Source organism: Cupriavidus sp. GW821-FHT07C08, from assembly GCF_059419025.1.
In genome coordinates, this window is sequence record NZ_JBWKQZ010000006.1 from 147,014 (window position 1) to 258,250 (window position 111,237).

The 111,237-nt window shown below is 67.3% G+C and carries 109 protein-coding genes and 1 pseudogene (2 of these 110 only partly in view); 44 read left to right on the top strand and 66 right to left on the bottom strand.

Annotated elements, in window-relative coordinates; translation table 11 throughout:
- From AC07UK_RS10360 to AC07UK_RS10390, 7 genes are all read right to left on the bottom strand, one after another.
- Positions 1-649, bottom strand: partial view of a 2Fe-2S iron-sulfur cluster-binding protein gene (locus AC07UK_RS10360; protein WP_494685654.1) — the 5' portion only. The gene continues 419 nt to the left of window position 1, outside the view; only the first 649 of its 1,068 coding nucleotides appear in the window; it begins with the start codon at positions 647-649; the stop codon falls past the left edge of the window.
- Between the two features lie 28 nt (positions 650-677).
- A complete protein-coding gene (locus tag AC07UK_RS10365; protein WP_010813994.1) occupies positions 678-1,442 on the bottom strand; it encodes an SDR family oxidoreductase in 765 nt (254 codons plus the stop codon).
- Positions 1,426-3,132 (bottom strand): FAD-binding protein, encoded by a 1,707-nt coding sequence (locus AC07UK_RS10370; protein ID WP_436223977.1) that lies wholly within the window; start codon positions 3,130-3,132, stop codon positions 1,426-1,428. The genes AC07UK_RS10365 and AC07UK_RS10370 overlap by 17 nt, the downstream gene beginning before the upstream one ends.
- A 19-nt stretch (positions 3,133-3,151) precedes the next feature.
- Positions 3,152-3,676 carry a flavin reductase family protein gene (locus tag AC07UK_RS10375; RefSeq protein ID WP_436223978.1) on the bottom strand — a complete coding sequence of 175 codons (525 nt, stop codon included), beginning with the start codon at positions 3,674-3,676 and terminating at the stop codon, positions 3,152-3,154.
- A complete protein-coding gene (locus AC07UK_RS10380; protein ID WP_436223979.1) occupies positions 3,673-5,427 on the bottom strand; it encodes an FAD-dependent oxidoreductase in 1,755 nt (584 codons plus the stop codon). Before AC07UK_RS10380 ends, AC07UK_RS10375 begins: the two co-directional genes overlap by 4 nt.
- 26 nt (positions 5,428-5,453) lie before the next feature.
- On the bottom strand, positions 5,454-6,647 hold the full coding sequence (locus AC07UK_RS10385) for an acyl-CoA dehydrogenase family protein (protein WP_436223980.1): 1,194 nt from the start codon (positions 6,645-6,647) through the stop codon (positions 5,454-5,456).
- A 189-nt stretch (positions 6,648-6,836) separates the two neighbouring features.
- Complete coding sequence (locus AC07UK_RS10390; RefSeq protein ID WP_035826676.1) at positions 6,837-7,988, bottom strand: LLM class flavin-dependent oxidoreductase; 1,152 nt, start codon at positions 7,986-7,988, stop codon at positions 6,837-6,839.
- Between the two features lie 211 nt (positions 7,989-8,199).
- Here AC07UK_RS10390 and AC07UK_RS10395 point away from each other — a divergent pair, with 211 nt between their 5' ends.
- Positions 8,200-8,544 carry a VOC family protein gene (locus AC07UK_RS10395; protein WP_436223981.1) on the top strand — a complete coding sequence of 115 codons (345 nt, stop codon included), beginning with the start codon at positions 8,200-8,202 and terminating at the stop codon, positions 8,542-8,544.
- 15 nt (positions 8,545-8,559) lie between these two features.
- On the opposite strand, the gene AC07UK_RS10400 is transcribed toward AC07UK_RS10395, so the two are convergent.
- A complete protein-coding gene (locus AC07UK_RS10400; protein WP_436223982.1) occupies positions 8,560-9,744 on the bottom strand; it encodes a helix-turn-helix transcriptional regulator in 1,185 nt (394 codons plus the stop codon).
- A gap of 398 nt (positions 9,745-10,142) precedes the next feature.
- Here AC07UK_RS10400 and AC07UK_RS10405 point away from each other — a divergent pair, with 398 nt between their 5' ends.
- From AC07UK_RS10405 to AC07UK_RS10415, 3 genes are read left to right on the top strand one after another with little or no spacing between them, the layout of a single operon-like run.
- Entirely contained in the window at positions 10,143-10,952 is an 810-nt protein-coding gene (locus AC07UK_RS10405; protein WP_436223983.1) for an SDR family NAD(P)-dependent oxidoreductase, read from the top strand.
- A gap of 33 nt (positions 10,953-10,985) precedes the next feature.
- A complete protein-coding gene (lipP1, locus tag AC07UK_RS10410) occupies positions 10,986-11,942 on the top strand; it encodes a LipP1 family hormone-sensitive lipase (RefSeq protein WP_436223984.1) in 957 nt (318 codons plus the stop codon).
- A complete protein-coding gene (locus tag AC07UK_RS10415; protein WP_436223985.1) occupies positions 11,939-13,039 on the top strand; it encodes a 3,4-dihydroxy-2-butanone-4-phosphate synthase in 1,101 nt (366 codons plus the stop codon). Before lipP1 ends, AC07UK_RS10415 begins: the two co-directional genes overlap by 4 nt.
- A gap of 4 nt (positions 13,040-13,043) precedes the next feature.
- Here the strand turns inward: AC07UK_RS10415 and AC07UK_RS10420 are convergent, their stop codons facing one another.
- The 4 genes from AC07UK_RS10420 to AC07UK_RS10435 are packed head-to-tail and all read right to left on the bottom strand — an operon-like array spanning position 13,044 to position 17,166.
- Entirely contained in the window at positions 13,044-14,009 is a 966-nt protein-coding gene (locus AC07UK_RS10420; protein ID WP_436223986.1) for an acetyltransferase, read from the bottom strand.
- Positions 14,010-14,032: 23 nt separating this feature from the next.
- Complete coding sequence (locus AC07UK_RS10425) at positions 14,033-14,824, bottom strand: SDR family oxidoreductase (protein WP_436223987.1); 792 nt, start codon at positions 14,822-14,824, stop codon at positions 14,033-14,035.
- 33 nt (positions 14,825-14,857) lie between these two features.
- Entirely contained in the window at positions 14,858-16,051 is a 1,194-nt protein-coding gene (locus tag AC07UK_RS10430; protein ID WP_494685655.1) for a sulfotransferase family protein, read from the bottom strand.
- Positions 16,048-17,166: a DUF1214 domain-containing protein gene (locus tag AC07UK_RS10435; RefSeq protein WP_436223989.1), complete on the bottom strand. Its 1,119-nt coding sequence runs from the start codon at positions 17,164-17,166 to the stop codon at positions 16,048-16,050. Before AC07UK_RS10435 ends, AC07UK_RS10430 begins: the two co-directional genes overlap by 4 nt.
- A gap of 212 nt (positions 17,167-17,378) precedes the next feature.
- Between AC07UK_RS10435 and cysD the strand changes: the two genes are divergently transcribed.
- The 4 genes from cysD to AC07UK_RS10455 all read left to right on the top strand — a co-directional run bounded on the left by cysD (position 17,379) and on the right by AC07UK_RS10455 (position 22,124).
- Positions 17,379-18,275, top strand: a complete 897-nt coding sequence (gene cysD, locus AC07UK_RS10440) for a sulfate adenylyltransferase subunit CysD (protein WP_035826692.1) — start codon at positions 17,379-17,381, stop codon at positions 18,273-18,275.
- On the top strand, positions 18,275-20,209 hold the full coding sequence (gene cysN, locus AC07UK_RS10445; protein WP_494685656.1) for a sulfate adenylyltransferase subunit CysN: 1,935 nt from the start codon (positions 18,275-18,277) through the stop codon (positions 20,207-20,209). The genes cysD and cysN overlap by 1 nt, the downstream gene beginning before the upstream one ends.
- A 256-nt stretch (positions 20,210-20,465) precedes the next feature.
- A complete protein-coding gene (locus tag AC07UK_RS10450) occupies positions 20,466-21,605 on the top strand; it encodes a helix-turn-helix transcriptional regulator (protein ID WP_436223991.1) in 1,140 nt (379 codons plus the stop codon).
- Positions 21,606-21,683: 78 nt separating this feature from the next.
- Positions 21,684-22,124: a nuclear transport factor 2 family protein gene (locus AC07UK_RS10455; protein ID WP_436223992.1), complete on the top strand. Its 441-nt coding sequence runs from the start codon at positions 21,684-21,686 to the stop codon at positions 22,122-22,124.
- A gap of 65 nt (positions 22,125-22,189) precedes the next feature.
- On the opposite strand, the gene AC07UK_RS10460 is transcribed toward AC07UK_RS10455, so the two are convergent.
- Both AC07UK_RS10460 and AC07UK_RS10465 read right to left on the bottom strand, forming a co-directional pair.
- Positions 22,190-22,771, bottom strand: coding sequence for a cysteine hydrolase family protein (locus AC07UK_RS10460; RefSeq protein WP_494685657.1), 582 nt, complete (start codon positions 22,769-22,771; stop codon positions 22,190-22,192).
- 77 nt (positions 22,772-22,848) lie between these two features.
- Positions 22,849-23,769, bottom strand: coding sequence for a pyridoxal-phosphate dependent enzyme (locus AC07UK_RS10465; RefSeq protein ID WP_436223994.1), 921 nt, complete (start codon positions 23,767-23,769; stop codon positions 22,849-22,851).
- Between the two features lie 143 nt (positions 23,770-23,912).
- Between AC07UK_RS10465 and AC07UK_RS10470 the strand changes: the two are divergent.
- Positions 23,913-24,029, top strand: a pseudogene (locus tag AC07UK_RS10470) (helix-turn-helix domain-containing protein); the annotation flags it as partial.
- Between the two features lie 37 nt (positions 24,030-24,066).
- On the opposite strand, the gene AC07UK_RS10475 reads toward AC07UK_RS10470, so the two are convergent.
- Both AC07UK_RS10475 and AC07UK_RS10480 read right to left on the bottom strand, forming a co-directional pair.
- Positions 24,067-24,366 carry an excalibur calcium-binding domain-containing protein gene (locus AC07UK_RS10475; RefSeq protein ID WP_436223995.1) on the bottom strand — a complete coding sequence of 100 codons (300 nt, stop codon included), beginning with the start codon at positions 24,364-24,366 and terminating at the stop codon, positions 24,067-24,069.
- Positions 24,367-24,445: 79 nt separating this feature from the next.
- Positions 24,446-24,904, bottom strand: a complete 459-nt coding sequence (locus AC07UK_RS10480; protein WP_436223996.1) for a MarR family winged helix-turn-helix transcriptional regulator — start codon at positions 24,902-24,904, stop codon at positions 24,446-24,448.
- A gap of 68 nt (positions 24,905-24,972) precedes the next feature.
- Between AC07UK_RS10480 and AC07UK_RS10485 the strand changes: the two genes are divergently transcribed.
- Together AC07UK_RS10485 and glnA are read left to right on the top strand one after the other, a co-directional pair.
- Positions 24,973-25,452, top strand: a complete 480-nt coding sequence (locus tag AC07UK_RS10485) for a PaaI family thioesterase (protein ID WP_436223997.1) — start codon at positions 24,973-24,975, stop codon at positions 25,450-25,452.
- Between the two features lie 134 nt (positions 25,453-25,586).
- Positions 25,587-27,062 (top strand): type I glutamate--ammonia ligase, encoded by a 1,476-nt coding sequence (glnA, locus tag AC07UK_RS10490; RefSeq protein ID WP_436223998.1) that lies wholly within the window; start codon positions 25,587-25,589, stop codon positions 27,060-27,062.
- A gap of 19 nt (positions 27,063-27,081) precedes the next feature.
- Here glnA and AC07UK_RS10495 read toward each other — a convergent pair whose 3' ends face one another.
- Positions 27,082-27,999 carry a LysR family transcriptional regulator gene (locus tag AC07UK_RS10495; protein ID WP_035827060.1) on the bottom strand — a complete coding sequence of 306 codons (918 nt, stop codon included), beginning with the start codon at positions 27,997-27,999 and terminating at the stop codon, positions 27,082-27,084.
- A gap of 279 nt (positions 28,000-28,278) precedes the next feature.
- Here AC07UK_RS10495 and AC07UK_RS10500 point away from each other — a divergent pair, with 279 nt between their 5' ends.
- The 4 genes from AC07UK_RS10500 to AC07UK_RS10515 are packed head-to-tail and all read left to right on the top strand — an operon-like array spanning position 28,279 to position 31,860.
- Entirely contained in the window at positions 28,279-29,481 is a 1,203-nt protein-coding gene (locus AC07UK_RS10500; protein WP_436223999.1) for a CaiB/BaiF CoA transferase family protein, read from the top strand.
- 13 nt (positions 29,482-29,494) lie between these two features.
- Positions 29,495-30,448 carry a hydroxymethylglutaryl-CoA lyase gene (locus AC07UK_RS10505; protein WP_436224000.1) on the top strand — a complete coding sequence of 318 codons (954 nt, stop codon included), beginning with the start codon at positions 29,495-29,497 and terminating at the stop codon, positions 30,446-30,448.
- Between the two features lie 19 nt (positions 30,449-30,467).
- Positions 30,468-30,854 (top strand): VOC family protein, encoded by a 387-nt coding sequence (locus AC07UK_RS10510; protein WP_035827066.1) that lies wholly within the window; start codon positions 30,468-30,470, stop codon positions 30,852-30,854.
- 37 nt (positions 30,855-30,891) lie between these two features.
- Positions 30,892-31,860, top strand: a complete 969-nt coding sequence (locus AC07UK_RS10515; protein WP_436224002.1) for a Bug family tripartite tricarboxylate transporter substrate binding protein — start codon at positions 30,892-30,894, stop codon at positions 31,858-31,860.
- 47 nt (positions 31,861-31,907) lie between these two features.
- Here the strand turns inward: AC07UK_RS10515 and AC07UK_RS10520 are convergent, their stop codons facing one another.
- Positions 31,908-33,062, bottom strand: coding sequence for a glycerate kinase (locus AC07UK_RS10520; protein ID WP_436224003.1), 1,155 nt, complete (start codon positions 33,060-33,062; stop codon positions 31,908-31,910).
- 30 nt (positions 33,063-33,092) lie between these two features.
- Entirely contained in the window at positions 33,093-34,049 is a 957-nt protein-coding gene (locus AC07UK_RS10525; protein ID WP_436224004.1) for a D-2-hydroxyacid dehydrogenase, read from the bottom strand.
- 351 nt (positions 34,050-34,400) lie between these two features.
- On the opposite strand from AC07UK_RS10525, the gene AC07UK_RS10530 reads away from it, so the two are divergent.
- Positions 34,401-35,111 (top strand): DUF899 domain-containing protein, encoded by a 711-nt coding sequence (locus tag AC07UK_RS10530; RefSeq protein ID WP_494685658.1) that lies wholly within the window; start codon positions 34,401-34,403, stop codon positions 35,109-35,111.
- 19 nt (positions 35,112-35,130) lie between these two features.
- On the opposite strand, the gene AC07UK_RS10535 is transcribed toward AC07UK_RS10530, so the two are convergent.
- Entirely contained in the window at positions 35,131-35,505 is a 375-nt protein-coding gene (locus AC07UK_RS10535) for a VOC family protein (protein WP_494685659.1), read from the bottom strand.
- Between the two features lie 293 nt (positions 35,506-35,798).
- Here AC07UK_RS10535 and AC07UK_RS10540 point away from each other — a divergent pair, with 293 nt between their 5' ends.
- Entirely contained in the window at positions 35,799-36,278 is a 480-nt protein-coding gene (locus AC07UK_RS10540) for an SRPBCC domain-containing protein (RefSeq protein ID WP_494685660.1), read from the top strand.
- A gap of 35 nt (positions 36,279-36,313) precedes the next feature.
- Here AC07UK_RS10540 and AC07UK_RS10545 read toward each other — a convergent pair whose 3' ends face one another.
- Positions 36,314-37,213: a LysR family transcriptional regulator gene (locus AC07UK_RS10545; protein ID WP_436224008.1), complete on the bottom strand. Its 900-nt coding sequence runs from the start codon at positions 37,211-37,213 to the stop codon at positions 36,314-36,316.
- A 144-nt stretch (positions 37,214-37,357) separates the two neighbouring features.
- Between AC07UK_RS10545 and AC07UK_RS10550 the strand changes: the two genes are divergently transcribed.
- Complete coding sequence (locus AC07UK_RS10550; protein WP_436224009.1) at positions 37,358-38,404, top strand: tripartite tricarboxylate transporter substrate binding protein; 1,047 nt, start codon at positions 37,358-37,360, stop codon at positions 38,402-38,404.
- Between the two features lie 42 nt (positions 38,405-38,446).
- The gene (locus AC07UK_RS10555) at positions 38,447-39,622 is read left to right on the top strand and encodes a M20 aminoacylase family protein (protein ID WP_494685661.1); all 1,176 of its coding nucleotides are present in this window, start codon (positions 38,447-38,449) and stop codon (positions 39,620-39,622) included.
- Positions 39,623-39,695: 73 nt separating this feature from the next.
- Here the strand turns inward: AC07UK_RS10555 and AC07UK_RS10560 are convergent, their stop codons facing one another.
- The 5 genes from AC07UK_RS10560 to AC07UK_RS10580 form a co-directional block, all read right to left on the bottom strand.
- Complete coding sequence (locus AC07UK_RS10560; RefSeq protein WP_494685662.1) at positions 39,696-39,932, bottom strand: hypothetical protein; 237 nt, start codon at positions 39,930-39,932, stop codon at positions 39,696-39,698.
- Positions 39,933-40,019: 87 nt separating this feature from the next.
- Complete coding sequence (locus AC07UK_RS10565) at positions 40,020-40,673, bottom strand: TetR family transcriptional regulator (protein ID WP_436224011.1); 654 nt, start codon at positions 40,671-40,673, stop codon at positions 40,020-40,022.
- A gap of 13 nt (positions 40,674-40,686) precedes the next feature.
- Positions 40,687-41,064 (bottom strand): nuclear transport factor 2 family protein, encoded by a 378-nt coding sequence (locus AC07UK_RS10570; protein WP_436224012.1) that lies wholly within the window; start codon positions 41,062-41,064, stop codon positions 40,687-40,689.
- Positions 41,065-41,085: 21 nt separating this feature from the next.
- Positions 41,086-41,871 carry an SDR family NAD(P)-dependent oxidoreductase gene (locus AC07UK_RS10575; RefSeq protein ID WP_436224013.1) on the bottom strand — a complete coding sequence of 262 codons (786 nt, stop codon included), beginning with the start codon at positions 41,869-41,871 and terminating at the stop codon, positions 41,086-41,088.
- A 39-nt stretch (positions 41,872-41,910) separates the two neighbouring features.
- Entirely contained in the window at positions 41,911-42,783 is an 873-nt protein-coding gene (locus tag AC07UK_RS10580; protein WP_436224014.1) for an alpha/beta fold hydrolase, read from the bottom strand.
- A gap of 126 nt (positions 42,784-42,909) precedes the next feature.
- Between AC07UK_RS10580 and AC07UK_RS10585 the strand changes: the two genes are divergently transcribed.
- The 9 genes from AC07UK_RS10585 to AC07UK_RS10625 all read left to right on the top strand — a co-directional run bounded on the left by AC07UK_RS10585 (position 42,910) and on the right by AC07UK_RS10625 (position 51,918).
- On the top strand, positions 42,910-43,698 hold the full coding sequence (locus AC07UK_RS10585; RefSeq protein ID WP_436224015.1) for an SDR family oxidoreductase: 789 nt from the start codon (positions 42,910-42,912) through the stop codon (positions 43,696-43,698).
- A 139-nt stretch (positions 43,699-43,837) separates the two neighbouring features.
- The gene (locus AC07UK_RS10590) at positions 43,838-45,400 is read left to right on the top strand and encodes a DUF1302 domain-containing protein (RefSeq protein ID WP_436224016.1); all 1,563 of its coding nucleotides are present in this window, start codon (positions 43,838-43,840) and stop codon (positions 45,398-45,400) included.
- Positions 45,401-45,468: 68 nt separating this feature from the next.
- A complete protein-coding gene (dmpE, locus tag AC07UK_RS10595; RefSeq protein ID WP_436224017.1) occupies positions 45,469-46,251 on the top strand; it encodes a 2-oxopent-4-enoate hydratase in 783 nt (260 codons plus the stop codon).
- 45 nt (positions 46,252-46,296) lie between these two features.
- A complete protein-coding gene (locus AC07UK_RS10600; protein WP_436224018.1) occupies positions 46,297-47,205 on the top strand; it encodes an acetaldehyde dehydrogenase (acetylating) in 909 nt (302 codons plus the stop codon).
- A 10-nt stretch (positions 47,206-47,215) separates the two neighbouring features.
- Positions 47,216-48,241, top strand: a complete 1,026-nt coding sequence (dmpG, locus tag AC07UK_RS10605) for a 4-hydroxy-2-oxovalerate aldolase (protein WP_035823796.1) — start codon at positions 47,216-47,218, stop codon at positions 48,239-48,241.
- 92 nt (positions 48,242-48,333) lie between these two features.
- Positions 48,334-49,326: a 5'/3'-nucleotidase SurE gene (gene surE / locus AC07UK_RS10610; RefSeq protein WP_494685663.1), complete on the top strand. Its 993-nt coding sequence runs from the start codon at positions 48,334-48,336 to the stop codon at positions 49,324-49,326.
- An 11-nt stretch (positions 49,327-49,337) separates the two neighbouring features.
- A complete protein-coding gene (locus tag AC07UK_RS10615) occupies positions 49,338-50,000 on the top strand; it encodes a hypothetical protein (RefSeq protein WP_436224020.1) in 663 nt (220 codons plus the stop codon).
- A gap of 189 nt (positions 50,001-50,189) precedes the next feature.
- Positions 50,190-51,377, top strand: a complete 1,188-nt coding sequence (gene bcsZ / locus AC07UK_RS10620; protein WP_436224021.1) for a cellulose synthase complex periplasmic endoglucanase BcsZ — start codon at positions 50,190-50,192, stop codon at positions 51,375-51,377.
- A gap of 130 nt (positions 51,378-51,507) precedes the next feature.
- Positions 51,508-51,918: a hypothetical protein gene (locus AC07UK_RS10625; protein ID WP_436224022.1), complete on the top strand. Its 411-nt coding sequence runs from the start codon at positions 51,508-51,510 to the stop codon at positions 51,916-51,918.
- A gap of 687 nt (positions 51,919-52,605) precedes the next feature.
- On the opposite strand, the gene AC07UK_RS10630 is transcribed toward AC07UK_RS10625, so the two are convergent.
- From AC07UK_RS10630 to AC07UK_RS10645, 4 genes are all read right to left on the bottom strand, one after another.
- The gene (locus tag AC07UK_RS10630; protein WP_494685664.1) at positions 52,606-53,778 is read right to left on the bottom strand and encodes a thiolase family protein; all 1,173 of its coding nucleotides are present in this window, start codon (positions 53,776-53,778) and stop codon (positions 52,606-52,608) included.
- A 4-nt stretch (positions 53,779-53,782) separates the two neighbouring features.
- Positions 53,783-54,175 carry a Zn-ribbon domain-containing OB-fold protein gene (locus AC07UK_RS10635; protein WP_436224024.1) on the bottom strand — a complete coding sequence of 131 codons (393 nt, stop codon included), beginning with the start codon at positions 54,173-54,175 and terminating at the stop codon, positions 53,783-53,785.
- A 130-nt stretch (positions 54,176-54,305) separates the two neighbouring features.
- Positions 54,306-55,850 carry an acetolactate synthase large subunit gene (locus tag AC07UK_RS10640; RefSeq protein ID WP_494685694.1) on the bottom strand — a complete coding sequence of 515 codons (1,545 nt, stop codon included), beginning with the start codon at positions 55,848-55,850 and terminating at the stop codon, positions 54,306-54,308.
- Between the two features lie 76 nt (positions 55,851-55,926).
- Positions 55,927-56,703, bottom strand: a complete 777-nt coding sequence (locus tag AC07UK_RS10645) for a GntR family transcriptional regulator (RefSeq protein ID WP_436224025.1) — start codon at positions 56,701-56,703, stop codon at positions 55,927-55,929.
- Positions 56,704-57,008: 305 nt separating this feature from the next.
- On the opposite strand from AC07UK_RS10645, the gene AC07UK_RS10650 reads away from it, so the two are divergent.
- A complete protein-coding gene (locus tag AC07UK_RS10650; RefSeq protein WP_436224026.1) occupies positions 57,009-57,506 on the top strand; it encodes an acyl-CoA thioesterase in 498 nt (165 codons plus the stop codon).
- Between the two features lie 53 nt (positions 57,507-57,559).
- Here AC07UK_RS10650 and AC07UK_RS10655 read toward each other — a convergent pair whose 3' ends face one another.
- From AC07UK_RS10655 to AC07UK_RS10685, 7 genes are all read right to left on the bottom strand, one after another.
- Entirely contained in the window at positions 57,560-58,978 is a 1,419-nt protein-coding gene (locus tag AC07UK_RS10655) for a sensor histidine kinase (RefSeq protein ID WP_494685665.1), read from the bottom strand.
- Positions 58,979-59,218: 240 nt separating this feature from the next.
- Positions 59,219-59,422 carry a CsbD family protein gene (locus AC07UK_RS10660; protein ID WP_436224028.1) on the bottom strand — a complete coding sequence of 68 codons (204 nt, stop codon included), beginning with the start codon at positions 59,420-59,422 and terminating at the stop codon, positions 59,219-59,221.
- A 102-nt stretch (positions 59,423-59,524) separates the two neighbouring features.
- Positions 59,525-60,133, bottom strand: coding sequence for a hypothetical protein (locus tag AC07UK_RS10665; protein WP_436224029.1), 609 nt, complete (start codon positions 60,131-60,133; stop codon positions 59,525-59,527).
- 315 nt (positions 60,134-60,448) lie between these two features.
- A complete protein-coding gene (locus AC07UK_RS10670) occupies positions 60,449-63,571 on the bottom strand; it encodes an efflux RND transporter permease subunit (RefSeq protein ID WP_436224030.1) in 3,123 nt (1,040 codons plus the stop codon).
- Between the two features lie 13 nt (positions 63,572-63,584).
- Complete coding sequence (locus AC07UK_RS10675) at positions 63,585-64,775, bottom strand: efflux RND transporter periplasmic adaptor subunit (RefSeq protein ID WP_494685666.1); 1,191 nt, start codon at positions 64,773-64,775, stop codon at positions 63,585-63,587.
- Between the two features lie 54 nt (positions 64,776-64,829).
- Positions 64,830-66,215: a TolC family protein gene (locus AC07UK_RS10680; RefSeq protein ID WP_494685667.1), complete on the bottom strand. Its 1,386-nt coding sequence runs from the start codon at positions 66,213-66,215 to the stop codon at positions 64,830-64,832.
- A gap of 355 nt (positions 66,216-66,570) precedes the next feature.
- Positions 66,571-67,728: an acyl-CoA dehydrogenase family protein gene (locus AC07UK_RS10685; RefSeq protein ID WP_436224033.1), complete on the bottom strand. Its 1,158-nt coding sequence runs from the start codon at positions 67,726-67,728 to the stop codon at positions 66,571-66,573.
- 233 nt (positions 67,729-67,961) lie between these two features.
- Here AC07UK_RS10685 and AC07UK_RS10690 point away from each other — a divergent pair, with 233 nt between their 5' ends.
- A complete protein-coding gene (locus AC07UK_RS10690) occupies positions 67,962-68,210 on the top strand; it encodes a hypothetical protein (RefSeq protein ID WP_114133892.1) in 249 nt (82 codons plus the stop codon).
- Positions 68,211-68,220: 10 nt separating this feature from the next.
- Here the strand turns inward: AC07UK_RS10690 and AC07UK_RS10695 are convergent, their stop codons facing one another.
- The 7 genes from AC07UK_RS10695 to acnB all read right to left on the bottom strand — a co-directional run bounded on the left by AC07UK_RS10695 (position 68,221) and on the right by acnB (position 76,783).
- Complete coding sequence (locus AC07UK_RS10695; protein WP_494685668.1) at positions 68,221-69,081, bottom strand: LysR family transcriptional regulator; 861 nt, start codon at positions 69,079-69,081, stop codon at positions 68,221-68,223.
- 125 nt (positions 69,082-69,206) lie between these two features.
- On the bottom strand, positions 69,207-69,569 hold the full coding sequence (locus AC07UK_RS10700) for a hypothetical protein (RefSeq protein ID WP_436224035.1): 363 nt from the start codon (positions 69,567-69,569) through the stop codon (positions 69,207-69,209).
- A 233-nt stretch (positions 69,570-69,802) separates the two neighbouring features.
- Positions 69,803-70,627, bottom strand: a complete 825-nt coding sequence (locus tag AC07UK_RS10705) for a class I SAM-dependent methyltransferase (protein ID WP_436224036.1) — start codon at positions 70,625-70,627, stop codon at positions 69,803-69,805.
- A 141-nt stretch (positions 70,628-70,768) separates the two neighbouring features.
- Positions 70,769-71,617: an EamA family transporter gene (locus tag AC07UK_RS10710; RefSeq protein ID WP_494685669.1), complete on the bottom strand. Its 849-nt coding sequence runs from the start codon at positions 71,615-71,617 to the stop codon at positions 70,769-70,771.
- A gap of 78 nt (positions 71,618-71,695) precedes the next feature.
- The gene (locus AC07UK_RS10715) at positions 71,696-73,027 is read right to left on the bottom strand and encodes a PQQ-dependent sugar dehydrogenase (RefSeq protein ID WP_436224038.1); all 1,332 of its coding nucleotides are present in this window, start codon (positions 73,025-73,027) and stop codon (positions 71,696-71,698) included.
- Positions 73,028-73,156: 129 nt separating this feature from the next.
- Positions 73,157-73,861 carry a glutathione S-transferase N-terminal domain-containing protein gene (locus AC07UK_RS10720; RefSeq protein ID WP_436224039.1) on the bottom strand — a complete coding sequence of 235 codons (705 nt, stop codon included), beginning with the start codon at positions 73,859-73,861 and terminating at the stop codon, positions 73,157-73,159.
- Positions 73,862-74,191: 330 nt separating this feature from the next.
- Positions 74,192-76,783 carry a bifunctional aconitate hydratase 2/2-methylisocitrate dehydratase gene (gene acnB, locus AC07UK_RS10725; RefSeq protein WP_436224040.1) on the bottom strand — a complete coding sequence of 864 codons (2,592 nt, stop codon included), beginning with the start codon at positions 76,781-76,783 and terminating at the stop codon, positions 74,192-74,194.
- Between the two features lie 442 nt (positions 76,784-77,225).
- Here acnB and fliL point away from each other — a divergent pair, with 442 nt between their 5' ends.
- The 8 genes from fliL to nadC all read left to right on the top strand — a co-directional run bounded on the left by fliL (position 77,226) and on the right by nadC (position 82,595).
- Complete coding sequence (gene fliL / locus AC07UK_RS10730; RefSeq protein WP_494685670.1) at positions 77,226-77,717, top strand: flagellar basal body-associated protein FliL; 492 nt, start codon at positions 77,226-77,228, stop codon at positions 77,715-77,717.
- Between the two features lie 59 nt (positions 77,718-77,776).
- Complete coding sequence (gene fliM / locus AC07UK_RS10735; RefSeq protein ID WP_013952212.1) at positions 77,777-78,796, top strand: flagellar motor switch protein FliM; 1,020 nt, start codon at positions 77,777-77,779, stop codon at positions 78,794-78,796.
- A complete protein-coding gene (gene fliN, locus AC07UK_RS10740; protein WP_013952211.1) occupies positions 78,789-79,238 on the top strand; it encodes a flagellar motor switch protein FliN in 450 nt (149 codons plus the stop codon). The genes fliM and fliN overlap by 8 nt, the downstream gene beginning before the upstream one ends.
- On the top strand, positions 79,235-79,690 hold the full coding sequence (fliO, locus tag AC07UK_RS10745) for a flagellar biosynthetic protein FliO (protein WP_436224042.1): 456 nt from the start codon (positions 79,235-79,237) through the stop codon (positions 79,688-79,690). The genes fliN and fliO overlap by 4 nt, the downstream gene beginning before the upstream one ends.
- Complete coding sequence (gene fliP, locus AC07UK_RS10750) at positions 79,687-80,472, top strand: flagellar type III secretion system pore protein FliP (RefSeq protein WP_494685671.1); 786 nt, start codon at positions 79,687-79,689, stop codon at positions 80,470-80,472. The genes fliO and fliP overlap by 4 nt, the downstream gene beginning before the upstream one ends.
- Positions 80,473-80,512: 40 nt before the next feature.
- Positions 80,513-80,782, top strand: a complete 270-nt coding sequence (gene fliQ, locus AC07UK_RS10755) for a flagellar biosynthesis protein FliQ (RefSeq protein ID WP_010810398.1) — start codon at positions 80,513-80,515, stop codon at positions 80,780-80,782.
- A 58-nt stretch (positions 80,783-80,840) separates the two neighbouring features.
- Positions 80,841-81,638: a flagellar biosynthetic protein FliR gene (gene fliR / locus AC07UK_RS10760; RefSeq protein ID WP_436224043.1), complete on the top strand. Its 798-nt coding sequence runs from the start codon at positions 80,841-80,843 to the stop codon at positions 81,636-81,638.
- Between the two features lie 123 nt (positions 81,639-81,761).
- The gene (nadC, locus tag AC07UK_RS10765; protein ID WP_018313570.1) at positions 81,762-82,595 is read left to right on the top strand and encodes a carboxylating nicotinate-nucleotide diphosphorylase; all 834 of its coding nucleotides are present in this window, start codon (positions 81,762-81,764) and stop codon (positions 82,593-82,595) included.
- Positions 82,596-82,703: 108 nt separating this feature from the next.
- Here nadC and AC07UK_RS10770 read toward each other — a convergent pair whose 3' ends face one another.
- Entirely contained in the window at positions 82,704-83,249 is a 546-nt protein-coding gene (locus AC07UK_RS10770) for a MarR family winged helix-turn-helix transcriptional regulator (protein ID WP_041228799.1), read from the bottom strand.
- Positions 83,250-83,604: 355 nt separating this feature from the next.
- Between AC07UK_RS10770 and phnN the strand changes: the two genes are divergently transcribed.
- Together phnN and AC07UK_RS10780 are read left to right on the top strand one after the other, a co-directional pair.
- Positions 83,605-85,410: a phosphonate metabolism protein/1,5-bisphosphokinase (PRPP-forming) PhnN gene (gene phnN, locus AC07UK_RS10775; protein WP_494685672.1), complete on the top strand. Its 1,806-nt coding sequence runs from the start codon at positions 83,605-83,607 to the stop codon at positions 85,408-85,410.
- A gap of 43 nt (positions 85,411-85,453) precedes the next feature.
- On the top strand, positions 85,454-86,446 hold the full coding sequence (locus tag AC07UK_RS10780; RefSeq protein WP_436224045.1) for a tripartite tricarboxylate transporter substrate binding protein: 993 nt from the start codon (positions 85,454-85,456) through the stop codon (positions 86,444-86,446).
- A gap of 23 nt (positions 86,447-86,469) precedes the next feature.
- Here the strand turns inward: AC07UK_RS10780 and AC07UK_RS10785 are convergent, their stop codons facing one another.
- The 3 genes from AC07UK_RS10785 to AC07UK_RS10795 form a co-directional block, all read right to left on the bottom strand.
- Positions 86,470-87,699: an RtcB family protein gene (locus AC07UK_RS10785; protein ID WP_436224046.1), complete on the bottom strand. Its 1,230-nt coding sequence runs from the start codon at positions 87,697-87,699 to the stop codon at positions 86,470-86,472.
- 75 nt (positions 87,700-87,774) lie between these two features.
- Positions 87,775-88,740: a threo-3-hydroxy-L-aspartate ammonia-lyase gene (locus AC07UK_RS10790; protein WP_436224047.1), complete on the bottom strand. Its 966-nt coding sequence runs from the start codon at positions 88,738-88,740 to the stop codon at positions 87,775-87,777.
- A 78-nt stretch (positions 88,741-88,818) separates the two neighbouring features.
- Positions 88,819-90,453, bottom strand: coding sequence for a methyl-accepting chemotaxis protein (locus AC07UK_RS10795; RefSeq protein WP_436224048.1), 1,635 nt, complete (start codon positions 90,451-90,453; stop codon positions 88,819-88,821).
- Between the two features lie 398 nt (positions 90,454-90,851).
- Here AC07UK_RS10795 and AC07UK_RS10800 point away from each other — a divergent pair, with 398 nt between their 5' ends.
- From AC07UK_RS10800 to AC07UK_RS10810, 3 genes are read left to right on the top strand one after another with little or no spacing between them, the layout of a single operon-like run.
- Positions 90,852-92,552: a serine hydrolase gene (locus tag AC07UK_RS10800; protein WP_494685673.1), complete on the top strand. Its 1,701-nt coding sequence runs from the start codon at positions 90,852-90,854 to the stop codon at positions 92,550-92,552.
- 41 nt (positions 92,553-92,593) lie between these two features.
- Positions 92,594-93,145 (top strand): cysteine hydrolase family protein, encoded by a 552-nt coding sequence (locus AC07UK_RS10805; protein WP_494685674.1) that lies wholly within the window; start codon positions 92,594-92,596, stop codon positions 93,143-93,145.
- Between the two features lie 26 nt (positions 93,146-93,171).
- Entirely contained in the window at positions 93,172-93,915 is a 744-nt protein-coding gene (locus AC07UK_RS10810; RefSeq protein WP_436224051.1) for a class I SAM-dependent methyltransferase, read from the top strand.
- A 16-nt stretch (positions 93,916-93,931) separates the two neighbouring features.
- Here the strand turns inward: AC07UK_RS10810 and dmpG (AC07UK_RS10815) are convergent, their stop codons facing one another.
- The 17 genes from dmpG (AC07UK_RS10815) to AC07UK_RS10895 form a co-directional block, all read right to left on the bottom strand.
- The gene (gene dmpG / locus AC07UK_RS10815) at positions 93,932-94,996 is read right to left on the bottom strand and encodes a 4-hydroxy-2-oxovalerate aldolase (protein ID WP_436224052.1); all 1,065 of its coding nucleotides are present in this window, start codon (positions 94,994-94,996) and stop codon (positions 93,932-93,934) included.
- A gap of 17 nt (positions 94,997-95,013) precedes the next feature.
- On the bottom strand, positions 95,014-95,958 hold the full coding sequence (locus AC07UK_RS10820) for an acetaldehyde dehydrogenase (acetylating) (RefSeq protein WP_114133911.1): 945 nt from the start codon (positions 95,956-95,958) through the stop codon (positions 95,014-95,016).
- Between the two features lie 40 nt (positions 95,959-95,998).
- A complete protein-coding gene (gene thmT / locus AC07UK_RS10825; RefSeq protein ID WP_494685695.1) occupies positions 95,999-96,217 on the bottom strand; it encodes a 2-hydroxymuconate tautomerase in 219 nt (72 codons plus the stop codon).
- Entirely contained in the window at positions 96,214-97,002 is a 789-nt protein-coding gene (gene dmpH / locus AC07UK_RS10830; RefSeq protein ID WP_494685675.1) for a 2-oxo-3-hexenedioate decarboxylase, read from the bottom strand. The genes thmT and dmpH overlap by 4 nt, the downstream gene beginning before the upstream one ends.
- A gap of 36 nt (positions 97,003-97,038) precedes the next feature.
- Positions 97,039-97,821, bottom strand: coding sequence for a 2-oxopent-4-enoate hydratase (gene dmpE, locus AC07UK_RS10835; RefSeq protein WP_494685676.1), 783 nt, complete (start codon positions 97,819-97,821; stop codon positions 97,039-97,041).
- Between the two features lie 9 nt (positions 97,822-97,830).
- Positions 97,831-99,285: a 2-hydroxymuconic semialdehyde dehydrogenase gene (locus AC07UK_RS10840; protein ID WP_494685677.1), complete on the bottom strand. Its 1,455-nt coding sequence runs from the start codon at positions 99,283-99,285 to the stop codon at positions 97,831-97,833.
- Positions 99,286-99,401: 116 nt separating this feature from the next.
- A complete protein-coding gene (locus tag AC07UK_RS10845; RefSeq protein ID WP_436224056.1) occupies positions 99,402-100,337 on the bottom strand; it encodes a catechol 2,3-dioxygenase in 936 nt (311 codons plus the stop codon).
- Between the two features lie 71 nt (positions 100,338-100,408).
- The gene (locus tag AC07UK_RS10850; protein WP_436224057.1) at positions 100,409-100,732 is read right to left on the bottom strand and encodes a 2Fe-2S iron-sulfur cluster binding domain-containing protein; all 324 of its coding nucleotides are present in this window, start codon (positions 100,730-100,732) and stop codon (positions 100,409-100,411) included.
- An 11-nt stretch (positions 100,733-100,743) separates the two neighbouring features.
- Entirely contained in the window at positions 100,744-101,811 is a 1,068-nt protein-coding gene (locus tag AC07UK_RS10855) for an NADH:ubiquinone reductase (Na(+)-transporting) subunit F (RefSeq protein ID WP_494685678.1), read from the bottom strand.
- 37 nt (positions 101,812-101,848) lie between these two features.
- Positions 101,849-102,208, bottom strand: coding sequence for a phenol hydroxylase subunit P4 (locus AC07UK_RS10860; RefSeq protein WP_436224059.1), 360 nt, complete (start codon positions 102,206-102,208; stop codon positions 101,849-101,851).
- Positions 102,209-102,249: 41 nt separating this feature from the next.
- Entirely contained in the window at positions 102,250-103,788 is a 1,539-nt protein-coding gene (locus AC07UK_RS10865) for an aromatic/alkene/methane monooxygenase hydroxylase/oxygenase subunit alpha (protein WP_494685679.1), read from the bottom strand.
- Positions 103,789-103,823: 35 nt separating this feature from the next.
- On the bottom strand, positions 103,824-104,105 hold the full coding sequence (locus AC07UK_RS10870; RefSeq protein ID WP_010810419.1) for an MmoB/DmpM family protein: 282 nt from the start codon (positions 104,103-104,105) through the stop codon (positions 103,824-103,826).
- A 32-nt stretch (positions 104,106-104,137) separates the two neighbouring features.
- Entirely contained in the window at positions 104,138-105,133 is a 996-nt protein-coding gene (locus tag AC07UK_RS10875) for an aromatic/alkene monooxygenase hydroxylase subunit beta (protein ID WP_494685680.1), read from the bottom strand.
- Positions 105,134-105,183: 50 nt separating this feature from the next.
- A complete protein-coding gene (locus AC07UK_RS10880; RefSeq protein WP_436224062.1) occupies positions 105,184-105,408 on the bottom strand; it encodes a phenol hydroxylase subunit in 225 nt (74 codons plus the stop codon).
- Positions 105,409-105,908: 500 nt separating this feature from the next.
- Positions 105,909-107,630 carry a phenol degradation transcriptional regulator PoxR gene (gene poxR / locus AC07UK_RS10885; protein WP_436224063.1) on the bottom strand — a complete coding sequence of 574 codons (1,722 nt, stop codon included), beginning with the start codon at positions 107,628-107,630 and terminating at the stop codon, positions 105,909-105,911.
- A gap of 158 nt (positions 107,631-107,788) precedes the next feature.
- Positions 107,789-108,784, bottom strand: a complete 996-nt coding sequence (locus AC07UK_RS10890) for a tripartite tricarboxylate transporter substrate binding protein (RefSeq protein ID WP_153953885.1) — start codon at positions 108,782-108,784, stop codon at positions 107,789-107,791.
- Between the two features lie 65 nt (positions 108,785-108,849).
- Complete coding sequence (locus AC07UK_RS10895) at positions 108,850-109,968, bottom strand: muconate/chloromuconate family cycloisomerase (protein WP_436224064.1); 1,119 nt, start codon at positions 109,966-109,968, stop codon at positions 108,850-108,852.
- Between the two features lie 112 nt (positions 109,969-110,080).
- On the opposite strand from AC07UK_RS10895, the gene AC07UK_RS10900 reads away from it, so the two are divergent.
- Entirely contained in the window at positions 110,081-110,971 is an 891-nt protein-coding gene (locus AC07UK_RS10900; protein WP_436224065.1) for a LysR family transcriptional regulator, read from the top strand.
- 6 nt (positions 110,972-110,977) lie between these two features.
- Here the strand turns inward: AC07UK_RS10900 and AC07UK_RS10905 are convergent, their stop codons facing one another.
- Positions 110,978-111,237 carry the final stretch of an enoyl-CoA hydratase/isomerase family protein gene (locus AC07UK_RS10905; RefSeq protein ID WP_436224066.1) on the bottom strand. It continues 499 nt past the right edge of the window, so 260 of the gene's 759 nt are visible here — the last part of the coding sequence; its start codon lies beyond the right edge, outside the window — the gene reads right to left on this strand; its stop codon occupies positions 110,978-110,980.

Sequence of the window (111,237 nt, forward strand, 5' to 3'; positions counted from 1 at the left end):
ACGCGGCCTGGGCGCCGTCCATGAACGGGCCGGGCCCGCACACAAAGCATTGCGCCATGCTCCACGGCCGCACCAGTTCCTCGATCTGGCGCTGCGTCGGCGGCCCCTGCACGCTGTCCAACCAGTGGATCACGCGCAGCCGGCCGGGGTGGTTGCGCGCCAGTTCCGCAAGCGCCTCGCGGAAGATGATGGAGCGTTCGTCGCGGTTGGCATAGACCAGCGTGACCGCGCCGCGCCCGTGGCGCAGCGCCGCCTTGGCGATCGACAGCACCGGGGTGATGCCGCTGCCGCCGGCCAGCAGCAGGAAATCGCCGTGCAGCGCAGGCGGGGTGAACACGCCGGCGGGCGGCATCACCTCGACCGTATCGCCCGCGCCCAGGTGGTCGCAGATCCAGTTGGACACGCGCCCGCTCTGCACGCGCTTGATCGTCACGCGCAAGGCGTTGTCCACCTCAGGCGTGCTCGACAGCGAATAGCAGCGCTGCAGCGGCACGCCGTCCACGGGCACGCGCAGGGTCAGGAACTGCCCGGGACGGTAGGCAAACGCATCGCGCAGGCCGTCCGGCAGCGCGAATACCAGCGAATGCGCCTGGTCCGTTTCCGTGACGACTTCGGCAATCTGCAGCCGGTGGAATTGCACTGGCGCCATGATGTCCTTCTATTGCTTGAGGGCGGGGTCAGGCCACGCCCATGATGGTCTGCGCGTTGTCGATGCGCAGTTCCGCACCGTTGATGAAGCGCGATTCGTCGGAGGCCAGGAACAGCACCAGGTTGGCCACGTCGCGCGGATGGCACATGCGCTGCATCGGCTCGGCGCCACCCACCTCCTCCGGCAGGGCCGTGGCACCGCCCGGCAGGAAGGCCGCGGTCATCGGCGTGAGGATGCCGTCCGGGTGGATCGAGTTGCAGCGGATCCGGTAGCCGCTCTGCTTGCAGTGCCCCGCTACGGCGCGCGTGAGCGCGGCCACCGCGCCCTTGCTCGCGCTGTAGGCGCAGAACGCGCCCATGCCGCCCAGCGCCGCCACCGACGACATATTGACGATGCTGCCGCCGCCCGCCTTCATCGCGGCCACGCCGTACTTGCAGCCAAGGAAGTAGCCGTCGGCATTGATGCGCATCACGCGCTGCCATTGCTCCAGCGTGGCGTCCTCGACCGAACCCAGCAACAGGATGGCGGCATTGTTGACCAGCACGCTGGGCGCGCCGAATTGCTTTTCGGTGCGCGCCATCACCTGCTGCCAGCCGGCTTCGCTGGCGATGTCATGCGGCACGAACAGCGCGGTTTCGCCGATCTCGCGCGCCAGCGCATGGCCCGCTTCCTCGTTGAGGTCGGTCAGCACCACGCGCGCGCCTTCGCGCGCCAGCAGCAGTGCGTCTTCCTTGCCGACGCCGCTGGCGGCCCCGGTGACGATGGCGATCTTTCCTTCAGTACGTTGGCTCATGGGTGGTCTCCTCGTTGGTGTGTGCCTGCCGGTTGCCGGCAGGCTGTCGTGTCAGGTGGCGGCCCGCGTTGCGCCCCGACCAGATGCAGTCGGCAAGCGACAGGCCGCTTACGTAATGGTTGGATGCGATGCCAACGGCAGTGCGGCCAACGGCGTAGAGCCCTGCAATGGGCGCCCCGCCAGCGGCAGCCAGTACACGGCCGCTGGACTCTTCCACCGACAAGCCGCCCAGCGTGATGGCCGGACACGGAAAGACGCGGCTGTTGGCCGAGATGTCGATGGCAAGCCACGGCCCGGTTTCGAGCGACGCGCACATCGGCGCCGACTTGCCGGCCGGATCGGGGATCTCGCCGCGGGCCGCGGCATTATAGGCATCGACGGTCGCCCGCAGCGCAGCCCCGGGCATGCCCAGCTTGCCGGCAAGCGCTTCGAGGCTGGCGGCGCGCCGCGCCCCCGCCAGCATCAGCAGCGCCGCGGGCAAGGCCTGGAAGGCCCACAGCCGGCCGCCCAGGCATTCGCGCAGGGCGGCGCGCGCCAGTTCGCGGTTCAGGACCAGCCAGGCCCGCCCGCCGTGCCGTTCGCAGATGGCGTGGCCAAGGGTGGCGCCGTAGGTTTCCTCGTTGCCGATGCGCGCACCCTGCGCATCGACCACGCAGCCGCGCGCCCAGTCGAACGGCGGATTGATGAAGCGCCATGCCGAGACCCGCTCCAGGTGCCGCGTGGCCGCGCCCGCCGACTCGCCGAGGCGGATGCCGCTGCCGTCGCAGCCGGTCGCGCCAAGGCGCCAGGTCTGCAGGTACTTGCCGGCGTGGCGCGCGACCATGGCGCGGTTGAAGATAAAGCCCCCGGTGGCCAGCACCACCGCGCCGGTGCGCACCGCGACCGGGCGCGCATGGCGCAGTTCCAGTTGCAGCACGCGCTCGCGCAGCAGGTCGGCCAGCGCAGGCGCTGCGTTGTGCAGGCGCTCGGCCAGGCGCGCCAGGCGGGCGTGGCGCTTCTGGTGGCGTCCCGGCGGCAGCTGCCACAGCTCGATGCCGACGACCGCGCCATCCTGGTCGAGAATCAGCCGCCGTGCCGCGGTCTGGCGCATTACCGTCACCTCCGGCCGGGCCTGCACGGCGGCGCGCAGCACGCCGTACAGCGTGCGGCCGGACATGCCGGGGCCTTTCACGCGGTGACCGCGCGGCGCGGGCGCGGCATGCTGCGCATACGCGGCGACCGCTTCGTTGCCGGAGTAGTAGAGGTAGTAGGGCTGCGCCGGATACGAGGTCTTGCGCGGCGGCACGGTGGCGGCAAAGCGCACGCCCAGGCCTTCCAGCCAGCCGATCATCTCGCGGCTGCGCTGGCAGAACGCCTGCAGCGTGGCATCGCTGACGACCCCGCCGGTCTCCTGGCGCAGGTAGTCCGCCATCGCCTGCGGTGTATCGGCATAGCCCGCGGCGGACTGGTAGGGCGTGCCGCCGCCGGCGTAGACCACCCCGCCGCTCTTGGCGCTGGCGCCCCCGCCTTCGAAGCGTTCCGCAACGATCACGCGCGCGCCGCCATGCGCGGCTTCGAGCGCGGCGCAGGCCCCGGCAGCGCCGAAGCCCACCACCACGGCATCGCAGGCGGCCTGCCACGGGTATGCGTCCGGATCGTCCAGGCGCAGCGGCGCGTGGACCGGCGTGGCGGAATCGGGCGGAGGGTACATGCTGGCTTGCGCTCCCGGCTTAGGCCGAACACAGTGCGCCAAGCGGCGCGGACGTGGTATAGGTACCGTCGACATAGACCAGCGGCGACACCTCGCCAGCCAGCTTTACCTCGCGCAGGCGCCCGATGAAGACCGCGTGCGTGCCGTAGTCGAAGCGGCCATCCTGCTGGCACACCAGGTTCGCCTGCGCGTCGCGCAGGCACGGCACGCCGAGCAGGTCATCCTCCCACTCGCCACTGGTGAAGCGTTCCTCGCCTTTGAGCCGGCCGCTGCAGTCCACCGCGATATCGCGGTGGTCGGCTGCCAGCAGGTTGATGCAGAAGTCCGCACCGGCATCCAGCGGCGGGTAGATCGAAGAATTGCGGTTGATGCAGATCAGCAGCGAAGGCGGGTCCGCGGACAGCGAATCGACCGCGGTCACGGACATCGAATAGCGGCGCTCGCCATGGCGGCAGCTGATCACCGCCACCGAGCGCGCCATGCGGCGCATCGCCATCAGCATGTCTTCGCGCAGCGCAGTGCTGGGTTCGAGGTTGGCGCTCATAAGGCCTCCTGTACGGTTTGAGCATGGGGCGCGGCGGCAGGCTGGCGCGCGTTCTGCGAGAGCACGTCGGCAGCAATAAAGCCGAAGGTCATGGCCGGGCCCAGTGTCGAGCCCGCGCCGGGATAGCTGGTGCCCATCATCGAGGCACTGGTATTGCCGATGGCGAACAGCCCGGCAATGGCGGTGCCGTCGTCGCGCAGCACGCGCGCGCTGGCGTCCGTCACCAGGCCGCCCTTGGTGCCGATGTCGCCGGCATCGAGCCGCACGGCGTAGAACGGCGCCTTGCCGATTGGCGCCAGGCACGGGTTGGGCTGCACTGCCGGGTCGCTGTAGTAGGTATCGAACAGGTTGTCGCCCTTGCCGAACTCCTCGTCCACGCCGGTGGACGCGTAGCGGTTCATGCGGGCCACGCTGTCGGCCAGGCCGCCGGCATCGACACCGATCTGCTGCGCCAGCTGCGCCAGCGAGTCAGCGCGCACCAGGATGCCGGCGAGGCTCGCCGGAATGCTGCGGTCCGGCATGACCGAGCCGGGCAGGATCGGCCCGCACGGGTATTTGTGGCGGAAGGTGGCGTCGAACACCATCCACGCCGGCACGCTGCTGCCGGTCTTCTCGTGGTCGCGGTACATGGCGGGTACGAACTCGGAATACGGCGCGGCCTCGTTGACGAAGCGCCGGCCCTGCCCGTTCACCACCAGGCAGCCGGGCATGGCGCGCTCGATAAAGAGCGCGCGCTGCTTTTCCTCGCCCCGCACATGCACGGTGGGTGCGCCCCAGACGTGGGACATCAGCGCCACGCCGGCGCCGGCGGCCTGGGCGGCACGGATGCCGTCGCCGGTGTTGTTGGGCGGGGTCGCGCTCCAGGCGGCCTGGGTCGGTTGCGGCAGGTACTGTTCGCGCATGGCCTGGTTGCGCTCGAAGCCACCGGCGGCCAGGATCACGCCGCGCAGCGCGCGGATCTCCACCACGCGCCCGTCCTGCACCGCGCGCACGCCGCGGACGGTGCCGTCCTCGACAATCAGGTCCTGCAGCGCGGTGTCAAGCCACAGCGGGATCGCGCGGTCCATCATGGCCCGCCGCAGGCCGCCGGCCAGGCTGTTGCCGAGCGTGAGCCGGCGGTCGCGCCGGGTCTTGCGGCGCCAGCCCAGGTCGAGCCAGTAGCGGGCAAACTGGCGCACCGCCAGGCCCAGCCAGCCGGGCGCGCGGCACAGCAGCGCATGGGCCTCGGCCGAGGTCACGGCCACGCGCCCGCCCACCAGCGTGCCTGGCGACGGCGGCCGCAGCCGCGCGAATTCCTCGCGCAGCTGCGCGCCGTCGAACGGCATCGGGTCGAGCGCGCGGTAACCCGGCATCGCGCCCGGAACCTTCTGGAAGTAGTCCGCGTAGCGCGGCAGCGTGTAGTAGCGCACGCCGGCCTGCTGCTCCAGGTACTGGAGCATGCGGGGCGCCTGCTCAAGATAGGCGCGCACGCGCTGCGGATCGCCGTGCTCGCCGGCGCACGCCAGGATGTATTCCAGCGCCGTGGCGTAGTCGTCGCGCCCGCCTGCCGGCACGATATGGTGGTTGAGCGGAATCCAGATGCCGCCGCCGGACACCGCCGAGGTGCCGCCGTACTGGCTGCTCTTTTCCAGCACCACCACCGACAGTCCGCGGTCCGCGGCGCGGCAGGCGGCCAGCATGCCGCCGGCGCCCGAGCCGACCACCACCACGTCAAACTCGCTGGGCTGCATGCGCGCTCTGCTCTGGCTCATATTGGGTCTCCGTGCCGGCGCGCGGCTCAGATGAAGAAGTCAGTGTTGGCGCGGCCCATCATCACGCCGCCCAGGTTCTGGCCGAAGCGGTCCAGGTTGTTGGCGTAGTGGGCGCGGGCCGCATGCAGGTCGAGGAAACGGCGCACCATCGGGTTGCTGCGGTAGATGCCATTGCCGCCGGCATAGCGCAGCAGGCCGTTGGCCAGCTGCGCACAGCGCTCGGCCACTTGCGCGGACTGGTAGCGGAAATGCAGGCGGCGCGGGGTCTGCACCTGGCCGCCTTCACGCGCAACGGCCAGCAGCTCGTCGAAATTGCGCTCAAGGATGGTCCGCATCTCGTCGATGGCAACCTGCGCGTTGGCGCAAGCCATCTGCGCGCCGCCGTCTTCCGCGGTCTTGCCGCCACCGTTGCTGCTGACGCGGCCGTCGGCATAGGCGACAAAGTCATCGAGCGTGCCTTCCAGCGCCCCGATGCAGGCGGTGCACACCGCGCGCACGAAGATCTGCGCGAACGGCAGCCGGTACAGCGGCGCGTCAGTGACCGCCAGCCCCGGGCTGGTGCCCATGGCGCCATCGACGGCGCGGTGGGTGCGGTAATCGGGCACGAACACGTCTTCGACCACGATATCGTGGCTGCCGGTCGCGCGCAGGCCCAGCACATCCCAGTTGCGCACGATCTTGTAGTCGGAGCGCGGCAGCAGGAAGGTGCGGTAGTCATAGGCGCCGCCCGGCTCGGCTGGCGGCACCAGCCCGCCCAGGAAGATCCAGTCGCACAGTTCGCTGCCGCTGGAGAACTTCCAGTGGCCTGAGAAGCGATAGCCGCCTTCCACCGGCGTGACCTTGCCCACCGGCATATAGGTCGAGGCGATCAGCGTGGCAGGGTTGCTGCCCCACACTTCCTGCTGCGCGCGCTCGTCGAACAGCGCCAGCTGCCAGTTGTGCACGCCGACCACGCCATAGACCCAGGCGGTCGACATGCAGCCCTTGGCCAGCGCCATCTGGATGCGGAAGAAGGTCTGCGGATCGAGCTCGTAGCCGCCGTGGCGGCGGGGCTGCAGCACCTTGAAGAAGCCCGCGGCCTGCATGTCGGCAATGGTCTCGGCGGGAATGCGCGCTTCGGCCTCGGCCTGAGCGGCGCGCCCGGCCAGCACCGGAATCATCTGCTCGGCACGCGCGATCAGCCGTGCCGCCAGTTCCTTGGGATTGTTGTCGTGATGCACCGCGGTCTCCTTGTTGCTTGGTCTTGTAGCTGGCCTTGATGTTTGCACCGGTGGGGCGGGGTGCCATCGTCTGTTGGGACTAGCTATGTCGCGATTTGGTGAGTGGGACTTCGTGGATGCGCTGGCCCTCTCCCCCGGCCCCTCTCCCGCAAGCGGGAGAGGGGAGCAAACACGCGGGGAAGCAGACGCTCAAGCCAGCGCGCGCAGCTTCCGTCCCTGCTTGCGGAAGTGCGGGATCACGTGCTCGCCGATATTGCGGATGGTTTCCAGCTGCGCCCACTGCGGCACCGTGCCCATCTGGCAGATGAACAGGATCTCGTCGGCGCCGGAATCGATCAGGCGCTGCACGTAGCCGATGCAGTCCTCGACGGTGCCGTAGGCATGGTTGGGGTTGAGCATCATCATCGACGGGTCGCTGAAATCCACCGAGACCTTCTCGGAGGCGAACTTCGTGTTGATGACGGCCTTGCCCTGCGCGTCCGTGGCGGTGACATGCTCGTCGTCCCAGGTGGACGGGTCGGGCCGCTCGCCGCCGGCATACCAGTACGACAGCGACTCCATGAAATAGCGCTGGCCCTTGATGCCGATCTTGCGCGCGGCCAGGCCGTCTTCCAGCACGATGGTCGGGCACAGCGCGGCCAGGTGCTGGTGCGGGCGGAAGCCCACCTGGTCCTCCGGCTTGCGGGTCTCCCACGCGGCACGGTAGATCTCGTTCTTTTTGGCGACATCCTCGGGGCCGCCAAAGCCGAGCACCAGCGCGCCCATGCCGCGCGCACCGGCGCGCTGCAGGGTGTCGGCATTGGTGCAGGCCAGGTACATCAGCGGGTGCGGGTCCTGGCGCGGCTTGGGGTGGATCGGGCGGCGCGGGATCTTGATGAACTCGCCGTCGTGCTCGATCTCGTCCTGCGTCATGATCTTCGGGATCAGGTACATCGATTCGTCGATCATCGGGTGCAGGCTGTTCAGATCGTAGCCGAAGGTGCCGGCCTCCTGCTGGGTGCCGCCCTTGCCCACGCCGAAGTGCACGCGGCCGCCGGACAGGATGTCCAGCGTGGCGATGCGCTCGGCCACCTTGACCGGATGGTTCATCGCCGGCGGCAGGCACACCACGCCGTGGCCGATGCCGATGCGCTGCGTGCGCCCGGCGACGAAGGCCAGGAAGGTTTCCGGCGCGCTCATGTGCGCATAGTTGGTCAGTGCGGTGTGCTCGACCGCCCAGACCACGTCAAAGCCCATGTCCTCGGCCAGCACCACCTGTTCCATGATTTCATCGAACACCTTGTGGTCGCCGGCACGCGAGGCATCGACGGTCTGGGCTTCATAGATCAGTGAAAAACGCATTGCAGTCCCCTTCTCTGGCATTGATGGTTCAGGACCGCCGCCGGGGCGCCGCCGGTTGCCGCGCCACCGGCCCGAAGCGGCCTGTGTGATCGCAGTGTGGTCGGCGCAAGGCGTTGCAACATCGTCTGATTGGATTATGAGCAGGACATGGAGCATCCCTATCATTGGCCACGGGCATCACGCCCGCTTTCACCAGGAGGATCAGGACATCATGCAAGCCAGGCTGCTGCTTTACCCCGTCGCGGACATCGACACCGCGCTGCCGTTCTTCACGGAAGGACTCGGACTACCCGTGAAGTTCCGCGACGGAAACCGCTATTGCGCGCTCGACGCGGGCGCGCTGACGCTGGCGCTGGTGGCCGGCGAGGAACGCCTGGTGGACCAGCCCGCGCTGGCCTTCAAGGTGGATGAGGGTGACGATATCGCCGCGGCGATGGCGCGGCTGGTGGGCGCCGGTGCCAGCGTGACGCTGCCCGCGGCGCGGGGGCCGCATGAGACGCGCGCGGTGCTGGAAACGCCGGAAGGCTTTGCGCTGGTGCTCAGCGCAAAGCCTTGACGTGCGTTACGTGGCTTAGCCCAGCGAAATCACGCTGCTCAGCAGCATGCGCACCAGCGTGGCCTGCCGGGTCACGCCGGTCTTGGAGAAGATCGCGCGCAGGTGCGCGCGCGCCGTGTTCTTGCTGATGCCGAGCTCGTCCGCGGCCTCATCGAGCGTGAGCCCGTTGGCCAGCTGCAGCGCCAGCTGCGTCTCCGCCGGGGTGAAGTCAAAGAGCTGGCGCACCACCTCGTGCGAGGCCTGCGAGCGCCGCTCCGGGTCGCGGATGAACACCACGCAGGCGGGGCGCTTGCGGTTGTCCTCGGACCACTCGCTGAGCGGGATGGTGCGGATCAGCACGCCCAGCCTGGCGCTGCCGGACGGGCGCGTGATCGACATCGCTTCCATCAACGCCGGCGTGGTGCCGAGGTGGCCCATCATGGCCTGGCGCAGCAGGCGCTGGAACTTGCGGTTCTCCTGGCCGTATTCCACGTCCAGCCCGCCTTTGGCAACGCGGATCCCATCCTTGGCGCCAAGGATTTCATCGGCGGCGGCATTGGTCTTGATGATGGTGCCGGACTCGTCCAGGATCACCATCCCGACCAGCATGCGGTCGATGGCGCTGGCATAGACGGTGCGCTCGGATTCGACCACGTCGATGCGCGAGTGCAGGTCCACCGCGCGCTTCAGGTGCGGCAGCAGCGCGGTGCACAGCGCCTTGTCGGCGGCGGAGAAGTCGCGGCCGTCATGCTCGCGGCACACGCGGAAGCGGCATTCGACGCCGTCATCGGTACGCAGGTCCGCGCCCAGGATATAGCGGATGCCGATGTCCTTGAGGAACTGCTGGTAGAGCTCGCTCTGGCACCAGGCGCCGGGCCCGAGATGTTCATCGATGGTCACCACCCGGTCCGACGGCAGCCCGATGAAGGGGTCGAGCGCGTAGTAGTAGTTGTTGTAGGAGGTCTCGCCCGGCAGGGTCGAGCCATGCTCGGACGCGTTGACCATCAGCCCGGGACGGTCCGTGGCCGGCGAGCGCAGGATCAGCGTGACATAGTTGGCATTGAGCTGGCGGCGGATCTGTTCCAGTGCCTTGCCCCAGGGCACCTGCTCCATCGGGCCCTGGTAGATATTGCCCAGCAATGTGCTGAACTCCGACAGCGACACCGTTGCCTGTGCGAACAGGTGTGCGGTCGCCTGGTTCTGGCTAACCTCCATCAGCATTCCTCTGTCTCCATTGTGGCGTGCTCAGCGCTTCGGACTTGCCGGGTCGGCGCTGGCCTGCTACGGGCTCTGTGGCCCTTTTTTGTGCCCTGATTATAGGGACGGCATAGGGGTCGCGGCTTGCCCCCGCCTTCATGGTTTGCCCTAGGCAAGACCGGCTACAAACGCTGGCCGGACTAGTCCTGCGGGACAGGCCAATCCTCACGCGCCGGCGGGCCGAACACATACTCCAAACAGACTAAGGACAGACCCATCCCGGCCTGTCGAGGGCAAACCCCTAGACACCATGTGACGCCGCCCTCCTACCCAAACAGACGATGCCGTGCCGCCGCGCTGCCGCTACAAGTCAGCCATGCGCGGCGATCCCCGCCGCCTTCTTTTCACGGAGAACCACGACCATGGCGGCAAACCCGCGGCAGCAGGCCGCAGTGATCACCGGAGCGGCCAGCGGCATCGGCCGCGCGCTCGCGCAGGCCCTGGCAGCGCAAGGCTACGCGCTGGCGCTGGCCGATATCGACGCCCGCGCGCTTGAAGCGGTGCGCGAGGCGCTTGCCAGGCAGGGGGCAAACGTCATCGCCGTGCCCACCGATGTCTGCGACGTGCGGCAGATCGAGCACCTGTGCGAGGAGAGTTTCCTGCGCCTGGGCCGTGTCGACCTGCTGGTCAACAACGCCGGCGTGCTCGCCACCGGCCGCTGCTGGGAGCTGCCGCCGGAGGTGTTCGACCACGTGATGCGCGTCAACCTGTGGAGCGTGCTGCACGCGCTGCGCTGCTTCGTGCCGCGCATGGCGGCGCAAGGCGCGGGCCATATCGTCAACGTGGCCTCGATGGCCGGCCTGGCCGTGGGGCCCTGGCTGGCCCCCTACACGCTGTCCAAGCAAGCGGTGGTGGCGCTCAGCGAAGGGCTCGCGCTGGAGCTGCAGGCTGCGGGCCTGCCGCTGGGCGTGTCCGTGGTCTGCCCCGGTCCGGTGGCCACCGGCATCGCGGCCGGCCTGGACGGCGGCGGACCGCAGGAGGTGGACCAGATGAACGGCGCGCTGCGCAGCGGCATTGCCGCCGGCATGACGCCGGACGCGGTCGCGCGCTACATCCTGGATGGAGTCGCGGCCGGCCGGTTCTGGATCCTTCCGCACGAGCAGGCCGTGCATGCGGCGCTGGCGCGCGCGCAAGGCATTGCCGCCGGCACCGCGCCGGCGTTCGCGCTCTGACACTGATTTCCCCACTGCCATCCAGGAGACCCCATGCCGCTCGATCCCCAGGCCCGCGCCGTGCTTGAAGCCATGGCCGCCATGCCCAGCCCCGACTTTTCCACCCTGCGCGCCGCCGACTACCGCGCCGCGCTGGCGGCCATGCCCGCGTTCGCGCCCGGCGACACCGTCGCCGCGCAGCAAGACCTGACCATCGATGGTGCCGCCGGCCCGCTGCAGGCCCGCCTGTACCGGCCCGACGACAGCACGGCGCTGCCGCTCGTGGTCTATTTCCATGGCGGCGGCTTTGTCCTCTGCGGCCTCGATTCGCACGACAACATCTGCCGCAGCCTGGCGCGCCGCAGCGGCGCGCTGGTGCTGTCGGTCGACTACCGGCTCGCGCCGGAGGCACGCTTCCCCGCTGCCGCCGACGACGCCGTCGCGGCAGTGCGCTGGGCCGCCGCGCATGCGGCGCAACTGGGCGCCGACCCGGCCCGCCTGGCCGTGGCCGGCGACAGTGCCGGCGGCAACCTTGCCGCCGTGGCCTGCCAGCAGTTGCGCGGCAGCGGCATCGCGCTGCGGCACCAGCTGCTGCTCTACCCCTACCTGGACTGCAGCGACGCCGCGGCCGCCAGCGCCAGCTACCGCGAATGCGCGCAGGGCTACTTCCTCGGCGCCGCGGAACTGGACTGGTATCGCGCCCAGTACCTGGCCAACCCGGCCGACGCCACCGATGTGCGCGCCAGCCCGCTGCACCAGCGCGAGCTGCACGGCCTGCCGCCGGCCACCATCATCACCGCGGAATACGACCCGCTGCGCGACCAGGGCGAGGCCTATGGCGAGGCCCTGCAGCGCGCGGGCGGCAGCGCCACCGTGCGCCGCTGGCCGGACCAGTTCCACGGCTTTATCAGCATGCAGGGGATGATCGATGCTGCCTGCGATGCGCTGGATGCGGCCGCGGCATCGCTGCGCCAGGCCTTCGGCAGTACCAGCCGGAAGGAGGCAGCATGAGCGCCGCCACCATCCTGCCGCCGATGGCCGACGTGCTGGCGGCGCTGGCCGCGGGCCAGCGTGTGCTGGTGATCGAAGACGAGACCGACGAGGCCACCGGCTGCGTCCTGGTTGCCGCGGAACGCGCCAGCGAGGCCGATGTCAACTTCATGGCCGCCGAGGCGCGCGGCCTGGTCTGCATGGCGATCACCGAGGCGCGCCGCGCGCTGCTGCAGCTACCGCCGATGGCCGCGAACCACCGCCAGCGCGAGCGCTACACCGTGTCGATCGAAGCGGCCACCGGCGTCAGCACCGGCATTTCCGCCGCCGACCGCGCGCTCACGCTGCGCGTGGCGGCGGCAGCGCGCCCCCAGCCGCATGACCTGGTCCAGCCCGGCCACATCTTCCCGGTGGTGGCCCAGCCCGACGGCGTGCTGCGCCGCGCGGGCTTTGCCGAGGCCTGCTCAGACCTGCCGGCCCTGGCCGGGCGCGTCGCCGCCGGCGCCTATGCGATGCTGCTCGATGACGACGGCGACCTGCTGCGCGGCTCCGCCCTGCTGGCCTTCGCGCGGCGCCACGGCCTGCCGGCGGTTTCGATCAGCGGGCTGATCCACCACCGGCTGCTGACCGAAAGCGCACTGCGCCGCACGCATTCGACGGAACTGGCTACGCCCTACGGATGCTTCACCGTGCACGCCTACCATGACGCGCCGGTCGATGCGCTCCACCTGGCGCTGGTGCTGGGTCAGCCCGATCCTGGGCAGCCGGTGCTGACACGCGTTCAGACCGTGGAAATGCAGCGCGACGTGCTGGGCTTCGGCACGCCGGCCCAGCCCGCGTGGAACCTGGAGCGTTCGCTCGCCCGCATCGGCGCCGAAGGTTGCGGGGTGCTGGTGCTGCTGGATGAACGTGAATCGCCGCAGCAGCGGCTGGACCGGCTGGCAGCGCCGGCCGCCGCCACGCCGGCGCCGGCCTTCGCGCAACGCGCGCTGGGGGTCGGGGCGCAGATCCTGCGCGATGTGGGGGCGCACAAGCTGCGCCTGCTCAGCCACCCGGTGCCGTATCGCGCCGTCACCGGCTTCGACCTGGAGGTCACCGAGTTCGTGCCGCCGTGCTGATTCGTCAGGAACGGAGACCGAAGCAATCGGCAAAGCTGCGCGTGAAGCGCTCCACTTCGGCGTCTGGCAGGTGGTTGATGCCGCCTGCCAGGCGCCGGCCGCCGCCGGTCTCGAAGCCGCGGCAGAAATCGGCCGCCCCGGTGGCGCTGTGCGCGGGCACCCGCACGCTGACGGCAAAGCCGCCGCCGGACTTCGGCGAGAGCAGGCCAATGGCGTCGCCGGGCCGCCCGCGCACCAGTTCATTGGCTAGCACGCCGATCGCGCGCCGCGCCCACGGCGCGTCAGGCAGCACCAGCAGCGCGGCGCCGGGCACTTCGTGCGCGGGCGCCAGGCAGCGCGCGCGGGCCATGTCGTCCTCATAGCCGTCGCACAGCACCGCGTAGGCCCCGCATTGCGCGGCGAACGCCAGCGGGTCGGCGAACGGCAGCATGTGCCGCGCCAGCTCGGCGGGATCGAAATGCAGGTCCGCCACGCACTCGCCATAGGCGTTGTAGTTTAGGCACGTGCCCAGCTGTTCCAGCACCGCGGTTTCGCACTCGCCCAACCCCGCCTGCGCCGCCAGCGCGCGCGCCACGCCGCCCAGGTTGTCGCCGAACGCGGCGGTGATCGCCCAGCGCCGGTGGAAACCATCCAGGTGGCGGTCGACCAGGATACTGGTGCAGACCTCCGGCCCTTCGTCGATATGCGCGCGCAGGCCGGCATGCCCGGGCAGTTCGCCGGCATGGTGGTGGTCGAAGTAGTCCACCCGCGCACCGGCCGCGAGCAGCCGCATCAGGCCATCGCGGTTCTGCTCTAGCGAGATGTCGAGCGCGGTCACGGTGTCGCCCGGCCCGGCGTCGATGCGCTCGAGCAGCCGGATATCGCGCTTGACGCCGGTGACCAGCGTGGCGTCGCCGGCATCTGCCAGGCGCAGCTGCTGCAGGGCGCACAGGCCGTCGGCATCGCCGTTGAAGGCAAAGTAGCGTGTCATGGCAGGCTTGCAGTGGTGTGGACTCAGGGCATGAAATCGCCGCCGTTGGCGTCGAGCGAAGCGCCGGTGATGGCCCTAGCGTAGTCTGACACGAGAAACAGCGCCGCGCGCGCGCAGTCGTCGTCGGTCGGCATGCGGCCCAGCGCAATCTGCGCGGCCACCGGCGCGATCACGGTATCCTCGCTCACGCCCTGTTCGGCCGCGGCGTGGCGCACATAGCCCTGCACCGGCTCGCCCCACATCCAGCCCATGAAGATGCTGTTGGCGCGGATGCCATGCGGGCCCAGTTCGCGCGCCAGGTACTTGACCGCCACTGCCAGCGCGCCCTTGGACGCCGCGTAGCCCGATTCGCCGGGCATCGGCTTGCGTGTGGCCTGGGTGTTGATCATGACAATGGCGCCGCCGCCCTGCGGCTTCATCAGCGCCGCCACCTCCTGCGTCAGCGTCATGGTGCCGAACACGTTGGTGTCGAACACCTGGCGCCAGACATCCAGGTCGGCCGCTTCCACCGGCTCGGGAAACTTGCCGTGCTGGAAGGCGCTGTTGACCAGCGCGTCGATGCGGCCGAAGCGGCGCATGGTCTCGCCGGCCAGGTGCCGGGACTGGGCCCGGTCGGTGATGTCGGTCGCCACCTTGAGCACTTCGCAGTCGGCCCCCAGTGCATCGATGCGGGCCTGGGCGTCGTCCAGCTTCGCCGCGGTGCGCGCGGCGATGGCAACGGCGCGGGCGCCTTCGCGCGCCGCCTCCACTGCCAGCTTGACGCCCAGCCCGGGACCGATGCCCGACACGATGACGATCTTGTCCTTCAACAGCATGGTGTTGTCTCCTGTGATGCGCAGTGCGCTGTCTTAGTTTTGCTTCAGGATGTGCCGCGCGCGGTAGCCGGCGAAATCGCGTTCCAGTTGTTCCTGGTTCAGGCCGAACTGCTCCAGCGTATAAGCGTGGGCCGCGCGCTGGTTGCGCGGGTTGCCCTCCATCCATGCCCATATGCCGGCGCGGGCGGACTCGGTCAGCGGCATGCCGGCAAAGCGGTAGACCGCCTGCGCCACGCCGAAGGGATCGCTCACCGTATCCTCGAAGCGCACGTCGAGGAAGCGATCGGCAGGCAGACTGTCGCGCACCGTCATGGCATGGGCGGTGGCGCGCTGCATCTGCCCGCTCCACTGCCGCCCCACCGTGGCGGCATCGGGCGCATCGGCGTACAGCTTCCACAGCGTATGCGCCATGCTGGCCATCGACGGAATGGTCTGCGCGGGGTCGCGATGGGTCAGCACGACCTGCGCGCCGGGGAAGACCCGGAACAGGATTTCCAGCGTATGCAGGTGCTGCGGCGTCTTCAGCACCCACCGCTGCGCCGGCGCCTCGCCGCGCTGCCGCTTCTGCCACTGCAGGAACTGCAGCATGGTCTTCAGGAAGGCATAGACCTGGGTGCGGTCCTGCCGCGCCAGCCAGTCGGTATAAGACGGCACGTTGGCGTAGGAATCCATCGCGCACAGGAAGGAATGCTCCATCAGCATGAATTCCTCATCGGCCGCCATGGCGTCGAGCGGATGGATGGCGAGGATGTCCGGGATAAAGCGGATCATCTGCGCGACTTCCTCGCGCGCCAGCCCGATGCGTCGGCCGGCGTCGCGCGCGTCCTCGCCGGGCAGCGGCGCCGGGTAGCGCGTTTCCCACCACGCCGCCGAGCAGAAGCGCGCGTCCGTGGCCAGCATGCGCTGCAGCAGCGTGGTGCCGGTGCGCGGCAGGCCGACGATCACCAGCGGATCGTTGACGCGCTCTTCCAGGATCTCGGGATGGCGGCGGCAGTAGTCCTGGATCACCAGCCGGTTCACCAGTTGCGCCTGCAGCTTGCCTTGCAGCATCTGCGCGCCCTGCGGCGAGAGCCCGGCTTCGCGAGCAAGCGAGTCGGACAGCACCTCCAGCGCCTCGCGGTAGTCGCCCGGGCCAAAGTCAGTCAGCCCGCCGGCCTGTTCGCTGGCCTGTGCCAGCAGGCGCTCCACGTCAAGCACCGTGGTGTGTTCGGATGCGATGGTGTTCATGCGTTCTCCCTGCATTCATTCCTGAGCGATTCAAGCTTGACCACGCGCGTGCGCGGATGCACCGGCTGCGCCGCCCCCACCCAGCGCCAGCACATGGTGCCGTTGTGATGGCCCGCGGTCTCCAGCCAGTTGGGCAGGCCCGGATCGCGCGCGCTGAGGATGACGGTGACGCCGCCGTTGGCATCCAGCCGGGCACCGTGCTTGTTCAGGCAGATGTCGTGGTAGCGGTAGTCGAGTGACTCCATCCAGTAGTTGTTGATCTGGAAGTTCCAGAAATCGCAGGCCGGCACCCGGTCCACCTCGACCACCAGCGCTTCGTCGTCCGCCAGCGCCCAGCAGGAGTGGTAGTAGAAGATGTTGGGATCGCCGCCGGCCGCCTGGCATACGGCCTGGTCGGCGGGCGGCAGTGCATTGATATGACCGCCATAGCCCTGGGCCCAGTCGGCGAAGATGCGCGCGGTGCCCTCGACAAAGCCCGCGGCGCGCAGCAGGCCGCCGTGCAGGCGGTCAGCGTCGAGCACGGGCGGCTTGTCGCTGCCATTGAGACGCTCGATGTGCAGTTCGGCCGGGGTCTCAGCCTTGCGGTCGAGAAAGGTCTGCCGCACCACCAACGCATTGGTGCCCGGCTCCATGTGCACCCAGTTGCCTTCGTGCTGGCGCGCGCTGAGGACGATTTCGAAACTGCCATCCGCCGCCACTGCCAGCTTGTTGCTGTCGAGAAAGCCGGTCTGGACCATGCGCCCGTCGGTTTCGTAGCCGCCCTTCTGCGTGCCGAAACTCAGGTAGGCCACGGTGCCGCGCCGGCCGCGGATCCGGTACTCGGCACTGCCGTCCAGGCGTGCGTAGCGATAGAGATTGTCCGGATTGTCCGCCCCGATCTTCGCGGTTTCGTGCGACGGCGAGAAGAAGCCGGGAAATGCCGGATCGGCAAACTCCACATGCATCTCCAGCGCAATGCGCAGCAAGCGGCTCAGGTAGCGGAAGCCCTCGGCGCGCGTGAGCGCGTCCGACGGGGCCTCCGGGCGCAGGATCTGCTGCCCGCTGCGCTTGAGCACCTCGCAAAACTCGGCCCAGGTCTGGCCGCACAGCAATTGTTCTTCGGCGGAGTTCGCCATCTGCCTGCTCCCGTGGTTCGTCGGCGAAGCAACGATACCCAGCGCGGGGCAGCCCCAGCCTCGTCCGGGTGGACTAGGAAATGCGCGCCGCGTCCCGCGATTTCTTAGTCCGCCCGGACGAAGTGGCGAAGGGCCCCGGCTCGCTACCTTGTGTCCATGCCGGACCGCCGCGACATCCCTGCACGGCGCCGGCAAACCAAGAGGAGATCCCGATGTTGACCCACCTGGAGCAACTGGAGGCGGAGAGCATCCACATCATGCGGGAGGTGGTGGCGGAATGCGAAAACCCCGTCATGCTCTATTCCATCGGCAAGGACAGCGCCGTGATGCTGCACCTTGCCATGAAGGCCTTCCACCCCGCGCGGCCACCGTTTCCGCTGCTGCATGTCGATACCACGTGGAAGTTCGGCGAGATGATCGCGTTCCGCGACCAGACCGCCGCGCGGCTTGGCCTGGACCTGCGCGTGCATGTCAACCCCGAGGGGCTGGCGCGCAACATCAGCCCGCACGAGCACGGCTCCGCCGTCCATACCGACGTGTGGAAGACCCAGGGCTTGAAGCAGGCGCTGGACCACTACGGCTTTGACGCCGCCTTCGGCGGCGCGCGCCGCGACGAGGAAAAGTCGCGCGCCAAGGAGCGTGTGTTCTCGGTACGCACCGCCCAGCACCGCTGGGACCCGAAGATGCAGCGCCCCGAGCTCTGGCGCCAGTACAACACCCGCAAGCGCAAGGGCGAAAGCCTGCGCGTGTTCCCGCTGTCCAACTGGACCGAGCTGGACATCTGGCAATACATCTACCTGAACGACATCCCCATCGTGCCGCTCTACTACGCCAAGGAGCGCCCGGTGGTGGAACGCGACGGCACGCTGATCATGGTCGACGACGAACGCCTGCCGCTGCGCCCCGGAGAAACGCCGCAGATGCGCAAGGTGCGCTTCCGCACGCTGGGCTGCTACCCGCTCACCGGCGCGATCGAGAGCGAGGCCGACACCCTCGGCGGCATCATCCAGGAAATGCTGCTGGCGACCACCTCGGAGCGCCAGGGACGGCTGATCGACAGCGACTCGGCCGGTTCGATGGAAAAGAAGAAGCAGGAGGGATACTTCTGATGGAAACCCTGATCGACACCGCGCCCGCACTTACGCAAGACGCCGCGCAAGCCTCCGGCACCTCGGGCGAGATCGCCCACTACCTGCGCGCCCAGCAAAGCAAGAGCCTGCTGCGCTTCATCACCTGCGGCAGCGTCGACGACGGCAAGAGCACGCTGATCGGCCGGCTGCTGTATGAATCCAAGATGCTGTTCGAAGACCAGCTCGCCCAGCTGGAAGCCGACTCGAAGAAGATGGGCACGCAGGGCGACAACCTCGACTTCGCGCTGCTGGTGGACGGCCTGGCCGCGGAGCGCGAACAGGGCATCACCATCGACGTGGCGTACCGCTTCTTCGCCACCGACAAGCGCAAGTTCATCGTCGCCGACACGCCGGGGCACGAACAGTACACGCGCAACATGGTCACCGGCGCCTCCACCGCCGACCTGGCCATCCTGCTGGTGGATGCGCGCCGCGGCGTGCAGACCCAGACGCGCCGCCACAGCTACCTGGTGGCGACGCTTGGGATCCGCCGCGTGGTGCTGGCCGTCAACAAGCTGGACATGGTCGACTACTCGCGCGAGGTCCATACGCGCATCGAGAACGAGTACCGGGAGTTTGCCCGGCAGATCGGCCTGACCGATATCACCTGCATTCCGATGTCGGCCCTGCGCGGCGACAACATCACCGAGCCCAGCGCGAATACGCCGTGGTATCACGGCCCGACGCTGATGGCCCACCTGGAGAACGTGCCGATCGACAACGCGCCCGTGCAAGGCGAACCGTTCCGGCTGCCGGTGCAGTGGGTCAACCGGCCCAACCTGGACTTCCGCGGCTTTGCCGGCACCGTCAGCGCCGGCGAAATCCGCCGCGGCGACCGCGTGCGCGCGCTGCCCTCGGGCCGCGAGAGCCGCGTGGCCGGCATCGTCGGCGCCGCCGGCGCGTGCGAGCACGCTATGCGCGGCCAGGCGGTGACGCTGACGCTCGAGGACGAGATCGACATCAGCCGCGGCGACGTGCTGGCCTGCCCGGAAGACCCGCCGGCGGTGGCCGACCAGTTCGAGGCCACGCTGGTGTGGATGAACGAGGACGCCATGCTGCCCGGGCGCCCCTACCTGCTCAAGCTCGGCACGCGCACCGTGGGCGTGACCGTGGCGCAGCCCAAGTACAAGGTCAATGTCAACACGCTCGAACACCTGGCCGCGCGCACGCTGGAGCTGAACGAGATCGGCGTGTGCAACCTGCACCTGGACCAGCCGGTGGCCTTCGATCCCTACGCGCGCAACCGCGAGCTGGGCGGCTTTATCATCATCGACCGCCTCAGCAACAACACGGTCGGCGCCGGCATGCTGCACTTTGCGCTGCGCCGCGCGCAGAACGTGCACTGGCAGGCCATCGACGTGGACCGCCGCGCCCATGCCGCGCTCAAGCACCAGTCGCCACGCATCGTCTGGTTTACCGGGCTCTCCGGCGCGGGCAAGTCCACCATCGCCAACCTGGTGGAAAAGCGCCTGCACGCGCTGGGCCACCACACTTACCTGCTCGACGGCGACAACGTTCGCCATGGCCTGAACAAGGACCTGGGCTTCGCCGAGGCTGACCGCGTCGAGAACATCCGGCGCGTGGCCGAAGTGGCAAGGCTGATGCTCGATGCGGGCCTGATCGTGCTGGTGTCCTTCATCTCGCCGTTCCGCTCGGAACGCGACATGGCTCGCGCGCTGGCCGGCGACGGCGATTTCGTCGAAGTCTTCATCGACACGCCGCTGGCGGTGGCCGAGCAGCGCGACCCCAAGGGCCTGTACCGCAAGGCGCGGCGCGGCGAGCTGAAGAACTTCACCGGCATCGATTCGCCGTACCAGCCGCCGGAGCGGCCTGAGATCCGCATCGACACCACCGCCGACACCGCGGAGCAGGCGGCTGAGCGGATCGTGGCGTGGCTGCGGGAGAAGCCCTAGGCCGAACGGACGATGAGGCGACGGACGGGGCCGGTACGATGGGACAGGGATTCCTGCCCAGGACTGCTGCCCCGTCTGGCGCCAGTCATGGCCTTTGCATGACCGATTGGGTGCTCCCTCTCCCGCTTGCGGGAGAGGGCTGGGGTGAGGGCGGGAATGTCCACGAAGTTCCGGCTGGTGGCATGCCACCGCCGGCCCTCACCCCCTGCCCCTCTCCCGCACGCGGGAGAGGGGAGCAAACCGTCGCACCGCCATCATGCTGCCAGCCCCCCTGCCCGCCGCCGAGCTGAGCGCCCTGCTCGCCCAGCTCTACCAGGGCCCGACCGAAGCCGTGCCCTGGGCCAGCTTCCTGGAAAGCGTGCGCCAGCGCCTGGGCGCCGCCTTCGTCACGCTGGTGCTGCGCCACCCGGCCACCGACCGGCCTGGCCTGATCGTCAATGCCTCCGACTACGGCCCGCACCTGCCTGGCGAGCCCTCGTACAGCGAGCAGTACTATGCGCTGTGCCCCTTCCTGGACCTGCACCCGGACCGGCTCTTCAGCGCCGACGAACTGTTTGGCGAAGCCGGCTGGCTGGCACACCCCTTCTACACGCAATACCTTAAACCGCTGGGCCTGCGCTATATCCTGGCGGCCAACCTGGTCACACCCGACGGCGTGGAATGCGCGCTGTTCATCAGCGGCACCGACGCGGGACAGGATTTCGGCGAGGCCGACAAGGCACTGCTGCACGGCCTGCTGCCGCACCTGAAGCGCGCCGTGGACCTGCATGCCGCGCTCGACGTGCTTGCCTCTGAACGGTCCCTGTACGCGGACGCCGTCGACCGGCTGCAGGTCGGCACTGTGATCCTGGACGAGCACGGCAGGACCATCCGGACCAACGACGTCGCCGTCCGCCTGCTGCAGGCGCGCGACGGCCTCTACTTGTCGGATGGCGCGCTGCACGCGCACTGCCCGGTGGAAAACCGCAGGTTCCGCAAGATCCTGGAAGGCGCTGCCCAGGCCCACGCGCTGGCCGCACCGCGCAGCGAAGTCACCACGCTGAGCCGGCCCGCCGCGCCCACGCCCCTGAGCGTGCTGGTGCGGCCGATCCCGCTCAGCTATCGCACCGAAGACAAGTCGCGCCGACCCGCGGTGGCAGTATTCATCCGCGACCCGGCAGGATCGCCGCGCAACACCCACGCCAACCTGCGCAAGCTGTTCCACCTGACCCCGACTGAGATCGAACTGGCTTTGCTGATGGTCGACGGGCTGACGCTGGACGAAGCGGCGATGCGGCTTGGCGTCAAGAAGAACACCGCACGGGCGCACCTGCGGGGCATCTTTGCCAAGACCGGGGCGACGCGGCAGGCGGTGCTGGTGAAGATGTTGCTGTCCAGCGTGGTGGGGATGGGGTAAGGGCTTCGTACTCCAAGCGGACGATGCCGGAGTAGCGCCGGACTGCTTTAATCCTCGCAAACCACCGGAGACGAGTCGATGACCGACGATGCCGTGCAGCTTGCCAATCTCCTCTACATCTATGCCGAACGCATGGACGCCGGTGATCTGCCGGGGGTCGCCGCACTGTTCGAACATGCAGAGATCGAAACTGGAGATGCAGTGCTGCGAGGTTCCGAGGCCATGCTGAAGCTCTGGCGAGCCTATGTGAAATTGCATGCGGATGGAACGCCCAGAACCAGGCATGTCATCAGCAATCCGATCATTGAGATTGCTCCGGACCGGCTGACAGCGACCGTCAGATCGTACTATACGGTCCTTCAGGCATCCGACCGTATCGCGCTGCAGGTGATCGCGGCCGGTCGCTATCATGACGCCTTCGAGAAGGTCGAGGGACGCTGGCGCTTCAGCCGCCGGAATTATTCGATGATCGATCTGAAGGGCAACCTGACCGATCATTTGCTCATGCCGTCTGCCTGAGGGATGGCACGGTGGCATGCCGGGCAGTGCAATTGCTCCCCAGATTGTCGAAACGACAGCAAATGCTAGGCAAGCAAGCGCAAGGCATCAGCGAGCGAAAGCACCGTTGTGCGCGAATCGAACGCCGTTGAAAAGAGATGGTCGTGCACGACCTGGTCCGGGTCGTAGCAGCAATCCTTGACCGTGACTAAACGGAAGTCCGCATCGCTCGCATAGGCGACCGACGACAGCACCACACCGGTCGACGCAATGCCCACCATGAGCAGGGTATCGATACCCTGCGCGGAAAGCCGCACCTGCAGGTCGGTACCAAAGAACACGCTGGCCCGATGCGCGATGATGAGCGGCTCAGTGGCCTGCTGGCCGAGTTCCGGCGAGATCTGGTCATCGACGAAAAGACCAAGCTGCTTGATTCCCTGCCCGTTCCGGTTCAACGGACTGACTTCCGGATAGCCTGGAGCAAAGTGGATCTTGGCGAAATAAACGCTGACGCCCCTGGCCCGCGCAGCGTCACACAGCTTGCGCGTATTGGAGAGCAAAGTGGGCGCGACCGAGGGAAATAACGCCAGGATGTCGGTCTGGTAATGCATGACCACCAGCGCGGTTTGCGCGGGAACAATTGCCGGAATCTCAACGGGTGGCGACATAAGGCTACGCGATAAGAAATGATGGTCGACTCTACCACGACCAATCGGTTGGCCGTTCCGGGTCTCCTTGAACCCGCTCAGTCCGGCATTGCAGCAAAGTCATGCAGTTGCCGAGCGGTCACCGTGGCCCCGCCACATACCACCACAGCGATGTTGGAGGCCGCCTTCAGCACCGCGTTGTCGCAATCCAATGCCGCCAGGGCTGCGCCGCATGCCGGCTCGACCAGGACGCGGTGTTCGTCAAGAAACCTTATCGCTGCCTGCACCGCCTGTTCGTCTGACACAACGACGCTGTGGATCTCGTGACGCTGCGCCCATCGGAGCGCGCCATCACACGGCCGCCTGGCGCCAAGCGACGTCGCCACGCTGGTGATCTTTGAGAGTTCGACCGGCCTGCCTTCGGCAACCGAGCGGGCGTAGCAGTCCGCACCGTCGGTCTCTACCGCGATGACAGGCACGTCGGACCAGCCATTCCGTTGCAGCCCTTCCAGCACACCGCACAGCAGGCCACCACCGCCCACGGCAAGAACGATTGCGCCTGGCTTCGGCCCGGATACCGCCATCTCGTCCACCAGCGTGGCGTGCCCCTGCCAGATGAGCGGATCGTCGAACGGGTGCACGAAGGCATCGCGTGGCCCGATCAGGGACAGTGCAAACTCGTGCGCTTCCGCCCATGTGCCTCCGTGCACGATCAACTCCGAGCCTTCCAGGCGGATCAGGTCGCGCGCTCGGGGCGGCGTACTCTCGGGTACCACCACCACCACGGGAACGCCGAGTTCGCGTCCGCAATAGGCTGCCGCAATCCCGGCATTTCCGCCTGAAGATGAAACGAATCGCTGTGCGCCCGCGGCGTGCTGCGCTTCACACAAGGCGCCGACACCCCGGAGCTTGAAAGACCCGGACGGCTGCGCGGCTTCCATCTTTAACCAGACCGGCTTGCCGAGACGCCGCGAATTAGGCTGGGACTGTACAAAGGGTGTGTTGATGTGGAGCGTCATGTTTCGTAGCGAAATGGGGAAGCGAGCCGTCCCTGCAACGCGGGAAGCTGCGCCATCGTAGACGCAGGAAGCTATGCAAACCAATGCTATTTAGGTAGCGTAGCTATGCCTTTATAGCATGGGAATGAACGGGCGGAAGCGGTATGCGGAACATTGAATTGCGACATCTTCGCTACTTCATCGCGGTAGCGCAGGCCGGCAGCGTGGTGGCGGGCGCCCGTGCCGTCGGCATTGTCCAGCCCGCCCTGTCGCGGCAAATCATCTGCGCCTTGGCGGTCTTGGACAGCAAACGGCACGTCAAAACATACACTGGAGGGGCGGCGTCTCACATGGAATACCGTCGCCGTCCCCATCCATCTTTACCGCCGGGCAGTTTTTCAGATAGAAGCGCGCTTCCGCGCAAGATGCCATCTGGCTGCAGTGCTGTTTGCCCTCGCAGCGGAATGCCGGTTCCGCCGGTGCTGCCGGTGCTGCCACGGCTGAAACCTCGATCTGCTGTGGCTCGGCCTGGGCAACGGGATTTACCAGAGGCGCGTGCGTTTTGTAATAGATGAAGGCGGCCGCGACGGCCGCAACTACCAGCAAGCCCTTATACATGTTGACCCCTACCCTTCTTTTTCTTTTTGGAAATGGAAGGATGCCACAACAGCGTCGTTGTCGGTCAGGCGCTGTGCCGCTACTCTGCCAGCCTTGCCGCGACCTCTCCTACCATGTCGTGCAACTCTGAGCCCAGCTTTTGGCGCAACGCGCGGTGGGCGGGCTGCCACAGCGCCAGAGCCTGCTGCAATTTGAAGGCGCCGGTCTCTGTCAACCATACCGCGCGGCGGCGGCGATCCGCTTCGGACATGACGACTTCCACCAACCCCGTGCTGACAAGCTGATCCACATTCCTCGACATTGTCGATTGATTCAGTCCGGCTCGTTGTGCCAATGAGCCAAAGGTGTCGTCTGTTGCTGACGCGATCAGGCACATCAATCCAAATTGCGTACTGGACAGGCCAGACGAAGCCAGGGCCTCATCCAGCTCCGCTGTAATTCTGCGCGCCAACAGGCGCGACCACCAGCCGAGATCGACATCGAGAACCGCTGCGGCGTCTGCGCGCAGGGTCCTGGCTCCTTGCCTTCGCTTTTCCATGTCGATACTATATGTAGATGCATTGTTTGTATCTGCATATATTACCAACAACGAGGAGATCTGACGAGATGGAATATCGCTATGGCCTTGCCTCACCCGCCGACGTCGCAAACATGAACGGCCGGGCAATTCTTCAAGCCATTGTGGACGGGCACCTGCCACAGCCGCCTATCTCACAGATCCTCGACTTCTGGTTGGTCGAGGTCGGCGACGGATTCGCCGCGTTCGAAGGCGAGCCGTCGTCCAGACTACTCAATCCAATGGGTTCGGTGCACGGCGGATGGCCTCTGACGCTCATTGACAGCGCAGCCGCCTGCGCAGCCAACTCCCTTCTGCCCGCCGGCACTGGTTACACCACTGTCGAAACAAAGGGAAATTTCTCCCGGCCGATCAAGCCTGATACAGGCAGGGTCCGTGTCGAAGGCCGCGTTGTCAGCCACGGCCGTCAAATCATTACCGCGGAAGCTCGCGTGCTTGCGAAGGACGGCCGCGTTCTGGCCCATGGCACATCTACGCTACTCGTGCTATCGCCTGCGCGGGAACAATAGGCGAACCAAGCGAAAGTCTGGGGAAGCCGGCTTGAGTCAGGTTCGGCAAGACTGCAGGGTTGGTGAGGCGCTTTCCATTCGGAATCTGACAGGCTAATGTTGAATGATGCTGCTGGCGGACGATGGAGGCGGATATGGGCATGGTCTCAATAGAACCCGGCAGCTATCACGTTGCGCCGCCGCAAAACCCCGGCGAAGTCATCGATCTGATCCGGACGCACGCAATCCAGGTCGTTGACCTCAGGTTCACCGACTTGCCCGGCGTGTGGCAGCACTTCTCGATCACGCTGCCGGAAGTCAACGACGATTTGTTCTCGGCCGGCATCGGCTTCGATGGGTCTTCCATTCGCGGGTTCCAGGAAATCCATGAGTCCGACATGCTGGTCAGGCCTGACCCGGCCACGGCATTCATCGATCCGTTTTGCGCAGCACCAACGCTGGCGCTGATCTGCGACGTGCTGGACCCTGTCCTGCACCAGCCGTACTCACGCGATCCGCGCCACATCGCACGCAAGGCAGAGCTGTATCTCCGGCAAACCGGTCTTGCCACGGTTTGCTACCTTGGCCCCGAGCTGGAATTCTTTATTTTCGACTCTATCCGCTTCGGGCAGGACCAGCACTCTGGCTACTACCATGTCGAATCCGCCGAAGGCGAATGGACCTCGGGCCGTGACGAAGGCGCCTATGGTGGCGGCAATCTCGGCTACAAGCAGCGCTACAAGGGAGGGTATTTTCCCGTGCCGCCAAGCGATACGCTGCAGGACATCCGCTCCGAAATCGTACTCGCGCTGATGCAGGCCGGCATCCAGGTCGAGGTGCATCACCATGAGGTCGCCACGGCAGGCCAGAATGAAATCGACATGCGCTTTGCGCCACTGATGCGCATGGCAGACAACGTGATGATGTACAAGTACATCTGCAAGAACGTTGCGCGCCGCCACGGCAAGGTCGCCACCTTCATGCCCAAGCCCCTGTTTGCCGACAACGCGAGCGGCATGCATTGCCACCAGAGTCTCTGGCGCGACGCCGAGAACCTCTTCTATGACAAGAACGGTTGGGCGCAGACGTCCCAGATGTGCCGTTGGTACATCGGCGGCTTGCTCAGCCACGCCCCGGCGCTGATGGCTTTCTGCGCACCAAGCACGAACTCCTACAAGCGGCTGGTGCCCGGATACGAGGCGCCTGTCAATCTGGCCATGTCGCAGCGCAACCGATCCGCCGCGGCCCGGATTCCCATGGTTTCGGATTCCCCAAGTGCCAGGCGCGTGGAATTCCGCTGTCCTGACCCGTCGGCCAATGCCTACCTCGCCTTCTCCGCAATGCTGCTCGCCGGCCTGGACGGCATTGAAAACCAGACTGACCCCGGCGACCCGCTCGACAAGAACATCTATGATCTGCCACCGGAGGAAGCGGCCAGCATCCGGCAGGTGCCAGGCTCCCTCGAAGAGTCGCTTTGCGCGCTGGAAGCCGACTCCGCGTTCCTGCGCAAGGGCGATGTTTTCACTGAAGACCTGATCAGCACCTGGATTGACTACAAGCGCACGCGCGAGATCGATACCTTGAAGTTGCGGCCACACCCGTGGGAATTCCAGCTTTACTTCGACATCTGACCACGGCACTTCCACGCCATCAGCGACTCGCGCTGGCAGACCCCGCTGCGCGCAGATGCTCCAGCAGCGTCCTTGCCTCCGGCAGGAGACCCGCTTCATCCCTTACGCCCAGCCAGAGAATGCGTGATGCCCAGGCGTCGGACAGGTAGACGGCATGCAGCCCTGCCCCCAGCAGTTCGGGCCGGACCGCGCCATCTGGCAGGACGCCGATGCCCAGGCCGGCCTCGATCATCCGGCAGATCGCATCGAAGCTGCTGACCTGGATCCTCAGCCGCACCACCTTGTCCAGTGCCGATGCCGCGTCGGTCAGGCGCTGCAGCAGCGAGCTCCCCTGGTTGAGGCCGACAAAGTCGTACTCCAGGGTTTCGTCGAAACTCACTTCCGAGCGCCCGGCCAGTGGATGCCCGGCAGGCACCAGGACGACCAGGCGGTCACGCCGATAGACAGACTTCCTGATGTCATAAGCGGGCACGTTGTCGGCGAACACGCCGATATCGGTTTCACCGGACAGCAGCGCCACCACCACGTCCTGGCTCAGTCGCTCCTCCAGGCTGATCCTGATCATCGGCTGCGAGGCCAGGAAGCTTGCCAGGTCGTGCGGCAGAAACTGGATCACGGCTGACGTATTGGCCCAGACCTTGACGTGTCCGCGCACGCCGGTGGCGAAGTCGCTCATCTCGCCGGCCATCTGGTTGACCTTGTCGAGCACCATGCGCGCATGCTGGACCAGCTCATGGCCAGCGGGCGTCAGTTCAAGCCCGCGCCGAACGCGCAGGAACAGTGCGCATCCCACCGTGCGCTCAAGGTCCGCGATCCGTTTGCTCAGGGCCGACAGCGTCATGTGTGACTTGTTCGCCGCCTGCGTCAGGCCGCCGCATTGAGCCACCAGCTGGAAGACGCGCAGGGACTGGAGATCGAAATGGGCAGGATTGATCATCGGATTGCACTGGCGACGCGCGCCGACTGGATTGAAAGTCAGGAAAGGCTAGTAAGCCGCTCGCGCCTTGTCAAACGGCGCGCCCGGCTCCCGGCAGCGCAATGCAGGCCTTGATCCGCCTGGGATAGCCGACAAAGTGGCGGGTTGTGCCGGTCGTGGTGCCCCCATACGGCAATATGGACCACCTTTTCCCGCAAGGAAAGGACGGTTGAAAATCCATCGATTACCAGACAACGGCTTTTCACCCACTATCTCCAGCACACAGCAGGAGCCATCGAGATGGAAACAAGCAAGTCAAAGCCCCTTGCCGGCGTACGCGTCCTGGAACTGGGGCAACTGATCGCGGGGCCGTTTGCCGCGCGCATGCTGGCGGCGTTCGGCGCGGAAGTGATCAAGGTCGAGCCGCCGGGCACGGGCGATCCGCTGCGCAAGTGGCGGCTGTTGCATGAAGGCACCTCGGTCTGGTGGGAGGCACAGTCCCGCGACAAGCAGTCGGTCACGCTGGACCTGCGCACGCCGCAAGGCCAGGAAGTCGTGCGCAAGCTGGCCGCGCAAAGCGACGTGCTGATCGAGAACTTCCGCCCGGGCACGCTGGAAGGCTGGGGCCTGGGCTGGGACCGCCTGCGGGAGGCCAACCCCGGGCTGGTGATGCTGCGCGTGTCCGGCTATGGCCAGACCGGGCCCTATCGCGACCGGCCGGGCTTCGGCGTCATTGGCGAAGCGATGGGCGGCTTGCGCCACCTGAGCGGCGAGCCGGGCCGCACTCCGGTGCGTGTGGGGGTCTCCATCGGCGACTCCCTGTCCGCCCTGCACGGCGTGATCGGCATCCTGCTGGCGTTGCGGCACCGGGAGCAGAACGGCGGCCAGGGCCAGGTCGTGGACGTGGCCTTGTACGAGTCGGTGTTCAGCATGATGGAGAGCCTGCTGCCGGAATACTCGGTGTTCGGCGCCGTGCGGCAAGCGGCCGGCAGCAGTCTTCCCGGCATCGCGCCGACCAATGCGTACCGCTGCGCCGACGGCAAGTACGTGCTGATCGCCGGCAATGGCGATGGCATCTTCAGGCGGCTGATGGACATGATCGAGCGCCCCGACCTGCGCGACGACCCTGCCCTGGCCCACAACGACGGCCGGGTCAGCCAGGTCGCGATGCTCGACGCCGCCATTGGCGAATGGGCGGCACAGCGCAGCCTGGAAGCGGCCCTCGACGCGCTCAATGGCGCCCGCATCCCCGCGGGCAAGATCTACGACATCGCCGATATCGCCAGCGATCCGCACTACCGTGCGCGCGACATGATCCTGGACGCGCAATTGCCGGACGGCACACCCGTCCAGTTGCCCGGCATCGTGCCGAAGCTGAGCGCCACCCCCGGCGAACTGCCCAACCCCGCCCCCGCGCTTGGCCAGCATACCGACGCGGTGCTGGAAGGCCTTGGCATTGGCGCCGCGCAGCGCGACACATGGCGCGCGGCAGGGATTATCTGACAAGGAGACCGGCATGACTGCCAGGAAGGTATACATACATGAAGTCGCCACGCGAGACGGCTTCCAGAACGAGGCCCGCTTTGTCGAGACCGACGACAAGGTCGCCCTGATCGACGCCCTGAGCGCATGCGGCTACGCCAGGATCGAGGTGACTTCCTTCACCTCGCCCAAGGCGATTCCCGCGCTGCGCGACGCGGAAGCGGTGATGCATCGCATCGCGCGGCGCCCGGGTGTGGTCTACACGGTGCTGGTGCCGAATGTGCGCGGCGCCGAGCGCGCGCTGTCCTGCCAGGTGGACGAGGTCAACCTGGTGATGTCGGTCAGCGAAAGCCACAACCGCACCAACCTGCGCATGTCGCGCGAGCAATCGTTTGCCCAGCTTGCCGACGTCATCCGCGTGGTGAGAGAGACGCCGACCGCGATCAACATCTCGCTGTCAACGGCGATGGGTTGCCCGATGGAAGGCGACGTGCCGCTGGAGAACGTGCTGGGCTGGATGCAGCGCTTCGCTGACCTTGGGGCTCACGGCGTGACGCTGTGCGACACCACCGGCATGGCGTTTCCGTCCCAGGTCGCCAGGCTGTGCGAGGCCGCGCGGCGGCAGTTCCCCAGCCTGGCGCTGACCCTGCATTTCCACAATACCCGGGGCCTGGCGCTGGCCAACACGCTAGCCGCGCTGGACCAGGGCATCGACCGCTTCGACGCTTCGCTGGGCGGCCTCGGTGGCTGCCCGTATGCGCCGGGCGCGACCGGCAATGTCTGCACCGAAGAACTCGTCCATATGCTTGAACTGGACGGCTATGACACCGGCGTCGACCTGGCAGCCATCCTGGATGCCGCCGCGCGCTTGCCGGGCCTGATCGGCCATGACGTCCCAAGCCAGCTGCTGAAAGCCGGCCGCCGCCTCGACCTGCATCCGATGCCTGCCGCCGACGCGATTCCCGAACAGCGGGCCTTCCAGCCCTGACATCTACCTGGAAACCATCATGTCCCTGATTGACCATCTCGACCACCTGGTGCTCACCTGTGTTGACCTCGAAGCCACGCGGCACTTCTATACCGAAGTCATGCAGATGCAGCCTGAAACCTTCGGCAACGGTCGCCTGGCTTTCCGCTTCGGCAACCAGAAGATCAATCTCCACCAGCGCGGCGCCGAGTTCGAGCCCAAGGCACACCTGCCCGTTCCCGGCGCACTCGATCTTTGCTTTATCGCTTCGGTCCCGCTCGACGACGTCATCGCCCATCTTCAGCGATGCCAGTGGCCGATTGTCGAAGGACCTGTGGCGCGCACCGGCGCCACGCAGAAGATCCGCTCGGTCTACGTGCGCGATCCGGACCTGAACCTGATCGAGATATCAGAACTGGTCGACTGAAGATCGGCCAACCCGACAAAACCATGGAGGAGACACCATGAAACGCATGACGATCGCCGCGGCCGCCCTGGCAGCCCTGGTTGCGGCCGCCCCGGCCCATAGCGCCAACGCCTATCCCAGCAAGCCGGTCACCCTGGTGGTGCCCAGCGCACCGGCCGGATCCACCGATATCGTGGCCCGCCTGGTTGGCGAACAACTGCAGGCCGCGCTTGGCCAGCCCGTGGTAGTGGACAACAAGCCCGGTGCCAGCGGCAATATCGGCACCGAAGCCGTGGCGCGGGCCGCGCCGGACGGCTATACGCTGCTGCTCCAGTATTCCGGCTACCACGTCGGCAATCCGGCGCTGTTCCCGCAGATCCGCTGGAAGCCGTCCAGCTTCGTCCCGGTGGCGCTGGTCATGCGCGCGCCGCACGTCATCGCCGTCAGCGGCAAGCTGCCAGCGACATCGATGGCCGAACTGATCGCCTACGGCAAGAACAATGGCAAGGGCCTGTTCTATGCCTCGTCCGGCAACGGCTCGATCCAGCATATCGCCGGCGAGATGCTGGCGCGGCAGACCAAAGTACCGATGACGCACGTACCGTACAAGGGCGCCGGGCCCGTGATCACCGACCTGATCAGCGGGCAGGTCGACATGTTCATCACCACTCCGCCGAGCGTGATCGGGCATGTGCAGGCGGGCAAGATCAAGGCGCTTGCCTATGCCGGACCGAAGCGCCATCCCTCCATGCCCAATGTGCCGACCACCGCGGAGGCTGGCCTGCCCGGGTATGAGGTGGAATCCTGGTTTGCACTGTTTGCGCCGGCGAATACACCGCCGGCCATCGTCGAGCGCTTGTCCCAGGAGGTGAAGAAGATCGTCGCCAGCGACACGTACAGGAAGAAGATCGAGGAACAAGGTGCCTTCGCTGCCTACATGGGGCCGCAGGAGTTGGGCAAGTTCGTCGATCAGGAACTGGCGTCCTGGTCGCGTGTGGTCAAGGCATCGAATATTCGCGCGGACTAAGCGTCTTCAATGCGTGGAGGGTCTCCCCAGGTGGGGAGACCCTTTTGCTATACGCCCGGGCAATTTTCCTGGCGGCTGGCAGCGATGTAGAGGCGCGCAAGCTGACACGCAGCATCCTCAAGCAATGCCGCCGCATGCTCCATCGCAAAGCGGATCGATACCGGCCCCTGCTGAATCGAGATGCACCCGTCGAAGGCTTCGGCCAGCCCGGCATCGGGCTCGACGGCCCCTGAGAGCAGCGTCACCGGCACACCCGCCTGGCGCGCCATGCGCGCGATCATGGCAGGACCTTTCCCCATCATGGTCTGCGCATCGGACCGTCCCTCGCCGGTAATGACCCAGTCGAAGGCGCCGAGCCCGGCATCGAGCCCGGCAGCACCCAGCACAAAGGCCGCGCCGGAAACGATCTCGGCGCCGAGCAGGCGCAACGCAAAGCCGATCCCGCCGGCGGCGCCGCTGCCATGCGCATCGGCAACATCCAGCCCGACGACTGCCGCGCATCGCCTTGCAAACCGCTCCAGCCGGGCATCCGCAGCGGCCAGGTCTTGCACGCCCTTCTGCGGGCCGAAGACAAAGGTCGCGCCGTTTGGCCCGCAGAGCGGATTGTTGACGTCGGACAGGCCCAGCAGCCGGACGCCGCCAAGCTGCGCAGGCTGCTGATACGTTGCGGCGCTGATCGCGTCCAGCGTATCCAGGGTTGGCCACAATGCGTTGCCCTGCGCATCGGTAAAGCAAAAGCCGGTTTCCGCCAGCAGGCCGGCGCCTGCGTCATTGGTGGAAGATCCACCCAGTCCGATCGCTATGGTATCCACGCCCCGCTCAGCGATCGCCCGGATGACCTGGCCAATTCCCCTGGTCGTGCGCTGCCCCGGCGCCACCAGGGCGTGCGGAAGGCCGACAATCTCAGCCACCTCGACGATCGCGAGCTCGCCAAACTCCTGCGTGCGGCCGCGGAAGTACCGCACCGGCTTTGGCACGCCATTGGCATCGGTGGCAACCACCTCCTCCCACACGCCCGCAAGTGTGGCCGCCAGGACTTCGGCGGTCCCTTCGCCGCCATCGGCAATCGGTGCGACCGTGACATCCGCACCAGGCACCGCGCGCCGGATGCCGGCGCGGATACGATCCGCCACCTCGGTCGCGCTGAGGCTGCCTTTGAACGAGTCAGGTGCAACCAGCACCTTGAGTCCTGCTGCTTTCATTCTGGGCTCCATCCTTCGTTGGCGGGCACGTCATCCGCCCACCACGTTCCTGGGCGCGCCTTGCGCGAAGGCGCAGATATTGTCGACAAGCTGGTCGGCCAGGCCTTGCACGGCTTCGTCGCTGGCCCATGCAACGTGAGGGGTCAGGATGAAGTTCGGCGCATCCTTCAACTGATGGAACGGGTGCTCCGCGCCGGGCGGCTCCTGCGTCGCAACGTCAAAGCCGGCCCCGGCCACCTTTCCGGATTGCAGCGCTTCCACCAGCGCCGCTTCGTTGACCAGCCCGCCTCGGGCGGTGTTGATCAGCAACGGACGCCGTTCCATCTTCGAGAACTCAGCGGTGTCGATCAGGTTGCGTGTCTGCGCCACCAGCGGGCAATGCAAGGTGATGATGTCGCTACGACGCAGCACCTCGTCGAAAGGCGTGTAGAGCGGGCCCATGCCCTCGCGTCCCTTGTGGGCCGCAAAGAGCGGTTGCATGCCCAGCGCACTCGCCATCCTGGCCACCGACTGGCCGAGCACGCCGTCGCCGATGATGCCAAGCACCGACCCGTGCAAGTCCTTGATCGGATAGTCAAAGAAGCAGAAGGAGCCGGATTCCTGCCAGCGGCCGCGCCGGACCGCATCGTGGTAGGCGGCCAGGCTTCGCCGCAGCGCGAAGATCAGGGCGAAGGTATGTTCCGGCACCGTATGGACGGCATAGTTGCGGATGTTGGAGACGACGATGCCGCGGGCGGCACAGGCTTGCAGGTCGACAACATCGGTGCCGGTTGCCGCGATGGCGATGAGCTTCAGGTTCGGTGCCTGCTCAAGCTGGCGGGCATCCAGCTTCACCTTGTTGGTGATGACCACGTCCGCGGCGGCGATGCGCGCGGCGACGTCCTCGTCAGCCGTTTCCCCGTAGAGTTCAAGCTCATGCGGGAACGGCAGCGCTCGCAGCGTGGTCTGCGGCGAGATGGTGGAACGGTCCAGGAATACGATCTTCATCAGAGTTGCTCCTTGCTGGTCCGCCGCAGCGTGCCGATGTGAGGCACGGCCCTCGCACTGGCGCGTAAGGACGGGCTGCGGTCGGAGGGCGGGCAGGCATCTGCCGCGTTATTGCGCCACAGACATGATGAGGGGAAGGCAGGCCGGGCTGGAATCGCGGCTTTCTCCATCCTCCTTTCTCAAATGGAAAGGGACAATGGCCACGCCATGGGCAGCATCGGCCCTGCATGGCGCGGAACATATCGGCCCGGGCTGATACGAACTACGAGAGGGCCGCGGAAATGTCGACGCAGCGCGACGGCATCACATTCCCTGGCCATTCGCTGTAGCTATCCTGGCAGGAGGACCGACATGAACACCACTGCAAAACTCATTCCCTCAGCTGAGCTGGCGCAACAAAACCCCGTCCAGTTTCCCAATGAAAGCGCGGAGTACCGCAAGGCGCGCAATGCGCTGCTTGCGGAGGAGATCGAGCTGCGGCGCCACATCGAGCGCGTGGCCGAACAGCGCCGCGGCCTGCCCGCGGGCGGCGAGGTGACAAAGCGCTATACCTTCCAGGGAGAACGCGGTCCGGTCACGCTGGCCGAACTGTTCGGCGACAAGGACACCCTGGTCATCTACAGCTATATGTTCGGACCGCAGCGGGAACAGCCTTGCCCCATGTGCACGTCGGTGATGGCGTCGTGGGATCACAAGGTTCCGGACATCGAGCAGCGCGTGGCGCTGGCGATGATCGCCCGCTCGCCCATCGAGCGCCTGGTCGCCGCCAAGAAGGCGCGGGGCTGGACCAAGCTGAAGGTCTATGCGGACGTCGACGGCGATTTCACCCGCGACTATGTCAGCGCCGAGGATGCCGACGTCCCGGCCTACTCGGTCTTTACGCGCCGGGACGGCAAGATCCGCCATTTCTGGAGCAGCGAGATGTACGCCCTCTCGGCCGACCCGGGTCAGGACCCGCGCGGCGCGCCGGACCTGGATCCGCTGTGGACCCTGCTGGACACCACGCCGGAAGGCCGGGGGGCGGACTGGTATCCGAAGCTGGGATACCCGGACGGGAAATAGTCGTCCCTCGATGGAAGGGTCAGGCCTGGGGTTGGTGGCAAACCACTTCGATGTTGTGCCCGTCCGGACCAATGACGAACGCTGCGTAGTAGTTGGCGTGGTAGTGCGGGCGCAGACCGGGCGCACCATTGTCTTTGGCACCCGCCTCCAGGGCCGCGCGATAGAAAGCTTCGACTTGCTGGCGATTCTCGGCCGTGAACGCCAGGTGTAGATGCGCCGGCTTCTCCTCGGTCTGGAACAGGCACAATGAAGCCTTACCCTTTGGGCAAAGCTCGACACCATACGTCGGCGGCCCCTCCGAGGCAACCGCTACGCCGAGCGGTTCGAGTGCCTTGAGGAAGAACGCCTTGCTCGCTGCATAGTCGCTGACTCCGAATTTGACGTGGTCAAACATGGGTTCTCCTGAAGTGTGTGGGCCTGCGCGCGGCCCGACCCCAGAGTTTGACGATGAACCAAAAAAAATGCCAGCCATCCCGGTTGGCCGGCACCAAGCTCACAGCAGTTGGAGACTGAGACCCCGCCGCGCGTCGCCGCCGCCGGACAGCGCGCCCTCGGGGCAAGCCTCAATCTGCATGACCTCGATGACTTCGCCTTCGTCCACCCGGACTCGTCCGTTCGGGGTATGCGAAGCCCACATGCACGGCTCTAGTGTGTCCCTTCCCAATGACTTTCATAAAGGAGGGGCCGATGGCCAAAGCAGAGAATCTCGTGACGTCGATCCAGGTGGAAATCGACGCGCCGGTAGCGCTGGTGTGGGAAGTGCTGACCGACTTTGCGCGCTACGCGGAATGGAATACGTTCTGCCCGGGGCTGGAGACCACCGGCCGGCTCGGCGACTTGGTGTACATGCAGGTGCGCATCCCCGGCACCGATCAGGTCATCCCGGTCAACGAGTACCTGGTGGCGTGGGAGCCGGAGCGCCTGCTCTCGTGGGAGCAGCGCCCCACCGACGAGAACAAGGATGCCGCCCGGCGCGACCAGTACCTGGAAACCGCCGGGCCCGGGCGCACCCGCTACTTCACCACTGACCTGTTCCTGGGGCTGAATGCCGAGACCATCATGCGCGAGCACGGTGCCTGGGTGAAGCAGGGCTTCGACCAGGTGGCACGCGACGTCAAGGCGCGCGCGGAAGCGCTGAATGCGCAACGGCAGGCTGGCCTGCGCTGAGCAGTCATTGCCTGTACGCGCGGGCGGGAGCGCCGCTACTCCCGCATCCTCTCCGCCATGAATGCCCGCAGCATCTCCATTGCGGGCGTCTCGGTCCGTCCCTGCAAGGTGATCAGCGCGAACTGCGCGCTGGTGTGCAAGGGCGGCGTCAATGCCAGCTCCACCAGTTCCCCGCTTGCCATGGGCTCGCGCGCGGCGGCGATGATGCCGAGGAACACCGCATCGGTGATGCGGGCGGCTTCCACCAGGCTGGAGATCTCCTCGCAGCGCAGCGTGACCATCTGGTCGGGATGCGCGCGTGGCCCGAAGTGGGCGATCAGGATGCGCGCCACCTCGTCCGACAGGGGGCTGGAAGCGATCGGATAGGCCAGCAGATCGTCGAAGCTCACGCGGCGCAGCTTGCACAACGGATGGCCGCTGCGGCACATGAAGCCGGCGCGCAGGTCCGGCAGCCGCTCCACGCGCAGGTCGGGGCCCGGCACTAGCGAGCGCAGATCGATGACCACGCCGTCAAGCGCGCGGGCGCGTAACTGCTGAAGCTGCAGATTGGTCGCGCCGCGCGAAATGGTCAGCCTGACCCTGGGATGGTGCCTGGCCATATGCACCAGCAACGGCGTCATCAGCATGGCGCCCGGCCCGGATCCCAGGCCGATGCGCAGCGTGCCCGCCTGGCCGGCCTGCAACGCCAGCGCGCTCTGCCTGAGCTCGCCAGCCTCGAAGGCGATGCGCCGTGCCCTTTCCAGCGCCAGCTGCCCGAACGGCGTCAGTTCGTTGCGCTTGCCGATGCGGTCTACCAGTGGCATGCCCAGCTCCGCTTCCAGGGCCTGGATGCTGCGACTGAGTGCCGGCTGCGTCAGATGCAGCCGCGCGGCGGCCTGGCTGAACGAGCCGGTCTCCGCCAGCGCGATCAGGTGCTTGAGCTGAATCAGGTTCATCGCCGTCCTCGCATGCAATCTTGTAATGATAATGAGAAAAATGATGCATTGGACATCAGGTTGCCGCCTTCCTAACATGGCTGCCAGCCGTGCGTCCCGCCGGGGCAACAAGACAGACGCGGCATCCATGATCAGGAGACGACGATGACCCTCACACAATGCCTGCGCCGCCCGCTGACGAGGCTGACTCGCGGCCTGCTTGCCGCCGTGCTGGCCAGCCCGATCTGCGCCGGCGCGGCCGGCGCGACCGCAGCCGCGGGGGCGACCGGGGGGACCGGGGCGTCCTATCCCGCCAAGCCGATCGCACTGATGGTGCCCTATCCCGCCGGCGGCGCCTCCGACGCCATCGCCCGCGTGCTGAGCCAGCCCGTCGGCAAGCAGCTCGGCCAGACCGTGCTGGTGGAGAACCTGGGCGGCGTCAGCGGCGCCATCGGCGCGCAGAAGGTGCTGTCGGCGCCGGGCGACGGCTACTACCTGTTCCAGGGCTCTCCCAACGAAGTGATCCTGTCTCCGCTGGCCAATGCCGCGGTCAAGCTGCAGGCGGAGGACTTCCAGCTGGTGCAGCCGATTTCCACCGCGGTGCTGGCACTGATCGCACGCAAGGACCTGGAAGCCAACTCCGCGGACGAACTGATCGCCCTGGCGCGCAGCCGCAAGGACAAGCCGCTGTCTTACGGCAGCGTGGGAGTGGGCTCGCTGTACCACATCCTGGTCGAGCACATGCAGCAGCTCACCGGCACCAGGATGACCCACGTCCCTTACAAGGGCGCGGCGCCGCTGGTACAGGACCTCGGCGGCGGCCAGCTCGACTTCGCCATCGTGCCGTTCAACGCCGCGCTCGGCGCGATGGCCCAGCAGGGACGGCTGAAACTGCTCGCCACCGCGGGCGCCACCCGGGCGCCGCTGTTGCCCAATGTGCCCACCATCGGCGAAGGCAAGCTGCTGAAGAACTTCGCCTTCACGATCTGGACCGGCTTCATGGTGAAGAAGGGAACCCCGCCCGAGATGGTGCAGCGCCTGAACCTGGCGCTCGGCAATGTCCTCAAGGATCCCGCCGTGCGCGCCGGGCTGGAAGCCCAGATGCAGACCGTGGCCACGCCGATGACGCTGCAGGAGGCGGCCCGCTTCTACGAAGGCGAGACGGCGCGCTACCGCGGCCTGGCCAAGGCCATCGGGCTGCAGCCGCAATGACGCAACGCCAATGCCATCGCATATAGAGAGGAGAGAAATCCCATGCACGCCATCCTGGAATCGCTGCGCTCCCGCGCGGACAAGTTCGTTGCGCTGCGCCGCGACATTCACCAGCATCCGGAACTTGGCTTCCAGGAGCACCGCACCAGCGACGCCGTGGCCGAGCGCCTCGCCCAATGGGGCTACGACGTGGAGCGCGGGCTGGGCGGCACCGGCGTGGTGGGCAGGCTGCGGCGCGGCAGCGGCACGCGCCGGCTCGGCCTGCGCGCCGACATGGACGCCCTGCCGATCGGCGAGGCGACCGACCTGCCCTACTCCAGCAGCCATGCCGGCGTCATGCATGCCTGCGGGCACGATGGGCACACCGCCATGCTGCTTTGCGCCGCGGAATACCTGGCGCAGGAAGCGCAGTTCTCCGGCACGCTAAACCTGATTTTCCAGCCGGCCGAGGAAGGCATGGGCGGCGCCGTGCGCATGATCCAGGACGGGCTGTTCGAGAAGTATCCCTGCGACGCCGTCTTCGCCATGCACAATATGCCTGGCATCACGCAGGGACGGCTGGTGCTGCGCGACGGTCCCACCATGGCTTCGTCGGACTACGCCACCGTCACGGTCAGAGGCGTGGGCGGCCACGGCGCGCTGCCGCACCGGGCAGCCGATCCGCTGGTGGCCGCCGCCGGCATCGTGCTTGCCCTGCAGACCGTGGTCTCGCGCAACGTCGACCCGCTGCAGATGGCGGTGGTGACGGTCGGCGCCATGCATGCCGGCAAGGCCAACAACGTGATCCCGCAGGAAGCCACGCTGGAAATCAGCGTGCGGGCGCTCGACCGCCACGTGCGTGCCACCCTGGAGCGGCGCATCAAGGCCCTGGTGCAGGCCCAGGCGGAAAGCTACGGCGTGCGCGCCGAGACCGATTACAGGCAAGGCTATGCGGTGCTCGTCAACACTCCGGAAGAGACGGAATTCGCGCGCCAGACGGCGCTCGCCTTGCTTGGGCCGGACAAGGTCGTGCCGCAAGGCCCGGCGCTGCCCGGCAGCGAGGACTTCGCCTTCATGCTGGAGCGCTGCCCCGGCAGCTATCTGCTGATCGGCAACGGCGATGGAGACAGCGCAGGCGCCTGCATGGTGCACAACCCCGGCTACGACTTCAACGACGACAACGTCGCCATCGGCGCGGCCTATTGGGCGCTGCTGACGCAGCGCTTCCTGATCGACTGAGGTTGCAGATCGCTATTTCGGCTATTAGGGACTGGCCCGTCGATCGACCTGCATAGGCAGGTCGATCGACAGGTCAATGCGGAGGTCTCTGGCTTAGCACCACCAACGCCGCGGTGCCGCGGCTGCGCACGCAGGCGTCGTTGCAGTGGTCTTGCGCCGCGTTGGCGGAGGCCACGCTGACAGCGGGCATCTCGTCCTGGCTGCCATGCGCGGTGGCAAGGTCGCCGCCCACGGCAATCGCCCAGGCCGCGCCCATTGCGGCGCCGGCCCCGGCCAGGCCCGCCGCCCAACGAAATCCGAGCCGCTTCATTGCTGTCTCCTCCGCACCCTTGCTGGGTTTCCATGCTTTTGAAAGCATCGTAGTCAGCGCCGGCCCGAAACTCTTCGTCCGAGCAGACTAGGGGGTATCCCGCAGCAGTGCCGGATCGAAAGTGGCGTCGGGTCGACAGGAAGGGAGGGTGGACAGGGTTGGATGCGGCGGCACATCGGGCCCTTGATACAGCCGGGCCAGCGCTGCGGCACAGCCGGACAGGCCAGACGGCGCCAGGTGCATGGCGTGCGCACTCAGCAGGCCCCACAGGTGCGCCACCAGCAGGCTGGCCAGGCCGGGGGCCGGCAGCAGGCCAGCGAAGGTTGCGCGCAGCGTCTCGACGCCCGTCAGCACGCGGGCGCGCAGCGGGCAAAGCTCGCAGTCGTCGCCGCACTTGTGCTGCAGCAGGGCCGCCAGCAGGCTGACGTGGCGCGCCAGGTCATCGCCATGGAGCAAGGCGGCCAGCGCCTGCTCCAGCGTGCCTGGGCCGTTGCCGGCGCGGCCCTGCGCCAGCGGCGCGAGGCGGGCGGTGAAGTCGGCTTCGGCGCACGACAGCAGCGCGCCCAGCAGCTCGGCGCGGGAATGGAAATGCCCATAGACGGCCCCGCGCGTCATGCCGATGGCGCGGGCCACGTCGTCCACGGTGACGCAATGCAGGCCGCGGTGCCGGATCAGCTGCAGCGCGCTGGCCAGGATGCGCGCCCGCGTGACGGCGGCATCCTCGCGGGTGTGGCGGGCCATGGGCGCGGCCGGCCTACAGGAAATGCACGTCGTCCGGCCCCCAGTGGGCGCGCATGCTGCGGATGCGGCCATCCGCGCCGAACGTCATGATGTCAGTCACGTCGATGCGGGCCGGCCGCCCTTCCAGGCGGGCGTGCACGGCAAAGGTCAGCGCGGCGGCGTCGCCGTGCGAACCGCGCGGCGGCACCACCACCTCCAGGCGCGCGCCCAGCGCGGTGGTGTGCTGGTAGAAGGCCAGGATGGCCGGCTTGCCGGCGATCGGCTGCGCGCCGACCGGGTCTTCGACGGTGGCATCGTCGGCGTAGAGCGCGGCAACGCCCTGCGCGTCACCGGCATTGAAGCGTTCGACATAGGCGAGCAGCGTGGCTTTCATCGCGGCGCTATCGGGCATGGGGGTTCTCCTCTGGTTGTCCTAGCGTGCGGTGTAGCCGCCGTCGATCACCAGCTCGGCGCCGGTGACGTAGCGCCCGGCGTCGGACACCAGGTACAGGATGCCCGCGGCGATGTCGCGCGGCTGGCCCACCTTGCCCGCGGGAGTCTGCCCGCCCAGGTAGTCAAACAGCGCCTCGCCCTGCCCCGAGGCGTCGGCCACGTGTTCGAGCATCGGCGTGCGGATATAGCCGGGATGGATCGAGTTGGCGCGAATGCCCTTGCCGGCGTAGAGCATGGCATCGGTCTTGGCCATCATCCGCACCGCGGCCTTGGACGCGTGATAAGGCGGCACGTCCGGCCCGCCGGCGATGCCGTACATCGACGACACGTTGACAATGGCGCCGCCGCCTGCGCGCTCCATGTGCCCGATGGCGTGCTTGGTGCACAGGAAGGTGCCGGTCACGTTCACTGCCATGACCTGCTGCCATTGCTCCAGCGCCAGCTCATGGGTCGGCGCATTGGGCCCTTCGATGCCGGCGTTGTTCACCAGGATGCCAAGGCCGCCGAAGCGCGCCGCGATCTCCGCGAACACGCGCGCCACGTCGCTTTCGCTGGTGACGTCGAGCTTCCAGAACGCGGCCTCGCCGCCTTCGGCGCAGATGGCTTCGGCAGTGGCCTTGCCGTCGGCTTCCAGTACGTCAAGCACCGCGACCTTCGCGCCGGCCGCTGCCAGCACGCGCGCGGTTTCCGCGCCGATGCCGCGCGCGGCACCGGTGATGGCGGCAACCTTGCCGCGCAGGTCGAACAGGCTATATGGGTATTCCATGATGTCTCCTGGGTCTTGTTGTGTGGGCGTGCGAGCCAATTATGCCGCGCCGCCCTGGGCGGTATCCGCCAGGAAGCCGAGACATTCACGGTTGAAATAAGCGGCGTGCTCAACCATCACCCAGTGGCCGCAGCGGTTGATCATGACGAAGCGCGCGTCGGCGCAGCCGGCCAGGAATTTGGTGGCGCCCGAGGCGGGATTGAACTGGTCTTCCGTGCCCCAGAAGCCAAGCACCGGGCAGCGGATCTCGCCCAGCCGCTCGGTCAGGTTGGGCACCTTCATGGTGGCCAGCACCTCGCGCGGCTGCTCGCGGCACACCGCCATGCGCTCGTCGACCAGCGCGTCGGTGACCAGGCTGGCGTCGTGCACCAGCAGTTGCAGCAGCTGCCGCATGGTGTCCGGGTTCATGTGGCCGCCGGTAAACAGCGACACCATGCGCTGGATGCCCTCCATCTGGAAATAGGTTTCCCGCTCTTCCACGCCGCCGGGCGCCATCATCACCAGGCGGCTGACATGCTCCGGGAAGTCCAGCGCGTACTGCAGCGCGATGGCGCCGCCAAGCGAATTGCCCACCAGCACGCAGCGCGGCAGCTCCAGTGCCAGCAACTGCTCACGCAACGCGGCGACGAAGAAGTCCAGGGTGTACTCGACATCGTCCGGCTTGGACGACAGGCCATACCCGGGCAGGTCCACCACCACGGTGCGAAGGCCCGCCTCGGCGAAGGCCGGCGCGTTGTGGCGGAAGTTGCTGTGCCCGCTCGCGCCCGGACCGCTGCCGTGGATGAAGACCACCGGCTCGCCGCTGCCGGAGTCCAGGCAGTGCAGGCGCAGGCCCGTTGACGTGGTGATGAAGCGCCCGACCGGCAGGTTCGGGTGTGGGGACAAAGGCGTGTGCTGTGACGTAGCGGACATGAGGGCGTCTCCCGTGGTTTGCCCAGCATATTGCGCAGCGCCGCCAGCGCGGGCATCGTTCATTCGGACTACGAGCCGGACGGCCACTTCTCCTACGATGGGCGCTCCATGCATCAAGGGGGACCCATGACAGGATTCGACTACACCGGCCAGACCGTGCTGGTCACGGGCGGCATGCGCGGCATCGGCCGCGCCATCAGCGAGGCCTTCCTGCGCGCCGGCGCGCAGGTCTTCGTATGCGGACGCACCGCGCCCGCCGACGACAGCGAACTGCCGGCCGCGGATGGCCGCAGCGCCCGCTTCATCGCGGCGGACATCCGCGACATCGAACAGGCCGATGCCATGCTGGCGCAGATCGCGCAGGCCAGCCCCACGCTCGACGTGGTCATCCACAACGCCGGCGGCTCGCCGTTCGCGCTGGTCGCGCAGGCCTCGCCACGGCTGCTGGAATCGGTGATCCGGCTCAACCTGGTGGCGCCGCTGCAGCTCGCGCAGCGCGCCAATGCACGCATGCAGCAACAAGCCGGCGGCGGCACGCAGCTGTTCGTGGGCAGCGTCAGCGCGCTGCGTCCTTCGCCCGGCACGGCGGCCTATGGCGCCGCCAAGGCCGGCATCCTCAATGCGGTGCGCACGCTCGCGGTGGAATGGGCGCCCAAGGTGCGCGTTGCCGCGGTCAGCCCGGGCATGGTGCTGACCGACACCTCGCAGCAGCAGCACTACGGCGACCCCGAGGCGTTGCGCACCATGGCCGCGACGGTGCCGCTGGGCCGCCTCGCGCACCCGGACGACATCGCCGGCGCGTGCCTGTTCCTGGCATCGCCGCAGGCGTCATATGTGTCGGGCGCCAATCTCGTGATCGACGGTGGCGGCGAGCGCCCGGCCTTCCTCGACGCGGCTTCGCTCAATCGCGGCTGAGCGGCTACCGCCCGTAGGGAAACCGCCTAGTCCGTTCTGCCGATTTGTGCATGGCTGCCCCTCTCTACGCTTGCGACCAGGCGAGCGCCATTCGAAGTGCCAGGCAATGAACCAACACCGACACCACGGGGAGACCACCATGCACCATCCACCATCCGGCCCACTGAAACGCCGCAACCGGCTGCGGCCAATCGCTGCCGCGGCGGCACTGGCCGCGCTGCTTGCAACGCCAGCCAGGGCGGGCGAAACCATCGATCTTGGCCATGACACCACGCTCGACTACAGCGTCACCGCCTCCTACGGGGCGGCGGTGCGCACCGGCCACCAGAGCAACACGCTGCTGAGCCCGGCCAATATCAACGGCGACGACGGCAACCGCAACTTCAAGCGAGGCGACATGATCGCCAACCGCGTCTCGCTGCTGGGCGAAGCGCATGTCAAGCACGATGCCTTCGGCGCGCTGGTGCGTGGCAGCGTGTTCCAGGACTGGGCCTACAGCGGCACCAACTCGAACAATGCGCCGTTCACGGTCAACCACAGCGGCCCGTTCAACCAGTTCACCGGTTCCGCGCAGGACTATCACGAGCACCGCGCGCAACTGCTCGATGCCTATGTCTACGGTGCGACCCCGATCGGCGACACCCAACTGAGCTTCAAGCTGGGCAACCAGGTGGTCGCCTGGGGCGAGAGCCTGTTCTTCGCCAATATCGCCGGCGCGCAAGGGCCTGCCGATGCGACCAAGGCCTTCGTGCCGGGCGCCGAGGTCAAGGACATCCTGCTGCCGGTGCCACAGGCTTCGCTGCAACTGCAGGTCACGCCGGCATTCAGCGTGATGGGCTATTACCAGTTCACCTACAAGCCGAACCAGATCTTCGCTCCGGGCAGCTATTTCAGCACCTCCGACGTGGTCGGCCCGGGCGCGGAATTCATCATTGGGCCCGGCTTCAATATCCCGCGCGGCCCGGATATCCGCCCCTCCGACTGGGGGCAATGGGGCGTGGGCGCGCGCTTCCGCGTATTTGAAAGCACCGAGATCGGGCTCTACCAGCTGCGCTATCACGACAAGAACCCGAGCGTGGTCACCTCGCTCTTCCCCACGTTGCAGTACCAGCAGAAGTTCTACGGCGGCATCAACCTGACCGGCGCCAGCTTCTCCACGCAGGTGCTGGGCGCGAACGTCGCCGGTGAAGTCAGCTACAAGGACGGCGTGCCGATGCTGGTAGACGTGGCCGGCTCGCCCACCGCGACACGCGGCCGGGCACTGCAGGGCCAGCTCTCTGCCATCTACTCGGTGGGCCCGACCTTCCTGGCCGACTCGCAGACGCTGCTGGGCGAAGTCGCCTACCTGCACGCGCTGGGCGTGGACCCGGTGATGGGCTTCAGCAAGCTGTCGAACACCCGCAACTCGGCGGCGTTCCAGGTGGGCTGGTCGCTGAACTACAACAATGTGTTCGATGGCTGGGACATGTCAGTGCCACTCACCTACGCGCAGCAGTTCAGCGGCCAGTCGGCGGTGGCCGGCGCCTTCGGCACGCTGATGGGCTATGGCGACAAGCGCGCCAGCGTGGGGCTGACCTTCAAGTACCTGAACAACCTGGAGCTCAACCTGACCTACGCCGCGTTCGTCGGCGGGGCCAACATCGCCAACCGTCCGCTGGCTGACCGCGACTACGTGGCCTTCAACGCCAAGTATTCGTTCTGACCTTTGTCCTGACCCGAACTGCCGCGGCGCGCTGCCGCCGCGGCAGTGCGGCCCGACCCTCCCCTGCCATGAACGCCGACCTGATCACCACGCTCAGCAATGAACTCCACCATGCGCTGGTCACGCGCGCGCCGGTGCCGCCGCTCAGCGGCCGCGGACTGGGGCTCGACGTCCACGCTGCCTATCGCATCCAGCAAGGCTTTATCGCCCACCGGCTGGCGGCCGGCGACCGCATCACCGGCAAGAAGATCGGCGTGACCAGCGAGGCCGTCCAGCAGATGCTGGACGTGCACCAGCCGGACTTCGGCATCCTGCTGCAGAGCATGCAGTACGCCGCCGGGCAGCCCATTCCCACCGATACCCTGATCCAGCCGCGCGCCGAGGGCGAGATTGCCTTCTTCCTGCGGCGCGACCTGCGCGGCCCGGGCGTGACGCGCGACGATGTGCTTGACGCCACCGAAGCGGTGGCGGCCTGCTTCGAGATCGTGGATTCGCGCATCCGGGACTGGCGCATCCGCATCGAGGACACCGTCGCCGACAACGCCTCTTGCGGCGTCTATGTGCTCGGCGAGGAACGCGTCAGCCCGCACGCGCTGGACCTGGGCGCATGCGCGATGACCCTCGAGAAGAACGGCGAGTGCGTGGCCACCGGGCTTGGCAGCGCCGCGCTGGGGCATCCCGCCGACGCGGTCGCGTGGCTGGCCAATACCCTGGGCAGCTTCGGCATTCCCCTGCTGGCCGGCGAGACCATCCTGTCGGGTTCGCTGGCGGCGCTGATCCCGGTGCAGGCGGGCGACCGGCTGTCCATGCATATCACCGGCATCGGCGGCTGCAGCGCCGTGTTCCGCTGACTTCCAAGACTTTCCTGACTTCCTGACTCTGCCAAGCGAGACCCCATGAACAAGATCCGATGTGCCCTGATCGGGCCCGGCAATATCGGCACCGACCTGCTCTACAAGCTGCGCCGCAGCGACATCCTGGAACCGGTCTGGATGGTCGGCGTGGAGCCGTCCTCCGAAGGCCTGGCGCGCGCGCGCGAGCTGGGGCTGAAGACCACCAGCGACGGCATCGACGGCCTGCTGCCGCACCTGGAGGCCGACGATGTCCGCATCGCCTTCGATGCCACCTCCGCCTACGTCCACGCCGAGCATTCGGCCAAGCTGACCGCGCGCGGCGTGCGCGTGATCGACCTGACGCCGGCGGCGATCGGACCGTACTGCGTGCCGCCGGTCAACCTGGACGCCCATATCGGCAGCAACGAGATGAACGTCAATATGGTCACGTGCGGCGGGCAGGCCACCATCCCCATGGTGTACGCGGTATCGCGCGTGCAGCCGGTGGCCTATGGCGAGATCGTGGCAACGGTGTCGTCGCGCTCGGTCGGGCCCGGCACGCGCCGCAATATCGACGAGTTCACGCGCACCACGGCGGGCGCGATCGAAGCCGTCGGCGGCGCGCGCCAGGGCAAGGCCATCATCGTGATCAACCCGGCCGAGCCGCCGCTGATCATGCGCGACACCATCCACTGCCTGACCGACGATGCGCCCGATGTTGCCGCGATTACCGCCTCGGTGCACGACATGATTGCCGAAGTGCGCAAGTACGTGCCCGGCTACACGCTGAAGAACGGCCCGGTGTTCGACGGCAAGCGCGTGTCGATCTTCCTGGAGGTCGAGGGCCTGGGCGACTACCTGCCCAAGTATGCCGGCAACCTGGACATCATGACCGCCTCGGCCGCCCGCACCGCCGAATGCATTGCCGCCGCCATGCGCGCCGGCAGCGCGCAAGAAACCGCCAACGCCTGAGGAGCCTGCCATGGTCCAACGCATCACCCTGCACGACATGACCCTGCGCGACGGCATGCACCCGAAGCGCCACCAGATCTCGCTGGAACAGATGAAAGGCATTGCCCGCGGGCTGGACGCCGCCGGCGTGCCGCTGATCGAGGTCACCCACGGCGATGGCCTGGGCGGCGCCTCGGTCAACTACGGCTTCCCCGCGCACAGCGACGAGGAATACCTGCGCGCGGTGCTGGGCGAACTGAAGCAGGCGCGCGTCTCCGCGCTGCTGCTGCCCGGCATCGGCACTGTCGACCACCTGCGCATGGCGCATGAGATCGGCGTGCATACCATCCGCGTCGCCACCCACTGCACCGAGGCCGATGTCTCGGAGCAGCATATCGGCATGGCGCGCAAGCTGGGCATGGATACCGTGGGCTTTCTGATGATGGCGCACATGGCACCGGTGCAGACGCTGGTGCAGCAGGCGCTGCTGATGGAGAGCTATGGTGCCAATTGCCTCTATATCACCGACTCGGCCGGGCACATGCTGCCGCACGATGTCACCGAGAAGCTGGGCGCCGTGCGGCAGGCGCTGCGCCCCGAGACCGAGCTGGGCTTCCACGGCCACCACAACCTTGCCATGGGCGTGGCCAATTCGCTCGCCGCGATTGCCTGCGGCGCCAGCCGCATCGACGCCGCCGCGGCGGGACTGGGCGCCGGTGCCGGCAATACGCCGATGGAAGTGCTGGTGGCCGTGTGCGAGCGCATGGGCATCGAGACCGGCGTCGACGTATACCGCATCGCCGACGTGGCCGAGGACCTGGTGGTGCCGATCATGGACCACCCCATCCGCATCGACCGCGACGCGCTCACGCTGGGCTATGCCGGCGTGTATTCGTCCTTCCTGCTGTTCGCCAAGCGCGCCGAGGCCAAGTACCGCATCCCCGCGCGCGAGATCCTGGTCGAGCTCGGCCGGCAGCGGCTGGTGGGCGGGCAGGAGGACATGATCGAGGATACGGCGATCACGCTGGCGCGCGAACGGGGCCTGCTGGTGCCGTGACGGTGCCGCCCCGGCCGCTATCAAGCCTGGCGGCGCCGCTGCGCGGCCGGGCACTGCTTTCACCACGCATAAGAATAAGGAGACAGGTTCCCATGCTTCGACTTCGCGCCCGCCTGCGGCTCGCTTCCCTCGGTATCGCGGCCACCGCACTGGCTGCCGCGGCCAGCCCCGCCCAGGCACTCAATGTGCTGCTGACCAATGACGACGGCTGCGCCGCGCCTGGCATCGACGCGGTCCGCAAGGCCCTGCAGGACGCCGGCCACCGCGTCATCACGGTAGGCCCGGCCAGCAACCAGAGCGGCTCGGGCGCTGCCTATGCCGTGCCCGACGGGCGCACCCGGCTGGTGGTCGATCCGCTCGCCGGCAGCGCCGACACGTTCTGCGTGCACCGGGTCAAGACCACCTTTGTCGCGGGCGGCGCGCTCAATACCACCAACCCGGACTACCTGGGCAGCGGCTCGCCGGTGGACGCCACCGCCATGGGCCTGAAGATCATCGGGCCGGAAAGCAGCTTCACCCCGGACCTGGTCGTCTCCGGGGCCAATTTCGGCGAGAACCTGTCGGATTCCATCCCGCACTCGGGCACGGTGATGAACGTGCTGTTCGCCGCGCGCCGCGGTGTGCCCGGCATTGCGCTGAGCGTCGGCGTGGACTTTGCCGAAGCACGCACCGGCTTCGGCAGCACCGTGGCCGCGTTCCCCAAGGCCGGGGCCTTCCTGGCCCGCGTAATTGCCAGCCTGGAAGCCACGCGCACTGCCGGCCAGCCATTGCTGCCGGTGGCCCACCCGCTGAGCATCAACTACCCGATCGTCGCCGGCGGCACCCCTGCTGGCGTGCGCCTGACCACGCCTGGCACGGTGGATTCCTTTACCACCGCCTACAAGCGCAATGCCGACAACACGGTATCGATCGACGTTGGCGCGCCGGAGACCGAACTGGCAGCGCTGGCGCGGATTGCAGAGACGCCGGCCTTCCTGGCCAAGTTCATCACGATCTCGCCGCTTGACGTCGACTTCCGCCCGACGCCGCTGGCGCGCGGCCTGTTCAACCGCTCGCGCCGCGAGCTGGCCACCCTGGCACCTTAGGCGGAGCAACCATGGGCAAGGACCTTAGATCCTGGCGCCACCTCGTGCTCGCATGCGGGGTCGCGGCTGTTGCAGCATGCGGGGATGACCATGTGCCGGAAGTGAGCGGCACGGCTGCCGTCGGCGCCGCGCTGGCAGGCGCTGCCGTGCAGTTGCGCGATGCGCGAGGACAAGTACGCAACGCCAGCACCGATGCAAAGGGCGCATTCCGCCTGCCCGAGGTGCCGGGCGGCGCGCTGATGGTGCGCTGCGAGGGCGGGCTCGCGCAGGGCGAGCCGAACCGCCTGCGGCTGCATGGCCTGGTGCTGGGCGGGCGCACCGTGAACTGCTCGCCGCTGACCGAGCTGGCGTTGTGGAAGCTGCTTGGCGCGCCACCGGGCCAGGCGTTCGACAGTTTCGGACAGGGGCGCGCCAGGGACCTGTCTGCCGACGCCATGGCCGAAGCGGAAGCCGCGGTGCTGGCTGCGCTGGCCGCAGGTGCCGGGGTCGATATCGACCCCGCTGCCGTACCCCGGCGCTGGCATGACACGCCGCTCGAGGCCGGCAATGCCAGCGATCCCCATGATGCCGCGCTGGATGCGCTGCGCGACGCGATAGCCGACCAGGCTTCCATGGACTTCATGGGCGAGATGGTGGCGCGCGGCGTGTGCGTGGCCGACGGGACCTGCGGGTAAGGCGGTTGAAGCTGCGCCGCCAACAGGCAGCCTGAAGCGGCCGGTTTGCCAACCGAAAACGCCGCCCCCTTGCCAGGGGGCGGCGTTTCCGCTTTTTATATCACCCCTGAATCTTTTTTTTTTAGACCCGGAGGAAATGTGGCTCGCGCGGTGCTTTTCGGGCATATGGGCAGCGCAACCGGAGCTGACATGCGGCGCACGCTGACGGGCCTGACCCGATGGCTGCTCGCCGGTGCGCTGGCCTGTGCCTCGCTGGCCGCCCCGGCTGCCGGCGCCCCAGTCTGCAAGTGGGCGGACTGGGATGCCTTCAGGCAAACCCTGCTGAGCGCCGACGGCCGCGTGATCGACGCCAGTACCGAGAACCAGGCCACGGTCTCTGAAGGCCAGGCCTACGGCCTGTTCTTCGCCCTCGCCGCCAATGACCGCGCCAGCTTCGACAAGCTGCTTGCCTGGACCGAGAACAACCTCGCCCAGGGCGACCTGATCGCGCACCTGCCGGCCTGGATCTGGGGACGGCTGCCGCCGGAGCAGGCCAGGTCTGCCGGCAAGGCCGCAGACAGTTGGGGCGTGATCGATGCCAACCCGGCCTCGGACGCCGACCTGTGGCTTGCCTACACCCTGCTGGAGGCCGGCCGGCTCTGGCAGGAGCGGCGCTTCACCGCGCTCGGCACGCTGATGGCCCGGCGCATCCTGCGCGAGGAAACGGCGGTGCTGCCCGGCCTGGGCCGCACCGTGTTGCCCGGCGCGCAGGGGTTCAAGCTGAGCGAGCGCCGCTGGCGCCTGAACCCAAGCTATGTGCCGATGCAGGTCATGCGCCGGCTGGCCACGCTGCTGCCCGATGAACCGGCCTGGCAGCAACTGGTGTCCAGTTCGGCCAGGCTGATGCTGGACACCGCGCCGCGCGGCTTCTCGCCGGACTGGGCGGAATACGAGACCGGGCGCGGCTTCCTGCCCGATGCGCAAACGCAAGCCGAAAGCGCCTACAACGCGATCCGCGTCTACCTGTGGGCCGGCATGCTGGCCAGCGACGAGCCCCAGCGCGCCGCGCTGCTGCGCACCTTCACGCCGCTGGCGGACTACGTGGCCGCCAAGGGCTTCCCGCCCGAACGCGTCGATACGCAGACCGGCCAGCCCGGCCCCAACGCCGGCAACGGCGGCTTCTCCGCCGCGGTGGCGCCCTACCTGGCCGCGCTCGGCCGCGCCGGCCAGGCCAGCGCGCAAGCGCGCCGCACGCGCGAACTGGCGCAGCGCGAGCCGCCCGGCTACTACACGCAGGTGCTGACGCTGTTCGGCCTGGGCTACCTCGACGGCCAGTTCCGGTTCGCGCGCGACGGCGCGCTCGTCCCCGCATGGGAGACCGGATGCCCCGCGCGCTGACAGGCGCTAGCGAAGAAGGCGCACGAAGGCTGAGGCTGGCATGGCTGTCAAGATAGCCTGCGAAGCGACGTAATCGCTAGAATGCGAGTTAATGCGCAACGGTGCGCGTTGGTCTGATCCCGGAGCTGGCATGGAACCCCTCTCTTTTGAATTCGTCACCGTTGAGGAAGCAAAGAAGGTACTGGACGGTGCGCCGCCATTGCATGCCGAGCCTGACTGGAGCGGCGTGCGGCGAGCGCCGTCGCCGGAAGATACCTTGCTTTCAGATGTCGCCATGCGGTGGCTGGCATCGCTGCCGGCCGAGGCGCGCCCCGTGGAGCTATGCCGCCGCTATGCGCGCATCGGCAACCAGCTGGCTGCGCTTGCAGCCAACCCGGCGGCTCTGCATGCTTTCCTGGTTGAGTTGCTGATCGATAAGCGGGGTGGGCGGCAGGGGTTTCCGGATGGGATTGCGTTTGAATTGTCGCGGTTGCATGAGTATGTGGTGCGACTATTGCCCGGGTTGGGGGGTGAGCAGGGGTGGAGTGAGTTGGCGGATTGAGGTGGGCTTGGGTTGTACGCCATGCGGTCGCTTGTCGCCCTTGGCATGCGTGGCTGTTTCGCCGGCGTAGCCGGCGACTTACTTCTTGTCCAAGCGACAGAAAGTAACCAAAGAACGCGTCGCCTATGCGGCTGGCAATCAATTACGCGGCGTCGGTCATATGGGCGGCGGTGCTTGCCGTTTGGATGTGGTCGCAGTTCGACCCTGCTAACGCCATGTGAGTGTGTGCCAGTGCCTGCGATAACCGGCTTTTGAACGATCCCCAAGTCGGGCGGTGGCCCGCGCTCTCCAGCGATATCGCATCAACGCCTTCGGCTGCGCTCCGCGCAAGCGCCCAATGACCGTCAACGCATATTGAGCCTGCGCAGCAGCCGTAGGCGTCCCCGCGATGCCGTTTGCAGCAGGCGGCCTACGCCCTGCATGGGGATCGTTCAATAGTGTGTTAACGCAGGCACTATCCCTGACTCACATGGCGTAGCAGGGTCGAACGGGCACCCACGCCCAAACGGAAAGCACCACCGCTCGAACCACCAGCGCCGTGGAATTGATTGCCAGCCGCATAGGCGACGCGCTTTTTGGTTACTTTTTGTTGCTCGGACAAAAAGTGACTCGCCGGCTACGCCGGCGAAACAGCCACGCCCGCCAAGGACGACAAGCGACCGTAATGGCACCAAGCCCAAAACCCAATTAAACCGTCGCCGCAGTCCCCAGAATCGCCGTAGCCTGGCTAGACAACGTCCCCCCATTCCCATGCACAACGGCAACCTCAGCATCCCTCACCTGCCGCTCCCCACATTCCCCCCGCAACTGCCGCACCGCCTCAATAGTGATGAACATCCCATACATCCCAGGATGCACGCATGACAACCCACCACCATTGGTATTCACCGGCAGCCGCCCACCCGGCGCAATGCCGCCGCCGCTGACAAACTGACCGCCCTCGCCCTTGGCGCAGAACCCCAGGTCTTCCAGAAACAGCAGCGTATTGATGGTGAACGCATCATAAAGCTCAGCCACATCGACATCAGACGGCTTGAGCCCCGCCATGGCGAAGGCCCGCTCGCCGGATTCCTTGGCGGCCGTGACAGTCAGGTCCGGCATGCACGAGATCTGGCGATGCCACGTGGCAGTGGCATTGCCCAGCACATAGACCGGCGGCTTGGCCAGATCCCTGGCGCGGTCCGCGCGCACCATCACATAGGCACCGGCGCCATCGGTGACCAGGCAGCAGTCACGCACTGACAGCGGGTCCGACACCATGCGCGCATTGAGCACGTCGTCGATGCTGAGCGGGTCCCGCATCATCGCTTCCGGATTGAGCTGCGCCCACTTGCGCGCGGCCACGGCAACCTCGGCCAGGTGCTCGCGCGTGGTGCCGTACTGGTGCATATGGCGCGCCGCGGCGAGCGCATATGACGTGATCGGCTGCAGCGGGCTGTACGGGTGCTCATGCGGCTGCGGGTCCAGCACCGCGCGCACCTTGGCGATGCCGGCGCGGCCGACGGTGGAGGTGCGCTGGTTGCTGCCGTAGCAGACCAGCACCGCATCGCACTGGCCCGATTCGAGCGCCATCATCGCCGGCAGCATGTGGGAGACAAAGCTGGAGCCGCCGATCATGGTGCTGTCGACAAACTTGGGCTTGATGCCGAGGTACTCGGCCACCGGCATCACCCACATGCTGGCGCCGACGCTGGCGGTGGCGATGCCGTCGATGTCGCGCATCGACAGGCCCGCATCCCTGACGGCGGCCTTGGCGGCCTCCACCAGGATTTCCATTTCAGTCTTGCCGTGGGCCTCGCCCATGCCCGCCTGGCCGACCCCGACGATGGCGACGCTGCCACGCAAATTGGACAAACTCATGGCCTCAGCCCTCCACCGGATCGAACACGACGAGAGCGGCCTCGCCTTCCTTGCCCTGCGCCACGCGTGCCTGCACACGCATGCCGATGCGCACGCTGGCGGGCGCAATGCCTTCCACGCGGCTCATCATGCGCACGCCCTCATCCAGATCGACCAGCACCACGTTGTAGTCGCCGCCGGCTTCCGGCTTGCGGCGGATCACGCTGGTGGAGTAGACCGTGCCGGTACCCTTGGGCTCGACCCAGGCGAGCGTGTCGCCGCCGCAGTGCGGGCAGATATTGCGCGGGAAAAACACGTGGCGCTTGCAGTCCTGGCAATGCTGGATGCGGAACTGGCCAGCGGCGAGCTGGTCCGCATAAGCCTTGTCCGGACCCACCGCCGCTTCTTGTTGGGGCATGGAGTCTCCTTCACTTTTGATGGTGCCGCCATGGGCTTCCATGGCACGGCAATGAGCTTGCCGCAGTCTGTGCATTGCAACAATTCACATCTGCCGAAGGCTGGATTTTTGAATGCGGAAAGCGCCGCGCTCAGATCACCAGTTCGATCACAAATGGCCCCCTGCGCGCATTGGCCATGCGGAACAGGTCGGCAAAGCTCTCCATGTCCCTGGCCTGCGCGCCCTCCACGCCCATGCCGTTGGCCAGCTTGACCCAGTCCAGGTCGGGATTGCCGATGTCCAGCATGTCCAGGGCGGTCTTGCCCGGGTTGGCCCCCACGCCCGCCAGCTCGCCCAGCAGGATGGCGTACTTGCGGTTGGCCAGCAGCACCACGGTGACGTCGAGCTGCTCGCGCGCCATGGTCCACAGCGACTGCAGCGTGTACATGGCCGAGCCATCGGCCTGCAGTGCCACCACGCGCCGGTCCGGCGCCGCCACCGCCGCGCCCACGGCCAGCGGCAGGCCTTCGCCGATGGCGCCGCCGGTCAGCTGCAGCCAGTCGTGCGGGGCCGCATGGACCGTGCCCGGGTAGAAGGCGCGGCCGAAGCTGATGCTCTCTTCCACCACGATGGCTTGTTCGGGCAGCAAGGCGGTCAGCGTCCGCGCCACCGCCTCGGACGTGACCGCGCCGTGCGCGGGCTCAACGGATGCGGGCGCGGCGGCAGCCGGCAGTGGCGCATTGCGTGCGCCCACCTCGTCGGCCAGCCGGGACAGCGCTTCGGCCAGGTCTTCCTCCGGACGTGCCAGCACATGGATCACGGCATCTTCCGGATACGGGCGCGGCGACTTGCCCGGGTAGGCAAAGAACGTCACCGGCGTCGGTGCGCCGACCAGGATCACGTTGCGGATGCCGGCCAGCTTGTCGCGCGCGACATCGCCCGAATAGGGCACGCGGTCCACCGCGAGGCGGCCGCTGCCGCGCGACACGCGTGCATTGGACATGGGCGAGATCAGGCGGGCGCCGGTCGCTGCGGCAATGCGGTGCGCATCGGCCAGCGGCGCCTCGCGCAGCGCGCTGCCCCCCAGCACGACCAGCGTGGGCTGGCCCGAGCGCAGCACGCGCGCGGCCTGCTGCACGGCGTCGGGCGAGACCTTGGGCACCGCCAGCGGCGGCAGCGGCGCGGCCACCACGCCGCCAGCATCCCAGCACACATCGGACGGCAGGATCAGGCTGGCGACCCCGCCCGGCGCAGCGCACGCAGCCTGCACCGCGGACGAGGCATCGGCGCCGACGGACGCAGCCTGCGTGGCCGTGCGCGTCCACACAGAGACAGGACGCGCCCAGCCTTCGGTATCCGCGGTCAGCGGTGCGTCCAGCGGCCGGTGGTAGGTCGCCTGGTCGCCGATGATGTTGACCACCGGCGTCTGCGCGCGGCGCGCGTTGTGCAGGTTGGCCAGGCCGTTGGCCAGGCCCGGGCCGCAATGCAGCAGCGTGGCGGCGGGCTTGCCGGCCATACGCGCATAGCCATCGGCCGCGCCGGTGACCACGCCTTCGAACAGGCCCAGCACGCAGCGCATGCCCGGGATGCGGTCCAGCGCCGCGACGAAGTGCATCTCGCTGGTGCCCGGGTTGGCAAAGCAGGTGTCCACGCCATTGGCGAGCAGGGTCTTGACCAGGCTCTCGGCGCCGTTCATCGGTTGGGTAGTTTCCATGTCTCGGGTTCCGCTCAGGTTCTGGGTCAGCAGGTTGGCATTGGTTGCACTGGGGGCGTCAGGCCGGGCGCGGCCGCGCCGCCAGCAGGTCGAAATCCAGGCAGACAAACTCGGTCGGGAATTCGATGCGTGCGTAGTAGACGATCAGCTCGCCGCGCTCGCCCGGGACACAGGCAAAGCGGCGCAGCTCAGCCACCGGCGCGCCCACGGCAAGCGCCAGCGCGGCGGCGGATTCGGCCCCGGCCGCGACGATCGACAGGCGCTGGCGCGCGGTGCTGACCGACAGGCCGGGGAAGCGGTCCAGCACCGGCACCGAGGCGCCCTGGCGGAAGGCCTCGGGCTCGCGCGCAAAGACGCCGGCCTCGATATAGACCTCGCCCACCGCGAACGGCCGCCCTTCGAGCCGGTGCAGCCGGCGCAGGAAGTGGTAGTCGGCGGCGCGCTCACCGGCGCACGGCATGCCGAGATCGGCGGGCAGCGGCACGTTGCCGGCCGACTCGACCATCGCTTCGGTGTCCAGCTGCGCGCCCACCGCCACCGCCTCGTCCCAGCTGGTCGACAGCGACACCTGCCGCCGCGCCTGGCACGGTGCCCTGACGAAAGTGCCGCGCCCGCGCGCGCGCTCCACCAGCCCTTCTTCGTCGAGCATCGACAAGGCATGGTGCATGGTCATGCGCGCCACGCCGTACTGGCGGCACAGTTCCTCCAGGGAGGGAATGCGCTCGCCCTGGCGCCAGGCGCCGCTTTCGATCTGGCGGCGGAAGATGGTAGCCAGCTGCAGGTAGACCGGCTGACGGCTGCGCGAGAGGAGTTCGCTGGAGGTGGTGTCTGCCATGCGGCAAGGGAGGTCGGGAAACGGGCGATGCGGTGACCGCCCAAAGGCAGCCGGGTCGGATGACTATATGAAAGTCTATAAACCTAGACTACTCGGGTTAACGCCGATCCATGCCTCTCCGGTTTTGCCAGGCCCGGGCACGCATTCCGGGCGTTTGTCGCCCGGGGGTCACGCGCCGAAACGTGCAGGAACCCCCACTTCAGCGCCCACCTTGCCACTGTCCAAGCGGACAGAATGCCACCATGCCCCAACCTTCCCGGGGGCAGGCGTGGCTGCCGCTTGCGGCTATCTCAAGGAGTCAATTTATGTTGATGCGAGACGTGATCCCCCAAATCCTGAACCGCGGCACGGCCCAACTGGCACCCGACGCGTTCGAGACGGCTTCGCACAAGACCTTCCACCATGCGATCGACATTTATCTCAAGGATTCCAATGCCTTCATGAATACCTACTTCGCCCGCTACTTCGAGTGGCAGGGCATTTGCCGGGAGCGGTGGTTCCATGAATGCATCCACGACAACCTGCTGGCCGCGGGCGGCGTCTTCGTGACCAAGCGCGCGCACCAGGAGTATGTCGAGGAGACGTTCCCGTTCCAGCGCGTGGATTGCTACCTGAACACCTTCCAGGTCCGGCAGTGCTCGGCCTACCTGCTGTTCCGTTTCTGCGTGGGGGGCAAGCCGGTGTCGCTGGGCTACCAGCAGATCGTCTTCGCCGACCGGCAAAAGCGCATCACGCGCTTTCCGGCGGGCATCATCGAGCGGGTCAGGGAATATGAACTGGCGCTGCCGGCACTGGCCAGCTGAGCCAGGCGCGGGTGACCCCGTGCGGGTCTGAATCCGGCACCGCCGGCCGTGGGTCAGCCGGCGGTGCTGGTGCGCAGCCGGCTGTCGGCCATGGCGGTGAAACGCGGCAGCCTGAGCGTGAAGGTGGTATGCACGGCCGGCACCGACTCGCACTCAATGCGCCCGCCGAAGGTCTCGATCACGCGCCGGCAGAAGGCCAGGCCCAGGCCGGCACCGGTGCCATGCGCCTTGGTGGAGAAGAACGGATCGAAGATGCGCGGCATGACGTCGGCCGGAATGCCCGGGCCGGTGTCGCGAAAGCGGATCACGTGGTACTGGCCCTCGGTCGCGCCGCTAATGTCGATGTGGCCGCCGCCGGCCGCCCGGATCGCATGCAGCGCGTTCTTCAGCAGATTGAACAGCACATAGACCAGCAGCGTGTCGGAGCCGACAAAGCGCCAGCCCTGGTCGATGCCGCGCACCTGCACGCAGCCGCGCTCTTCGCCCTGGAACGGGTAGCGCTCCAGCGCCGCATGCACGCAGTCGGCAATGCCGTGCGGGGCAAAGCTGCTGCGGTCCAGCCGCTCCAGCGTGACCGAGGCCAGCGCCATGTCGATCACGGTGCTGGTGCCATCGACTTCCCGCGTGATGGCGCCGACCAGGCTCGACACGCGCTCAAGCTGCCCGGGCCGCATGCGGTCCTCGCACAGCCCCTGCTGGACCGCCAGCTGGTAGCCGTGCAGCACCTGCGGCCAGGTGCGCGCCAGCTCCTGCGCCTGCATGCGGATGGTCGCCAGCGGCGTGCGCACCTCGTGCGCCACGGTGGCGGCCAGCGAATACGGATGCATCAGGTCGTAGCGCACCACGCTGACCGCCAGGATGCCCAGGCTTGCCGCCACGAACACCACGCCCGGAGGATAGAAGGCCGCGCCGTAGTTGACGGCATAGTCCACCGCCGCCAGCGAATAGAGCGCCACCGCCACCAGGCACAGCTTGTAGCGCTTGCGGCGTTCAGCCGTTGCATTGTGCCGCGCCGCCACCAGCAGCCAGGCGCTGCGCAGCGCCACCAGCACCGTCTGCACCAGGTGCAGCGGATGCAGCGGGCCGGCCTTGGGATAGTCGCCGAAGAAATAGCTGTAGTAGCCGGAGACCACCTGGTCGGTGGTCAGCAGCAGCACGGTCAGCGCCAGGCTCAGGCCGTAGGAGACCAGCAGCAACGGCCCTTCGCGGCGGCACTCGGTGACTTCGGCAATGAAGTGGTAGAACGTGGTCGGCAGGAACAGGATGAAGAGGTAGCCGAGCCGGGCCAGCGCCAGCGCCACATCGGGATGCGAGGACTGGAACAGGAACACCCACGTGCCCTGCCAGGCGAAGGTGGTCACGCACAGCAGGAAGAACGAAGTGGAGACGCGCGTCACCCCCTTGGTCACCAGCACATAGAGGCCGTAACCGAGGAAGATCGACGAGACGAAGGCGGGCAAGGCTGCGTACATGCGGAGCGCGAAGGCAGGCCGGATGGATGGCGGGGTCGGCGACGCGACATGGTATGCCCTGCGCGGGTGGCGCGTGCATCATTCGGTTGCATTCAGAGCTAATCCGCGCTTAATGCTGTGCGATTTAGGCCAAAACACCCCTCGTTCCGGGGGTGCCTGAGGGGAATCGAGTACGCGCCACACAAGAAACAAGGCGGGGCGCCCGCTGGCGCCCCGCCTTGCCGCGCTGCCACGCCCTGCTTACCAGCGCGTGTCCCGTTCCCACGCCTTCATTTCTTCCTCGGCGCGCTCCTTGGTGTAGCCATAGCGCTCCTGGATGCGGCCGGCAAGCTGGTCACGCTTGCCGTTGATCTGCGTGATGTCGTCGTCGGTCAGCTTGCCCCACTTCTCCTTGATCTTGCCCTTCGCTTGTTCCCACTTGCCTTCGATCTGGTCCCAGTTCATGTCGTGCTCCTTCATCCGGTGGCAAGGGGGCGCCATCGGAGGCGTCCCCTTGCGTGTGGTGCGGTGCGTGTCCCGCCATTGCTGGCGGGACAACGCGAAGGCTTACTTGCTGTACTTGGCCTTCACATCGGCCTGGCACTTGTCCTTGGACTCGCCCGACATTGCGTCGCAGCGTTCCTTGTCGGCCTTGTAGGCGGCGTCGGTGGCGTCCTTCTTCGCGTCGGCGCGGGCTTCCGCCACGTCGGCACGCGAACCCGTGGCCGCGGCCTTGTCGACCTTGGCAGCCATCAGTGCCTTTTCATGGGCGGCCTTGGCGTCCTTCTTGCAAACGTCCTTGTCATTGCCCTTCTTGTCGTCGCACATTTCCTTAGCGACGTCATAGTCGCGGTCGGCCTTGACCTTCTCGGCCTTGGCCATCGACTTCTGCGTGCCGTCGCGGCGGGCTTCGGCCTGGGCCTTGGCCACATCGCGGTCGCGCTTGGCCTCGGCCTTGCAAACGTCCTTGGCGTTGGCCTTCATGCCATCGCACTTGGCGGAGGCAGCCTTGTAGTCCGCATCAGCCTGCTTCACCGCGGCGTCATAGTCCGCCTTTGTCCCGGTTGCAGCCGTTCCGGCCGTGGTTGCTGGCGCGGTCATCTGGGCCAGAGCAAATCCCGCCGGTGCGGCAACCATCATCGAACACACTGCTGCGGTCAGCCATTTCTTCAACATGTCGATCTCCTTTCCGGGTGGATGCGTCAGGGTACGCATGAGAGGCCGGCGGCTATGCTGCTGGCCATGCCGTAAGTACAGAGTAGGCTCGGGGAAATATGGGAAGCAGGCGTCCGGCTCCGAAAGGAGCGTCAGACTATTCCGACATTGCGATTCGGGCGAGGCACACGGCGGGGCATGCACCGGATTGCGCAGGGACTTGTGGAATGCGCCTTAAATGAAAAAAACGCCGCCCGGAGTGGGGGCGGCGTCATGCCTGGGGCCTGTCTGCAATGCCACACAGGCCGCGAGGGACATGCCCCCGCGGCCCTGTCATCAGCCCGCAATCGACGGCGTCAGCCGGCTCTCGTCGGGCTTGTCGCCCTCCTCGTCCGGCCAGTTGCGGCCCACCATCCATTCATACAGGGTGGGCAGCACGATCAGCGTCAGCATGGTGGCGGTAATCAGCCCGCCGATGATGACGATGGCCAGCGGGCGCTGCGTCTCCGAGCCGATAGCGCGCGAGATTGCCATCGGGAACAAACCCAGCATGGCCAGCAGCGCGGTCATCAGCACCGTGCGCAGCCGGTCCATCGAGCCGGTCAGCACGGCCTGGCGCACCGGCATGCCTTCATCACGCAGCTGGTTGAAGTAGGTCACCATCACCACGCCGTTGAGCACCGCCTGGCCGAACAGCGCGATAAAGCCGATCGCCGCCGACACCGACAGCGGAATGCCGGTCAGGAACAGCGCGAACACGCCGCCGATCAGCGCGAACGGGATGTTCGAGATGATCAGCGTGGCGCTCTTGAACGACTTGAACGCATTGAACAGCAGCAGGAAGATCACCAGCACCGACAGCGGCACCACGATCGATAGCCGCGCCATGGCGCGCTCCTGGTTCTCGAACTCGCCCGACCAGCTGATCTTGACGTCGTCGGCCTTGACGTTCTTCGCCACCAGTTTCTGCATGTCCTTGACCACGCTGCCCATGTCGCGGTCGCGGATAAAGATGCCGATCGAGGTGGTGCGCTGGCCGTTCTCGCGGCTGATGTTCATCGCACCGGAGGCGGCGCGGAAGGTCACCAGCTGCGACAGCGGCACCTGCGCGCCGTCCGCGGTCTGCATGAAGATATTGGGCAGGTTCGGCAGCGCGCGCTCCGACGGCTTCAGGCGCACGGCCACGCTGAAGTGCTTCTCGCCCTCCCACAGCTCGGTCGCGGCCTTGCCGGCCAGCGCGGTTTCCATCAGGTCCTGCACGTCGGCCACGTTGATGCCGTAGCGCGCGGCCTGGGCGCGGTCAAATTCCAGCACGTACTGCGGCAGCTCGCCGTCGCGGTCGATAAAGGCGCGCATCACGCCCTTGACTGTCTGCACGTTGGCCAGGATCTGGTCGGCCACCTTCTTGTTCTGCTCCAGGCTGTCGCTCTGCACCTTGATCACGATCTGGCCCTTGATCTGCGAGATGCTCTCCAGGATGTTGTCGCGCACCGGCTGCGAGAAATTGGGCTCGATGCCGGGGAGCTGGCGCAGGTTCTTGTCGATCTCGCCGATGATGCCGCGCTTGTTGAAGCCGTCGCGCCACTGCTTCTCGGGCTTGAGGTCGACCAGGATCTCGACGGTGTTGATCAGCTTGGGATCGGTGCCGTCGTCGGGGCGGCCCACCTTGGAGATGGTGGTGTTGACCTCCGGGGTCTTGCGGATCACGCTGCGCAGCAGCCGCGCCTGGTCGCGCGCTTCATCGACCGAGACCGATGCGGGCAGGTCGAAGCTGACCCACATCGAGCCTTCGTCCAGTTCGGGCAGGAACTCGCTGCCGAGGAACTTGCCCACGCCCACGGTCACCACCAGCAGGCCCAGGGCCGAGCCCACCACCAGTTTCTTGTGGTCCAGCGCCCAGGCCAGCATCGGCTCATAGAGCCGCTTGCAGTGGCGCACGATGAAGTTGTCGTCGTGCGCGATGTTCTTGGTGAGCAGCAGGTGGCACAGCAGCGGCACCAGCGTCAGCGAGAGGATCAGGGAGCCGATCAGCGCGCCCGTCACCGTGTAGGCCATCGGCGCGAAGATCTTGCCCTCGTGCCGCTGCAGCGTGAAGATCGGGATGTGCGCCGCAATGATGATGACCATCGAGAACACGGTCGGACGGCCCACTTCCGTGGTGGCCTGCAGGATCGCGTGCAGGCGCGCCTTGCTGTCCTTGATCTGCTGCTCCTTCAGCTCGCCCAGGCGCTTGAAAATGTTCTCGACCACGATCACCGCGCCGTCGACGATGATACCGAAGTCCATCGCGCCAAGAGACAGCAGGTTGGCCGGAATACCCACCCACGTCAGCCCGATGAAGGTCGACAGCAGCGCCAGCGGGATGATCAGCGCCACGATTGCCGCGGCGCGCACGTTGGCCAGGAACAGGTAAAGCACCGCCATCACCAGCAGCGCGCCTTCCACCAGGTTGCCGAACACCGTGTGCAGGGTCTTGTCGATCAGCGTGGAGCGGTCGTAGTACGGCACGATCTTCACGCCCTTAGGCAGGATCTGGTCGTCCAGCAGGTCGATCCTCTTCTTCAGCGCCTCCAGCACCAGCGACGGGTTCTCGCCCTTGCGCATCACCACGATGCCCGAGACGATGTCGTCCTCGTTGTCCTGGCCCATCAGGCCTTGCGGCGGCGCGCTGCCGACCCTCACGTCGGCGATGTCCTTGACCAGGATGGGGGTGCCGTTGTTCTCGGCCACCACCACATTGGCGATATCGGCCGAGGTGCGGAAGCTGCCCAGCGAGCGCAGCAGGAACTGCTGCCGGCCGTGCGCCACGGCGCCGCCGCCGGCGTTGGCATTGGCACGCTGCAGCGCGGTGAACAGCTGCGACAGCGAGATCTTGGCATCGCGCATGCGCGCCAGGTTGGGATTGACCTCATACTGCTTGATGGTGCCGCCGATGGTGACCAGGTCGGCCACGCCCGGCACCTGGCGCAGGTTCTTCTCCACCACCCAGTCCTGCAGCGTGCGCAGCTCTTGCGCGGTATAGCCCTTGCCGGTCAGGCGGAAGCGGTAGATCTCGCCGATCGCGGTGGACAGCGGCGCCAGGTCCGGATGCACGCCGTCGGGCAGGTCCACGCTGCGCAGGCGCTCCAGGATCTGCTGGCGCGCGGTCACGTCGGTGGCGCGGTCATTGAAGGTCACCATCATGAACGACAGGCCGAACTGCGTATGCGAGAACACCCGCACCGCGTTGGGCGTGCCGGCCAGCGCGGTTTCGATGGGGATGGTGACCTGGCGCTCCACCTCTTCGGCGGCGCGGCCCGGGTACAGCGTGATGACGTTGACCTGGATGTCGGAGACATCCGGGAAGGCTTCGATCGGCAGGTTCTTGAACGCGGCCAGGCCGCCCCCGACGAAGATAAGCAGGCCCAGCCAGACAAAGAGCTTCTGGTGCAGGGCAAAGCTGACGATGCGCGAAATCATGTGGCGGCCGTCCTCACTTCTTCTCGGACGCACGCGCCGCGTTCACGGCTGTGGCATCGCGCAGGATGTCCTGCAGGTAGAGGTTGCCGTCGGTGATCACGGTCTCGCCGTCCTTCACGCCTTCAAGCAGCTCGGTGGTGCCGGGCAGCGTCACGCCCACGCGCACCAGGCGGCGCTCAAAGGTATTGGCGGCGGTGCGCACGAACACATAGTTGCGGTTCTCGGCCAGGAACACGGCCTTGGACGGCACGGCGATGCCCTTGAACGATGCGGCCGGCAGCTTCGCGGTGACGAACATCTCCGCCTTCAGGCGGCGCTCCGGGTTGGGCACCATCAGCCGCACCTTGATGCTGCGCGCGGTGGGATCGACATAGTCGGCGATCTTGATCACGGTGCCGGAGAAGGTCTCTCCGGGCCAGGCAGCGGTGGTCAGCTGCACGTCCACGCCCGGCTTGAACAGGCTCAGGTCGGCCTCGCCCGCATCGACCTGCGCCCACAGCGTGGTCGGATCGGTCACCAGGAACAGCGGCGCGGCGGGCGGCTGGTCGGGGCGCAGCTCCATGCCGAGGTTGATGTTGCGCTCGACCACCAGGCCGTCGATCGGGCTGCGCAGCGGAAAGCGCTGGTTGACGGCGCCCGCGCCGCCTGCGGCCGCGCCGTATTGGCCCAGCGCCGCCTGGGTGCGCTGCAGGTCCGCCGCGGAACGCGCGGCGTCGGCCTGCGCCTGCTCCAGTTCCTTCTGCGCGATGATGCCGGCGCCGTACAGCTCGCGCTGCCGTGCCAGCGCCTTGGCCGCGACCGCGCTGTCGGCGGCTGCCTTGCGCGCATCGGCCTGGGCCACGCCGAAATCGGGCGAGGTCAGGCTGGCCAGCGGCTGGCCCGCTTTCACGGTGGTGCCGGGCTGCACCAGGATCTCGGTGACGCGGCCGGCAAACGGCGTCGACACGCGCACGGTCTTGTCCTCGTTCCACACCAGCCGGCCGGGCAGGCTCAGCATGCGCTCGCCGCCGGTCTTGGCGGCTTCGCCGGCGATGCCCGGCAGCGTCTTCACGCTGGCCGGGAACTGGATGGTATTGCCGCTGACCTTGGGCTCGTCATCGGCCTTGGGCGCTTCAGACTTGCCGCAGGCGGCCAGCGCCAGCGCGCACAGGGACAGGGCAGCAACCCGTGCGGGCAGGCCGGCGGGGAAATGGACGGAAGACATGCGGCGGGACATGCGTGACAGGAGAGAGTGCATTGGATTCGCTGGAACTGCGGTTCAGGGACGCGAGGTGGTCGTCGCAGTGCCGGTCGTGGAGGTCTGCAGCGCGGCGCGGTAGGCCGACAGGGCCTTGGCGTAATCGCCCTGGGCGCTGACGGCGTCGAGCCGGGTCTGGCGCAGCGCGCGGCGGGCATCGAGCAGGTCGAGCACGCCGGTGGCGCCCTTGCCGTAGGCAAACTCGGCGCTGCCGGCCACGCTTTCGGCAGCGGGCAGCACGTCGTCGCGCATCTGCCGCAGTGACTGGCGCGAGGCTTCGAGCTGGCTGCGCAGCCGTTCCATCTCATTGCCGGCTTCAAGCAGCACGCGGTTGCGCTCGTCCAGCGCGGCGTAGTAGTCCACCTCGGCGCGGCGGGCCTCGCCGCCGTTGCGGTGGCGCACGTACAGCGGGATCGTCAGGAACATGCCGTAGCTGTTGCCGCTGCCATTGGTATTGGTGGCGGAGACCGGATAGTGCTCAGCCTGCGCGCCCACGGTCACGTCAGGCACGCGGCCGGCGCGCGCCAGGTCGCGGGCGGCGGCGGCCGCGGCCAGGCGGGCCTCGGCCGCGGTCACGTCGGGGCGGCGCTGCAGCGTGTCGGGGTCGACCTGCGGCACGGGGGTGTCCAGCGGCGGCCAGTCCGGCACCAGCCGGTTGTCGGCGAGCGTGCCGGGCACGCCCATGGCCTGCGCCAGCTGGGCCTTGTCGCGGCTGTGGTCGGCCATGGCCTGGCGCATGTCGTTCTGCGCGCGCAGCGCGTCGAGCTGCAGCTTGGTCACATCGGCGCGCGAGACGTCGCCGGCCTTGAGGCGGGTCTCGCTGGCCTGGCGGGTGCGGTCGTACAGGCCCAGCATCTCCCTGAGCACGCCCACGCGCTCCTGGCTGATCACCGCCTCATAGAAGGCCTGCTCCGCCCCGGCGGTCTGCTGCACCACCACCGCCTGCACCACTTCGCCGGCGGCCGCGCTGGCCTTGCGCGCGGCGTCCACGCGCAGGCCGCCCTTGTTGGCGGTCTCGATCAGCTGGTCCACGCGCAGGGTGGAGTCCACGGTCTTGCTGCGCAGGTTGCCCGAGCCGATGCCGGCATGCGGGTTGATGTTGGTCACGCCCAGGCTCAGCACCGGGTTGGGCCGCTGCGAAGCGATCTGTATGTCCGCCTGGCTGGCTTCTACACCGCGGCGGGCGGCGATGATGTCGCGATTGCAGCGAAGTGCGTCCAGGCGCACCTGCGCCAGGGTCAACGCCGCGCCCGCCGGCGGCGGCACGCAAGGACCGGCAATATCTGCGGAATCAGCGGAAGGAAGCGGATCGGCGGGGCGTTCGGCGGCAAGGATTGCCGCGGGCCGGGCCAGAACCCCCAGTACCAGCAGGGTACCTACGGCAATACGGGAAAAGACAAAAGGCACGGTCAGTCAGGCTCAGTTCGACAACGGTCTGCGGTAAACGACCGTGCCCGCCGAACGGTGCACCGGGGCGGCAAATATTCATCCGACCCCGATCCCGCCAGTGCGGTCGCGAAGCGTGGCTGTCTTGGTGCGCCCTCGCCTGCTGTCCTGATGCATCAAACGCCACCCGGACACGATCTCCCGCACGCATTCAAACCGAATCGCATTACAAACAGCTTTCATTGGGCTGACAAAAGCCTTTAACTACGCGAAAACCCTAGCCAACCGGAAAAAACCACCACCGCTGCGGGCCGTTGCCGGCCATGCCGTCGGAAATTGCGGCGGACCTGATCCCTTCGTCCGCCCTCATTTCTCCTTACCCCTTCACACGGTCATCCAGTCCCAGGCTGCGGCCGATGATCTCCTTCATGATCTCGCTGCTGCCGGCGTAGATGCGCGAGATGCGCGCGTCGGTGTACATGCGGCAGATGCGGTATTCCTCCATATAGCCGGCGCCGCCGTGCAGCTGCACGCCCTCGTCGACCATGCGCCCCTGCAGTTCCGACGTAAGCAGCTTGGCCGACGCCGCCGTCTCCACGGTCAGCGTGCCGGCGTTGTGCTGCAGCACGCACTGGTCGACAAAGGTCTGCAGCGCGTCCAGCTGCGCACGCAGCTCGGCCAGCCTGAAGCGCGAGTTCTGGAACGTGCCGATCGCCCGGCCGAAGGCCTTGCGCTCCTTGACGTAGTCCAGCGTGAGGTCGAACGCCACCTGCGCCGACGCCATGTAGCCGCAGGCGCCAATCAGCCGCTCTTCAGCCAGGTGGCGCGTCAGGTAGCGGAAGCCCTGGCCGGGCTCGCCCAGCACGTTGGCCTTGGGCACCTTGACGTTGTCGAAGAACAGTTCGGAGGTGTCCTGCGAGTGCAGGCCCATCTTGCGCAGCTTGCGCCCGCGCTCGAAGCCCGGCATGCCGCGCTCGACGATAAAGAGGCCAAGGCCGTGGCTGCGCTCCGGATCGGTGCGCGCGACCACCACCACGTAGTCGGCCAGCTGGCCGTTCGAGATATAGGTCTTGGCGCCGTTCAGCACCCAGTGGTCGCCATGGTCCTCGGCGCGCGTGCGCATGCCGGCCAGGTCGGAGCCGGCCTGCGGCTCGGTCATGGCAATGGCAAAGATCGACTCGCCGCGCGCGGCCGCCGGCAGCAGGCGCTGGCGTTGTTCCTCATTGCCGATGCGGCCGATATACGGCGCCACCAGCCGCGAGTGCAGCGTGCCGAAAAAGCCCGAGTCGCCGTGGCGCGCGTTTTCCTCGATCAGGATCTGCTCATAGCGGAAGTCCTCCACGCCGGCGCCGCCGTATTTCTCATCGGCCCACATCAGCAGGTAGCCCTGCTCGCCGGCCTTGCGGAACACCTCGCGGTCCACGCAGCCCTGTTCGCGCCAGCGCTCGCCGTGCGGCCCCACCTCGCGCTGGTAGAAGCGGCGGGCGGATTCGCGGAAGGCGTCGTGTTCGGCTTCGAAGATCAGGCGTTGCATGGCGGGGTCTCCTGGTGTTTTTGAGAGTGACCGGCTGAGTGTCTGCCGTGCAGCGTCTATGAGATTCGTCGGAAAAGATGATTTTTCCTACCGCAGCCGAACGGGCAGGCTTGAAGGAGAAGCCGGCTTGAATGCAATTTTATTGATATGAAGTGGAAATAACTTTCATTTACCCGCCGTAGCGGTTTGCGCCAATACTGGAATCACAGATACCTATTCGATGGAGCGGGAACATGGAAGCCGTCCTCTGGATTGCCCTGGCACTGGCACTGGTGGCACTGGGAGGCACCGTCACCTGGCTAATCGGGACGCGGGTGCCCGAGCCGGTGTTCGGACGCGCGCAACTGCACGGCCGCTTTGCCGGGCTGGAACCCCGCCCGCCGCGCGGCGGCGGACGCGGCCGCCGGGGGCGGCGCGTGCGGCAATGGCGCCTGGTGGCCGTGCCCGGCCCGATGGGCCAACTGGTGCCGGTCCGGATCTGACCGCTTTGCGCTACTGCGGGAAATCCCAGCGCTGTGACCAGTCGGATTCTTCGCGCACGATGTCACGCAGGATGCGCACCGCGTCGTGCGCCGCGCCTGCGGGGGTCCTGGCGCAGACGAGGAATACCGGATAAGAGAACTCTGACGCGCCTTCCACGCGCGCCAACACCCCGCTGTCCAGGTAGCTCTGCACCACACGTGTCCGGAAATAGCCGCTGCCGCCGAATTGCAGGATGTACTGCAGCGCCAGCGGCCCCAGGTTGAAGTACAGCGAGGCGCGCGCATGCTCCGGCAGCGCGCTGTCATGCTGGCGGCGGAATTCCGGCCCCCAGTCGACATAGACATAGCCGCCATCGCGCTGCGTCGAGCGGATCAGGATCAGCTTCTCTTCCATCAGCGCCTCGACATGCATCCCGGGCGCGTACTCCGGCTGGTAGACCAGCGCCGCGTCCAGCGTGCCCGACTGCAGCTTGCGCTGCAGTTCCGCCCCTTCCCCCACTTCCGCCCGCACCGCCTGCGCCGGCATCAGCTGGCGCAGGCGCGTGGTCCACAGCAGCACCAGCGGATTGCCCAGGCTGATTTCCGTGCCGAAACGAAACAGGCTGGCCAGCCCGGCCGGCAACGGCAGTTCGCGGCATGCCGCCTCCCAGGTCTGCACCAGCTGGCTGGCGTAGCCGAGAAAGCGCTGGCCATCGGGCGTCAGCCGTGCGCCCGCCTTGTTGCGATCGAACAGGCGGCAGTTGAGCTGCGATTCCAGGCTCTTGATGCGCGCGGTCACTGCGGTCTGCGTGACATGCAGCTTGTCGGCCGCGGCCAGCAGGCTGCCGGTGCGGACGACTTGCAGGAAGGTGCGGGCGAGTTCGATGTCCATGGGGCGGGGGATTAACCGGTGTGACGAATTGTAGGCAATTGAGGACGAATATTCCGCAATTGACGTCACATGCCCCGCCGACGGTACTGCAACCATGCTGTCTTGTTCGGATGGGCCCCGCCGGGTCAGCGCGCCGGCTGCCGCCGCACCGCCGCTGGCATCGCAACCGGCACGGCGCCTGCCGCCGGCGCGCTGCGCGCCTCGCGCGGCGGCCTCAGCGGCGCGAGGCCTTCCGGCTCGCGCAAGGCCAACCCATTGTCATAGCCGGTGGCAACGGCCTCCAGGTATCCGGGGGCAAACTTCTGTTCCGGCGTCACGGCCTGCACGGCCGGCGCTGCAGCCTGCGGCGCCTCGGACTGGGCGCAGGCGACGCTGTTGATGCATAAGCCCAGCACGCGCAGCAGCGCCATGACCTGGCGCGAGCGGTGCAGGATTGCGGGCGGGCGCGGCGCGGCCTGCCCTGTCTGGCATTGGGATCGGGTGTTCATCGGGGTTCTCCGGGAAGCCATTGCTGGCTGGTGGCACAACGAGCCGCGGCGGCCGCGCTCGCTGTCCATTGCGCAATGACCGTGCCACCGCCGCAAGGCTGGTTGCGGCGGGGATTACGGCACTTTCCGGGGATGGGATGGTGGGGCCAGGCCAACGCTGGCAACGGGGATGTCGGTCGATCTCCAACACTCCCGGCGGCATCCGCGCCGCGACGGGCGCGTGGGTGCCGCCCTCAGGGCTTGACCGCCGCCGCCAGCACCGCCGGCATCGGCACCTCGAAGCCGCTGCCGCGCATATAGGCGGCGACGGTGCCGCGCAGCACGGCGCGGATCTCATCGCGGGCCCTGGGGGTCTGCGCGCGCAGCGTGGCGGCGGCGCGCACGGTGCCCTGGGCCAAAGCATCGAACAGCTGGTCGGGCGTGGAGAAGCGCCATACCTGCGGCACGCTGCGGCAGGTGGGCGAGACAAAGCCGGCCTGCTGCAACGCGGTGCGGCAATGGCCCGGATCGCTGAACAGGAAGAAGTTCGGCCCCACGGGGAGATCGACCTCCATCGAGCCGCAGGCGCGGATCGCGGCATAGACCGCGCCGAAGCCGACCGCGCGCTCGGGCGTGTCCCACACGGTGAAGGCGATGCGCCCGCCCGGGCGCAGCACGCGGAAGGCTTCGGCCAGCGCGGCGTCGGGGTCGGACAGGTGGCACATGCCGAAGCCATTGACCACGGCATCGAAGCTGGCATCGCCGAACGGCAGCGCCTGCGCATCGGCCTGCTCGTAATGGACATCCGGATGAAGCTTGCGCGCCAGCTGCACCTGCGCCAGCGAGAAATCGATGCCGACGGACTCGGCGCCGCGCCGCACCGCCCCCGCCGCGACATGGCCGGAGCCGGTGGCCACGTCCAGCACGCGCAGCCCGCTGGCCACATGGGCGTCATCCAGCAGGGACTCGACCGATTGCCGGGTCACATGCGACAGATGCTCCTGGTACTGGCTGACGACCTCGGGATCTTCCCAGCCAGCCAGCTCAAAGGCCCGAAACGAATCTGCGGTGTGGTCCATGCCCTCTCCTCGGCGTCGATGCCAGGCTGCCGGTTTGCGCGGACGCAGTACCCCTCCGCCGTATGACCCCGGTAAGACCAAGTATAGACAGCGCCGGCGGCGCGCAGCAGCCGGGCGCCCTGGCGGGCACCCGGATTGCCCTCAGGCAAAACGCAGCGTGGCCACGCCGGCGGCGATCAGGCAGGCCGCGCCCAGGCGGGCGGCGCCCACGCGCTCCTTGAGCAGCAGGCCGGAGATCAGCGCGCCGAACAGGATCGAGGACTCGCGCAGGGCCGCCACCGGAGCCACCGGCGCGCGTGTCATCGCCCACAGCGACAGCCCGTAGGACGCCAGCGTGCCGCCGCCGCCCACCAGTGCCAACACCAGGTTGCGCCGCACGTAGCCCGCCAGCGCCGGCCGGCGCGCCACCAGCGCCCACGCCGCCAGCGGCACCGCGGTCAGCACGAAGATCCAGAACGCATACGCTACCGGCGCGCCGGAGCGGCGCACGCCGGTGCCGTCGATCAGCGTATAGGCGGCGATCACCAGCGCGTTCAGCAGGGCCAGCCACATGCCCTCACGGCTGCCAGCGGCAGCGCGGGCACCGTGACCGCCGCCCGCCATGGCCAGGATGCCCAGGCTGACCACGGCGATGCCGCCCCACGCCAGCCCCGAAAGGTGCTCGCCCAGCCAGCCCACGCTGGCCACCGCCACCAGCAGCGGTGCGGTGCCGCGCATCAGGGGGTAGGTCTGGCTCATGTCCGCGGTGTGGTAGATGCGTGCCACCAGCGCGAAATACACCACGTGCACGCCCACTGACGCGGCGATGAACGGCCAGCTCGCCGGCGCCGGCTGCGGCAACGCCGGCAGCGCCACGGCGCCCATCAGGCCGGCGCTCACCGCCACCATCACCGTCGACAGCGTCTTGTCGCCGCCACCCTTGACCACCGCGTTCCAGGCTGCATGCAGGAACGCGGCGAGCAGGACGACTGCGAAGACAGTGAGAGACATGGGCGGCAGCGGACTCGGCGTGGGGGGGACGCCGTCATTCTAGCGGCGCAGTGCCGCCGCTGCCGCGCCATGGTCCGCCTACTTCGCGCCGCTGACCCGCCACACCGTATTGCCGACGTCATCGGCCACCAGCAGTCCGCCGCGCGGGTCGATCGCCACACCCACCGGGCGCCCGCGCGCGTTGCCGTCCTCATCGAGAAAGCCGGTCAGCACGTCGAACGGTGCGCCGTTGGGGCGGCCCTTGCTGAACGGCACGAAGATCACCTTGTAGCCCGCCAGCGGCCTGCGGTTCCACGACCCGTGCTGGCCGACGAACATGCCTTCGCTGAAGCGCGCCGGCAAGCTGTTGCCGCCGGCGGCGGCCAGCCCGAGCGATGCGGTGTGTGCCCCCACGGCATAGTCCGGCACGATGGCCCTGGCCACCAGGTCCGGCGCCGGCGGCTTCACGCGTGCGTCGACATGCTGGCCGTAGTAACTGTAGGGCCAGCCATAGAAGCCGCCGTCGCGCACCGAGGTAATGTAGTCCGGCACCAGGTCACTGCCGATCTCGTCGCGCTCGTTGACGGCAGTCCAGAGCATGCCGGTGACCGGCTCCCACGCCATGCCGTTGGGATTGCGCAGGCCGCTGGCAAAGATCCGGTGCGCGCCGGTCTTGGGGTCGACCTCCCAGATAGCGGCGCGGCCGACCTCCTTGTCCATGCCGTGCTCCCCGACGTTGCTGTTGGAGCCCACCGTCACGTACAGCTTGCTGCCGTCGCGGCTGGCGATCAGGCTCTTGGTCCAGTGATGGTTGAGCGGCCCGCCGGGCAGGTCCACCACCTTCTGCGGCGCGGCAGTGATCTGGGTCTGTCCGGGCTGGTACGGGAAGCGCAGCACCGCGTCGGTGGCGGCCACGTAGAAATCGCTGCCGACCAGGGCCATGCCGAACGGCGAGTTCAGGTCCTGCAGGAACACCGAGCGCTGGTCGGCCACGCCGTCGCCGTTGGTGTCGCGCAGCAGCGTGATGCGGTTGGCACTGGGAGTGCCGGCGCCGGCGCGCTTCATCAGCTTCTTCATGATCCAGCCGCGTATGCCCTTGCCGTCATCGGGCTTGGGCGGGGCATTGCTCTCGGCCACCAGCACGTCGCCGTTGGGCAGCACGTAGACCCAGCGCGGATGGTCCAGCTTGTCGGCGAAGGCCGTCACCGCCATGCCTGCGGCCGGCACCGGGCGCTGGTCCGCTGCCCAGCCGATGGCAGGCGCGATCCTGACGGTGGGGATCGCGGTCTGGTTGGGTGGCGGCAGCTGCGGCATGGGGCCAAAGCCCGCTTCGGAAGGCAGCTTGGCCGATTCGCCGCAGGCGGCGAGCGCAGCGGTGGCGCCCGCCAGCAGGACGACACGCAACAGGGAGATGGCGGTGGGCATCGGCATGATCCGGGCTCCTCGGGCAACGCGGGGCGGCGCGCCTGTCCCTGGACTATAGGATGCGGGCCACCCGCCCCTCTGTAGGCGCCGGGGAAGCCACCGTGTAGGACGATGGCCACGCACGCCGCGGCTGCCTCAGCCGCGGTGCGGCGTATCGAGCCCCTTCACCACGGCCGGGCGCTTGACGAACGCCTCCAGCACGCGCCTGACATGCGGGAAGTCCTGAATGCCGACCAGTTCGCCCGCCTCATAGAAGCCAACCAGGTTGCGCACCCACGGAAAGGTGGCGATGTCGGCGATGGTGTATTCGTCGCCCATGATCCAGTCGCGCCCTTCCAGCCGCTGGTTCAGCACATTCAGCAGGCGCCGGCTTTCGGCCACGTAGCGGTCGCGCGGGCGCTTGTCCTCGTACTCCTTGCCGGCGAACTTGTGGAAAAAGCCCACCTGCCCGAACATCGGCCCGATGCCGCCCATCTGGAACATCACCCACTGGATGGTTTCGTAGCGGCGCGCGGGGTCGGCCGGGATCAGCTTGCCCGACTTGTCGGCCAGGTAGAGCAGGATCGCGCCCGATTCGAACAGCGCTAGCGGCTTGCCACCCGGGCCGTTGGGATCGAGGATGGCGGGGATCTTGTTGTTCGGGCTCAGCGACAGGAACTCGGGCGACATCTGGTCGTGGGCGTCGAAGCGCACCAGGTGCGGTTCATACGGCAGGCCGGTCTCCTCCAGCATGATCGACACCTTGACCCCGTTGGGCGTAGGCAGGGAATACAGTTGGATGCGGTCGGGATGCTGCGCCGGCCATTTGCGGGTGATGGGGAAAGCGGACAGATCGGGCACACGGGCTCCTGGTTCAGGCGCTTGCGCACTGCGCAAGAAGGCGCCGGACAATGGAAAAGCCCGATCATAAACCGCCCGTGCCATGCATGCAGCGCAGGGCCTCAGGCGGTCTCGGCCGGCTGCACCGCGCGATGCAGGGCCGCACGCAAGCACCGCGAGAACCTGATGCGCAAGCTCGACCTGCACAACACCGCCGAAGTGGTGGCGTACGCCGCGCGCCACGGCGTTCCGCTGGACTGAACCATCCGCCTGCGCCGCGGCGTGTCGCAGAAAGCAAAAAAGGGGCCCCGCAAGCGGGGCCCCTTCTTCATGCCAGCCTGACTGCGCGGCTTACACCGTCACGCCGTCGGCCACTTCCTTGAAGTCCTCGATCTGGTCGAAGTTCATGTACTTGTAGATCTTGTCGCCGTTGGCATTGAGCACGCCCATGTCGGCCATGTACTCTTCCTTGGTCGGGATGCGGCCCAGGCGCGAGCAGATCGCGGCCAGTTCGGCGGAGCCCAGGTACACGTTGGTGTTCTTGCCCAGGCGGTTCGGGAAGTTACGCGTGCTGGTCGACATCACCGTGGCGCCTTCACGCACCTGTGCCTGGTTGCCCATGCACAGCGAGCAGCCCGGCATTTCGGTGCGGGCACCGGCGGTGCCGAACACGCCGTAGTGGCCTTCCTCGGTCAGCTGCTTCTGGTCCATCTTGGTCGGCGGAGCCACCCACAGCTTGACCGGGATGTCGCGCTTGCCTTCCAGCAGCTTGGAAGCTGCGCGGAAGTGGCCGATGTTGGTCATGCACGAACCGATGAACACTTCGTCGATCTTGGCGCCGGCAACTTCCGACAGGGTCTTGACGTCGTCCGGGTCGTTCGGGCAGGCCACGATCGGCTCATGCACGTCGGCCAGGTCGATCTCGATCACGGCGGCGTACTCGGCGTCGGCGTCCGGCTCCAGCAGCTTGGGATCGGCCAGCCACGCTTCCATGGCCTTGATGCGGCGCTGCAGGCTGCGCGGGTCCTGGTAGCCCTGGGCGATCATCCACTTCAGCAGCGTGATGTTGCTGTTGATGTATTCGATGATCGGGTCCTTGTTCAGGCGCACCGTGCAACCGGCGGCCGAACGTTCCGCCGAGGCGTCCGACAGTTCAAACGCTTGCTCGACTTTCAGGTCGGGCAGGCCTTCGATTTCCAGGACGCGGCCCGAGAAGATGTTCTGCTTGCCTTGCTTGGCCACGGTCAGCAGGCCTTGCTTGATCGCGTACAGCGGAATCGCGTTGACCAGGTCGCGCAGGGTCACGCCCGGCTGCATCTTGCCCTTGAAGCGGACCAGCACCGATTCCGGCATGTCCAGCGGCATCACGCCGGTGGCGGCGGCAAAGGCCACCAGGCCCGAACCTGCCGGGAAGCTGATGCCGATCGGGAAGCGGGTGTGCGAGTCGCCGCCGGTGCCGACGGTGTCGGGCAGCAGCATGCGGTTCAGCCACGAGTGGATCACGCCGTCGCCCGGACGCAGCGAGATGCCGCCGCGGGTGCTGATGAACTCAGGCAGGGTGTGGTGGGTCTTGACGTCGACCGGCTTCGGATAGGCGGCGGTGTGGCAGAACGACTGCATCACCAGGTCGGCCGAGAAGCCCAGGCAGGCCAGGTCCTTCAGCTCGTCGCGGGTCATCGGGCCGGTGGTGTCCTGCGAGCCCACCGAGGTCATCTTCGGTTCGCAGTAGGTGCCCGGGCGGATGCCCTTGCCTTCCGGCAGGCCGCAGGCGCGGCCGACCATCTTCTGGGCCAGCGTGAAGCCCTTGCCGGTATCGGCCGGGTTCTGCGGCAGGCGGAACAGCGTCGACGGGGCCACGCCCAGCGCTTCGCGCGCCTTGGCGGTCAGGCCACGGCCGACGATCAGCGGAATACGGCCGCCGGCGCGGACTTCGTCAAACAGCACGTCGGACTTGACCTTGAACTCGGCGATCACTGCGCCGTCCTTCAGGGCCTTGCCTTCGTACGGGCGCAGTTCGACCACGTCGCCCATTTCCATCTTCGACACGTCCAGCTCGATCGGCAGCGCGCCGGCGTCTTCCATGGTGTTGTAGAAGATCGGGGCGATCTTGTTGCCCAGGCACACGCCGCCGAAGCGCTTGTTCGGGATGAACGGGATGTCTTCGCCGGTGAACCACAGCACCGAGTTGGTGGCGGACTTGCGGCTCGAGCCGGTACCGACCACGTCGCCCACGTAGGCGACCAGGTGGCCCTTTTCCTTCAGCGATTCAATGAACTTGACCGGGCCGCGCTTGCCGTCTTCTTCCGGCTGGAACGCAGCGCCTTCGCGCTTGTTCTTCAGCATGGCCAGCGCGTGCATCGGGATGTCCGGGCGGGTGGTGGCGTCCGGCGCCGGCGACAGGTCGTCGGTGTTGGTTTCGCCCGGCACCTTGAACACGGTGATGGTCAGGCTTTGCGGCACTTCCGGACGGCTGGTGAACCACTCGGCGTCGGCCCAGCTTTGCAGCACGGACTTGGCGTTGGCGTTGCCCTTGTCCGCCTTTTCCTTGACGTCGTGGAAGGCGTCGAACATCAGCAGGGTCTTCTTCAGCGCCTCGGCGGCGACGGTGCCCACTTCGGCATCATCCAGCAGCTCGATCAGCGGCGAAATGTTGTAGCCGCCCAGCATGGTGCCCAGCAGCTCGGTCGCCTTGGCGCGCGAGATCAGCGCGCACTTCTCTTTACCCAGCGCCACGGCGGCCAGGTACGAAGCCTTGACCTTGGCGGCGTCATCCACGCCGGCCGGCACGCGGTAGGTGATCAGTTCCACCAGGTTCTGCTCTTCACCGGCGGGCGGGTTCTTCAGCAGTTCGACCAGCTCGGCCGTCTGCTTGGCGGTCAGGGGCAGAGGGGGGATGCCAAGCGCGGCGCGCTCGGCCACATGTGCGCGATAGTTTTCAAGCATGGGAACCTGCTGAGTAATTAGGTTTAGAAAATCTCGTTACGTCGCGATTGTAGTCCGAAGCCGCTCCTTGGTCAAATGTCTTATATCTTATATAAGAGTGAAAACAAAAAATATTATGCAAATCAATGCGTTGAAAACTTGGTGGTCGACGAACCCACATGAATCACTACCCGACTAGCGTAGTAGGGAATGCCTCATGGCGCTCCTGGGACCTGCCCGGCGGCCCGGCCAGGAATCGCGGCAGCTCGCACCCGCACTCAAGTTCACACGACATCAAGCGTTAACCAGCCTGCAGGCGCGCATCACGAAGCGCCCGCTCGCGTAGCCGTGCCTGCTCCCTTTCCGCTCAAATGGCCAAGCTGAAAGGGTTTCCCCCTTTTTTTCGGCCCTTTGCTGGCCTGCGATTCCGGAAGAATGGCAGGCATTCCGATACAGGCTTCTCATGGCGAACACGGCTCCCCCTCCCCGGACTGGCAACACAGGCAAGCGCGGCCGGCTGCTGCTGATCGGCGCCGGCGTGCTGGTGGTGGCACTGGGCGCCGGAGGCTTCGTGCTGGGCAGCGTGCTGAGCAACCGCCAGCCGGCGGCGCCCGCTGCGCCCGCCGCCCCGGTCGTGCCGCCGCCGATCTTCGTGCCGCTGGACGCGTTCACCGTCAACCTGCGCAGCGACGACGGCGACCGCTTCCTGCACACCGGCCTGTCACTGAAGGTGGCCGATGCCGAGACCCAGGCACGCCTGGCGCAGTACCTGCCCGAGGCACGCAGCCGCATCCTGCTGCTGCTGTCGGCCAGGCAGCCGGCCGACCTGGCCACCGTCGAAGGCAAGCGCAAGCTGGCCGACGACATCCGCGACACCATCAGCAAGCCGTTTGCCAGCGGCCTGCCGGCGCAGCGGGTGCTGGACGTGCTCTTCACCTCTTTCGTGGTGCAGTAAGCGCAAGCCAGGGCCGCACCGGATTCATCCATAACGCCGCACAAGGGGCAGGACACTAGATGGCCTACGACAAGTTCCTCTCGCAAGACGAGGTCGACGAGCTGCTCAAGGGCGTATCCGGCGAAGCCGATACGCCCAAGGCCAGCGAGCCTGCGCTCGACGAGGGCGGTGTGCGCCCCTACAACCTGGCCACGCAGGAACGCATCATCCGCGGCCGCCTGCACACGCTGGAGATCATCAACGAGCGCTTTGCGCGCTCGATGCGCACGGCGCTGTTCAATTTCATCCGCCGCGGCGCAGACATCACCGTGGGCAGCATCAGGATCGAGAAATTCGGCGACTTCGCGCGCAACCTGCCGATGCCGACCAACCTGAACCTGGTCCACCTGAAGCCGCTGCGCGGCACGGCGCTGTTCGTCTATGACCCGAACCTTGTGTTTCTGGTGGTGGACAACCTGTTCGGCGGCGACGGCCGCTTCCACACCCGCGTGGAGGGCCGCGACTTCACCCAGACCGAGCAACGCATCATCCAGCGCATGCTGGAGCTGACGCTGGCCAGCTACGGCAACGCCTGGCGCACCGTGCACCCGATCGAGACCGAGTACATCCGCTCGGAGATGCACCCCAAGTTTGCCAACGTCGCCACCCACAACGAGGCCGTGGTGACCACCGCCTTCCATATCGAACTGGGCGCCGTCGGCGGGCAGCTTCATGTCTGCCTGCCGTACTCGATGATCGAGCCGCTCAAAGACCTGCTGATGAATCCGCTGCAGGACGAAAAGGAAGTCGACAAGGGCTGGGTCACGCAACTGTCCACGCAGCTGCGCGCGGCCGAGGTGGAGCTGGTGGCCGAGTTCGCGCACCTGCAGAGCACCGTGGCCGAAGTGCTGGCGATGCGCGCCGGCGACGTGCTGCCGATCGAGCTGCCGGAGAAGGTATTTGGCAAGGTGGACGGCGTGCCCGTCATGCAATGCGGCTTCGGCACGATGAACGGCCAGTACGCGCTGCGGGTAGAACGAATGATCAATCACCAGGACGGCGATTCCCACCTGGACACCGAGGACAGCGATTATGAGTGACGGCATCGAGGACAAGCCCGTCGATCCGATGGACGACTGGGCCAGCGCGCTGGCCGAGCAGACCAGCGCCACATCCGCCGCAACCCCCGCAGCTGCCGCACCGGCGGCCCAACCCGCGGCCACCCCGGCCGCCGCCACCGTGTTCCAGCCGCTGGCGAAGGAAGCGCCGAGCGGCTTCCGCAACGATATCGAGATGATTCTCGACATCCCGGTGCAGCTGACCGTGGAACTGGGCCGCACCAAGGTGCCCATCAAGAACCTGCTGCAGCTGGCGCAGGGCTCGGTGGTGGAGCTGGACGGCCTGGCCGGCGAGCCGATGGATGTGCTGGTCAACGGCTACCTGATCGCGCAGGGCGAGGTGGTGGTGGTGAACGACAAGTTCGGCATCCGCCTGACGGACATCATCACGCCGTCCGAACGCATCCGGAAGCTGAACAAATGACCATGCAGACGCGCGCCAGCCTGGCCGTGCTTGCGGTGCTGCCGGGGGCCGCCATGGCCGCCGACGGCACGCATGTGCCGGCCATCAGCGGCGCGGCCAGCCTGGCGCAGGCCGGGCTGGGGCTGTTCGCCATCGTCGCGCTGATCCTGGGCATGGCCTGGGTGGCCCGGCGCGCCGGCCTGGTGCGTCACGCCACCGGCGGCGCGATGAAGGTGGTCGGCAGCACCATGCTGGGCGCACGCCAGCGCCTGGTGCTGGTCGAGGTGGGCGATACCTGGCTGGTGCTGGGCGTGAGCCCCGGCGAAATCCGGCCGCTGCATACCCTGCCTGCGGGCACCACCGCAGCCAATCCCCTCGCCGCCACCGGCGGTGCAGGCCCTTCGCAACAGCCGGGTGGCGGCACCTTTGCCGAAAAGCTGCTGCGCTCGATGCAGGACCACTTCAAGTCATGAATTTCCCGCGTGCCGCGCTGCGGCGCCCGCTGCCGGGCCCGCTGCTGTCCCTGCTCGCCCTGATGCTGGCCATTGCCGCGCTGGTGCCCGCGCCGGCCTGGGCCCAGGCACTGCCCGGCGTCATCAGCAAGCCCGCCCCGGGCGGCGGCCAGATCTGGTCGCTGCCGGTGCAGACGCTGCTGCTGCTGACCTCGCTGTCGTTCCTGCCGGCGGCGATGCTGATGATGACCGGCTTCACCCGCGTCATCATCGTGCTGGGCCTGCTGCGCAGCGCACTGGGCACCGCCAGCTCGCCGCCCAACCAGGTGCTGGTGGGCCTGTCGCTGTTCCTGACCTTCTTCGTGATGGCGCCGGTGTTCGACCGCGTTTACAACGACGCCTACAAGCCGCTGTCGGAAAACAAGATCAGCCTGGAAGCCGCCGCGGCCAAGGCCGCGGAGCCGCTCAAGGCCTTCATGCTGCGCCAGACCCGCGAGAAGGACCTGGCCATGTTCGCGCAGATGGCCAAGGCGCCTGAGATGCAGGGCCCCGAGGAAGTGCCGCTCAGCATCCTGGTGCCGGCCTTCGTCACCAGCGAGCTGAAGACCGCGTTCCAGATCGGCTTCACCATCTTCATCCCGTTCCTGATCATCGACCTGGTCGTTGCCAGCGTGCTGATGGCGATGGGGATGATGATGGTGCCGCCGGCCACCATCTCGCTGCCGTTCAAGCTGATGCTGTTCGTGCTGGTCGACGGCTGGCAGCTGTTGCTGGGTTCGCTGGCGCAGAGCTTCATGAACTGAGGCAGCCCCAGCGCCCGCCACACACCGCAGACTCCGATCCATGACACCCGAGACCGTAATGACCATCGCCACCCAGGCGATGAAGATGACGCTGCTGCTGGCCGCCCCGCTGCTGCTGGTGGCGCTGGCCGCCGGCCTGGTGGTCAGCCTGTTCCAGGCCGCGACGCAGATCAACGAGATGACGCTGAGCTTCATCCCCAAGCTGATCGCGCTGTTCGCCACCATGGTGCTGGCCGGGCCGTGGATGATCAATTCCATGGTCGACTACATGCGCGAAGTGTTCCAGAGCATTCCCGCGCTGGCGCACTGACTGCGGCCGCGCTCGCCTTCATCACCCCCTCGCCCTCCCTGCCCGCTGACTCTCCGCCGTGGTCGAATTCACCTCAGCCCAGCTCTACAGCTGGCTCGCGGCGTTCCTGTGGCCCTTCTTCCGCATCCTGGCCCTGATCGGCACCGCGCCGCTGTTCGGTGAGTCCACCATCCCGCGCCGCGCCAAGATCGCGCTGTCCGCGATGATTGCGATGGTGGTGTCGCCCACCATCGCGCAGCTGCCGGTGGCGCCAGTGTATTCCTTCGGCGGGCTGATGATCATCCTCAACGAAGTCGGCATCGGCCTGGCCACGGGCTTCGCCATGCGGCTGGTCTTTGCCACCGTGCAGCAGGCCGGCGAAATCATCGGCCTGCAGATGGGCCTGTCCTTTGCCTCGTTCTTCGACCGCGCCGCCGGCGGCCAGACCATGGTGCTGTCGCGCTTCCTGAACCTGATCGCGATGCTGCTGTTCCTGGCGCTGGACGGCCACCTGCTGATGCTGGGCACGCTGGTGGACAGCTTCAACGGCCTGCCTATCGGTGGCAACCCCGGCGGCACGCCGCTGTCCGCCGGCGGCGCCATGGCCGTGGCCCGCGCCGGCGGCATGGTGTTCTCATCCGGCCTGCTGCTGGCGCTGCCGATGATCGCGGCGCTGCTGACGCTGAACCTGGCGATGGGCATCCTGAACCGCGCCTCGCCGCAACTGTCGATTTTTGCGGTCGGCTTCCCGGTCACGCTGTCCGGCGGGCTGCTGGTGCTGATGCTGGTGATGCCGCAGATGGGCACCTACATGCAGCACATGATCGAGGCGGGGCTGGAGGCGGTCGGGACGGTGCTGGGGCAGTTTGCGCGGTAGGTTTGCGTCTTATCTTAGATCTCGAATATTACTTGACATAGCGCATGGAAGGGCTAGTATTGCACCATGTACTTCGATCTCTAAGATTATTGAGGTACCGCAACCACCGTTCAGGAGCCCTTCATGTACGACATTTTCGCCACCGACAAGCTGATCGACCTCTGGCTGACCGAAGACATCGGCATCTGCGACTTGACCGTCCAGACCATGATTGAACCAGGAGAGACCGGCACCTTCTGCATGAACGCCCGCGAGCCGATGCTTATCGCCGGCATCGACGTGGCGGCACGCATCTTCGCGCGCTACGATCCGACGCTATCGGTCGATGTGCGCGTCGCCGACGGCGACAAGGTTGAGAAAGGCGCGGTGCTGCTTAACGTGAGCGGCAATGCACGCAGCGTCCTGACCGCCGAGCGCACCGCGTTGAACATCATGCAGCGGCTGTGCGGCATCGCCAACCATACGGCAACCTATGCCCAGGCCATTGCCCATACCAAGGCGCGCCTGATCGACAGCCGCAAGACCACGCCAGGCCTGCGCGCGCTGGAAAAGCACGCGGTGACCTGCGGCGGCGGCCTGAACCACCGGCTCAGCCTGGACAACGGCGTGATGATCAAGGACAACCACATCGCCGTGTGCGGCAGTATCGCTGCCGCCGTGGCACGCGTGCGCCGCAAGCTGCCCGTGCTGACCAAGCTGGAAGTGGAATGCGACCGGCTGGAACAGGTGCACGAAGCCCTGGCAGCCGGTGTCGACGTGATCATGCTGGACAACATGTCGGTGCCCGACATGAAGGAAGCCGTGCAGATCGTCAATGGCCGGACCAAGGTCGAGGCCTCAGGCGGCATCCGCCTGGAAACGATCCGGGCCGTCGCGGAAACGGGCGTGGACTACATCTCCACGAGCAAGATCACCCAGTCTGCCCCTGCCGTGGATATCGGGCTCGACGAAGCCTGACACCGGGGGGAACAGCCTCCCAATCGCTCTGACCGATTCACGCCTTCTACCCAAGGCATTCACCCTTGCCGGTCTCGCCCGGCGAGGGTCTTTTCCGTTGCAGGTCGCCTACAGATCCGAGAGCAGGCGCCCTACCTCCTGTGTCGACGGGACCCGCCGCCCATGTTCTGCCGACGCGACTTCGTCGGCGACCAGCCGCTTCGCAATCGTGATCAGCACGCGGCGCGTGGTCAGCACGTCTTCTTCGCTCACACCTTCCACGCTGAGTTCATTCACCTCGGTCGCCAGCGGTTCAAGCTTGCGGCGCAGCGCGCGTCCGGTCTTGCTCAGGAACACATGCACCTTCTTCTTGTTGCCGGGAAGATGCGTGCGTTCCACGTAGCCCAGCGCCTCCAGCGCCTTGACTGCCGCAAACGTCGTCGGCTCGGTCACGCCGGCCCGTTCGCTCAGCTCTCGCTGCGACACGCCGTCATGGCGCCACAGGATACGCAGGATGGTCCAGTGCCCATACGAAACCGAATGCTCCGCCAGGCGCAGCTGCAGCGCCCGGATATAGGCCCGGGCGGCATCCTTCACCAGGTGGGCAAGCCGTTCTTCATCGGCTTCATCCGCAGGCGTGATCGGGACCGGAGCATCCGGCTTCTTTGTGGCCATAGTCGTGAGGGAAAGTAGAGCGTATGCATGCGGCACCAGACGACCCGGTGCCAGCGACAGCGCACATGATAGCGCCTCCGGCGCCCGCACGCCGACATCACCGCTTCATCGGCAACGCCTCTCCATGTAGCGTTCACTCCATCAGTGCACCATGCCCACAAGCCATGCATGGGGCACCGTCACCGCGCATCCTGCTTCCCCGTGTTTTCCCCTATAAGCGCGCGAATCCCGCGTACACACTGGATTTGCGGGCGCTGGCCCGTTGCTTGCATTACCTTAGACATCGAACTTTTCTTGACACCCCCCTGGCCGGTGCTAGCATAGCCACACAACTTCGACATCTAAGGTAATTCTCATGAAGGCGACCGGCACATTCTTCTTTGTTGTGGGGCCCAGTGGCGCTGGCAAGGACTCCCTGATCGACGGTGCACGTGCCGCGCTCGATGACGATTACGTTTTTGCGCGGCGCGTCATCACCCGCCCTGACGGCTCTGCTGGCGAAGCGCACGAAGGTGTCACGGAGGCCGAGTTCGCGCGGCGCCAGCGAAGCGGAGAGTTCCTGGTGACCTGGGACGCGCACGACCTGTGCTACGGATTGCCCCGCTCCCTGATGCTCGAACTCGAACGCGGCCGCAACGTCGTGGCCAATGGCTCGCGAGGCGTCATCGCCGAACTTGCGGCCCGCCTGCCCCGCTTCGTAGTGATCGTGGTGACGGCACCGCATGACGTGCTTGCCCGGCGCATTGCCGCGCGCGGGCGGGAATCGGGCGACCAGGTTGCCAGCCGCGTGGCACGCGCGGGGGCTCCGGTGCCGCCACACGTCCCGTGTATCACAGTGTCGAACGACAGCACGCTGGAAGCGGGCACGGCACGCTTTGTCGAAGCCTTGCGCAACGGCACCAGGGCATCCGCCGCCGAACGGCCGGCCAGCCGCACCAACCTGATGGCCAAGCTGCGCGGCGAGCCGCTCGACGAAGCTGCCTACGTCGCCGTGCTGCAGGACGCGATCGCCGGGCGGTACACCGAGGCAGAGCTGACCGAGTTCCTCGTTGCCGCCACCCGCACGCTCACAGACGAGGAAGTGGTGGCACTGGCACGCGCGCGTACCGCCTTCACACCCCGCATCGACTGGGACGAACCGGTAGTCGTCGACAAGCATTCGATGGGGGGCGTTCCCGGCAGCCGCATCACGCTGATCGTGGTGCCGATCGTCGCCGCCTACGGGCTGGCGATGCCCAAGACTTCATCGCGCGCGATCACCTCTGCCGCCGGCACCGCCGATGCCATGGAGACCATCGCACGGGTCGACCTGGCGCATGAAGACGTGCGCCAATGCGTGGCCCAGGCGCGCGCCTGCATCGCGTGGAACGGACGGCTGAACCATTCCGTGGTCGACGATGTGATGAACGCCATCACGCGGCCGCTGCGCCTGGATTCGCGGCGCTGGTCCGTGGCGTCGATCCTGTCGAAGAAGTACACCGCCGGCGCTACCCACGTCATCGTCGACCTGCCCTACGGGCCGCAAACCAAGCTGGCAACGCGCGCCGATGCCGAGGCGCTGGGCACGCTGTTCGAACACGTCGGCAAGGGACTGGGCCTGCACGTACGCGCACTGGTCACGGACGGCAGCCGCCCGATCGGGCGCGGCATCGGGCCCGCACTGGAAGTGCGCGACGTCCGACTCGTGCTCGACAACGCGCCCGATGCACCTGCCGACCTGCGTGAAAAGGCCCTGCGCTTTGCCGGCGAAATCATCGCATTCGATCCCCGCGTGGACTCGCCCGAACACGGCATGCAAATTGCGACCGCGCTGCTGCATGAAGGCAAGGCCAGGGCCGCGTTCGATCGCATTGCCGCCGCGCAGGGCGTTCGCCCCGATCCAGTGGCGCCGGGTACGCATACGCAGGTCGTGCCCGCCGCCATGCGGGGCCGGGTCACGGGCGTCGATGGCCTGCAGATTTCCGGCGTGGCGCGCGCCGCCGGGGCGCCGCGCGATGGCGGTGCAGGCATCGACATGCTGTGCGCGATCGGTGCAAAGGTAGCGCCAGGGCAACCGCTCTACCGTATCCACGCCGGCTCCGCCGAAGCGCTTGAGGCGGCTGCGGCACTGGTGCGCGCTGGCGGCGAGTACTGCCAGGCGGTGCGTATAGACCCCGATTGACCGGCTTTTCCGCTTCCTTCACCCTAACCGACGAGGCATATCAATGAGACCCCTATCCGTCGTCAGAAGTCTGGCATCGCTCCTGTTTGTCGCAGGCAGCCTGGGCACCCTGCCCGGGCGCGCCGAAGCCAATATCGCCAGTACCTTCCCGCAAAAACCGATCCGCGTGGTGGTGACGTTCCCGGCCGGAGGGGGAACCGATTCCCTTGCGCGCCTGATCGGGAATGACCTCAGCAAGTCGCTGGGGCAGCCCGTGGTCGTCGACAACCGGCCCGGCGCCAGCGGCAATATTGGCGCCGAGTTCGTCGCCAAGAGCCCTGCCGACGGCTATACGCTGCTCATCGTCAACAGCAGCTTTGCCATCAACCCGAGCGTCTTCAAGAAGCTGCAGTTCAATCCCAAGTCCGATTTCAGCGCCGTCATCACCTTCGCGTCGGTGCCATCGGTGATCGCCGTGCCATCGCATTCAAAGATCCGCACCTTCAGCGACCTGCTGGCGGCCGGCAGGAGCGGCTCACCCCCCAGCTACGCGTCGTGCGGCAACGGCACCCCGCAGCATCTGGCCGGCGAATTACTGAAGGTCTCGGCAAAGATGGATATGCTGCACGTGCCGTACAAGGGTTGCGCCCCCGCCATCGCCGACGTGCTCGGCAACCAGGCCGATGTCAGCGTCAACACGCTGACCAACACCATCCCCTACCTGAAAAGCAACAAGCTGCGCGCGCTGGCCGTCACCTCGAAGGCGCGCTCGCCGTTTCTGCCCGACGTACCCACCGTGAGCGAGCTTGGCGTGGCCGGCTATGACGTCGACCAGTGGTTCGGCATCCTCGCCCCGGCAAATACGCCGCCCGAGATCGTGCAAAGGCTGAACACGGAAATCGCCAGGGCCATCGCCAAGCCCGAGATCAAGGCATCGCTGACGCAGCTCGGCTTTGCCACGACGACAAGCACGCCCGCTGAATTCCAGAAGCTGGTGAGTTCCGACATCGATCGCTGGCAGAAATTCGCGACGAAAATCAATCTGCTCGTCGACTGACCCACCCTGGGGCACCGGCCCACTCACCCCTTCACGCACACCACCTGCCGCAACGTGTGCACGATCTCCACCAGGTCAGCCTGCGCCGCCATTACCGCATCGATGTCCTTGTACGCCATCGGGATCTCGTCGATCACGGCGGCGTCCTTGCGGCATTCGACTCCCTCGGTCGCATGCACCTGGTCGGCCACGGTAAAGCGGCGCTTGGCCTCGCTACGGCTCATGGTGCGGCCCGCACCGTGGCTGCATGAGCAGAACGACTCCGGGTTGCCCTTGCCGCGCACGATGAACGAGCGCGCGCCCATCGATCCCGGGATGATGCCCAACTCGCCCACGCGCGCACTGACCGCGCCCTTGCGCGTGACCAGCACCTCGGCGCCGAAGTGGTGTTCCTTCTGCACGTAGTTGTGATGGCAGTTGACCGCCTCCAGCCGCGCCTGGAACGGCCTGCGCAGCACGCGCTGCGCCGCTGCCAGCACCGCCTCCATCATCAGTTCGCGGTTGCGGCGCGCGTAGGCCTGGGCCCACGACACGGCGAAGATGTAGTCCTCATAATGCTCGGAGCCTTCGACCAGGTAGGCCAGGTCGCGGTCCGGCAGGTTGGCGAGGTGCTTGCGCATGTCCTGCTGCGCCAGAGAAATGAAGGTCGTGCCGATGGCATTGCCGACGCCGCGCGAGCCGCTGTGCAGCATGAACCAGACTGACTGGGCCTCGTCCAGGCACACCTCGATAAAGTGGTTGCCGGTGCCGAGCGTGCCCAGGTGATTGCGATGGTTGGTGCGCGCCAGGTGCGGATACTTGTCGGTGATGCGACGAAAGCCCGGCGCCATTTCGGCCCATGCCGCATCAACGGGCGCCGGGGCCGAGCCCCAGGCACCCTGGTCGCGCCGCCCGCCTTGCGCGGTGCGCCCGTGCGGCACGGCATGCTCGATCGCGCTGCGCAGCGGCCCGAGGTTGTCGGGCAGGTCAGCGGCGGTGAGCGAGGTCTTCACGGCCATCATGCCGCAGCCGATGTCCACGCCCACCGCGGCGGGAATCACCGCGCCCACGGTCGGGATCACCGAGCCGATGGTCGAGCCCTTGCCCAGATGTACATCCGGCATCACCGCGAGATGGCGGAAGATAAACGGCATCCGCGCCGTGTTCAGCAGTTGCTCGCGGGCAGCGCTTTCCAGCGGGACGCCGCGCGTCCACAGCTTGACCGGCTTGCCGGCGCCGGTGTCCAGCACGTCATAGTGGCGCTTGTCCGTCATGGCCACCCCTGGCATTGTCGTCGCGGATTACAGGTTAGACGGCCGGGACCAGTCCAGGATTCCCGGCCGCCCAACTCAACCCAGCAGGAAGCTGCCAAAGGCGCCCAGGTCGACATTGCCGCCCGAGATGATGACCCCCACGCGCTTGCCCTTCACATCCAGCTTGCCGTGCAGCACCGCTGCGGCAGCCAGGCAGCCGGTGGGCTCGACCACGATCTTCATGCGCCCGGCGAAGAACTTCATGGTGTCGACCAGTTCGGCATCCGACACCGTGGCGATGTCCGTCACCAGTTCGCGGATCACGGCAAAGGTGTGGTTGCCCAGGAACGGCGTCTGCGCGCCATCGGCGATGGTGCGCGGGGTTTCGATGCGGACGATTTCACCGCTGCGCAGGCTGCGCTGGCCATCGTTGCCGGCCTCGGGTTCGACGCCGTACACGGCGCAGCCGGGCGACATCGCCTGGGCCGCCACCGCGCAGCCCGACAGCAGCCCGCCGCCGCCCAGGCACACCACCAGCATGTCCAGCGGGCCGGTTTCCTCGAACAGCTCCTTGGCGGCCGTGCCCTGCCCCGCCATCACATGCGGATGGTCATACGGCGGGATCAGCGTCATGCCGCGCTCGGCGGCGATGCGCCGGCCCAACGCTTCGCGGTCGTCCTGGTAGCGGTCGTACAGCACCACTTCGGCGCCATAGCCGCGCGTGGCTTCGATCTTGATCGCGGGGGCGTCCTGCGGCATCACGATCACCGCCTGCACGCCCAGCAACCGGGCCGACAGCGCGATCGCCTGGGCATGGTTGCCGGAAGAGAACGCCAGCACGCCGCCCGCCTTCTGCTGCGGCGTGAACTGGGCGATGGCGTTGTAGGCGCCGCGGAACTTGAAGGCGCCGATGCGCTGGAAGTTCTCGGCCTTGAAGAACAGCTGCGCGCCGGTGGCCGCGTCCGCGGTGGCGGACGTCAGCACCGGGGTGCGGTGGGCCGCCGCGCGGATACGTTCGTGGGCGGCGGCGACGTCGTCGAAGGAGATAGGCAGGGCGGTCATGGCGGTGGCAAGGAGGCTGGGACCGGCCAGTTTACCCGCCCCGGGGCCATCTTGCAGCCACGCCGCCCCGGCGTGGCGCTATGCCGCGGCCAGCCTGTGCGCCGCGCGCCGCTGCGAGGCCAGCGTATCGGCACCCAGGTGCGAGGCGCCGCCTTCGCCCGGCAGGCGGAAGAACGCCACCACCTCAGTGAGTTCGCGGCCCTGCTCCTCCAGCGCGCGCGACGCGTTGGCAGCTTCGTTCACCAGCGACGCGTTCTGCTGCGTCACCTGGTCGATCTGCACGATGGCCTGGTTGACCTGCTCGATGCCGCGGGTCTGTTCGGCGGACGCCGTGGCAATCTCTTCCACGATGCCGGTCACGCGCGCCACCGCCTGGGTCACCTCGGCCATGGTCTGGCCCGCCTCTGCCGCCAGCGACGCACCGTCGTGCACCTGGCGTCCCGACGCCTCGATCAGGTCCTTGATCTCCTTGGCCGCACTCGATGAGCGCTGCGCCAGGCCGCGCACCTCGCTGGCCACCACGGCGAAGCCGCGGCCCTGCTCACCGGCACGCGCAGCCTCCACCGCCGCGTTCAGCGCCAGGATGTTGGTCTGGAAGGCAATGCCTTCGATGATGCCGGTAATCTCGGCGATCTTGGATGAACTGGCACTGATGTCCTGCATCGTGCCGACCACGCGCTGCACCGTGGCGCTGCCGCGCTGCGCCACGTCGGCCGCGCTGCGCGCCAGCTCGCTGGCCTGGCGGGCGTTGTCGGTATTCAGGCGCACGGTCTCGGTCAGCTCTTCCATGCTCGCCGCGGTTTCTTCCAGCGACGCCGCCTGTTGCTCGGTGCGGCTGCTCAGGTCAGCGTTGCCGCGCGCGATCTCGCTGGTGCTCACGGCAATATTGCCGCTGCCTGCACGCACCTGGGTGACGGTGGCGGTGAGGCGCTCGTTCATGTCGCGCAGCGCGGCAAGCAGGCGACCGGTCTCGTCATCGCGATCCACCTCGATACGTGCGCCCAGGTCGCCGCTGGCCACGGTGCCGGCCACCTCCACGGCGCGCTGGATCGGCCGAGTGATGGCACGCGTGACCAGCAAGCCGCCAACGACAGCGATCGCTGCCGATACCAGGGAAATCAGGATCAGCAGGTTGCGCTGGCGCTCATAGTCCGCCTCCAGCCTGCGCTCCATCTCCTTCTGGCGCGTCTTGGTGAACTCCGCATAGGCGTCGGTCGCCTTGACCAGCGCCGCCAGCAGCGGACGGCATTGCTTGTCGATACGGGAAACGGCTTCCTCGATCTTGCGCTCCACCGCCAGGCCGACGATGCCGGTGGCAACCGGGCCGTACTGGGCCTCGACCTTCGCCACCTCCTCCACCAGCTTGCGCGCCTCGTCGCTGATGCCGGGCTGGCGCACCATCTCATTGAGCCGCGCCAGGCGGGCATGCACGTCCTGATGCGCGCGCAAGGCATCGGCCTTCTCGCGCTCCAGTTCCGCCGCATCGGTCACCAGCACCAGGTTGCGCGCCGCGATGGCACGCCGGTCCACCGCGCTGCGCACTTGCGCGGCCATGTCCGCGCGGGCATTGAGCCCGTTCAGGTAGTCATTGAAACCTGCCGTCGCATCGCCGAGCGCATGCAGCGAATACGCGGACACCACCAGCACCATGCCCGCCAGCGTGCCGAACCCGGCCAGCAGCCGCGTGCGGATAGACAGACTCCTGAAATTCATGATCACTCCCCTTACCGTCCAATAAGACGTATGCGCTTCTTTTGCTTTGAATCCAACCCTGCATGCCCGACTGCTGCATGCAACACTGCGCGCCCGTTCCTGCTGGTCGGCTCGGCGTCCGCGATCCGGCCGGGGTACTTTGCCCTGGCGACTTTCTGGCGTATCCGTGCTCTTTATTGCGCTGGCTCTAACGGACGCGACGGGCCGAACTGATCCCTACGAGAGAGGGGCATGCCCTGGCCAGAAGGGGGAATGGTTGCCTGGAGTGCGCCAACAATCACAAATATGCCAGTGACAACGCTGGAGATGTCGCGAACCAGGCACAGTCACTTCGAGCAAGCGGCGACTGCGTCGCCAGGACATGGCAGCATACGGAGCCCATACCCCAGGAACGCCTCATGCTGAACGGATTCGATGCACTGGTCGAAGAGTCGATGGCCGATTGGGAGATCCCCGGGCTTGCGCTGGCCGTGATCCGCGACGGCGAGCCCGTCCTGATGCGGGGCTACGGGGTCCGTGACAGCGCCGGATCTGCACCGGTGACAACCGCCACGCAGTTCATGCTGTGCTCGATCACCAAGTCCTTCACCGCCGCCGGCCTGGGCCTGCTGGTGGACGAGCGCAAGCTGAACTGGACCACGCCCGTGCGCGACCTCATCCCGGGATTCCGGCTGCACGATGCCGTCACCACCGAGCGCATCACGGTGCGCGACCTGCTCTGCCACCACAGCGGCATGCCGCGCCACGACTGGCTCCATACACCGGGCGACCTTGATACCAGCGAGCTGCTGGCACGGCTGCGCCACCTGGCGCCCAGCCGTGACCTGCGCGAACGCTGGCAGTACCAGAACCTTGGCTACGTAATCGCCGGCCATGTGGCCGAGCGCCTCAGCGGCCAGCGCTGGGAGGACTTCACCGGGGAGCGCCTGCTGCGGCCGCTGGGCTTCTCACGCTTCGGTTTCTCCGCCGAGGCCCTGGCCGCCGCTCCCGACCACGCGCACCCGCATACGATGGTTGGCGACGAACGCCTGCGAGCCAGCCTGTCGTCCATTGTGAAGCCGGCCGGTGGCCTCGCCACCTCGGTAGAGGACCTGGCGAAATGGATGCGCTGCCTGCTGGATGAAGGCAAGGTTGGCGGGCGTGCGCTGCTATCGCCGGCGATCGTGCGCGACATGATGACGCCGGGCGTGCATATCGGCATGTCGGAGTTCCCGGAGGTCGGCGATCAGCATTACGGCCTTGGCCTCAAGGTCGAGCAATACCGTGGCGAGCGCACGGTCTCGCACTCCGGCAGCTGGCTGGGCTGGGCGGCGCTGATGACGCTGATGCCATCCAGGCGCATCGGCATTGCGGTGCTGACCAACCGGGCACCCAGCGCGGTGACCGCGCTGCTGACCTATGCGGCTCTGGACCAGTTGTGCGGGCATCCGCCCATCGACTGGTTTACCTGCATGCAGGCCCGGCGCCACGAAATGCTCGCACAACTGCAGATCAACCAGGCGGCACGGCAAGCGCAGCAGCATACCGGCACCAGCCCCAGCCATCCGCTGCACGATTACGCAGGCGACTACTCGCACCCCGCTTACGGGCAAGTCACCATCGGTGCGGATGGCGATGGACTCTCCTGGCGCTGGCGCGGCATGTCCGGCCAGCTCGCCCATCGTCACTACGATGTGTTCAGCACGGCCGAAAAGCCCGCCGAAATCCATCCCGACAACCTGGCCCTCACCTTCCTCTACAACCGGGAAGGCACCATCGACCGCATTGCGGCACCGCTGGAGCCGCTGGTCGACGATATTGTCTTCCACCGCATGGCAAGCGGCGACGCGACCACGGCCGCCTTCCGCGCGCGCTGCGCCGGCGAGTACCGGCACAGCGTGCAGCGCATCGAAGTCGCGCTGGATGCGGCCGGGCACCTGCTCATGACCATCACGGGGCAACCCCGCTACCACCTGCTGCCGTCCGAGGGCCAGACCTTCGAGATCGCGGAGCTGCCCGGCTGGCGCATGGAGTTTCGCGCGCCGGCGCAAGAGGCCGTGGACGCACTGAAGCTGTTCCAGCCGAACGGGACGTTCCTGGCATTGCGGGTGCAGCCGTAGCGCCGGCAAGCTACAGTCGACCACCTTCACGGGAGCACAACATGAATTGCGCACTGATCATCATCGATTTCCAGGCCGGCCTGGTCGATTCGGCACCGTTGCCAGGCGATGTCGCCGCGGTTGCCACCAATATCAACACCCTGAGCACACGGGCCCGTCAGGCAGCCGTGCCGGTCATCTTCATCCAGCATGAGAATGAGGACGCCCTGCGGCAAGGTTCACCGGCATGGCAACTGTCCGCTGAGCTTCAGGTCGAACCGGGTGACTACCGGATCGGCAAGCGCACCCCTGACAGCTTCCTGCGCACTGAACTCCAGACGGTCCTTGCTGGACATGATGTGAAGCATGTGGTCGTGTGCGGCTATGCCACCGAGTTCTGCGTTGACACCACCGTGCGCCGCGCGGCGGCGAATGGCTACGCTGTGACCATCGCCGCGGACGCGCACACGACGCACGACAAGCCGCACGCCGAGGCAGCGCGCATTCGCGAGCATCACAATGCGACGTTGTCGAATATCCGGAGCTTCGGGCCGAAGATTGCCGCGGTGAGCACGGATGCGATCGATTTTCGCTCGCTGGCGCGGCCAGGTTGACGTCAAGCTGCGGACATTCCAGACCCATGACCCAGAACATCTACGACAATCCCGATTTCTTCGCCGGCTACAGCCAGTTGCAGCGCTCCCGCCAGGGGCTGGACGGGGCCCCGGAATGGCCGGCGCTGCGGGCGCAGCTGCCGGCCATGGAAGGGTTGCGCGTAGTCGACCTTGGTTGCGGTTATGGCTGGTTCTGCCGCTGGGCGGCGGCCGAGGGCGCGGCCGAGGTGCTTGGCCTCGACGTTTCCGAACGCATGCTGGAGCGCGCACGCAGCATGGAACTGCCGGCAACGGTCGGCTACCGGCTGGCCGACCTGGAGACGTTGGCGTTGCCGCCCGCCAGCTTCGACGTGGCCTACAGTTCGCTGGCCTTCCACTACATCTGGGACCTGCCGCGCCTGTTTGCAGGCCTTCGCGCGGCGCTGGTGCCCGGCGGCTGGCTGGTGTTCTCGATTGAGCATCCTGTGTTCATGGCATCGCGCCAGGCAGGCTGGCAGGTCGGTGCGGACGGCCGTCCAGTCTGGCCGGTGGACAGCTACCAGTCAGAGGGGCGCCGCGACACGGACTGGCTGGGCAGCCGCTTGGTCAAGTATCACCGGACACTCGGCACCACGCTCAACGCGCTGATCCGCGCAGGGTTCTCCGTTGCGCACGTGGAGGAATGGGGACCGACTGACGCGCAGGTTGCCGCGCAGCCGGCCCTGGCCATGGAGCGTGAGCGGCCAATGCTGGCGATCGTTGCGGCGCGGGCCGCGCCGGCGTCACCCTGACCGCGCCTGCCGACGGTCAGGCCACCGCCGCCGACGACACGCCCTGCCCCGCCTGCGCACTGCGCCGCGCCAGCAAGTCCAGCGCCACATCCACGATCATGTCTTCCTGCCCGCCCACCATGCGCCGCCGGCCCAGCTCGACCAGGATGTCGACCGTGCCCAGGCCGTAGCGCGCCGCGGCGGCCTCGGCATGGCGCAGGAAGCTGGAATAGACCCCGGCGTAGCCCAGCGCCAGGGTCTCGCGGTCGACGCGCACCGGGCGGTCCTGCAGCGGGCGCACGATGTCGTCGGCGGCATCCATCAGTGTGTAGAGGTCGCAGCCGTGCTGCCAGCCCAGGCGTTCGGCGGCGGCGATAAAGACTTCCAGCGGGGCGTTGCCGGCGCCGGCGCCCATGCCGGCCAGGCTGGCGTCGACGCGGTCGCAGCCCTCTTCCACCGCGACGATGGAATTGGCCACACCCAGGCTCAGGTTGTGATGGGCGTGCATGCCCGTCTGGGTTTCCGGCTTGAGCACGTCCTTGAAGGCGCGGAAGCGCTCGCGCACGTCCTGCATGCCCAGCGCGCCGCCGGAATCGACCACATAGACGCACTGGGCGCCGTAGCTTTCCATCAGCTTCGCCTGCTGCGCCAGCGCCGCGGGCGTGGTCATGTGGCTCATCATCAGGAAGCCGACGGTGTCCATGCCGAGTTCGCGCGCATATTCGATGTGCTGGCGCGAGACATCGGCTTCGGTGCAGTGCGTGGCCACGCGCACCACGCGCGCGCCGGCATCATAGGCGGCGCGCAGGTCGTGCACGGTGCCCACGCCCGGCAGAAGCAGCGTGGCCACGCGGGCACGGCGCACGGTCTCGGCCACGGCGGCGATCCATTCCAGGTCGGTATGGGCACCAAAGCCGTAGTTGAAGCTGGAGCCCGACAGCCCGTCGCCATGCGCGACCTCGATCGAATCCACGCGCGCGGCGTCGAGCGCGGCCGCGATGCGGCGCACGTGGTCCAGGCTGTACTGGTGGCGGATGGCGTGGCTGCCGTCGCGCAGCGTCACGTCGGAGATGTAGAGCTTCTTGGTAAGTTGTACGGTCATGTTTGTCTCCCTGCGGCTCATGCGGACAGCCGGGTCTCGGCCAGGCGCTCGGCGCAGGCCAGCGCGGCGCTGGTCATGATGTCGAGGTTGCCGGCATAGGCCGGCAGGTAGTGGGCGGCGCCCTCCACTTCCAGGAAGATCGAGGTCTTGAGCCCGCTCATCGGTCCCAGGCCGGGGATATTCAATGGCGCCGACGCAGCGATACGCTCGAACTGCACGCGCTGCTTGAGCCGGTAACCCGGTACGTAGCCCTGCACTGCCTGCGCCATCGCTTCGACGCTCGCCGCGATTTCCGCTTCATCACCGTCCTCCGACAATGTGAAGACCGTGTCGCGCATCATCAGCGGCGGTTCCGCCGGGTTGAGCACGATGATGGCCTTGCCGCGCGCGGCGCCGCCCACTGAGCACAGCGCCTGGCTGGTGGTCTCGGTGAACTCATCGATATTGGCGCGCGTGCCGGGCCCGGCCGACCTGCTCGAGATCGACGCCACGATCTCGGCGTAGTGCACGTTGGCCACGCGCGACACCGCCGCCACCATGGGAATGGTGGCCTGGCCGCCGCAGGTGACCATATTGATGTTGGGGGCGTCCAGGTGCTGGTCCAGGTTGACCACGGGCACCACGTACGGGCCGATCGACGCCGGCGTCAGGTCGATCACGCGCACGCCGTGCTGCTGCAGCACGCGGTTGTGGTGCGCATGGGCGCCGGCCGAGGTGGCATCGAAGGCGATGCGGATATCGCCGAAGCCCGGCATGCCGACCAGCCCGTCGATACCCTCGGCCGTGGTCGGCACGCCCAGGCGCGCGGCGCGGGCCAGCCCGTCCGACGCGGCATCGATGCCCACCATGGCGCCCATCTCCAGGTTCCGGCCGTGGCGCATCACCTTGATCATCAGGTCGGTGCCGATATTGCCGGACCCGATGATGGCCACCTTGTGGCGGCCGCTTGCTTTCATGTCCATGTCGTTGTCCTTTTCACTAGTGGACTTGGGTGCAACCGCTTCAGCGGCCCAGTTCCTTGGCGGTCTTGCCGCCGATGCCGAACTGCGCCTTCGGCACCTCGGTGATCATCACGCGCACGGTTTCCACCGGCGCGCCCACCGCTTCGACCGCGGCATCGGTGAGCGCGCGGATCAGGCGCGCCTTCTGTTCGTCGGTACGGCCTTCAATCAGGAAGACCTGCATGATTGGCATGGTGTGTCTCCTTGATGCGCGGTTCAGGTGAAGCGCATCGATACGCTGCCCAGGTGCTGGTAGCGAACGGTGATGTTGTCGCCGGCCGCCACCGCGATGGCCTCGGTCACGCCGCCGGTCATGATGAACGTGCCCGCCGGCAGCTCGCGCCCGCGCGCGCCCAGCATGTTGGCCAGCATGGCGACGCTGTTGGCCGGATGCCCCAGCACCGCCGCGCCGGCCGCGGTGGCCACCACCTCGCCGTTCTTTTCCAGCACCACGCCCAGGTTCTTCAGGTCCAGCCCCTCGGCGCCGCGGTGCGTGCCGCCCACGACGAAGCGCGCCGACGAGGTGTTGTCGGCAATCACGCTCTTCAGGTCGAAGCGGAAGTTCTCGTAGCGCGAGTCAATCACCTCCACCGCCGGCACTACGAAATCGGTGGCTGCCAGCACGTCGCCGATATGGCAGCCCGGCCCCCTGAGCGGGGCCTTCAGCACGAAGGCGATCTCGGCCTCCACCTTGGGGTGGATCAGCGTGCCGGTATCGATGGCGGCGCCGTCCATGCAGGCGCCATAGTCGGTGAGGAAGCCGTACACCGGATCGCTCACGCCCATCTGGCGCATCTTGGCGAACGAAGTCAGGCCCATCTTGAGCCCGGCGATACGGGTGCCGCGCGCCTCCTTGCGCGCGCGGATGGCGTCCTGGATGGCGTAGGCGTCGTCCCAGTCCATGTCCGGGTATTCGTCGGTGATCTTGCGCACCGCCTTGCGCTGCAGCTCGGCGTTCTCCAGGTGCTCGGCGAGCCGGGCAATGGTGTCTTGTGTCAGGTTCATGGGTTGTCCTGCGCTGAATTGAAAAAGGGGTCGGGCTCAGACGAAGCGCACGCCGGCCGAGCCGATGCCGCCCAGGCTGATGCGCAGCTGGTCGCCTGCGGTTACGGGCACCATCGCGGCAAGAGAGCCGGACAGGATCACCTCGCCCCGCTTCAGGCCAATGCCCAGCCGGCCAAGCGTATTGGCCAGCCACGCCACCGCATTGACGGGATGCCCGAGCGCGGCCGCGCCGGCGCCGGTGGCGACGATCTCGCCGTTTTTCTCCAGCGTCATGCCGACCGTGCCCAGGTCCACGTTGCGCGGGTCCACCGCGGCGTCGCCCAGCACGAACACGCCTGACGATGCGTTGTCAGCCACCGTGTCCTGGATGCGGATCTTCCAGTCGCGGATGCGCGAATCGACGATCTCGAAGCAAGGCAGCACGTAGGCGGTAGCGCGCAGCACGTCGGCATTGGTCACGCCCGGCCCTTCCAGGTCTTCCTTCAGCACGAAGGCGATTTCGCCTTCGGCCTTGGGCGCGATCAGGGTGTCAGCGGGAATCGCCGCGCCGTCGGGGTAGACCATGCCGGACAGCAGGTGGCCAAAGTCGGGCTGGCGCACGTCCAGCATGTCCATCACCACGCGGCTGGTCACGCCGATCTTCTTGCCGACCACGCGCTCACCGGCGTCGAGCCGGTGCTGCACCATCGCCAGCTGGATGCGGTAGGCATCGTCGATGGTCAGCTCCGGCCGCGATTCGGTCAGCGGCGCCACCGGGCGACGGAAGACCAGCGCCTGGTGCAGGCCGGCGCCGATTTCAAGGATAAGTTCGCTATGCATGATGGGACCTCACAGGCGGACGCAGACGTTGCGCAGCTCGGTGTAGAACTCGAGCGAATGGACACCGCCCTCGCGGCCGATGCCGGACTGCCTGGCGCCGCCAAAGGCGGTGCGCAGGTCGCGCAGGAACCAGGCATTGATCCAGCAGATGCCAACGTCCAGCGCGCTGCCCATGCGGTGCGCGGTGCCGAGGTCGCCGGTCCAGACCGTGGCGGCCAGGCCGTACGGGGTGTCGTTGGCCAGCGCGATGACTTCCTCTTCGGTGTCGAACGGGGCGATATGGCAGCAGGGCCCGAAGATCTCCTCGCGGATCACGGCGGCGCTTTCCGGCAGGCCGGTCCAGATGGTGGGCTGCACCCAGGCGCCTTCGGCCAGCGCCCCCGGCATCTGCGGCACGCCGCCCCCGGTGACCACGGTGGCGCCGGCCTCGGCGGCTTTGCGGTAGTAGGACAGCACCTTGTCGCGATGCTCGTGCGACACCAGCGGGCCCATGTTCACGCCGGTCTCCGTGGGCCGCCCCAGCTTCAGGCCCTCGGCCTTCGCCTTCAGCGCGGCAACAAAGCGCTCGAAGATCGGCCGCTGCACGTAGACACGCTCGGTGCCCAGGCACACCTGCCCGCTGTTCTCGAACGCCGAGCGCGTGATGCCGGCCACGGCCTTGTCGAAGTCCGCATCGGCGAACATGATGCCCGCGTTCTTGCCGCCCAGCTCGAACGACACCGGCCGCACGCCATTGGCCGCGGCCTTCATGATGGCCTCGCCGGTGCGGGTCTCGCCGGTGAAGGTGATGCCGTTGACCTGTGGGTGCGCGGTCAGGAACGCGCCAGCCGAATCCGGGCCAAAGCCATGCACCACGTTGTAGACGCCGGGCGGCACGCCGGCCTCGTTCATCACCTCGCCCAGCAGCGTCGCGGTGGCGGGGGTCTCCTCCGAGGGCTTGACCACCACCGTATTGCCGCAGGCCAGCGCCGGCCCGACCTTCCACGTCATCAGCAGCAGTGGCAGGTTCCACGGGCACACCACGCCGATCACGCCGCGCGGGCTGCGCACCGCATAGTTGATGGCCTTGCCGCCGTCGGGCGTGTCCGTGGCAAAGCTTTCGGTCGGCACGTTGCGGATCAGGTCGGCAAAGACCTTGAAGTTGGCCGCGCCGCGCGGGATGTCGATATGGCTGGCCAGCCCGAAGGGCTTGCCGGTATCGGCGATCTCTGCCTGCACGAATTCGTCGAAGCGGCGGTTGATGCCGTCGGCCACCGCGTGCAGCAGCTCGACCCGCTGCGCCACCGTCATGCGGCCCCACGGCCCCTGCAGCGCACGGCGCGCGGCCTGCACCGCGGCGTCGACCTCGGCCTGGCCGGCCTCGTGCACGTGGCCGATCAGGCTGTTGTCGGCCGGGTTGCGGTTCTCGAAGGTCCGCGCGGTGCCGACCCACTCGCCGTTGATGAAGTTCTTGAAGTCTTTCATATTGGTTCTCTGGTGTTGAAGCAATCGCGCACTGCGATCCTCCGCTCATCGATTGGGTGCTCCCTCTCCCGCTTGCGGGAGAGGGGAGCAAACCAGCGGGAGGCGAGCGTTCTCGCTCAGGTCAGCACATTCAAGAACGCCTCGTTCAGCTTCCTGTCGTGATAGAAGATCGCGCGCCCCAGCTCGTTGTCGGTCCAGGTGATGGTGGGCTTGTCCGGGTAGTGGATATAGCCGCCGGAGAACACCTCGTTGCGGTTGCCGGAGGGATCGAAGAAGTAGATCGTCGCGCCGCGCGTGATGCCGTGGCGGGTCGGACCGATGTCGAGCGACACATCCTTCTTGGAGATGATGTCGGCCGCCTTCAGCACCTCGCTCCAGTTATCAAGCAGGAACGAGGCATGGTGGAAGCGGTTCTTCTCCGGGTGGCGGATAAAGGCGATGTCGTGCGCCTTGTTCGAGCAGGTCAGGAAGGCGCCGATCAGCATCTCGCCGTCGGGGCCGGCCACGACCTGCTCGGCCAGAGAAAAGCCCAGCACGTCGCGGAACAGCCTGACGGTGCCGTCGACATCATCGCCATACAGCAGGCAGTGGTCGAAGCGGCTGGGCGCCATGCCGCGCAGGTCGTCCGGCCAGGGGTCGGGGTTGAGGTCGCCGGTCCTGCAGCCGGGCTTGTCCTTGTCGGCGAACAGTTCGATGGCATGGCCGGTGGGGATGGTGAAGCGAAAGCGCACGCCGGTATGCGGGTGCTCGCCCGCGGCGATCCACTGGCAGTCGGTGGCCAGGCCGGATTGCTCCACCTCCTGCGCCAGCCGCTCCAGCGTGTGGCCGCTGTCGACGCGGAAGCCCATGTAGTCCATGCCCGGGCTGTCGGCCTCGCGCAGCACCACGCTGTGGTGGTCGTGCTCGTCCCATGCCTTCAGGAACACCCGGCCCTGCGCATCGCGCGCGGTTTCGATCAAGCCGAGTACCTCGGTGTAGTGTTTCAGCGCCGGTTCCAGCTCCAGCACGCGCAGGGCTACGTGCCCCGGTCGCAATACGCCTGTCAATGCCATAATGGGTCTCCTGGTGTGGTGGGGTGGCGTTGTGTGGGTGCCACCTTCCTTGCTTGTGCTTCGTTCGCTTGCTACCGGCCCTGCTCGCGCCGCCGCTGCTTTTCCAGGCAGCGCTGCAGCAGGGCTACCGGCCGCAGGCGGATGTCGCTGTCCGGAAAGGTCTTGCAGGCCAGCACCAGCCCGTCGCGCTGCTCCGCTTCGGTCAGGCAGGCGCGGCTCATCTTGCCGGCGTGGTAGTCGCCGGCCTCGATGCGGACCTTGCACACGCCGCAGCCGCCGCCGCGGCAGCCGGCGGGGATGCCGCGCTGGCCCAGCACCTCCATGGCCCGCAGCAGGTTCTGCTCCGGCGCGCAGGGGTAGCGCAGCCCGCTGCCGGCGATCTCGACGGTATGCATGGCCGGCCTCCTCAGATCTTGAACAGCGGACTGCGCGCGCTGTTCTGCGCATCGGCCGCGGACAGGAACTTCTCGGTGTGGATATCCGCCTCGAACAGCCGGCCCTGCATCAGCGTGCGGATGCAGGCCTCGATCATCGGCGGCGGCCCGCACAGGTAGGCCTTGTGGCCGCGGAAGTCGGCATTGCCGTCCTGCGCGTAGAGCTGCTGCAGCACGTCATGCACGTAGCCGCGCGCGCCGCTCCAGCCGCTGTCGGCGGGTTCGTCCGACAGCGCGGGCACGTAGCGGAAGTTGGGGTGGGCCCGCGCCAGCGCCTGGAACTCGGCGTCGTAGTACAGCTCGCCGCGGTTGCGCGCGCCCTGCACCAGCGTGATCGGCAGGGTCTCGCCGGCGGCCAGCAGGTCCAGGATCATCGCGCGCGGGCTGGACAGGCCGGAGCCGCCCGCCAGGAACAGCATCGGCACCTGCGCCGACTTGCGCACGAAGAAGCGGCCATAGGGCGCTGAGAACGACAGTTCGTCGCCGACCGCCAGCTGGTCGTGCAGATAGCCGGTGGCCTGCCCGTCCGGCACGCGCCGCACGTGCAGTTCGACCAGGTCGTCGCCGGGCGCGTTGGCCAGCGAGAACGCGCGCGGCTGGTCGCAGCCCGGCACGGTCAGGTTGACGTACTGACCGGCCTGGAATGCCGTGCGTCCGCCATCCTTCACACGCAGCCAGATGCCCAGGATGGTGGGCGTCAGGGCGCGCGTCTCGACAACTTCGGCGCGATAGTCGGTCAGCGGCAGGCCCAGCGCATCGGCGTCTTCCTCGATGTCGGCCTCGATCACCAGGTCCGACTGTGCGGTCGCGCAGCAGGCCAGGCACTGGCCGTTGTCGCGCTCGAAATCCATCAGCGCGAAGCTGGAGGCCTCGCCCTGCTCGACCTCGCCGTCGACCACCTGCACCTTGCAGGTGGCGCACAGGCCGTGGCAACAGGCATGAGGCAGCCACACGCCGTTGCGCAGGCAGGCGTCCAGCACGGTCTGCCCGGGAGCGATGGGGATGGTCTGCCCGATCGGTTCAATGGTCAGCGAATACATCTTGGTCTCCTTCCGGTGGTGCGTTCGCCCGTGCGCCTCAGCTGTGGCTGCCGCCGATGCCGTCCAGCCCCGGCGTGCGGAAGCGGATCACGTCCTTGTGGCCCAGGCCGTTCTCTTCCAGCGAGCGGTCCAGGTCGGGCTGCCAGGGCTGGCAGCCGCGCAGCCACTGCACCTGGCCCCAGTCGATGCGGGCAAAGTCGGGGTGGTAGCCGTAGACGCCGGGCAGCACCTTGTCCACCACGTCGCGCAGCGGCATCGACGGCGGGAACGGTAAGCAATGCGGGGCGCAGAACAGCAGGTGGCCGTCCCAGCCGATATAGAGCAGGCGGTTGCCGTGGAACACGGCCTCGCGGTCGGCCGCCTCGAAGGCGTAGTCGCCGATGGATACGACGGGCATGGTTGTCTCCTTGTGTTTTGACGGGGCCGCTTCAGGCGGCCTCAAGCGGCATCTGCGGCATCTGCGGCATCTGCGGCAGGCCCGATGCCCTTCCACGCGTTCCAGTTGCGCTGGTCCTGCGAGCCCTCGAAGTCCAGGTTGTCAGCGCCCGGGTTCAGCCGGTACCACTTGAGCACGTCCTCCAGCGTGGCGCCGCCGCAGTTGCCCTGGTAGATCTGGTGCACCGGCAGCCAGGCCTGCGCGTACTTGGCGGGTTCGTCGTCGAAGATGTCCTTGCAGCCGTCCGAGCAGAAGTGGAACTTCATGCCGTGGTAGCTGCTTTCGCGGTAGCAGGTCTGGGTCGGGTCGTCCGGCTCCGAGAACACCATCGGGATCTGGCAGGTCTGGCACAGCATCGGCAGCGTGGCGTTGTAGAAGCGGTCGCCGGCCTGCTGGCGCTCCTGCCAGTGGTCCAGGCGCGGCTTGTAGTAGCGCTCGAAGGTCTGCGGGTACTTCTCGGCCAGCCACGCCATCTCGTCCGCCTTGGGCACCCAGGTGTGGAAGCCGGCCGCGCCCGCGTAGTTGTAGAAGGTGGCCCAGGCCTCGTGCGTGATGCGGTCCTTGGTCTTGGTGGCCACTTCGTGGTACTTGGGCATGCGCAGGCCGTAGCGCTCCAGGTCCTTGAACAGCGCCCCGCCCGCCTGCTCGAAGTACATCTCCCAGGCCTCGGCCCACGACATCACGCGCTTGGGCAGCATGTAGTCCATCATCATGCCGACCAGCGTGAGCAGGCGGAAGCCGCGCCAGAACCACTTGTCCAGCCACTTCTGCAGGATCGGGATATTGCCGGGGTCCTGCTCGCACAGGAACTTGACCACTTCCAGGCCCAGCGTCATGTGGCGCGACTCGTCGGACTGCGCGGAGAAGCCGAAGGTCACCGTGGCCATGTCGCCGTTGTAGGCGGCGCCCGACATGAACGGCATGAACAGCAGGTTGGTCAGCACATACTCGAACGAGAACGAGATCGCGGTGATGAACTCAAACGGCCCCGCGCTCATCGCGTCCTCGAAGTAGGACTTGGGCACCGACAGGTACCAGACCCGGTCGTGCATGTGGCGCCATTCGCCAAAGCCGTGGAAGTACTTGTTGTAGACCGACAGCGTGTGCAGCTGGGTCTGGGCGTGACGCAGTTCGTCGACCGACTGCATCTGCGCCGCCACGCGCGCGCCGGCGCCGCGGAAATGCCGGCCCAGGTGCGCGTAGCCGCGGTGGGCGGCGTATTCCAGTGGCGTCACGCCGGTCAGGAACAGCCGCAGCGCGTTCAGGTAGCGCGGATCGGATACGTTCAGGTGGCCGTTGTTCTGCACGAACGAGTCGATGATCGCGTACAGCTTGCGCTCTTTCTCCGACTGGTATTTCCAGTAGGCATCCATGGTCATGCGGAACGGGTCTTCCCATTTGTCCCAGTCGTGGATGCGGATGCCCTCGTACTTGTCGAACGGGAAGACCTTGTCCATCGGCTCGTAGGTCGTTTCCCAGGCCAGGTCCCGCGTCATCGAGGCGTACTTCTCGCGCAGGTTGAGCTTCTTGCGTGCGTCCATGATGTCTCCGTGATGTTCTCTATGCCGCTGCGGTATCAGGCGTTCCAGCGCAGCGTGAAGGCGTCTTCGTCTTCGTCGATGTTTCCGCACAGCGAGATCAGGTTCAGGTGGATCTCCTGCAGGTCCCAGTCGCGGCCTAGCTTGCCGGCCACCAGTTCGCGCACGATGGTCAGGTGGCCGGGGGCGTCGATCTTGACCATGGCGGGAAACTGCGACACCACCGCATGCGGGTTGGCCTCGGTGATGGCGTCGATGATGGGTCGGGTGTCGTCGTTGTTCTGCAGGGCGATGTAGACGTTGGCAGCGGTGGCTGACATGGCGTGTCTCCGTGGGATTCGTTGTGGGCGGATCAGGCAGCCAGGCCGAGCTTGCCCAGGCGGACTTCGAACTGCTCGCGGCACAGCGCCACCATCTGCGCGCCGTCCTCGCCGGTGAGCGCATCGGCCACCGGCACCAGCGCCTGCGCCACCTCGGCGCAGGCGGCGCGCGCCCAGCCAGACAGCAGCACGCGGTTGGCATCGGACTCGGCCGCGGCGGCCTGGATCACGGCATCGACCCAGCGTGCGTGCTCGTCGCGCCAGTCGTTCATGAATTCGGTCAGCACCGCCAGCCCGGTGCCGCAGGCGCGCGCGATCACCGCGTCGGCATGCTGGTAGACCAGCGGGTAGAGCAGCCCGTCGAGCACCAGGTTCTGGGCGACGAAGGTTTCGAACCAGTCCTCGGTGACAAAGGTGTGCTCGACAAAGCGGCGCAGCGGCTGCCACGCGGCACTCTCCAGCCACGCCATCCTGGCTCGCTCCAGTGCCACGCCGGTATTGCCGTCCAGCAGCATGCCGATACGCGACAGGTATTGGGCGATGCCCAGGCGGTCCATCGCGCAATAGGTGCAGGCCTGCGTGATGGCCGTGCCCCAGCCATAGTCGGCGCAGTAGAAGTTGTTCATGTTGGCGCCCCACTCCACATGGCGCAGCGGCAGCAGGCCGGTGGCCAGGCGTTCCTGCCATTCGGCCGGCAGCGCCTGCAGCAGCCCGCGCTTCTCGACGAAGGCAAAGCTCTTCTCGGTTGCATCCTGCTGGCGCGCGCGCGCGGTAACGTAGGCGCCGTAGTAGAACTGGCGCGGGTCCTTCAGCGCGTACCAGTCCTGCATCACGATCGCCGTGCGGCGCTTGTCATACAGCTCAAATCCGGGGTCCCAGGTGGGGCGGTAGTGGAAGTTCACCTCCGACTGCACGTCGTAGGTCGCCTCCTGGTAGCGCGACGCCGGCTTGTCGCCGAAGCGGCGCGCGACATGGCCGTAGGTCTGGCGCAGCGGCTGGATCTGCTGGGTCTTGATATCGACTTGCATCGCTTGGTCTCCTGTATCCCTTCTCTCTTTGTGATGCGGTGGCTGCGGCGTCAGTCGTCGGCTTGCGGCTGCGGCGCGGCTTCCAGCGGGGGCAGGAAGCGCACGCGGTTGACGCAGCAGAAGGCTTCGAACATCGGCTCCGGCATGATCAGTTCGACGTTGAGCTCGGGGTCGGCCACGCTGAAGGCGAACTGCACAAACCCTTCGGGGGTGCGGCCGTCGACCCGCACATAGCGCGGCGTGGCTTCGAACAGGGGAACCGACGGGGTGTTCATGGCGCGCTCCTTTGCGTTGGCTGGACGCAGGCCTTACTGCGAAGACCGTGCCAGCGAGCGCGAAGCGTTGTGGGACAAGGTTTGCGGGGAATTGGCGGTGGCGAGCGTGCGCGTTAACCCGGAAAGGTCCGCACGAAACGCATCGATGAATTGATGAAGCTGCGCACAGGCCTTGATCAAATGATCAAAAGCCGCGCTGGGCGGGCGTTTGCGGGCAGCGAACCGATGCGGATGGGATTGCCCTGCGGCGCAGCAGCGTGCGTGGGCAACATAGGTGAGAAGACTTGATCTGACAGGGAAAAATCGCTGGCGCGGTGCAGCATCGGGCAACTTCGGGCCGATGCGCGGCCGGGAGGGGATGCATCAAATGATCAAGTGGGGAAGAAGGGAGGATTCGAGGCGCGTGATGACGCGATCGATGTTGATGACCACCGGCGCGCTCCCTCTCCCGCAAGCGGGAGAGGGAGCAAACCATCGGCATTTGAAGCCTGAAAGCGGCCTCAGTTGCCGTGGCCGTTGCCCCCACGCGTACCGCGCATCTTCCACCGATACGCCAGCTGCGGCCGCGTAATGCCCAGCAACCGCGCGGCCTGGCTCATATTGCCGTCGGCCCGCTGCATCGCCGCCTCCATCAGCACGGTCTCGACGTCGCCCAGCGCCAGCTGCTGCTCGGACATCTGGTCCAGGAGCGCATGGACCGCGGCTTCGCGCAGGTCTGGCAAGGTGCCGCCCGCCCCCAGCCGCGGCGCGGTATCCACCACCGGTGCCACGGTGCCCGGCAGGAACAGGTGGTCGGCGGTGATCTGGCCACCCTGGCTGGCCAGGATCACGCCGCGCTCGATCACGTTCTCCAGTTCGCGCACATTGCCGGGCCAGTCATAGTGGCGCAGCTCGGCCAGCGCGCGGTCGGTGATGCCGACGATGCGCTTGCCGTGGCGCGCGCCATAGCGGGCCACGAAGCGCTCGGCCAGCGGCCGGATATCGTCCAGGCGCTCGCGCAGCGGCGGGATCGTGACCGGGTAGACATTGAGGCGGTAGTACAGGTCTTTGCGGAAGGTGCCCTGCTTCACCGCTTCGGCCAGGTCGACATTGGTGGCGGCCACCAGCCGCACATCCACCTTGCGCGTGCCGGTGCCACCCACGCGCTCGACCTCGCCTTCCTGCAGCACGCGCAGCAGCTTGGACTGGGCCGAGGCGGACAGCTCGCCCAGCTCGTCCAGGAACAGGGTGCCGCCGTGCGCACGCTCGAAGCGCCCGGGGCGCGACTGGCTGGCGCCGGTGAAGGCGCCCTTTTCCACGCCGAACAGCTCGGACTCGATCAGCTCGTCGGGAATCGCCGCGCAGTTCACGGCAATGAAGGGCTTGTCGGCACGCCCGCTCACGCTGTGCAATGCCTGCGCGAACCGCTCCTTGCCCACGCCGGTCTCGCCCAGCAGCAGCACCGTCACGTTGCTGGCCGCGGCGCGCTGCAGCAGGCTCCAGGCGGCGCGAAAGCCTGGCGAGGTGCCGACCAGGTCGGCCGGCGTGGCCGGGGTGCCCTGCAGCGCGCGCAGGTGCTCGACCTCGCTCTGCAGGGCGATGATGGTCTCGATTACGGGATCGGGCTGGTACAGCGCCAGTGCCTGCGCGCCGTCTTCCCAGGCTTCCACCGGCTTGCCGATGATGCGGCAGTGCGGGTGCCCGCAGGCGATGCACTCGACCTCGCGGTACAGGATGGTGCGCCCCATCAGCGCCGAGGTGTAGCCGGTGGCGTAGCCGATCTGCATCCAGCAGGCAGGCTCGTCGACGATGCCGAACAGCTGGCGGTGGACGTCGCCCTCGAAGGAGTCTTCCCACAGGAATTCGCCATCGTAGATGCCGGCGGCGATATCGATGTCGACCTTGACCGGCGTGACCCGCACCACCCCCTCGATGGTATGCAGGCAGGGCCCGATCTCCAGCTGGCCGAAGTCGCTGTGGCCGGCGCGCAGCTTGCGCGCGACCTCCGCATCGCGCATGCCCGAATGGAAGCCCATGCGGGTGAACAGGCCGCGCGCGCGCTCCATGCCCAGGGTGTCCACCAGTTCCTTGCGCAGGGCGCCCAGGGCGGCGGTATGGATCAGGATCATGCGCTGCTCGTCCAGCCAGATCGCGCCCTCCTCCATGGCAAAGCGCAGGCGGCGGGCAAGATCGGCCAGGCCATCGCGCATGGTGGCCGAGAACTTGTCGGTTGAACTGCTCATTGTCTCCCCTCAGTGCCGGCGGGTGATCCGCTCGAGTGTGCCTTTCGGCTGGCATCTTACGCACATTATGTGCCAGGGAGACGGGGGGCTGGGTAATGACCTTCCCCCGGAGCATCTCCGGGGGACTCCCCCCTATGAACCGCGCTGGTCCAGGCCGCTCAATCCGCCCGGATACCCCGCTGGCGGATCAGCACACCCCACTTCTCGGTTTCCTTCGCCAGGTGCTCGCGCAGCACCGCCGGCGAACTGCCGATCGGCTCGGCGCCGATTTGCGCCAGCCGCTTCTGCACCGCAGGCTTGCGCAGCGCCTCGAGCATGGCGCGGTTGAGCGTGTCGATGACCGGCTGCGGCGTCTTCGCCGGCACGAAGGCGGCGAACCAGGGCGACAGTTCATAGCCCGGCAGGCCGGCTTCGGCCACCGTCGGCACATTGGGCAGCGCGCTTGAGCGCTTGCTGGTGGTGACCGCGATCGCCGTGAGCTTGCCCGATTCGATATGCGGCCTGGCCGAGGTGATGCTGTCGAACATGTAGTCGACCTGCCCGCCCAGCAGGTCCGTCATGGCGGGGCCGCTGCCCTTGTAGGGGATATGCAGCATGTCGACACCGGCCATCGAGGTGAACAGCTCGCCCGCCAGGTGGATCGAGGTGCCATTGCCCGCGGAGGCATAGGTGTACTTGCCCGGCGCCGCCTTGGCGTGCGCCACCACGTCCTTGACAGTGCTTTCCTGGCGCCGCGCCTTGCTGGCCACCAGCACGTTGGGCACCACCGCCAGCAGCGACACCGGCGCGAAGTCCTTGACCGGGTCGTAGCTCAGCCGGCCGTACAGCGCCGGGTTCACGGCCATGCCGTTGGCGACGATGATCAGTGTGTAGCCGTCGGCGGGCGCGCGCGCCACCAGTTCGGCGCCGATATTGCCGCCGGCGCCCGGCCGGTTCTCGACCACAATGGCCTGGCCCAGCGTGCGCGACATGTCTTCGCCCAGCGTGCGCGCGATGTTGTCCATGGCACCGCCCGCGGGAAACGGCACGATCCAGCGGATCGGGTGGTCGGGATAGGCCGCGTGCGCGGCCGGTGCGGCGAACGACAGGCCGGCAGCCAGTGCCAGCGCCCCTGCGCGGCCGGTGCTTGCCAGCCGCTGGAATAACGTTTTCATAGTCTCCTCACTGCTTGATGCGCCCCGCGCATATGGCGTGTCATGCGGGGAAGTTGCCTGCCAGTTCAGCCGCGCCGGTAGTGCGCCAGCTTGTCTTCATCCAGCGCCAGCCCCAGGCCGGGGCCTTCGGGCAGATGCAGGCTGAAGTCGCGGTACTCGGGGCGCTGCTGCACGATATCGTCCTTGAGCAGCAGCGGTCCGAACAGCTCGGTGCCCCAGGCCAGCTGCGGCAGCGTGCAGAAGCCATGCGCCGCGGCGATGGTGCCGACGCTGCCCTCCAGCATGGTGCCGCCGTACAGCGCGATGCCGGCGGCGTCGCCCACCGCGGCGGTGCGCAGCATGCCGAAGATGCCGCCGGCCTTGGCGATCTTCAGCGCGAACACGTCGGCGCCGCCAATGCGCGCCAGTTCCATCGCGTCTTCCGGGCCGCACACCGCTTCATCGGCCATGATCGGCACCACGAAGCGCGCGGCCAGCCGGGCCAGCGCCATGCGCTGCTCGCGCGGAGTCGGCTGCTCGATCAGGTCGATGCCCGCGGCTTCCAGCATGGCGATGCCGGTGGCGGCGTCGGCCTCGTTCCAGGCCTGGTTGACGTCGACGGTGACGCGCGCCCGGTCGCCCAGCGCGCGCTTGATCGCGGCCACGTGGGCCACGTCGTCGCGCACGCTGCGCCGCCCGATCTTCAGCTTGAAGGTATGGTGGCGGCGCTCGGCCAGCAGTTGCTCGGCCTCGGCAATGTCGCGGGCGGTGTCGCCGCTGGCAAGCGTCCACAGCACCGGCAGTGTCGAGCGCACCGCGCCCCCCAGCAGCGTGGCCAGCGGCACGCCCAGGCGCTTGCCCTGCGCATCCAGCAATGCGGTCTCCAGCGCGGACTTGGCGAAGCGGTTGCCGCGCGCGACCTTGCCCAGGCGCGCCATCGCGCCATGCACGTTGGTGGCATCCTGGCCAACCAGCGCAGGGGCCAGGTAGGTGTCGATGGTCAGCTTGATGCCTTCCGGGCTTTCGTCGCCATAGGACAGGCCGCCGATGGTGGTGGCCTCGCCGATGCCCTCCACGCCGTCGCTGCAGCGTAGCCGCACGATCACCAGCGTCTGCTGCTGCATGGTGGCCATGGCCAGCTGGTGTGCCCGGATGGTGGGCAGGTCCACCAGGATGGCTTCCACCGAAGTGATAGTCGTGGTCATACCTTGTCGATGCCAATTGATCATTTAAGCCAAGTATGCGGCTTGACTTTGCCGGCGTCCAAGACCGATGATGTCTCGATCGATACCCTACAGGTATGGGAGCAGGACACCAATGGAACTCCGGCACCTGCGTTATTTCCAGGTCGTGGCCCAGGAACTCAACGTCACCCGCGCCGCCGAGCGGCTGCATATGGCGCAGCCGCCGCTGTCGCGCCAGATCCGCCAGCTGGAAGAAGAAGTGGGCGTGGCACTGTTCGACCGCGTCGGCCGCGGGCTGCGGCTGACCGAGGCGGGCCGCTTCCTGCTGGAGCAGTCCACCCAGCTGACGCAGCGGCTGGAAGAAACCATCGAAGGCACGCGCCGCATCGGGCGGCAGGACAAGCGCTGGTTCGGCATCGGCTTCGTGCCGTCGGTGCTGTATGGCGTGCTGCCGGAACTGATCCGCGAGCTGCGCGAATCAGACCGGCACGACCAGCAGGTAGAGGTAGGACTGGCCGAGATGATCACCGTGGAGCAGATCGAGGCGCTCAAGGCCGGCCGCATCGACCTGGGCTTCGGCCGCATCGCGCTGAACGATCCCGCCATCCGCCAGCAGGTGGTGATGGCCGAGCCACTGGTGGCAGCGCTGCCCGCACGCCTGCCCGCGCCGCGCCGCAAGGCGCTCACGCCACAGGCGCTGGCGGCGCAGCCGTTCATTCTTTACCCGGCCCGGCCGCGGCCCAGCTATGCCGACCACCTGCTGTCGCTGTTCCGCGCGCAGGGCCTGCAGTTGCGTGTGGCGCAGGAGGCCAACGAACTGCAGACCGCGCTGGGGCTGGTGGCGGCCGGCATTGGCATCACGCTGGTGCCGGCGTCGATCCAGCGCCTGCATCGCGACGACGTGCGCTACTGCCCGATCGACGCGCCGGGCTTCGTGTCGCCGGTCATCATGAGCTACCGCGAAGGCGACACGTCACCGTTCCTGGCGCGGGTGGTGGAATGGGTGATGCGGCAGGGACAGTAAGCTGCATCAGGTGCCGGTGAACTGCGGCCTGCGCTTTTCCTTCCAGGCCAGCGCGCCTTCGCGGATGTCCTGCGACTGGGTAGCCCGGCTGATGTCGCCAGCCAGCGCGTCGGTATCCAGCGCGCCGCGCCCGATCGCGTTCAGGTGCCGCTTCATGCCTTGCACCGCCAGCGGTGCCAGCCCGGCCACGGTGTCGCTGAGCTGGACGGCGCGCTCGCGCAGGCGCTCCGCCGGCAGCAGCTCGGTCAGGAAGCCGCGGCGGAACA

Bases quoted from the DNA above. Each gene is read 5' to 3' on its own strand.
- AC07UK_RS10810 (WP_436224051.1), top strand. From the start codon at position 93,172: ATGACCCAGAACATCTACGACAATCCCGATTTCTTCGCCGGCTACAGC.
- fliO (WP_436224042.1), top strand. From the start codon at position 79,235: ATGACCATGCAGACGCGCGCCAGCCTGGCCGTGCTTGCGGTGCTGCCG.
- fliL (WP_494685670.1), top strand. From the start codon at position 77,226: ATGGCGAACACGGCTCCCCCTCCCCGGACTGGCAACACAGGCAAGCGC.
- cysD (WP_035826692.1), top strand. From the start codon at position 17,379: ATGTTGACCCACCTGGAGCAACTGGAGGCGGAGAGCATCCACATCATG.
- AC07UK_RS10530 (WP_494685658.1), top strand. From the start codon at position 34,401: ATGAACACCACTGCAAAACTCATTCCCTCAGCTGAGCTGGCGCAACAA.
- AC07UK_RS10805 (WP_494685674.1), top strand. From the start codon at position 92,594: ATGAATTGCGCACTGATCATCATCGATTTCCAGGCCGGCCTGGTCGAT.
- AC07UK_RS10650 (WP_436224026.1), top strand. From the start codon at position 57,009: ATGTTGATGCGAGACGTGATCCCCCAAATCCTGAACCGCGGCACGGCC.
- AC07UK_RS10840 (WP_494685677.1), bottom strand. From the start codon at position 99,285: ATGAAAGACTTCAAGAACTTCATCAACGGCGAGTGGGTCGGCACCGCG.
- cysN (WP_494685656.1), top strand. From the start codon at position 18,275: ATGGAAACCCTGATCGACACCGCGCCCGCACTTACGCAAGACGCCGCG.
- fliN (WP_013952211.1), top strand. From the start codon at position 78,789: ATGAGTGACGGCATCGAGGACAAGCCCGTCGATCCGATGGACGACTGG.
- AC07UK_RS10580 (WP_436224014.1), bottom strand. From the start codon at position 42,783: ATGTCCGCTACGTCACAGCACACGCCTTTGTCCCCACACCCGAACCTG.
- AC07UK_RS10670 (WP_436224030.1), bottom strand. From the start codon at position 63,571: ATGATTTCGCGCATCGTCAGCTTTGCCCTGCACCAGAAGCTCTTTGTC.
- AC07UK_RS10660 (WP_436224028.1), bottom strand. From the start codon at position 59,422: ATGAACTGGGACCAGATCGAAGGCAAGTGGGAACAAGCGAAGGGCAAG.
- AC07UK_RS10625 (WP_436224022.1), top strand. From the start codon at position 51,508: ATGGAACCCCTCTCTTTTGAATTCGTCACCGTTGAGGAAGCAAAGAAG.
- AC07UK_RS10375 (WP_436223978.1), bottom strand. From the start codon at position 3,676: ATGAGCGCCAACCTCGAACCCAGCACTGCGCTGCGCGAAGACATGCTG.
- dmpE (WP_494685676.1), bottom strand. From the start codon at position 97,821: ATGCATAGCGAACTTATCCTTGAAATCGGCGCCGGCCTGCACCAGGCG.
- AC07UK_RS10495 (WP_035827060.1), bottom strand. From the start codon at position 27,999: ATGATCAATCCTGCCCATTTCGATCTCCAGTCCCTGCGCGTCTTCCAG.
- AC07UK_RS10540 (WP_494685660.1), top strand. From the start codon at position 35,799: ATGGCCAAAGCAGAGAATCTCGTGACGTCGATCCAGGTGGAAATCGAC.
- AC07UK_RS10550 (WP_436224009.1), top strand. From the start codon at position 37,358: ATGACCCTCACACAATGCCTGCGCCGCCCGCTGACGAGGCTGACTCGC.
- glnA (WP_436223998.1), top strand. From the start codon at position 25,587: ATGGGCATGGTCTCAATAGAACCCGGCAGCTATCACGTTGCGCCGCCG.
- AC07UK_RS10465 (WP_436223994.1), bottom strand. From the start codon at position 23,769: ATGACGCTCCACATCAACACACCCTTTGTACAGTCCCAGCCTAATTCG.
- AC07UK_RS10770 (WP_041228799.1), bottom strand. From the start codon at position 83,249: ATGGCCACAAAGAAGCCGGATGCTCCGGTCCCGATCACGCCTGCGGAT.
- AC07UK_RS10425 (WP_436223987.1), bottom strand. From the start codon at position 14,824: ATGCTGTTGAAGGACAAGATCGTCATCGTGTCGGGCATCGGTCCCGGG.
- AC07UK_RS10865 (WP_494685679.1), bottom strand. From the start codon at position 103,788: ATGGACGCACGCAAGAAGCTCAACCTGCGCGAGAAGTACGCCTCGATG.
- AC07UK_RS10820 (WP_114133911.1), bottom strand. From the start codon at position 95,958: ATGGACATGAAAGCAAGCGGCCGCCACAAGGTGGCCATCATCGGGTCC.
- AC07UK_RS10475 (WP_436223995.1), bottom strand. From the start codon at position 24,366: ATGTATAAGGGCTTGCTGGTAGTTGCGGCCGTCGCGGCCGCCTTCATC.
- AC07UK_RS10535 (WP_494685659.1), bottom strand. From the start codon at position 35,505: ATGTTTGACCACGTCAAATTCGGAGTCAGCGACTATGCAGCGAGCAAG.
- lipP1 (WP_436223984.1), top strand. From the start codon at position 10,986: ATGCCGCTCGATCCCCAGGCCCGCGCCGTGCTTGAAGCCATGGCCGCC.
- AC07UK_RS10430 (WP_494685655.1), bottom strand. From the start codon at position 16,051: ATGAACACCATCGCATCCGAACACACCACGGTGCTTGACGTGGAGCGC.
- acnB (WP_436224040.1), bottom strand. From the start codon at position 76,783: ATGCTTGAAAACTATCGCGCACATGTGGCCGAGCGCGCCGCGCTTGGC.
- AC07UK_RS10785 (WP_436224046.1), bottom strand. From the start codon at position 87,699: ATGACGGACAAGCGCCACTATGACGTGCTGGACACCGGCGCCGGCAAG.
- fliQ (WP_010810398.1), top strand. From the start codon at position 80,513: ATGACACCCGAGACCGTAATGACCATCGCCACCCAGGCGATGAAGATG.
- AC07UK_RS10795 (WP_436224048.1), bottom strand. From the start codon at position 90,453: ATGAATTTCAGGAGTCTGTCTATCCGCACGCGGCTGCTGGCCGGGTTC.
- nadC (WP_018313570.1), top strand. From the start codon at position 81,762: ATGTACGACATTTTCGCCACCGACAAGCTGATCGACCTCTGGCTGACC.
- AC07UK_RS10500 (WP_436223999.1), top strand. From the start codon at position 28,279: ATGGAAACAAGCAAGTCAAAGCCCCTTGCCGGCGTACGCGTCCTGGAA.
- AC07UK_RS10615 (WP_436224020.1), top strand. From the start codon at position 49,338: ATGGGCAAGGACCTTAGATCCTGGCGCCACCTCGTGCTCGCATGCGGG.
- AC07UK_RS10630 (WP_494685664.1), bottom strand. From the start codon at position 53,778: ATGAGTTTGTCCAATTTGCGTGGCAGCGTCGCCATCGTCGGGGTCGGC.
- AC07UK_RS10370 (WP_436223977.1), bottom strand. From the start codon at position 3,132: ATGTACCCTCCGCCCGATTCCGCCACGCCGGTCCACGCGCCGCTGCGC.
- AC07UK_RS10675 (WP_494685666.1), bottom strand. From the start codon at position 64,775: ATGTCTTCCGTCCATTTCCCCGCCGGCCTGCCCGCACGGGTTGCTGCC.
- AC07UK_RS10555 (WP_494685661.1), top strand. From the start codon at position 38,447: ATGCACGCCATCCTGGAATCGCTGCGCTCCCGCGCGGACAAGTTCGTT.
- AC07UK_RS10400 (WP_436223982.1), bottom strand. From the start codon at position 9,744: ATGCTGATGGAGGTTAGCCAGAACCAGGCGACCGCACACCTGTTCGCA.
- AC07UK_RS10525 (WP_436224004.1), bottom strand. From the start codon at position 34,049: ATGAAGATCGTATTCCTGGACCGTTCCACCATCTCGCCGCAGACCACG.
- AC07UK_RS10480 (WP_436223996.1), bottom strand. From the start codon at position 24,904: ATGGAAAAGCGAAGGCAAGGAGCCAGGACCCTGCGCGCAGACGCCGCA.
- AC07UK_RS10560 (WP_494685662.1), bottom strand. From the start codon at position 39,932: ATGAAGCGGCTCGGATTTCGTTGGGCGGCGGGCCTGGCCGGGGCCGGC.
- AC07UK_RS10570 (WP_436224012.1), bottom strand. From the start codon at position 41,064: ATGCCCGATAGCGCCGCGATGAAAGCCACGCTGCTCGCCTATGTCGAA.
- bcsZ (WP_436224021.1), top strand. From the start codon at position 50,190: ATGCGGCGCACGCTGACGGGCCTGACCCGATGGCTGCTCGCCGGTGCG.
- AC07UK_RS10635 (WP_436224024.1), bottom strand. From the start codon at position 54,175: ATGCCCCAACAAGAAGCGGCGGTGGGTCCGGACAAGGCTTATGCGGAC.
- AC07UK_RS10515 (WP_436224002.1), top strand. From the start codon at position 30,892: ATGAAACGCATGACGATCGCCGCGGCCGCCCTGGCAGCCCTGGTTGCG.
- AC07UK_RS10665 (WP_436224029.1), bottom strand. From the start codon at position 60,133: ATGTTGAAGAAATGGCTGACCGCAGCAGTGTGTTCGATGATGGTTGCC.
- AC07UK_RS10895 (WP_436224064.1), bottom strand. From the start codon at position 109,968: ATGACCACGACTATCACTTCGGTGGAAGCCATCCTGGTGGACCTGCCC.
- AC07UK_RS10875 (WP_494685680.1), bottom strand. From the start codon at position 105,133: ATGCAAGTCGATATCAAGACCCAGCAGATCCAGCCGCTGCGCCAGACC.
- AC07UK_RS10855 (WP_494685678.1), bottom strand. From the start codon at position 101,811: ATGTATTCGCTGACCATTGAACCGATCGGGCAGACCATCCCCATCGCT.
- AC07UK_RS10890 (WP_153953885.1), bottom strand. From the start codon at position 108,784: ATGAAAACGTTATTCCAGCGGCTGGCAAGCACCGGCCGCGCAGGGGCG.
- AC07UK_RS10405 (WP_436223983.1), top strand. From the start codon at position 10,143: ATGGCGGCAAACCCGCGGCAGCAGGCCGCAGTGATCACCGGAGCGGCC.
- AC07UK_RS10590 (WP_436224016.1), top strand. From the start codon at position 43,838: ATGCACCATCCACCATCCGGCCCACTGAAACGCCGCAACCGGCTGCGG.
- AC07UK_RS10700 (WP_436224035.1), bottom strand. From the start codon at position 69,569: ATGAACACCCGATCCCAATGCCAGACAGGGCAGGCCGCGCCGCGCCCG.
- AC07UK_RS10455 (WP_436223992.1), top strand. From the start codon at position 21,684: ATGACCGACGATGCCGTGCAGCTTGCCAATCTCCTCTACATCTATGCC.
- AC07UK_RS10415 (WP_436223985.1), top strand. From the start codon at position 11,939: ATGAGCGCCGCCACCATCCTGCCGCCGATGGCCGACGTGCTGGCGGCG.
- AC07UK_RS10845 (WP_436224056.1), bottom strand. From the start codon at position 100,337: ATGGCATTGACAGGCGTATTGCGACCGGGGCACGTAGCCCTGCGCGTG.
- fliM (WP_013952212.1), top strand. From the start codon at position 77,777: ATGGCCTACGACAAGTTCCTCTCGCAAGACGAGGTCGACGAGCTGCTC.
- AC07UK_RS10510 (WP_035827066.1), top strand. From the start codon at position 30,468: ATGTCCCTGATTGACCATCTCGACCACCTGGTGCTCACCTGTGTTGAC.
- AC07UK_RS10640 (WP_494685694.1), bottom strand. From the start codon at position 55,850: ATGAACGGCGCCGAGAGCCTGGTCAAGACCCTGCTCGCCAATGGCGTG.
- AC07UK_RS10860 (WP_436224059.1), bottom strand. From the start codon at position 102,208: ATGCCCGTCGTATCCATCGGCGACTACGCCTTCGAGGCGGCCGACCGC.
- AC07UK_RS10705 (WP_436224036.1), bottom strand. From the start codon at position 70,627: ATGGACCACACCGCAGATTCGTTTCGGGCCTTTGAGCTGGCTGGCTGG.
- AC07UK_RS10880 (WP_436224062.1), bottom strand. From the start codon at position 105,408: ATGAACACCCCGTCGGTTCCCCTGTTCGAAGCCACGCCGCGCTATGTG.
- AC07UK_RS10790 (WP_436224047.1), bottom strand. From the start codon at position 88,740: ATGACCGCCCTGCCTATCTCCTTCGACGACGTCGCCGCCGCCCACGAA.
- AC07UK_RS10600 (WP_436224018.1), top strand. From the start codon at position 46,297: ATGAACAAGATCCGATGTGCCCTGATCGGGCCCGGCAATATCGGCACC.
- dmpG (WP_035823796.1), top strand. From the start codon at position 47,216: ATGGTCCAACGCATCACCCTGCACGACATGACCCTGCGCGACGGCATG.
- AC07UK_RS10690 (WP_114133892.1), top strand. From the start codon at position 67,962: ATGGAAGCCGTCCTCTGGATTGCCCTGGCACTGGCACTGGTGGCACTG.
- surE (WP_494685663.1), top strand. From the start codon at position 48,334: ATGCTTCGACTTCGCGCCCGCCTGCGGCTCGCTTCCCTCGGTATCGCG.
- AC07UK_RS10505 (WP_436224000.1), top strand. From the start codon at position 29,495: ATGACTGCCAGGAAGGTATACATACATGAAGTCGCCACGCGAGACGGC.
- dmpE (WP_436224017.1), top strand. From the start codon at position 45,469: ATGAACGCCGACCTGATCACCACGCTCAGCAATGAACTCCACCATGCG.
- dmpH (WP_494685675.1), bottom strand. From the start codon at position 97,002: ATGAACCTGACACAAGACACCATTGCCCGGCTCGCCGAGCACCTGGAG.
- AC07UK_RS10900 (WP_436224065.1), top strand. From the start codon at position 110,081: ATGGAACTCCGGCACCTGCGTTATTTCCAGGTCGTGGCCCAGGAACTC.
- AC07UK_RS10850 (WP_436224057.1), bottom strand. From the start codon at position 100,732: ATGCATACCGTCGAGATCGCCGGCAGCGGGCTGCGCTACCCCTGCGCG.
- AC07UK_RS10460 (WP_494685657.1), bottom strand. From the start codon at position 22,771: ATGTCGCCACCCGTTGAGATTCCGGCAATTGTTCCCGCGCAAACCGCG.
- AC07UK_RS10575 (WP_436224013.1), bottom strand. From the start codon at position 41,871: ATGGAATACCCATATAGCCTGTTCGACCTGCGCGGCAAGGTTGCCGCC.
- AC07UK_RS10695 (WP_494685668.1), bottom strand. From the start codon at position 69,081: ATGGACATCGAACTCGCCCGCACCTTCCTGCAAGTCGTCCGCACCGGC.
- AC07UK_RS10485 (WP_436223997.1), top strand. From the start codon at position 24,973: ATGGAATATCGCTATGGCCTTGCCTCACCCGCCGACGTCGCAAACATG.
- AC07UK_RS10585 (WP_436224015.1), top strand. From the start codon at position 42,910: ATGACAGGATTCGACTACACCGGCCAGACCGTGCTGGTCACGGGCGGC.
- AC07UK_RS10800 (WP_494685673.1), top strand. From the start codon at position 90,852: ATGCTGAACGGATTCGATGCACTGGTCGAAGAGTCGATGGCCGATTGG.
- AC07UK_RS10390 (WP_035826676.1), bottom strand. From the start codon at position 7,988: ATGCGTTTTTCACTGATCTATGAAGCCCAGACCGTCGATGCCTCGCGT.
- AC07UK_RS10395 (WP_436223981.1), top strand. From the start codon at position 8,200: ATGCAAGCCAGGCTGCTGCTTTACCCCGTCGCGGACATCGACACCGCG.
- AC07UK_RS10435 (WP_436223989.1), bottom strand. From the start codon at position 17,166: ATGGCGAACTCCGCCGAAGAACAATTGCTGTGCGGCCAGACCTGGGCC.
- AC07UK_RS10655 (WP_494685665.1), bottom strand. From the start codon at position 58,978: ATGTACGCAGCCTTGCCCGCCTTCGTCTCGTCGATCTTCCTCGGTTAC.
- AC07UK_RS10365 (WP_010813994.1), bottom strand. From the start codon at position 1,442: ATGAGCCAACGTACTGAAGGAAAGATCGCCATCGTCACCGGGGCCGCC.
- AC07UK_RS10520 (WP_436224003.1), bottom strand. From the start codon at position 33,062: ATGAAAGCAGCAGGACTCAAGGTGCTGGTTGCACCTGACTCGTTCAAA.
- AC07UK_RS10780 (WP_436224045.1), top strand. From the start codon at position 85,454: ATGAGACCCCTATCCGTCGTCAGAAGTCTGGCATCGCTCCTGTTTGTC.
- AC07UK_RS10380 (WP_436223979.1), bottom strand. From the start codon at position 5,427: ATGAGCCAGAGCAGAGCGCGCATGCAGCCCAGCGAGTTTGACGTGGTG.
- poxR (WP_436224063.1), bottom strand. From the start codon at position 107,630: ATGAGCAGTTCAACCGACAAGTTCTCGGCCACCATGCGCGATGGCCTG.
- dmpG (WP_436224052.1), bottom strand. From the start codon at position 94,996: ATGACCGTACAACTTACCAAGAAGCTCTACATCTCCGACGTGACGCTG.
- AC07UK_RS10870 (WP_010810419.1), bottom strand. From the start codon at position 104,105: ATGTCAGCCACCGCTGCCAACGTCTACATCGCCCTGCAGAACAACGAC.
- phnN (WP_494685672.1), top strand. From the start codon at position 83,605: ATGAAGGCGACCGGCACATTCTTCTTTGTTGTGGGGCCCAGTGGCGCT.
- AC07UK_RS10645 (WP_436224025.1), bottom strand. From the start codon at position 56,703: ATGGCAGACACCACCTCCAGCGAACTCCTCTCGCGCAGCCGTCAGCCG.
- AC07UK_RS10710 (WP_494685669.1), bottom strand. From the start codon at position 71,617: ATGTCTCTCACTGTCTTCGCAGTCGTCCTGCTCGCCGCGTTCCTGCAT.
- AC07UK_RS10545 (WP_436224008.1), bottom strand. From the start codon at position 37,213: ATGAACCTGATTCAGCTCAAGCACCTGATCGCGCTGGCGGAGACCGGC.
- AC07UK_RS10450 (WP_436223991.1), top strand. From the start codon at position 20,466: ATGCTGCCAGCCCCCCTGCCCGCCGCCGAGCTGAGCGCCCTGCTCGCC.
- fliP (WP_494685671.1), top strand. From the start codon at position 79,687: ATGAATTTCCCGCGTGCCGCGCTGCGGCGCCCGCTGCCGGGCCCGCTG.
- AC07UK_RS10565 (WP_436224011.1), bottom strand. From the start codon at position 40,673: ATGGCCCGCCACACCCGCGAGGATGCCGCCGTCACGCGGGCGCGCATC.
- AC07UK_RS10715 (WP_436224038.1), bottom strand. From the start codon at position 73,027: ATGCCGATGCCCACCGCCATCTCCCTGTTGCGTGTCGTCCTGCTGGCG.
- AC07UK_RS10420 (WP_436223986.1), bottom strand. From the start codon at position 14,009: ATGACACGCTACTTTGCCTTCAACGGCGATGCCGACGGCCTGTGCGCC.
- AC07UK_RS10685 (WP_436224033.1), bottom strand. From the start codon at position 67,728: ATGCAACGCCTGATCTTCGAAGCCGAACACGACGCCTTCCGCGAATCC.